The organism is Pseudomonas sp. PAMC 26793, assembly GCF_000313235.1.
GTDB lineage: Bacteria > Pseudomonadota > Gammaproteobacteria > Pseudomonadales > Pseudomonadaceae > Aquipseudomonas > Aquipseudomonas yamanorum.
The window spans coordinates 56,806-149,033 of the sequence record NZ_AMXG01000044.1; the positions used below are offsets into that span (position 1 = coordinate 56,806).

A 92,228-nucleotide genomic window follows, 5' to 3' on the forward strand; every position below is an offset into this window, starting at 1 on the left:
TGGGCGGGCGTGCGCTGGACATTCTCGCGGTGCTGGTGGAGCAGGCGGGGCAGTTTGTCAGCAAGGCGGTCCTGATCGCACGGGTGTGGCCCAGCAGCGTGGTGGAGGAGAACAACCTGCGGGTGCACATCGCGGCCCTGCGCCGTGCCTTGGCCGATGGCGAGGGCGGGCGGTGCTACATCATCAACGTGCCGCAGCGCGGTTATTGTTTTGTCGCGACGCCACCCATGCAGGCAGAAGCTGCACAGCCCTTACCTGAACATAACCTGCCAGCACGCCTGGTGCCGGTGCTCGGCCTGGAGCCGCTGGCGCGCGCCCTTGCCCGGCGATTGCCGGGGCAAACGCTGATGACGCTCACCGGGGGCGCCGGCATCGGCAAAACCACCCTGGCGCTGTACCTGGCCGCACAGGTTCTGCCGCGCTATCGCGACGGCGTGTGGTTGGTGCAGCTGGCCGGGATCAGCCAGTTATCCGGCGTGCTCCGTCAATTGGGCAAGGCGCTCGGGATTGAGGTTGAAGCGGGTGCTACGTTGCAAGGCGTTTGCCGGCAACTGGCGTCGCGGCAATTGTTGTTGGTGCTTGATGGGTGCGAACAGGCGCTGGCGGCGTGTCGCAACCTGGTGTCTGCCCTGCGGGAAATGGCGCCCCGGGTGACGCTGTTGTTGAGCAGCCGCGAAGCGTTGCATATGCCCGGCGAATGGGTTCAGCGCGTGCCTGCGATGGCGGTGCCGCCGCTGTCGGCATTGGCTTCTGTCGAGCAAGCGCTGGCTTATCCCGCGGTGCAGCTTTTTGTCAGCCGGGCCCAGGCCTGCCAGCAGGGCTTTGACTTGCGCAGGCAAGGCCTGGTCCCCCTGCGGGATATCTGCCGGCGCCTCGACGGCATCCCACTGGCCCTGGAGCTGGCAGCGGCCCAGGTCGATGCCCTGGGCATCAAGGGCGTGCAGTTACAGTTGGCGAACGGCTTGCTGGTGCTGACTCGCGGGCGGCGAACCGCGGTAGGGCGGCATCAATCCATGAACGCGGCGCTGGACCGGACCTACGATCGCTTGAGCCTGCCGGAGCGCTGGCTGTTCCTCCAGTTAGGCTTGTTCAAGATGGCGGTGACTTTGCCGAGACTGAGCGCGCTGATTGCCGGTACTGAACTGGAACACGCCGACTTGCCCTATCTGCTGGCACGGTTGGTGGACACCTCGCTGCTGACCGTCGAACCCGGTCCCGGCCCCCGGCGTTATCGCCTGCTCAATAGCGTACGTGCCTATGCGCTGGCCCGCCTGGGTGACGGGGCACAGGTGAGGTTGTTGCAGCAAGGCTACGGGCATTATCTTGGGCCGTTTTCAGGCCGGCACTTTGTGGTGCAGTTCGTCGAGCAGGCGGCGCACGCTCACTAGGTCCGGCGTGGAAAACCCTTCGGTAAAGCGCCCGTGGACGGTTCGCAACAGGTCGCGCGCGGCGGCGTGCCGGCCCTCGCGTTGCCATAGGCGGGCCAGTGACAGCGCGCTTCGCAGTTCCCAGGCCAAGGCGCCCTGCTGACGAGCCAGCCCCAGCGCTTCCAGCAACAGGCTTTCAGCCACCTGCGTCGGGGGCGGGTCAGCCCGGTGCAGCAGGGATTCGGCGCGCACCCGCAGGATTTCTGCGGTGCACCACCCCGCATCGCCCCGCCGGGCCCGTTCGAAGCAGGCCTCATCCATGTCCCTTGTGTGCAGGGTCACAACGATGTCCTTGATCAGGCCCAGGCCTTCGACGTTCTCTTCGTGCACCACGCCGTCCAGTGCCTGGGTGTAATGCCTGGCCCAGGTGTCGAACAGCAGCACCGAGTGCTTCTGTGCCTGCTGCGACAACAACTCCAGCATCGATCTTGCCGCTTGGTCGTCACCGTTGTAGTGAGCGATGACGACACCCGCGAGGGCCAGGGTGTAGCAGATCGAGGTGCCGTGATTGATTTGCAGCGCCAGCTCCAGCGCCTGGCGGGCGGTGCGCCAGGCGCGCTCCGGGAAACCCTGGAGCCAGAGGATGCGCGCCAGCACCGTCAGCGACGCCACGCTCTGGTCGTATTGCACGCCAAACCCATGGGTAAACCGATTGCGGTGGCCGCTCTGCGCCATGCGCTGCATCACCTGTTCAGCGTTGTGCCGTGCCAGGGCCTGGTTGCCGGCAAAATGTTGCGCCAGTACCCGCAGGCGCTGTGCGCTCAAGCCCAGCAGCGGTGGGGCGTTGGGGGCCAGGTGATCGAAGTGCAGGCTTTGACGCAGGGCTTGCTGGTAGTTGCCGCTGCACAGGTTGACCGCCAGGTGGCCGGACACGGCCCTGAGCTGGCCGGCGACATCCTGGCTGTTTTCAGCCAGTTGCCTGGCGCGCTCAAAGGCCTCGATGGTCTGTGGGGTTGCGCCCTGGGTGTGATAGGAAAAACTGCCCAGGGCCAACTGCAGTTGCAGGTGCAAGTGCGCGCAGGGCGTGGTTGATTGCTGGAGCAGGGCCAGGGCCTTGCCCACATACAAACCGTGCTCGGTGAGCAGCGACAGCTCCTGCCACAGCGGCATCGCGCTGACCGTCAAGCGGATGGCCAGCAGCGGCGCGCCTGCCTGGCTCAACCCCCAGTCGAGGGCGGCACGCACGTCTTCGCGGCAGGCGGCATAACGGTCGAGCCACTGCTGGGTGGACACGTGTTCCCAGTCGGCCTGCGCTTGATTCATCAGCGTCAGGCACCGGGCAGCGTGGCGCTCACGACTGGCCTCAAGCTCACCGGCGGCGCTGAGTTTCTCCAGGGCATAGGTGCGGGTGATGTCCAGCAGTCGATAGGTCACCGCTTCATCGCCTACCTCAACGTTGAGCAGGGACTTGGCCACCAATTGCGTGATCGAACCCAGGACCTCGGTCGGCGCAATGTGTTCACCGCCGATCACTGCTGCCGCCGATTCCAGGGTGAACACACCCCGGAACACCGCCAGGCGCCGCAGGCAGACCTGCTCGCTGGCGGTCAGCAGATCGAAGCTCCACTCCAGGGTGGCGCGCAGGGTCTGGTGCCGGGGCAGGGCGCTGCGCCGGCCGCGGGTCAACAGGCGAAAGTTATCCTCCATCTGCACCAGCAAGCCCGGCAGGCCAAAGCGTTTGATTTGCGCAGCCACCAGCTCGATTGCCAGGGGAATGCCGTCCAGGCGTCGGCAGATGTCGATGGCCAGGGGCAGCTCGGCGTCACTCAGTTCAAAGCCGTCCCAGCGCGACAACGCCCGTTCCACCAGCAATTGCAGCGCGGGGTACGCCATCGCTTCGGTGCGGTCGCCCGTGGCCGGCGGGCACGCCAGAGGCTCCAGGCGTTGCACGAACTCGCCTTCGGCGCGCAGCGCTTCGCGGCTGGTGGTCAGGATGTGCAGCTGGGGGGCATTGCGCAGCAGGGTTTCGCTGATCAGCGCAATATCGTCGAGCAGGTGCTCGCAGTTGTCGATCACCAACAGCATCTGGCGCTCGCGCAGCAGGCTGGCGAGGCCGCACAAGGGCTCGTGGCTCGGTGGCGTGAGTTCCAACAGGGCCGCCAGGTTGGGCAGGATCATCGAGGGTTGGTTCAGGGGGGCCAAGTCCAGCAGGCGGATGCCGTCGCGGTAACGCCCGATCAGCAGTTCGGCCACCCGCAAGGCGACGGTGGTCTTGCCGATACCGCCGGCCCCCGTGAGGGTGATGAAGCGGTGTTGAGGCAACTGCTGCACCAGGCTTTCGACCAGGGCCTGGCGTCCCAGCATTCGGGTGCGCCGCAGTGGCAGGTTGTGCCCTGGATGAGCCCCTGTACTGTCGCCTTCCAACGCCGTGGGCTCGACGCTCAGGGGCGCAACAAAACTGTAGCCACGCTGGGCCACGGTGACGATATAGCGCTGCCCGGCCTGGCCATCGCCCAAGGCCTTGCGCAGGGCCGCCATGTGCACCCGCAGGTTGCCGTCTTCCACCACGGTCCGGGGCCAGACCCGGGCGATCAGCTCCTGCTTGCTCACCACCTGGCCGGCGTGCTCGAGCAAAATCAGCAGGATATCCACCGCCCGGCGGCCCAGGCGCAACGGTCGGCCACCCTCCAGCACCGCGCGCTGGCGCGGGTGGATCCGGTAGGGGCCGAAATGCATGGCCTGGTCGCTGGGGTTGCTCATGCGCGGTCTCTGGAACGAGGTCTGTGGTGCATATTCCAGAGGTTTGCGCTGGGGTGCAATCACCACTAGGCGGCGATCATGCGAAGTTGGTGGTTACGCCAGGTCATCGGGTTTACGCCTTCGCTGCGGCTGAATATGTGGCAGAAGTGCGCCTGGTCGCAAAATCCGCATTCCTGGCTGATTTGGGTCAGGCTCAAGGCGGAGTGGATGATCAGCTCCTTGGCCCGCTGGATACGTTGCTGGCGAATCCATTCCTGGGGAGAGAGGCCGGTACTGCATTTAAACGCGCGGGAAAAATGGCTGCGGGACAGGGCGCAGGCCCGTGCCAGTTCGGCGACTTCCAGGCTGTCCCCGAGGTTGGCCAGGATCAACTGCTTAACCATGCGTTCGCGGCGGGGGCACAGGCCGCCGGTGGCAGGGGCTCGGGGGTGCGGTGCAGGTGCGATTTGCTCAAGTCGGGCCATGACAGATTCCGTGGTCGATGGGAGCGTGTCCTGTTGATGAAAATCCAGTGTAGACCGCCGTATTCTTGGTGCCGGACCGTCTGGCTGGCGAGTTAATCGTTGTTAATTTCGCCAGGTGCCTGCGCAAAAAAGACAGCACAGGAATGCAATTGCAGCGGCCTTGAGCGTGGTTAGCTGACGGGGTGCTCACCTCCCGGGAAACCCTATGAATCGCAACGACTTGCGCCGCGTCGACATGAACCTGCTGGTGATTTTCGAGGCCCTGATGTTCGAAAAGAACCTGACCCGGGTTGCCGAAAAACTCTTCATGGGCCAGCCAGCGGTCAGTGCGGCCCTGGGCCGGTTGCGCGACCTGTTCGATGACCCGCTGCTGTTGCGCAATGGTCGCGGCATGGAACCCACGCCACGGGCCGTGGCGATCCTCAAGGAGTTGCAACCGGCCATGGACATCATTTCCGGCGCCGTGAGCCGCGCCAAGGACTTCGACCCTTCCACCAGCTGCGCGGTCTTTCGCATCGGGCTGTCGGATGACGCCGAGTTTGGATTGTTCCCGCCGTTGCTCAGCCAGCTGCGGGAAGAGGCGCCCGGGATCATCGTGGTGGTGCGGCGTGCGAACTACTTGCTGATGTCGGCGTTGTTGGCCAGTGGCGAGATCTCCGTGGGGGTCAGCTACACCACCGAGCTGCCAGCCAATGCCAAGCGCAAGAAGCTGCGGGATATTCCGTGCAAGGTCCTGCGGGGGGACGACCGGCCGGAGCCGTTGACCCTCGACGACTACTGTTCACGGCCCCATGCCATGGTGTCGTTTTCCGGTGACTTGAGCGGCAACATTGACTTGGACCTCGCGCGGGTTGGCCGGGCGCGGCGGGTGGTGTTGGCGGTGCCGCAATTCAGTGGGTTGCGGGACCTGTTGGCCGGCAGCGAGATGATTGCGACGGTGCCCGACTATGCCGCCTGCGCGTTGACCCAAGGCAGCGGGTTGCGGGCCGAGGACCCACCGTTCGCCATCGATGCGGCAGAGCTGTCGATGGTGTGGAGCGGGGTGCACGACAACGATCCGGCGGAGCGCTGGTTGCGATCGCGGATTGGCGAACACATGTCCCGGACGCTTTAACAGAGCACGTACATCCAATTTTTACGCTGCGCGACGCCCCACACTGCGGCCATCGCTCACGTATTCAGGGGGAGGGGCACGATGGACTCAGTCACGCAGCAAGGCGGCCCGGACGAGGTGGTCACCTTGGTGGTCAAACACCGCATCAAACCCGGCCACGAAGCCGACTACGAAGCCTGGCTGCGGCGCATCGTGCGCATTGCCGGCGAGCGCCCCGGCCACCTCGGCGTTGACGTGGTGCGCAGCAAGCAGGGCGGCCTGGCGCTGTTCACCTGCGTGCTGCGTTACCGCTCCACCGATGATCTGGAACGCTGGCTGGAGTCGCCGCAGCGCCTGGCGCTGATCAACGAAGCGGCACCGATGCTGGCCGACGGCGACCAGACTGAAGTCGGCGCGGTCAACGAGTTCTGGTTTTCGCCCCTGGCCGATGCCGCTGCCAAGCCGCCGCGCTGGAAACAGGCGGTGGTCACGCTGCTGGTGATCCTGCCGCTGACCTTGCTGGTGCCGATCATCTGGGGCCCGGTACTGAGGCTGCACCCGTTCTTGTCCAACTACATCGTCGCCACCTTTCTGGTCACCCTGACCATTGTCGTACTGGTGGTCTACCTGCTGATGCCGGCGGCCACCCGCCTGTTCGCGCCCTGGCTTGAAGCCTCTGTAAAGGAAACCCTATGAACGCCGATCTGATTCTGTTCAATGGCCAGTTCCACACCGTGGACCGTGAAAATCCCCGCGCCACGGCAGTCGCGATCCACCAGGGACGCTTTGTCGCGGTGGGCACCGACGGCGAAGCCATGGCCCTGCGCGGCAGTGGTACCCAGGTCATCGACCTCAAGGGTCGCACCGTCATCCCTGGCCTTAACGACTCGCACCTGCACCTGATCCGTGGCGGCCTGAACTACAACCTCGAACTGCGCTGGGAGGGCGTGCCGTCCCTGGCTGATGCCCTGCGCATGCTCAAGGACCAGGCCGACCGCACGCCCACGCCGCAGTGGGTGAGGGTGGTGGGCGGCTGGAACGAATTCCAGTTCGCCGAAAAACGCATGCCCACCCTCGACGAACTCAACCAGGCCGCCCCCGACACGCCGGTGTTCGTGCTGCACCTGTATGACCGTGCTTTGCTCAACCGCGCGGCCCTGCGGGTGGCCGGCTACACCAAGGACACACCGAACCCGCCCGGCGGCGAGATCGTGCGCGACCACAACGGCAACCCCACCGGCATGCTGGTGGCGCGGCCCAACGCGATGATTCTCTACGCGACCCTGGCCAAGGGCCCGAAACTGCCCCTGGAATACCAGGTGAATTCCACCCGTCAGTTCATGCGTGAACTCAACCGCCTGGGGCTGACCAGTGCCATCGACGCCGGCGGCGGTTTCCAGAACTACCCCGACGACTACGCAGTGATCGAGCAGTTGGCCAAGGACCAGCAACTGACGGTGCGCATCGCCTACAACCTGTTCACCCAGAAGCCCAAGGAAGAGCTCAGCGACTTCAAGAACTGGACCGGCAGCGTAACCCTGCACCAGGGCGACGACTACCTGCGCCACAACGGCGCCGGCGAGATGCTGGTGTTCTCGGCGGCCGACTTCGAAGACTTCCTCGAGCCCCGCCCGGACCTGCCGCTGACCATGGAGCAGGAGCTGGAACCGGTGGTGCGCCACCTCGTAGAACAGCGCTGGCCGTTCCGCCTGCACGCCACCTACAACGAGTCGATCTCGCGGATGCTCGACGTGTTCGAGAAGGTCAACCGCGACATCCCGTTCAACGGCCTGCCGTGGTTCTTCGACCACGCCGAAACCATCACCCCGCAGAACATCGAGCGGGTGCGGGCGCTGGGCGGCGGCATCGCGATCCAGGACCGCATGGCGTTCCAGGGCGAGTACTTTGTGGAGCGCTACGGTGCCAAGGCCGCCGAGGCCACGCCACCGATCAAGCGCATGCTCGCCGAAGGCGTGCCGGTGGGCGCTGGCACCGACGCCACCCGGGTGTCGAGCTACAACCCCTGGACCTCGCTGTACTGGATGGTCAGCGGCCGCACCGTGGGCGGGCTGGAACTGCACGCCGAAGGATTGCCCCGGCTGACCGCCCTGGAACTGTTCACCCACGGCAGCGCCTGGTTCTCTTCCGAGCAGGGCAAGAAAGGCCAGATCAAGGTCGGCCAATTGGCGGACGTGGCGGCCCTGTCGGCGGACTTCTTCAGTGTCGACGAGGAAGCCATCAAGTGGATCGAATCGGTGCTCACCGTGGTCGGCGGCAAGGTGGTCTACGGCGCCGGCGACTTTGAAGATTTCGCGCCCCCCAGCGTGCCGGTGCTGCCGGACTGGTCGCCGGTGGTCAAGGTGCCGGGCCACTGGCGCCCGACTTCACCGCTACAGGCCCAGGTGCACCAGTGCAGCGGCCCCTGTGGTGTGCATTCCCATAGCCATGAACGGGCGCGTCTTTCGAACGTGCCGGTCAGCGACTTCCAGGGTTTCTGGGGCGCGTTTGGCTGCTCGTGTTTTGCCTTCTGAATCTAACCCCAAAGGAGTGTTCCCATGACTTACAAACGCCTGAACAAAGACGACGCCGTGGTTGTGCTGGTGGATCACCAGACCGGCCTGATCTCGCTGGTACAGGACTTCTCGCCCAACGAGTTCAAGAACAACGTGCTGGCCCTGGCGGACCTGGCCAAGTTTTTCAAGCTGCCGACCATCCTCACCACCAGCTTCGAAAACGGCCCTAACGGCCCGATGGTGCAGGAGTTGAAAGAACTGTTCCCGGACGCACCGTACATCCCGCGTCCTGGCCAGATCAACGCATGGGACAACGCGGATTTCGTCCAGGCGGTGAAAGCCACCGGGCGCAAGCAACTGATCATTGCCGGTGTGGTGACGGTTGTCTGCGTCACCTTCCCGACGCTGTCGGCCCTGGCGGAAGGCTTTGAAGTGTTCGTGGTCACCGATGCGTCGGGCACCTTCAATGAAACCGTGCAACAGGCCGCCTGGGCGCGGATGACGGCCGCTGGTGCGCAACTGGTGAACTGGTTCTCGGTGGCCTGCGAGCTGCAAGGGGACTGGCGCAACGACATGGAAGGCCTGGCCAACCTGCTGTCGCCGCGCATTCCCAACTATCGTAACCTGATGAACAGCTACTCGGCGCTGACGGCCAAGTAACCCGCTCTCTGATATGACGATCGTTCCCACGCTCCGCGTGGGAATGCATCCCGTGACGCTCCGCGTCGCCCTTGCGCAAACGGGACGCGGAGCGTCCAAGGCGGCGTTCCCACGCAGAGCGTGGGAACGATCAGTTGTGGTGTGGCGACTGACCGGCTATAAAACAGCCCAGCGTCCACCGAGAAGCGACAATGAACCCCTTCGAAGACATGCGCCTGTTTTGCCAGGTCATGGAATCCGGCAGCTTCACCGCCGCCGCCGAACACCTTGGCCTGTCCAAGCAATTTGTCAGCCGCCGCCTGATCCAGCTGGAAGAGCGCCTCGGCGTACGCCTGCTCAACCGCTCCACCCGCCGCCTGGACGTCACGCCCCTGGGCCAGAGTTACTACGAATCCGCCCTGCGCCTGCTCAGTGAAGTCGAGCAAGTGGAGCAGGGCATCGCCGGGCAAAACACCGACCCCCGCGGCACCATTCGCTTGAGCGCACCGTTGTCGTTTGCCATGGCGCACCTGGGCAGCCTGTTGCCGTTGTTCCTGCAACGCCACCCCCACGTCACCGTGGAAGTCGACCTCAGCGACCGCCCGGTAGACCTGATCAGCGAAGGCTACGACCTGGTGTTGCGCATCGGCGCCCTGGAAGACTCGACCCTGATCGCCCGGCGCATCGCCAGTGTGCAGCGCGTCTACTGCGCCAGCCCGGACTACCTGGCCCGCCACGGTACGCCGCAGAGTCCCGATGACCTGGCCGATCACGCATGCCTGCCTTACGGCCATGGTCGCCAGGTGCAATGGCACTTCAAGGTCGATGACAAACCCCACACACGCAACGTCAGCGGACGCATGCGCGTCAACAACGGTGAGCTGCTGCGGGACGCGGCGATCGCCGGGTTGGGTATCACGTATCTGCCAACCTTTATCGTCGGCCAAGCCCTGCAGGACGGCCGGCTGGTGACGCTGCTGGAAGACACTACGCCGGACTCCCTGACCCTGTCAGCGGTGTACCCCCAGCACCGCCAGAGCTCGCGCCCGGTGCAGGCGTTGATCGAGTTTCTGCGTGAGCGCCTGGCCGGCGGTTGTTGAGTCAGAACGCGTACTGCACCCGGCTGTAGTAATACCCGCCGGTAAACCCGAACGGCGAATAGCTGCTCCAGTTATCGCCGAACGAAGAGTTCTTCACGCCGATATGATCCGGGTATTTGTCGAACAGGTTCTGCGCACCCACGGCCACTGTCAGCTGTTTGGTGATTGCATAGGCCACATCGAGGTCGGTGATCCATTTGGCCGAATACGTGCGGTCCAGGCTCGGGTCGCTGGAGCTGTTGACCTCGGTGTAGGTGCCGTAGCGGGTCAAGCGCAGGTTGACGTCGAAGTCGTGGATCGCCCAGTCGGCGGAGAAGATCATCTTGCTGCTGGGTGAGGTTTTGGTAATCAGCGCCCGGGACTGGCGGCCCATCAACTGGAAGTCTCCCAGGGCGGCGAGCTGCGCCGGGGTGTCGTTGACGCTGAGGATTTGCGTGTGGTTGTAGTTCAGCGCCGCGGTCCATTTCACCGAGCCGTAGCGGTCGAGGTTTTGCCGGTAGTTGCCCACCACGTCCACCCCGGAGGTGCGGGTGTTGGCGCCGTTGGTGAAGTACTGCGCGCCGGCGGTGGCCGGTACGCCGATGCTGTCCAGCAGGGAGGCAATGCCCGGGCCCTGGAAGCGTTCGCTGAGTACCAGGCGGTCCCGCAGGTTGATCACGTAGCCGTCCACCGTGAGGCTCAAATCATCGCTTGGGGTAACGGCAAACCCGAGGCTGAAGTTGGTCGAGCGCTCCGGTTTCAATGACTTGGCACCCAAGGCCTGGGCCCCGGCGGAATCCACCGGCAGGATCACGTAGTTGTACGATTGGTACACGCCATTGATGGTGTCGAACCCGGTGGAGCGCGCCGTGAAAATCTCGTTGGCCAGGGACGGCGCACGAAAACCGTTGCTCACGGTGCCGCGCAGGGCAAACACCGGGTTGAACGCATACCGCGTGCTGAGCTTGCCGCTGCGGGTGCCGCCGACGCCTTCGTTGTAATGCTCGTAGCGCCCGGCCACGCCGACGTACCACTGCTCGGTGGGGTAGAACCCGAGGTCGACATAGCTGGCGACGCTGTTGCGGCTGACCTTCTGCGCGTCTTCGGGGCGGATGCCGTTGGTGACCTGGGCCCCCGGATCGGGACGCTGCCCGGCCCGTGGATGGCCCGCCGGGAACACGTAGCCGCCATCGATATAAGAGGCCTCGGAACCGGCGCGGGTCTCGTAGCTTTCGCGCCGGTGCTCCAGGCCGAACGCCACGTCCAGCGGCTTGGCCAGGCCGATCTCGTAGGTATTTTTCAAGTCCAGGTTGGTGGTGAGCTGGTCGGCAATATAGATCCCGGAGGTGAACCTGTTCGGCGTGCTTTCACCCAGGGACGGGTTCTGGTTGTCGTAGGTACGCTGCTTGGCATAGTTGCGCCCGTAGGTGCTGCTCAAATCCCAGGCCCAACCGCCGCTGAGGTCGTTGCCCTTGGCACCGAAGGCGGATTGAAAGTCGGTCTCGTTGACCAGCCAGTACGGGCTGTAGCCATTGGGGTAGCCATTGGGCCCGGTGGTGATGGTGTTGCGGCCATTGGGCAGGCGGAAGTTCTGGCCGTCGTTGTTCTCCCGGGTGGCCAGGGTGGAGAACGAGTACAGCGTCAGGTCGTCGTTCAGGGGCAGGTCGAGGTTGTAGGCGACGTCGGCCAGTTGGCTGCGGGGCGAGCCGTAGCCTTTGTAGGTGTGGTGGCTGGAAGTGGCTTCACGCGGGTCGGGGGAGCCATCCGCCAGCGGGTAGTAATGGCTGCTGTAGCCGTTGCTGCCGGCCTTGTTGTCGCGCTCCTGGTAGCGGGTATCGAGGGACACGTTGAGCACCCCGGCTTCGCCTACCTGGAAGCCATAGTTCAGGGCCTCCTGGCCGGTGCCGCGCTTGCCGTCGTAGTTCTGGCCCAGGGTGGTGTCGGAACTGCCGCCGGTGGTCTGCTTGAGGATGATATTGATCACCCCGGAAATCGCATCCGAACCGTACTGCGCCGCCGCACCGTCGCGCAGCACCTCCACATGGTCGATGGCGGCCACCGGGATCAGGTCGAGGTCGCTGGGAGCGGCGCCGCTGTTGATGCCGTTGATGTTCAGGGTGGCGCTGGTGTGACGGCGTTTGCCGTTGACCAGCACCAGCACATGAGAGGCGGTCAAGCCGCGCAAGGTGGCCGAGCGCACCACGCCGCTGGCATCCCAGCCGGCGCGGTCGGGCAGGTTGAACGAGGGGATGAGCTTGCCCAGGGCTTCCAGCAAGCTCGGCTTGCCCACGGCCCGCAACTGTTCGCCGCTGATCACATCAATGGGCGTGGGGCTGGTGGTAACGGTACGTTGTTCGGCGCCACGGTTGCCGGTGACGACGACGGTGTCGAGGGTGGGAGAGCGGTCTTCGGCGGATTCGACGCCGAAGGACGCCAGGCCGCACGCCAGCGAGAGCGGCAGGAGTTTCAGATGATGGTGCCGATGTAGCTTCTTGCGGTGAGCGAGATTGCTGTGGTGAGGGGACTTGCTGTGGTGAGTGAGCTTGCTGTGGTGAGGGAGCTTGCTGTGGCGAGGGAGCTTGCTCCCGCTGGGCTGCGTAGCAGCCCCAATATCGACGCCACAGTCAGAGTCAGGCTTCAGGGCCGCTACGCGCCCCAGCGGGAGCAAGCTCCCTCGCCACAAAGGTGCCGTCAGCCAGTTGAATGTTCGCATGAGAGTGGAGCTCCTTGGTCTCGAGTGATGTCCCTGTCAGCGTTTGCGCGCGGCAACCGCTTCGATTTCTACCAGCCCACCGGGCAATGGCAGGGCGACGACTTGCACCGCGGTGCGGGCCGGTTTTTTCGGCTGCTCGGCACTGCCGAAGAACGGCGTGTAGCCTTGCTGCAAACCGGCAAAGTCGAGCTTGCCCCCCTTGGCGGGATCGCCCACCAGGAACACCCGCAACTGCACCACATCCCCCAGATCCAGGCCCTGGCTTTGCAGCACGCCCTTGAGTTTATTGAGGATCGACGTGGTCTGGATGGCCGTGTCGCCATAGGCGGCAAACGAGTCTTTCGGTGCCTTGGGGTCATGCAGGTCGGCCAGCAAGCCGCTGACAAACAGCAGTTCGGTCTGCGGTGGTACCGACACCGCCAGTGAGATCGGGAAGTTCGAGTTGGGCAGCGGCACGCGCTTGATCTCATCGGCGTGGGCGGCGAGGGTGGTGGCGGTCATCAGCAGTCCTGCAAAAAGAGTTTTCATCGGTCATTCCTTGAGTGAGCAATTTCAGGCGGCGACGCCCGGTTGCTGGCGTTCGGCATGCTGGCCGATCAGCGAGACGATGCGCCGCGCCGAATCGGCGGCGCTGTTCTGCCAGATGCCGACACCGCCGTGGGCGAGGGCGTCGCTGGCCAGGTACGTGCGGCCCTGGGGCTCGTTGAGCAGGCGGTAGGCGCTTTCGCCGACCTCGTCGTTAACGATCCACGGGCCTTTGCTGTAGCTGACTTTCGACCAGTTGATCGCCACCGGCTTCTGCAGTTTGGCGCTGTGGCCGGGATGCAACAGTTCCACCGCCTGGCGTGAAGAGGCGAACTGTTCGGGCAGGGATTTCTGGCTGAAGGCCTGGGCCGATTCGCTGGTGTTGTAGGCCGCCACCAGAATTCCCTGGGCGCTGTTGAGGCGGTCGCTGGGGTACCACAAGCCTTTGACTTCATGGTCGAGGTACGACAGGCCGCCATAGATGTTGAAGTCGGTCTCCCAGAAGCGCGGCGCCTGCCAGGCCACCTTGTTGGCCTGGTCGCTTTGCGCGGTCTGGATCGCCTGCTTGAACGGCGCGGTGAAATTGCTCGGCAGTTTCGCCAGCAGTGGCAAGGGCACGGTGACAATGGCGTAGTCGGCGCTCAGGACCTGGGTCTTGCCGCTGATACGGTCGCGGTAGCTGATGCGGCTGCCTTGTTCGGACGTCTGGATATCACTGACTTCAGCGTTGAAGCGCACCGCATCCTTGAGGTGTTCGTAGAAGGCATAGGGAATGCGGTCCATGCCGCCCACCGGCTGGAACATGGTGGAGGAAAACTCCGGGATTTCATCGAACACCAGCGCGCCCCACAGCTTGGGATTGAGCAGGGTTTGCAGCTCCAGTGGCGCGCGGGTCACGCCAGTCTGGTCGCCTGCACCGGGCACGCGGGTGTAGCCGGAGCGTACCGAACCCTTGTATTGCAGGTCGCCGTTGAGGTCGCCGTACACTTTGAGGAAACTCAGTAGCGCCTTGCGGTCATCCACGCTCAGGTCCTGGTCGAGGGCCTTGCGGCTGACGGTGCGCGCCAGCAGTTCCGAGAGCTGGCCACGGGTGTCATTGACCGCCTGGCGCAACTGGAACGCCGGCTGTTGCGTATCCGGCCGGGCCAGGGCGTTGCGGCTGCTGTTGACCAGTACTTGCAACTCCACGCCCAGCTCGCGGCAGTAGCCGAGAATCGTCTGGTGGTGGCTGGGAATACGCGCGGGGCCGGCGTTGAAAAACTGCCCGTCATCAAAGTCCACGGTCTGGCTGACGCCGTCGTCGAAGTCGACCTTGGTGCCTCGGCGCAGGGTCCAGTTGCGTCCACCCACCCGGTCGCGGGCTTCCAGGATCGTCACGTTGAACCCGGCCTTGCGCAGCTCGTAGGCGCTGACCAGCCCAGAGATCCCGGCGCCGACCACCACCACGTTCTTGCCTTTGCCGGTGCTGCCCAATTGCAGCGGGGTAAAGCTCGATGCCACCGCCTGAGGCGTCAGCCCCAGCGCGCCCAATGCGCTGACAGCGGCGGAATAACCGCCCACGGCGGCAATACGGGAAATCAGTTCCCTGCGGGTAAAAGCCATGATTCGCTCCTTGAGATAGCGGTTTGTCAGAGGTCGTAGCGCACGGTCAGCAACAGGGTTCGCGGGTCGTTGACCGAGTAGTAGCGGGCGCCGCTGGAAGGCACGTAGCCCACCGACTGCGGACAGGCGCGGTCCAGCAGGTTTTTCACCGCGAGGGTGGTGGTCCAGTGGCCGTCGCCGCTGATGTAGCGGGTGTTGGCGTTCCAGAAGGTCTGCTGCGGAATTTCCTGGATGTCGTCATTCAGCGCGTTGGCATAGGACTGGGTCTGGAACTGCGCATCGGTGCCTGCCAGCCAGGTGCCGGGCAGCCCGGCGGGGATGGTGTAGTTGAGGCCCAGGCTGGCGTTCCAGCGTGGCGAGAACACCAACTGCTTGCCATTGGCATCCACCCCCGCGCCGCTGGCGTTCTGGAAGTCGTCGTACTTGCTTTGCAGGTAGCCGAGGTTGGCGGTCAGTTGCAGGTCGCGGCTCAGGGCGGTGAGGGTTTCCAGCTCCACGCCGTAGGTGTGGGCGCGGCCGACGTTGGTGCGCAGGCTCACCCCCAGCGCCGGGTCATAGGCGTTGGTTTGCAGGTCTTTGTAGTCGTTGTAGAACACCGCGACGTTGGCCCGCAGGCGTTGGTCGAAGAAGTCGCCTTTGACCCCGGTTTCCCAGGTGGTCACATCCTCCGGGGAGAACGCCTGTTCGGCGGCGGCCTGGGTCGGTGCGCGGTTGTCGTAGCCGCCGGCCTTGAAGCCTTTGGCGACGTAGGCGTACTGGTTCAAGTGAGGGGTCCAGGCGTATTCGACGCCGATTTTCGGGCTGGTGGACTGCCAGGATTTGCTCGATTCGGCGGTGAAGTTGGTGCCGGTGATCTGCCGGTCGGTGTTGATCGCGTAGTTGGTGAAGTCGAAATTCTTGTGCTCGCGGGTAAAGCGCAGGCCGGCGATCAGCGACAGTTGCGGCGTCAGCTTGTAGGTGCCCTGGCCGTACAGCGCGTAGCTTTCGGTGTTGGTGGTGCTGTATTGGCCCTGGCCGATCACCCGGTTGCGGGCGACGGAATAGGTGAGGTTGTCGCGGTCGGCGTCGAACTTCTCGCGGTACAGGTACACGCCGGTGCTGAAGCTGAAATCGTCGTAGTCACCGTTGAGCTGGAATTCCTGGGTCGCATAGTTCTGCTTGTACAGAATCAAGTTGTTCTGGATCAGCGCGGCTTGCCCTGAATTGTCGTAATCCACTGGTTGGTGGAATGCCGAATAGGCGGTCACCGATTTGAAGTTCAGGTTGTCATTGATCGCGTAGATCGCCCGCAGCACCGAGCTGCCCTGGTCCAGGCGGTTTTTCGGGTCGAGGCTGCTGTAGCTCTTGAACTTGTCGAAATGCCCGTTGGCGTCGAAGGGCGTATAGCTGGTGGTGTCGCCCCGGTCGAAGGTACCGGCCAGGGTCAATTGCACATCCCAGGGCGAATCCACCGGCTTGTAGCGCAGCTTGCCGCGATAGGACTGGATGTCGACGTTGTTCACGTCCTTGCCCCGGGTGGGATCGGACACGGTGCCGTCGCGGCTCAGGCGGATAGCCGAGAAACTGCCGAACAGCGCGTTGTCCACCAGCGGGCCGCTGATCAGCAGGCGTGCGTTCTGGGCGTCGTAGTTGCCGGCGCCCAGCTCTACAAAACCGCGGGTTTCCTGGGTCGGGTCGCGGGTGATCACCCGGATCGCACCGGCGCTGCTGTTGCGCCCGTACAGCGTGCCCTGGGGGCCACGCAGCACCTCGACGCGCTCCACATCGTTGAAGTCGAGCATCGAGGAAATCGCACGGGGGATGTACAGGTCATCAGCGTAAACGGCGACGGCGGCTTCCTGAATCGGGTCGGTTTCACCGATGCCGCGGATGCCGTAGGTCTGGGCGCTGTAGGAGATCGACTGGCGGCTGAGTGTCAGGTTCGGTACCTGGCCCGCGAGGTCGCGCACGCTGTTGATCTGCTTGTCTTCCAGGGCCTTTTCATCGAACGCGGAAATCGCCAGCGGGGTTTTTTGCAGGTCTTCGCTGCGGTGTTCGGCGGTGACGTTGACCACCGGCAGGGCGGTGTCGTCGGCATGGGCGGCGAGGCCGAACAGGGCGAGGGAAATGGCCAGTGTCAGGCGATTGGGTACGGCGGTAGGACTCATGATGGACCCCTGGGGTGGTTGACGGTTTAGGCAAAGTCGGGCCTCCACCTGGTCAGGGGTCGGTATTGGATGTAACAGTATTTGTATAAATGCCGGGCGTAAAAGTCCGATTAGTTATAAGTTAATTATAAAAAATGGGTATGTAGTGGTTTGCTTGTAATGCGTAAGACTGATGATATTTTTCAGCTGATGAAAAACAAATGTGGGAGCGGGCTTGCTCGCGAATACGGTGGATCAGTCAACATTGATAGTGACTGACACCCCGCATTCGCGAGCAAGCCCGCTCCCACATTTTGATCTCTATTCGGCTTAGTAACCGCGTTGGGTGTTGGCTAGGTTCTCCAGCGGCAGATCACTCAGATACCTTTCCAGATTGCCCAGAAAACTGTCCGCAATATCATGCCGGCTATTGGTCGAAATCGCCGACGTATGGGGCGATACTCTGACCCTCGGATGGCCATACAGCGCATGCCCATCCGGTAACGGTTCCGGCTCGGTCACATCCAGCGAGGCCAGTTCGAGGCTGCCGTTGTCCAGTGCTTCCACCAGCGCCTCATGATCCACCAAGCCACCTCGGGCAATATTGATCAGGTGCAAGCCTGGCTTGGCACTCGCCAGCACTTGCCGACCCACGATATGCCGCGTGGCTTCGGTCAGTGGCGCGGCCAGCACCAGGTGGTCGGAGCGAGCAAACAGATCATGGATATCCTGCGCCGCCTCCACACCCTCCACGTCAAACGGCGTGTCACTTTGGCGTAACGCCACGACCTTGATCCCCAGCCCATGAGCTTTTTGCGCCAGGCTACGGCCAATCGCGCCAAACCCGAGAATCCCCAGGGTGGTGCCCTTGAGCGGGCGCAGCGGGGTGAACTGCCACTGGGAATCCTGCACCCAGATGGCCGGCAAGTGCTTGGCCGCCGCGAAGATTGCCGCGAGGGCGAACTCCGCGATGTGCTCGGCGGCGCTGCCCCGCGAGGTGCTCACCGGCGGCCCGTTGAACAGCCACTTGGGGTAGAAATCGATACCCGACGACACCACCTGAATCCACTGCACACCATACGGCCAACCCGGTGGTGGTGTGTCCGGGGCGGTGTAGCCGCGCACGTTGATCGGTCGGGCCAGCAGGATATTGGCCTGGGGCGGCAAGTCGCTGGGCACGCCGGCGGGTACGCCGATGACCTCGGCGCCAGGGTGCGTCAGGGCCAGGCGCTGGCGGATCACTTCATTAAAATCTTCGTCCAGCTGGCTGGCGATAATCACCTGGCTCATGTGCGTTCCTTCTGACGTTGCGCGAAGACGGCTTTGCCGACGCCCTGCAGCACGGCGTCGTTCTGCGGTGTATGCACGCGGCTGCACAGCACGTCGCGGTAATGCCGTTGCAGCGGGCTGTGGCGCGACAGGCCGGGATTGCCGGAAGCTTCGATGGCCAACTCGACGGCGCGTATCGCGTTGCCGGTCACCAGGTATTTGATCTGCGCGGCATTGGCCGCCGGGGTGTGCCCGTCGGCGGCGGCATCCAGCAGGCTGCGGTTGGCAAACAGCAGGGTGTCGATATGCCCGACGGTCTCCTGAAAGCGCGGCAAGGTCGACAGCGCTGCGCCGAGGTTGGAGGGCTTGCGCTGTTCCAGCCAGTCCACCAGCCAGTCGCGCGCGGCCTGGGCCACGGCGTCGTACACCGATGACAGCAGCACCGACATCCACAGGAAACCATCGCCGTCCAGTTCCGCCTGCGGCGCGCTCCAGGGGCTGACGCTGACCGCGTGGTCCAGCGGCACCAGCACGTTATCGAACACCACTTCATGGCTGCAGGTGGCGCGCATGCCCAGGTGGTCCCAGGTCTCGATAATGCTGATGCCGGGGCTGTTCTTGGGCACCAGCCAGGCACCCACCAGCGGGTCTTCATCGCTGCTGCGGGCCCAGACGCTGAACCACGTCAGGCCGTGGCTGCCGGTAGAGTAGATTTTGCGCCCGCTGATGCGCCAACCGGCGGCGGTACGCCGGGCGATGGTCGCTGGCAGCCCGCCACGGGCCGGGGTGCCGAGGTCGGGCTCCACGCGCAGGGCATTGATCAGCGCACCATTGCGCACGGCGTCTTCGGCGACTTGGGTGCGCAGGGCGGGCGGCCAGGTTTTGCTGTCTTGCAGGCGCGTGTGTTGCAGGTACTGCATCACCAGGATCAACGCGGTGGAAGGCTCGCCCTTGGCGATGGCACTGATGGCCTTGCGTGCCTGGGCCAGGTTGGCACCGCCACCGCCGAGGGCCTTGGGCACGGTCAGGGCGACGAGGCCGTGTTCGTGCAGCAGCTTGAAGTTGTCGTGGGGGAAGGTGCCGCTTTCATCATAGAGCGGCGCGGTGGCGGCGAGCTGGCTGCCGAGGCGTTCCAGCAGCGCTTCGAAGTTGGCCACTTCAACGGAGCGCAGAAGCGGCGGTTGTTGAGATGAAAGGCTCATTATCGGTGTACTCGGTCAAAATGTGGGAGCGAGCAAGCCCGCTCCCACATTGGCTATTCGGCGTTTTCGAAGGGTGGTTATATCGGCAGCAACTTGAACTGCCGGTCCCACAACGGGCTGACATCCAGCCGCTCGCTCAACACCCCGGCGCTGAAGAACAGATCCGCCACTTCCTGCTGCGAAGCGATGGCCTGGTCGTTCACCTCGATCACGCTGTAGGGCTGGCTGCGGTTGTTGTACACATCGAGGAACACCGCTTTATCCACCCCCAGCAACTTCGCCGACTTCTCGGCCCAGGGCTCGGGGTTGTTGTTCATCCATTCCAGGGTGCGGGCCTGGCGCTGCAGGTAATCCTGGATCGCCTGTTTGCGCAGCGGGTCTTCCAGGGCTGCGGGGCGGGCGCCGATCAGGTAGTTGCCGGAGAGGTAGCCAAGGGCGGTTTTCAAGACCCGGGCACCGCTGCGGAATTTCGCCAGTTGGATAAACACCCCGTAGATCACCCAGGCGTCCAGCTGGCCGCTCTGGAACGCGCTGAAACCATCCTGCGGCGTCAGCGCCACCGGGGTGATGTCGTTGAAGGTCAGCCCTTGCTCCTTCAAGGCCTTGATCAGAAAGTAGTGGGAGGTGGTGGAGCGTACGTAGCCCACACGCTTGCCTTTGAGCTGAGCGATGGATTCAATTTTCGACTCCTTCGGAATCAGGATCACCTGGTTATTCACGTCGCCTTGCAGCACCGCGATCAACTTCGGCTCGCGGTGGCTCTGGATCGAGAAGATCGGCGGGATCTCACTCATGCCGCCAATGTCCAGGCTGCCCGAGGCCAGCGCTTCGACGATCAGATTGCCGCCGGCAAACTCGGCGTAATCGACCTTGTAGGGTGTGTTGGAGGTGCCGGCGTCGTCGGTGAAGTACGAGTCCTGGCCACGGTAGGTGGCGACGGCCAGGGTCAGGTCCGACAGCTTCGCAGGTGCAGCGAAAGCCCGTGGCACCAGCGAGGCGAGGCCCAGCGCGCCAAAGGCAATCGAACTGGCGCCCAGGAAGCCGCGACGATTGAACTGTCCGTGTTTGATCGTGTTCGTCATGGTCGTGCCCTGGTCAGATGGCGATCTGTGTGGGTTGGGTTTCAAGGGTGGCGCTGTAGCGGTTGGCCGGCACGTCCAGGCCCAGGTTTTCCCGCAGGGTGACGCCGCTGTATTCACGGCGGAACAGACCGCGTTGTTGCAGCACCGGCACTACCAGCTCGGTGAAGTACTGCAGGCCATCGGGCAGCAGTGAATTAATGATGAAACCATCGGCGGCACCCGCTTCGAACCAGGTCTGGATCGCGTCGGCGACCTGCTCCGGGGTGCCGACGAAATCACGCTTGGGCCGGGAGAACCGCAGGGCCACTTCCCGTAGGGTCAGGCGTTCATCGCGGGCCAGTTGCTTGATGCGGTCGGAGCCGCCTTTCTGGCTGTTGGAGCCCAGGTCGCCGAGTTCCGGGAAGGGTTCGTCCAGCGGGTACTGGCTGAAATCGTGGTCGTTGAACGGGCGGCCCAGGGCGACGATTGCGTCCTCGACAGTCACCAGCTCCACGGCTTGCTGATAGCGGCGTTCCACCTCAGCTTCGTCGCGGCCAACAATGGGCCGGATGCCCGGCAGGATCGACAGGTGATCGGCATCGCGACCGAGACTGCGGGCGCGTTTCTTCAAGTCCTGGGCGTAGGCTTTGGCTTCGTCGAAGGTCTCGGCATGGACAAAAATCGCGTCGCTGTTTTCGGCGGCAAAATTGCGCCCGTCCTCGGAAGTACCTGCCTGGAAAATCACCGGCTGGCCCTGGCGTGACCGGGCGATATTCAGCGGGCCCTTGACCGAGAAAAACTCGCCCTTGTGCCCCAATGCATGCAGCTTGCCGGGGGTGAAGAACTCGCCGCTTTGCTTGTTGTAGGCGAAGGCATCGTCTTCCCAGGAATCCCACAGGCCCTTGACCACATTCACGTGTTCCTTGGCGATGCGGTAGCGCACGGCGTGGGGCGGGTGTTCGGCCTTGCCGAAGTTGTCGGCGGTGCCGCTGAGCCACGAGGTCACCACGTTCCAGCCGGCGCGGCCGCCGCTGATGTGGTCCAGGGAGGCGAACTGGCGTGCGACCTGGAACGGTTCGGTGTAGCTCACGGTGACGGTCGCCACCAGACCGATATTCGAGGTCAAGGCGGCGAGGGCCGAAAGGATGGTCAGGGGCTCAAAACGGTTGAGGTAATGGGGGCTGGATTTTTCATGGATATGCAGGCTGTCAGCGATGAACACGAAATCGAACTTCGCGCTTTCGGCCAGTTGCGTTTGATGCTTGTAGAACCCGAAGTTGACGCTGGCGTCGGGTTGCGCCTGCGGGTGGCGCCATTCGCCCCAGCCGTGACCGACGCCGTGCACCATGGCACCGAGTTTCAGTTGGCGTTTGCTCATGTTCTCTCTCCTTTTAGCGGGAAGCCTGGGTAAGTGGGGCACGCTTGGCGTTGAAGCTCTTGTCGAAGCCTTGGGACACGTCGATGTGTTTGGTCAGCAGGCCTTCGTCCTGGTAGATGTCGGCGGTGGTTTGCAGGCCGCTGATCACCGTGTCGTCAATTGCAACGGGCTGCATATGGGTGGCGTTGGCCACGGCCACGTGCACCTCCAGCGGCAAGCCGGTGATTTTGGCCATGGCGGCGGCGAACGCTTGCGGATGATCGTTGCTCCAGCGGTAGGCGCGGTCGACCCGGGCGACGAAGTCGTCCAGCTGCACGCGCTTGTCGGCAATCGCCTTGCTGGTGGCGGCGAGGTACAGGTGGTTGCTCAGCAGGTTGTTGCCGCTGGCGAGGACCCTGGCCTGGCTTTGTGAGGTGACCACGGTGGTGTAGGGATCCCAGGTCGACCAGGCATCGGCGGTGCCGTTATCCAGCACCAGGCGTGACTCGCTGGGCAGCAGGAAGATGAACTGCACGTCGTGGGTGGAAAGGCCGGCGCTACGCAGTGCCTTGATCGCCAGGAAATGCCCGATGGAGCCGCGTGTGGTGACGATGCGCTTGCCCTTGAGGTCGGCTAGATCGTGGATGGGAGAATCCTTGGGCACAATGAGCGCGGTGGTGTTGCGGCCTTCGGCGTGGATGATGCTCACCACTTTCAGGGGCGCGCCGGCACCAAGGGCGAACACGTAGGGCGCGTCCCCCAGGGCGCCGATGTCCACGGCGCCAGCGTTGAGGGCTTCGCCCAACGGCGCGGCGGCGGGGAACTCGGACCACTGGATTTCGTAGGGCACCTCCCGGGTTTCGCCGGCGACTTCCAGCAGCGCCTTGATGGTGGATTTCTGGTTGCCCACCCGCAGGGGTTGCAGGTCGGCGGCCTGGCAGGTCGCGCCCAGGGTGAGGGCGGCCAGTAAAAGGGCAAGGGTCAAGCGCATCGGGCGGGCTCCAGGCTAGGTCTTGAATTCAGTCGCCTCCGCCTGGAGAAGGGGTCGGCCGGTAGTGGGAAGAGGAGCGAGCGGGCTCGCTCCCGATGGTATGCAGATCACGTAAAACCCATGGGTGCCGTCGCGGGCCAATTGGTCCACCAGGCCGAATTCCCAGTCGAGGTAGGCCTGCATGGCTTCCCTTGGGTTGTCGGTGCCTTCGTACGGGCGGCGGTAGCGGTCGATGCGCGGTGAAGCGAGGCGGGTCTCGCCTTCCTCCAGGGGCAGTTGCGCGGCGATCCAGCTGGCGGTGCCGTCCTGCAGCAGGAACACCGGCTTGCCGGTCAGCGCTTCGACTTCGGCTACTGCAAGGCGCGCCAGTTGGCTGCTGCCGCAGGTCAACACGTAGCGTTCGGCAGCAGGCACTTTGCGCAAGGCCTCTGGCAGTTGCCCACGTAACGCCCACCACGCACCGGGGATATGGCGCTTGACGTAGTTGGCGCTGGCGGTGAAATCCAGTACTGCGGTGTCGCCATGGGCCTGCCATTCGACGAGGGTGTGCGGGCTGATCAGTTCGGCCTGTTGCGGTGCCGGGACGGGGGCGACCCAGGCGCCCGGTTCGCTGAAGTGCGCAGGTTGCAGGTCGTCCAGCACATACACTTCCCAACCCAGTTGTGCGAGCCAGGACGCAGACATATTGGCCCGCACGCCGTCGTCATCCACCAGTACCAGCCGGGCGCCGCGTACGCTGGCGACATGGTCGGTTTCCTGCACCAACTGGCCTCCCGGCGTGGAGCGCGAGCCGGGCAGATGGTCGGCGGCGAATTCTTCCGGGGTGCGTACGTCGAACAGGTAAGTGGTGCGTGACGCTTCCTGCTGCCAGCGTTGCAGGTCGGCGAGGGTGGCGCGGCCTACGCGGGCCTTGTCGGCGACTTGGCGGGCGTCCCTGGCGGCGATCTGGCGGTGTTCTTCCGAGGTGGGCGCAAAGCGTCGAGCCTGGCCGTGTTGCAACTTCTGCCCGGCGAGGGTCCAGCCGATGGTGCCGTTGCGCAAGGCAGACACCGGGTTGGCGATGCCCGCATTGATCAATGACTGGGTGCCGATAATGCTGCGGGTACGCCCGGCGCAATTGACGATGATGCGGGTGGCCGGGTCGGGCGCCAGCTCACGGGCGCGCAGCACCAGTTCGGCGCCGGGCACGCTGATGCCGGTGGGAATGCTCATGGTCTGGTATTCATCAAAGCGCCGGGCGTCGAGCACCACCACGTCGGCGTTGCTGTCGAGCAAGGCCTGCACTTCTTCAGCCGCCAGGGACGGCGTGTGGCGCTGACTTTCCACCAGTTCGCCAAAGGCTTTGCTCGGCACGTTGACGTCGATGAACAGCTCGCCACCGGCGTTGCGCCAACCGTCCAGGCCGCCTTCCAGCAGGCTGACCTGGGTATAGCCGAGGGCTTGCAAGCGCTGGGCGGCGATCTGTGCCAGACCTTCACCGTTGTCGTACACCGTCACCTGGGTATCCCGGCGTGGGATGCGTGAATACACTTCCAGTTCCAGCTTCGACAGCGGGATATTCGCGGCGAACAGCGGGTGGGATTCGGCGAAAGGCGCTTCCTCGCGCACATCCACAAGGGCGACTTCTTCACGGTCCAGCAGGGCCTGGCGAATCTGGGCGAAGCTGCGGTTCGATGCAGTCATGGGGCAGGGCTCTCTTTGGACAGGGCGTCTTTGGACAAATCCCAGATGTTCGGGAGAAAGGCGTTGGAATAACCGGAGATAAACAGTTTCTCGCTGCCGTCCGGCTGGTACACGGCGCGGCGCACGGCACCGATATTGGCGCCGTAGACATGAATGCTGATGGACACCTGGTCGCTGAAGGCATTGCTGACCTGATGGATATCACCGATCTTCGGCGACACGGCTTCCACCTGGCCGGGCTCGAGCTGAATGCGTTTGCCGTCGGCGACCAGTGCGCCCTCGGCGTTGCGCTCAAAGCCTTGGGAATACTCGGAACCCCGCAACATGCCGATCAGTCCCCACACGCGATGGTCATGGATCGGCGTGGTCTGCCCCGGCCCCCAGACAAAACTGACGATGCTGAAGCGCTGGCGCGAATCGGCGTGCAGCAGGAACTGCTGATAGCGCTCGGGGTCGGGTTGGGCAAACTCGTCCGGCAACCAGTCATCGTGGCTCACCAGTTGCGCCAGCAGCTTGCCGCCGCGGTGCAGCAGGTCGCCTTCGCGAGGGTTGCCGTCGATCAATTCCGCCAGGGCGCCAATGAATGCTCTGAGTCTCTCCGGGTGTCGGGCCTGGGTCATGACAATTCCATCGTGGGGTGGTTCGTGGTGATGGGTTTATCTAAGCATAATGTTTATGGTTAATATGCTATTTTTTAATGATTAGGTTATAGCGGAAAGTAATTTAGAACCGGTTTGAATAGCGTTAGACGTTATCGATCGAGTGGCAGGCTATCCAGCCACCGTTTATGGAACTATGCTTTTCACACATCTTAATGACTGTTCTCTATGTGCGGCCCAAATGAAAATTGACGATATCGATGCCTTTGTCGAAGTGATTCGTTGCCAGTCCATCAGCCATGCCGCCGAGTCGTTGCAACTGACCCAGCCGGCCATCACCCGTCGCGTGCAGAACTTCGAGCAGGCGCTGGGGGTGGAGTTGTTCGACCGCAACACCAAGCCGCTCAAGCCTACTTTGATCGGTACGCGGGTGTATGAACAGTGCCGTTCGATCCTCCGGGAAATGGACGCCCTGCGCGAACTGGTGGCCACCGACGCACCGCCCACCGGCCTGCTGCGCCTGGGGGTGCCGCAAACCATCGGCGACGTGGTGCTGCTGGATGCCCTCAAGCACCTGCGCAGTGAATTCCCCGAGCTGCGCGCCCAGGTGGCCACCGGCTGGGGCAGCCAACTGGTGGGCAAGATCGAACGCGGCGAACTGGACGCGGCGGCGGCACTGTTTCCGGCGGGCAAGATCTTCCCGGACAACATCGTTGGCGAGTCCATCGGCAAGATGGAACTGGTGGTGGTGTGTGCCAAGGCCCAACTGCCGAAGAAGCCCTGCAAGTTGGCGGACGTGTACCAGAACGGCTGGATCCTCAACCCGGATGGTTGCGGTTTCCGTGCCGGGTTGCAACGCACCCTGTCGGACCAGGGCCTGGCGCTGCGGGTCAACCTGGAGACCTTTGGCACCGAGCTGCAACTGGGCCTGGTGGCTGACGGCCTGGGCCTTGGCCTGGTGCCACGCCCGCTGCTGGAACGCAGTGCCCATCGTGATCAACTGGCGGCCATGCCGCTGAAGGACTTCAAGCCGGTGATGGACCTGTGGCTGATCTACCCGCATTTCCTTGGCAACCTGCAAGGGCCGGTGGATGCGTTTGGCAAGCTGGTGGCGGCGTCGCTGCACAAGGTCCGCAATGCGGCGTGATATGAAAAAAAATAATAATTAGCTTAGATTAAAATGTGCTTTTTATTATTTTTGGTCATCCCCTAGGCTTGCCTGGAAGTCCTTAAGGCCATCCAGGAAGTTTTGCCATGAGCAGCGTCACCTCGATCTCCAGTGTCTCGAACAACGTCCGCCAGCGGGTCACCCCGGAAGAGTGGGAGGTGCGCGTCAAGCTGGCGGCGGCCTATCGGTTGGCGGCCTTGTACAAGTGGACCGACCACATCTACACGCACTTCTCCGCCCGGGTGCCGGGGCCTGAGGAGCATTTTCTGATCAATGCCTATGGGCTGTTGTTCGATGAGATCAGCGCTTCGAATCTGGTCAAGGTGGATATCGACGGTACGATTGTCGATGACCCTACGGGCCTGGGGATCAACTATGCGGGCTATGTGATTCACAGTGCTATCCATGGGGCTCGCCACGATTTACAGGCGGTGCTGCATACGCATACACGCGATGGTATTGCGGTGTCGGCGCAGAAGGATGGGTTGTTGCCGATCTCCCAGCATTCCATCGGGTTTTCCGGGCGCGTGGCGTACCACGGGTATGAAGGTGTGGCCCTTGACCTGGATGAGCGTGAGCGGTTGGTGGCGGACCTGGGGGACAAGAGTGTGATGATCTTGCGTAATCATGGGTTGCTGACGGCGGGGGGGAGTGTGGAGCATGCGTTCCAGCAGCTGCAGGGGCTGGAGCGGGCGTGCAATATCCAGATCGCGGCGCAGGCGGGGGGGAATGCCGAGTTGATCTTTCCGCCGGCGGAGGTGGTGGCCAAGGTGGAGAAGCAGGCCGAGGTGTTCAAGAGCGGGGATGGGCCGGGGGTGGCGCGGCATTGGAATGCGTTGATTCGGCAGTTGGAGCGTACGGATACTGATTACAAACTTTGAAGTTGGTCTGCGATCAGGGCAGGGGAGTACATATCCATTTCTTCGGTTACGGCTTCTATTGGTTCCGCCCTTACGGCGGCTCACTTTTGAAAAGCGCAAAAGTAAGCAAAACGCTCTTGCCCCACCACTCGGCTCCTCGCTTAGGCTCGGAGTGCCCTCACTCCGGCTTTGGACCGTGGGCCGCCGCGATGGGCCATCCTTGGCCCAGCGCGGCTAACCCGGCGTCCTGCCGGGTTACCCACGCTCCAAACCTGCGTTCGGCCAGCGTGGTTTAACGGGGCGCCTAAGATCAAGATCAAAAGCAAGAGCACAGCGGCCTACCGGCCGGCTTGAGTGTTTTAGAGCAACAGCACAATCAAAAGCTAAAGCGGGCACGGTCCAAATGTGGGAGCGGGCTTGCTCGCGAAGGTCGTTAACGATGACGTGGGTATCCTGATTCAACGCGGCGCTCTTAGGTTTTCGCGAGCAAGCCCGCTCCCACAGAAAAGCAGATCGGTTTTCGCTCTGGATCTTGCCCCTGCTTTTAACACTCAAGCCGGCCGGTAGGCCGCTGTGCTTTGCTTTTGATTTTGATCTGCGGCCCCGTTAACCACGATGGCCGCAAGAGGCACGGTGGAGCGGGTAAATCGGCAGGGAGCCGATTTAGCCGCGCCGGGCCATGGATGGCCCGTCGCGGCGGCCCGCGGAATCGGGCCGGAGTGCGGGCATGCCGAGCCTAGGCGAGGCACCGAGTGGTGGGGCAAAGACCTTTTGGTTACTTTTGGGGCGTTTGCCAAAAGTGACCCGCTGTAAGAGCGGAACCCTAAGCGGCCGTTACCGCAGCAACGGATATGTACACCACACCACACCACAACGCCCCCACCCCCTGTTGGCCCACCTCTTGCTAAAGAATCCCCACAGGTAGCCAACGGCGGTTGCCCCTCCACGACAAAGACGTCGCACACCCGGTTTGCCCCAGCGAACCCGGTGGCGGCGTTTTTTCGTTTTGGCCCCATAGCCCGGGGCCGGTGGGGCGGCCACAGCCGTTCCATCACCAGGCCTTCTCATAAGACCCCTTTACCGCTGAGGTGCGTGATGAAATCAAGCTTCTGGAAATCCGGCCACACCCCAACCCTGTTTGCCGCATTCCTGTATTTCGACCTGAGTTTCATGGTCTGGTACCTGTTAGGCCCTCTGGCGGTGCAAATCGCCGCCGACCTGCACCTCACCACCCAACAACGCGGCCTGGTGGTCGCCACACCAATCCTCGCCGGCGCAGTGCTGCGCTTCCTGATGGGCATGCTGGCCGACAAGCTCTCGCCCAAGACCGCCGGCCTGATCGGCCAGGTGATTGTCATCGGCGCCTTGTTCGTCGCCTGGAAACTGGGGATTCACAGCTACGAGCAAGCCTTGCTGCTGGGCATGTTCCTCGGCATGGCCGGTGCCTCGTTTGCCGTCGCGCTGCCCCTGGCATCCCAGTGGTACCCCGCCGAGCATCAGGGCAAGGCAATGGGCATCGCCGGCGCCGGCAACTCCGGTACGGTGTTCGCTGCCTTGCTGGCCCCCGTGCTGGCCGCCGCGTTTGGCTGGAGCAATGTGTTCGGCTTTGCGCTGATCCCCCTGATCCTGACCCTGATCGTCTTCGCCTGGCTCGCCCGCAATGCCCCACAACGGCCCAAAGCCAAGTCCATGGCCGATTACTTCAAGGCCCTGGGCGACCGCGACAGTTGGTGGTTCATGTTCTTCTACAGCGTGACCTTCGGCGGCTTTATCGGCCTGGCCAGCGCCCTGCCCGGCTACTTCAACGACCAATACGGCTTGAGCCCGGTCACCGCCGGTTACTACACCGCTGCCTGTGTGTTCGGCGGCAGCCTGATGCGGCCTTTGGGCGGCGCCCTGGCCGACCGTTTTGGCGGGATTCGCACCCTGCTCGGCATGTACGGCGTGGCCGCGATCTGCATCGCGGCGGTGGGGTTCAACCTGCCAAGTTCCTACGCCGCCCTGGCGCTTTTCGTCTGCACCATGCTCGGCTTGGGGGCCGGTAACGGCGCAGTGTTCCAACTGGTACCCCAGCGTTTCCATCGGGAGATCGGTGTCATGACCGGCCTGATCGGCATGGCCGGCGGCATCGGCGGTTTCGCCCTCGCGGCGGGCATGGGTGCGATCAAGCAAAGCACCGGCAGCTATCAGTTGGCACTGTGGTTGTTCGCCAGCCTGGGCGTGCTGGCCTGGTTCGGCCTGTATGGCGTCAAGCGTCGCTGGAGAACCACGTGGGGCTCGGCAGCGGTGACGGCTGCCCGGGTCTGATGAGCCTGCAACTGAGCTTCGCCCAGGCCAGCGCCACCGGCCCTCGGCAGGAAAACCAGGACGCCTTGCGCCTGGTTACGCCGGCCCCGGAGCTGGCCGCCAGCAAAGGCTACCTGTGCGCCATCGCCGACGGCGTCAGCCAATGCGCCGATGGCGGACTGGCCGCGCGCTCGACCTTGCAGGCCCTGGCCCTGGACTACTACGCCACGCCGCAAACCTGGGGCGTGGCCCAGGCGCTGGAACGCTTGCTGGTGGCACAGAATCGCTGGCTGCAAGCCAACGGTGGCGGCCAACCGTTGCTGACCACCCTTAGCGCCCTGGTGTTTCGCGGCCAGCGTTTCACCCTGGCCCATGTGGGTGATTGCCGGGTGTATCGCTGGCTCGATGGCAAGCTGCAACGCCTCAGCGAAGAACACGTGTGGGAGCAACCGGGCATGCAACATGTGCTCAAGCGCGCCATGGGCCTGGATCAACATCTGGTACTGGATTTCCTCGACGGCGAGCTACGGGCAGGTGAGTGTTTTCTCCTGCTCAGCGACGGCGTGTGGGCGACCCTCGATGACAACCGCATCAGCGCAATCCTGCGGGAACAGTCGGACCTGAACCTCGCGGTCAACACCTTGGTCAGCACCGCGCATCTGGCGGGCAGCCAGGACAATGCCAGTGCCCTGCTGGTGCGCGTCGACCAGCTCGGCGCTGCCACCCTGGGTGATGCACTGGTGCAATTGCAGCAATGGCCGCTGCCACCGCCCTTGAAAGTCGGGCAGCGCTTCGAAGGCTGGCAGGTGGAAGCGCTGCTGGGGCAAAGTCGCCAATCCCTGCTCTACCGGGTACGCGATGCCCAGCAACAGGCGTGGCTGCTGAAGACCTTGCCGGTCAGCCACGACGATGACGTATTCGCCGCCCAGGCATTGCTGTCGGAGGAATGGTTCCTGCGTCGGGTGGCCGGCCGTGCGTTTCCTGAAGTCCATCCGGCCAGTGGTCGCCAGCATTTGTACTACGTGATGCGTGAATACGCCGGGCAAACCCTGGCTGAGCTGTTCAAGCACCAGGGCCCATTGCCCTTGGCGCAGTGGCAATCCCTGGCCGAGCGCCTGTTGCGTGCTATCGGGATGCTGCACCGCCGGCAGATCCTGCACCGCGACATCAAGCCGGAAAACCTGCTGCTGGGCGAGGACGGCGAATTGCGCGTGCTGGACTTCGGCCTGGCCTACTGCCCCGGGCTTTCCGAGGATCGCGCACACCTGCTGCCTGGCACGCCGAGCTTTATCGCCCCGGAAGCCTTCAACGGCGAACGCCCTACCCCGCAGCAGGATTTGTATAGCGTCGGGGTGACCTTGTATTACCTGCTCACCGGGCATTATCCCTACGGCGAAATCGAAGCGTTCCAGCGCCCCCGGTTCACCGCGCCTGTCAGCGCCAGCCGTTACCGCCCCGACCTGCCCGACTGGCTGCAACAAAGTCTGGAGCGCGCCGTCGCCGCGCAACCCGAGCAACGTTATGAAACCGCCGAGGAGTGGCTGCTGGTAATGGAACAGGCGGATCGCCGCGAGTTGAGCATTCGGCCAAAACCGCTGCTGGAGCGCGAACCGTTGAAGGTCTGGCAGACGTTGGCCGTGCTGTCGTTGCTGATCAATCTGGTGCTGTTGTACTGGCTGTTGCACCACTAAGAGGCGAAATATCTCGAGACATAGGCGCCAAACCGAACACATCCGGCCAAACCGCCACTTGGCACAACCACTGCATTAGCTTTTCCATCAACACACATATAGCCGCACCTTCAACGTCGAAGGTCGAGCTTCCCGAGAGAACGGGACCAGGACAAAGGCGTCCTCGCTACTTACCTAGCGGGGACGCCTTTTTTTGTTGCGCACGATTTGTCGAGCCACTGCGGAGAACGACATGAAGAAACTCAAACTGGTGATGATCGGCAACGGCATGGCCGGGGTTCGCACCCTTGAAGAATTGCTCAAGCTGAGCAGCGACCTGTACGACATCACCGTCTTCGGCGCCGAGCCCCACACCAATTACAACCGCATCCTGCTCTCGCCGGTGCTGGCGGGTGAGCAGACCTTCGAAGAGATCGTGCTCAACGACTTGAGCTGGTACCTCGATAACAACATCAAGTTGCTGCTCAATCGCAAAGTGGTGCAGATCGACCGGGTCAAACGCAAAGTCATCGCCGAAGACGGCAGCGAGGCCGAGTACGATCGCCTGTTGATCGCCACGGGGTCCACGCCGTTTATCCTGCCGATCCCCGGCAATACGTTGCAGGGTGTGATCGGCTACCGCGACATCGCCGATACCCAGGCCATGATCGACACCGCCAGGACCCACAAGCACGCCGTGGTGATCGGTGGCGGGTTGCTGGGGCTGGAGGCGGCCAACGGCCTGATGCTGCGCGGCATGCACGTGACCGTGGTGCATATCGGCGAGTGGCTGTTGGAGCGGCAACTGGACAAGACCAGCGGCCAGTTGCTGCAAACCGAACTGGAAAGCCGCGGCCTGGTGTTCCGCCTGCAGGAACAGACCCAGGCCTTGCATGATGCCGGCAACGGTCGCGTCGGCTCGGTGCAATTCAAGAATGGCGATGTGATCCCTGCCGACCTGGTGGTGATGGCTGCGGGCATCCGCCCCAACACTGAGCTGGCAGAAAAATCCGGCATCCCGTGCAACCGTGGGATTCTGGTCAACGATACCCTGCAAACCTACGACCCGCGCATCTATGCCATCGGCGAATGCGCCAGCCATCGCGGGATCGCCTATGGCCTGGTGGCACCGCTGTTCGAGCAGGCCAAGGTCTGCGCCAATCACCTCGCCCAGTTGGGTTTTGCGCGTTATCAGGGTTCGGTGACCTCCACCAAATTGAAAGTCACCGGCATCGACCTGTTCTCCGCCGGGGATTTCATGGGCGGCGAAGGCACGGAAACCATCACCCTTTCCGACCCGATTGGCGGCGTCTACAAGAAGCTGGTGATCAAGGACGACATCCTCGTCGGCGCCTGCCTGTACGGCGACACCGCTGACGGCGGTTGGTATTTCCGGCAGATCCGTGAGAACCACGCCATTGGCGAGATCCGTGATCACCTGATGTTCGGCGAAAACGCCATTGGCGATGTAGGTCACCAGGGCCAGGACAAGGCAATGAGCATGGCCGACAGCGCTGAAGTCTGCGGCTGCAACGGCGTGTGCAAGGGCACCATCGTCAAGGCCATTCAGGAACACGGGCTGTTCAGCGTCGACGACGTGAAGAAGCACACCAAGGCCGCCAGCTCCTGCGGCTCCTGCGCCGGGCTGGTGGAACAGATCCTGATCAACACCGTAGGCGGCGCGGCCGACGTCAAACCGAAAAGCGAAAAAGCCATCTGCGGCTGCAGCGACCTCAACCACGGGCAAATCCGCCAGGCCATCCGCGACCAGCACCTGCTGACCATCGCCAGCACCATGAGCTACCTGAATTGGCGCACCCCGAACGGCTGCGCCACCTGCCGCCCGGCACTCAACTATTACCTGATTTCCACTTGGCCCGGCGAGGCGAAAGACGACCCGCAATCGCGCCTGATCAACGAGCGGGCCCACGCCAATATTCAGAAAGATGGCACCTACTCGGTAGTCCCGAGGATGTGGGGCGGTGTGACCAATCCGTCAGAACTGCGGCGCATCGCTGATGTGGCCGACAAGTACAACGTGCCGATGGTCAAGGTCACCGGCGGGCAGCGCATCGATTTGCTGGGCATCAAGAAACAGGACTTGCCTGGCGTATGGAAGGATCTCGACATGCCGTCCGGCCATGCCTACGGTAAATCCATCCGCACCGTGAAGACCTGCGTCGGCAGCGAGTTCTGCCGCTTTGGTACGCAGAATTCCACACAGCTGGGGATCGAGCTGGAGCATGACCTGTTCAATATGTGGTCGCCCCACAAGGTAAAACTGGCAGTGTCCGGCTGCCCGCGCAACTGCTCCGAAGCGGGAATCAAGGACGTGGGAATTATCGGCGTCGACTCCGGCTGGGAGATGTACATCGGCGGTAACGGCGGGATCAAGACCGAGGTGGCCGAGTTCTTCGTGAAGCTGAAAACCGCCGAAGAAGTGCGCGAATACAACGGCGCTTTCCTACAGCTCTACCGGGAAGAAGCCTTCTACCTGGAGCGTACCGTGCACTACCTGCAACGGGTGGGCATGGAGCACATCAAGAAGGCCGTACTGGAAGACCCGGCGCGGCGGCAGGCGCTCAACGAACGCCTGCAATTCTCCCTGTCGTTCGAACAGGACCCGTGGAAAGAACGCCTGGAACAGCCACTGCTGAAAAAGGAATTCGACACCATCCCCGTCAAACTGCTGGAGGTGCCGGCATGAACTGGCTGGATATCTGCGCCCTCGAAGAAATCAACGCCCTGGGTTCGCGCATCATCACCGGGCCCAAAGGCGACATCGCGATTTTTCGTACCAGTGACGACGAAGTGTTCGCCCTCGACGACCGCTGCCCCCACAAGGGCGGCCCACTGTCCCAGGGTTTGATCTACGGCAAGCGCGTCGCCTGCCCGCTGCATAACTGGCAGATCGACCTGGAATCCGGTGAAGCCCAGGCACCAGACGTCGGCTGCGCCCACCACCACGCGGTCCGCGTGGAAAACGGCCGGGTGATGTTGGCGCTGCGGGACGCCGGTTGATGAACCGCCAGACCACCGCGTCCACCTGCTGCTACTGCGGAGTCGGTTGCGGCGTGCTGATCGAGCATGATGGCTCGCAGATCCTCGGCGTCAGTGGCGATCCGACCCATCCGGCCAACTTCGGCAAGCTGTGCAGCAAGGGTGCAAGCCTGCACCTCACCGGGGACCTTACGGCCCGTGCGTTGTACCCGGAACTGCGACTGGGCAAAGGCCTGGCCCGTACCCGCACGGACTGGGACACCGCCCTTGAACACGCGGCCAATGTGTTCGCCGAAACCATCGCCGAACACGGGCCGGACAGCGTGGCGTTCTATATCTCCGGGCAATTGCTGACCGAGGATTACTACAGCTTCAACAAGCTGGCGCGGGCGCTGGTGGGCACCAACAACATCGACAGCAACTCGCGGCTATGCATGTCGTCAGCAGTGGTTGGCTACAAGCGCAGCCTGGGGGCCGATGCGCCACCCTGCAGTTATGAGGACCTGGAGTCGAGCGACTGCGTGATGATCGTCGGCAGTAACATGGCCTACGCACATCCGGTGTTGTTCCGACGCCTGGAGGAAGCCAAGGCCCGTCGGCCACAGATGAAGGTGATGGTGATTGACCCCCGGCGCACCGATACCTGCGACTTGGCTGACCTGCATTTGGCGATTCTGCCGGGTACGGATGTCGCGCTGTTCCATGGGATCTTGCACCTGTTGTTGTGGGAGGACTGGATCGATCGCGACTTTATCCAGGCCCATACCGACGGCCTGGTGGAGCTCAAACGCCTGGTGCACGACTACACACCGCAAATGGTGACGCAGCTGTGCGGGATCAGTGTCGAGCAACTGCGCCAGTGCGCGGAGTGGGTCGGCACCTCGACGAGCTTCCTGTCGTTGTGGTGTATGGGGCTGAATCAGTCCACCGCAGGCAGCGCAAAGAACAGTGCGCTGATTAACCTGCATTTGGCGACCGGCACCATCGGCCGTCCCGGCTGTGGACCTTTCTCCCTGACGGGTCAGCCGAATGCCATGGGCGGTCGGGAAACCGGCAGTTTGTCGAATTTGCTGCCGGGCCATCGTGAGGCAGCCAACCCTGAACATCGGGCAGAAGTGGCCGCGTATTGGGGTGTTGACCAACTGCCGGCCAACACCGGACTGACCGCTATCGAATTGTTTGAGCAAATACAGGCCGGCAAGATCAAGGCCCTGTGGATCGCCTGCACCAATCCCGCCCAATCCCTGCCCGACCAGAACACTGTGCGCCAGGCCCTGGAGGCGTGTCCGTTCGTGGTGCTACAGGAAGCCTTTCGTACAACCGAGACAGCGCGTTTCGCCGACCTGTTGTTGCCCGCAGCGAGCTGGGGCGAAAAAGAAGGCACGGTCACCAACTCTGAACGGCGCATTTCCCACGTCCGGCAGGCCATCGTCCCACCAGGAGAGGCGCGGCCGGACTGGGCAATCACCGTGGATTTTGCCCAGCGCCTGGAGCGCCGTCTTTGTCCCGGAAAACCGGGTCTTTTTGCCTTTGAGCAACCGGCGCAGATCTTTGATGAATACAAACTGCTGACCCGTGGGCGTGACTTGGACCTGTCGGGTATCAGTCATGCCCTGCTGGACCGGATGGGCCCGCAGCAATGGCCATTCCCGGCGGATGCGGTGAGCGGAACACCACGGCTGTACACCGACGGAATTTTCCCTACGGAGACGGGCCGGGCGCACTTTGTCGCCGACCCTTATCGCGCCGCCAAGGAGCAGCGTGACGCGCGCTTCCCTCTGACCCTGATCACCGGACGCCTGCGGGACCAATGGCATGGCATGAGCCGCACCGGCACCGCTGCGCAGTTGTTCGGGCATGCCAGTGAAGCGTTGCTCAGCCTGCACCCGGACGAGCTGCGCCGGCATCGCTTGAAGGAAGGCGACCTGATCAGCCTGAAAAGTCGGCGCGGCAGCGTGATTGTCGCCGTCGGCAGTGATGACAGCGTGCGTCCCGGCCAGGCGTTCCTGCCGATGCACTGGGGCGACCGCTTTCTCAAAGGCGGCGTGAATGCACTTACCCAGCCGGCGTTCGATCCGCTGTCCAAGCAGCCGGAACTCAAACATAGCGGTGTACGCCTGGAGGCGGTGCAACTGCCCTGGCACTTGTTTGCGCTGATCGAAGGCGATGTGCAGCAACACTTTGAAGCGTTGCGACCGCTGTGTGAGGGTTTTGCCTACGTCAGCCTGAGCCTGACCGGGCGCGAGCGGCCTGCCCTGCTGATTCGTGGGGCACATCACGAGGCGCCGGCACTTGAGCTGCTCAAGCAGATCGACCAACTGCTGGGCCTCAACGACGGCCCGGTCATGGCTTACGACGACCCGCGGCGCTCCATTGGCAAGCGGGTAAAAATTGAAAAGGGCCGTATCACCGCGCTCCGCCTGGCCGGCGAAACTCTGGCTCGTCACTGGTTGCAAAACCTGTGGCTGGAAGGCCGCACCGATGACACGTTACGACGTTGGCTGCTGGCGCCATTGAGTGCGCCACCGGGGGGTGGTTCCACCAGCAACAAGACGTTGTGCAACTGCAAGAACGTCAGCGAAAACGCGGTCTGCGCCGGCATTGCCCGGGGCCTGGACCTGAATGGGCTGAAGCAGGAACTGGGTTGCGGCACGCAATGCGGCTCCTGTGTGCCGGAAATCAAACGGCTATTGGCGAGCGGCACGCAGCCAATCGCGATCACAGTGTGAGGGAAGCATATGAGCGCAAAAGTCTGGCTGGTGGGCGCAGGTCCCGGCGATCCGGAGCTGCTGACACTCAAGGCAGTGAGAGCCCTGCGGGAAGCCGATGTGGTGCTGATCGATGACCTGGTCAACCCGGCGCTACTGGAGCATTGCCCCACTGCACGGCTGATCACCGTGGGTAAGCGCGGCGGCTGTCGTTCCACGCCGCAGGCGTTTATCCATCGCCTGATGTTGCGCTATGCCCGACAAGGCAAATGCGTGGTGCGACTCAAGGGCGGCGATCCTTGCATTTTCGGTCGCGGCGGCGAAGAAGCGGCGTGGCTCAGGCAGCAAGGGGTGGAAGTGGAGTTGGTCAACGGCATTACTGCGGGGCTGGCCGGGGCGACGAACTGTGATATCCCACTGACGTTGCGGGGTGTCAGCCGAGGCGTCACGCTGGTTACGGCCCACACTCAGGACGACAGCAGCCTCAATTGGCGGGCACTGGCCGAGGGCGGCACAACGCTGGTGATCTATATGGGCGTGGCGAAGCTGGGGGAGATTCGCCAGCAGTTGCTGGAAGGTGGCATGAGCGATGACATGCCGGTGGCGATGATTGAAAACGCCTCGTTGCCACATCAGCGTGAGTGCCGCAGCAGTCTTTCCCGGATGCAGGAAGATGCGCACGAATTTGCGCTCAAGAGCCCGGCAATCCTGGTGATTGGCCGGGTTGCCCAGGCGACACAAGCGGTTGAGGCCCTGGCCAGCGCCACCGCCTGAGGTAAATTGCAGGCGAAAAAAAGCCCGGCCTAAGCCGGGCTTTTTTCTACAACTCAGTAATTACTGAGCTGCTTGTGCTTCTACCGAGGCTTCTACGCGACGGTTGATAGCACGGCCAGCTTCAGTTGCGTTGTCAGCAACTGGGCGGGATTTGCCATAACCAACCGAGCTTACACGGTTAGGAGCAATACCGTCTTTGACCAGGACTTGCTTAACAGCGTCAGCACGACGCTGGGACAGCTTCTGGTTGTAAGCGTCAGGACCGACGGAGTCAGTGTGACCTTCAACAACGGTGGTGGTTTGTGGGTACTGTTTCATGAAGTCAGCGAGGTTTTTCACGTCGCCGTAGCTGTTAGGCTTAACAACCGACTTGTCGAAGTCGAACTTCACGTCCAGCTCAACACGAACAACCTGAGCAACCGGAGCTTCTGGCTCTGGAGTTGGCTCTGGAGCTGGTGCTGGGGTAGGAGCTGGAGCAGTTTTACCAGCGTTGCCGCCGAAGTTTACGCCCAGGCCAACCAGTGCGGAGTAGTCCCACTTGCCGTTGTCCAGTGCGTAGTCAGCTTCAACACCTGCACGTGCGAACAGGTTGTCGGTGAAGTAGTACTTCACACCAGCGCCAGCGATAGCCAGAGTCGACTGATCGCGACCGCTGTGACCATCAGCCTGTACGTTGGTACGGCTCTGGTGGCCGAAACCGCCCTCTACGTATGGACGCAGGGAGTCAACACCAGCTTGACCGAAGTGGTACTGGGCAGTAACGCTGCCGGTATCACCTTTGATCTTCTGGTTGCCAGTACCGTCGTTCGAACGGGTGTGGTTGGTGGTGTCGTAGTTCAGGTTGATCGACACGTCGTCGGTCAGGAAGTAACCGATGCTTGCGCCAGGATTGTAGCCGTCTTCGATATGCTTGACGCTATCGTTGAACTGCTTTTTGTAGAACAGCTGGCCTTCAACTGCGCCTTGACCTTGTGCCAGAGCGCCGAAGGAAGTAGCAGCAATAAGAGTACCAATGGCCAAGCCCAAGGTGTTTTTCAGTTTCATCCGTTAAATCCCCATCTGGTGATTGTAAAGCAGTCCCACATACCGGGGGACAACTCGGCGACAAGTCTAACAGAACTTGCCTACACGTAAGAGATATTTGCCACGCACTAAGTTTCAGTACTGCCCGCAAATTTCTCACGTAATTTATCAAGAGCGCGTTTGTAACGCATTTTTGTAGCACTCAAACCCATATGCATGATGTCAGCGATTTCCTGAAACTCCAGCTCTGCGACAAATCGTAGCACCAGAATTTCCCGGTCAATCGGATTCACATGCACCAACCAGCGATCGAGTCCGCCCTTTTCTTCCGAGGTTGGCGTCTTCTCTTCAGACGCTTCCTCAAGGGGGTCCAGACTCAAAGCGTCCATCAAGCGACGCTTTCGCCGTTCCTTCCGATACTGGTGATGCACTCGTTGTACGTGATGCTGTAGAGCCATGTCTTGAACTTCGATTTGCCCTCGAAGTTCTTCAGGCCGTATAGCACCTTGAGCATCACTTCCTGACAGACATCATCCGCATCTCTATCGTTCCCTAAATACCTTGAACAAACGTTGAACAGAGTGCGTTGATACCTGCGCATCAATTCTTCATACGCGCGTGTTACGTGAAACAGCTCCGTGTGCGAGCGCGCGACCAACTCCTCATCAGAGAGCTCACGGGGGTCATAGCGCGTGGACAGCGTTTGGGCTTTATTCAAAACAAATCGTGCCGACAGTCAGGTCAATGTCCGCCACAGCCTGGATACCCAGGTTCGCGGCGGCGTACATTAGCAGGATTCGCCGGGTTAGCGGCTAGTCACATGCTGTTCCAGCAAGATCCGGTTTGAAAGCGACACCAGTTCGCCGTCATCCGTCAGCACTGTCGTCTTGACCGTGCCGATCTCCTCGATCTGCCCTTCGACCTCGCCCACACGCACTTGTTGCCCAACCTGATATAGCTCACGCACATAGATTCCCGCAAGAATCTGCCCGGCAATTTCCCGGCTTCCCAACCCCATGGCCAGCGCAACGGCCAGACCAACGGTAATCAAAACAATCACAATCACGTGGTTCAGCAGGTCAGTTTTGACCTCCAACTGGCTGATCGCGACCGAAATACTGATGATAATCACCAGGCCCTGGGCAATTCGACCCAAACCACTGGCGTAATCCAGCCCTACGCCTTCAGCCGCACCGCGCACCAGGCCGTTGGCCAGTTGTGCCAGCAAAACCCCTACCAGCAACACCAGCGCGCCACCGAATACCTTCGGCAAATACAGCGCCAGCATGTCGAGCGTAGCTGAAACTCGCTCAAGTCCAAGGGATTCAGCCGCTGAAACCAGAAAAATCAGCAAAACAAACCAATAAACGATCTTGCCGATCAATGTCGAGATCGGTACCTGCAACCCGGCACGCCCCAGAATCTTGGTCAGGCCGGTCCCCCCCATCAATCGATCAAGGCCAAGTTTAGCCAGCAATTTGGAGAGCAGGGTGTCGAGCAGCTTGGCCACGACGAAACCCAGCAGCACCACCACCAGTGCACCAAACAGGTTGGGAATGAAATTCGCCACCTTGGTCCACAACGCAGTCATTGCAGTTACCAGACTCTGAGTCCAGAGATCGAGTTCCATATTCATTCAGCCTTATCAGCAGTGCGAGCAAGAGGTTTACGACGGGAAACCGGTGAAACATGGGCCGAACCATTGTTCAAGGCCATCATCAACGCCGGCAACCAGCGACCAAGCAGACCGAACAGGTCCCCCGCCCCGACCTGGCGGTTGGCGGTTTTCAAAACGCGACCCAGGCAAGCATCGTCGTCCCGGTTGGACGGCGAGGCATTCAGCATGTCACGTAAAGACTGTTCGAACGGATCGTGCATAAAAGACCTCTCGCAAGTGATTTAAAAGACGAGGGTAAAATTCTTCGGGTCACATGACCTCTTTCCATGTTCAGGTCACATTCAGCTCAAACCCAACGTAACCGTCGAAACAACCACCACTGCCCAAGCGCCACCGAGACCATCATCAGGCAGGCAATCAGGAATCCGTAAGGGTTGGAAGCGAACGGAATCCCCCCCACATTGATCCCCAGCAAACCGGTGAGAAAACTCATCGGCAGGAAGATCCCGGTGATGATTCCGAAACGGTACATGGTGCGGTTCATGCGCAGGCTCAAACGCCGGTCTTCGGTCTCAAGCACAAGCCCCACGCGCTCCCGAGCCAATTCCAGCTCTTCCAGGTAACGGGTCAGGCTGTTGTTCAATTCGTTCCAGTAGTCAGCATCGTCGTCACAGAACCAGGGCAACTTGATCCGGGTCAACTGCGCGAAAATATCCCGCTGCGGCGACAGGAAACGTTTCAGCCCGGCGGCGCGCCGACGGATCTGCAAAACGCTGCCATGCTCCGGGGTATACCGTTCGTCGGCATCCAGTTTTTCTTCTTCGATATCGACGATTTCGGACAAGTCGCTGACCAGATCCTGAACCTTGTTGGTCAGGTACTGCGCCATATAAAGGACCAGTTCCGAGGACGTCTTCGGTCCCTTACCGTCCGCCAGTTGCACCAGCAACTCGTCGGTGGCGCGCAACGGGCGCAAACGCAGGGAAATCACCCGCGCCGCCGAGGCAAAGATCCGCACCGAGACCATGTCTTCCGGTTCGGCACCGGGATTGAGGTTCACCCCGCGTAAAAACAGCAGCAGCTCAGCGTCCGGCAGTGGCAACAGGCGCGGGCGGGTGTTCTCCTCCAGCAGCAGGTCACAGGCGAACTCGCTCAAGCCACTGGATTTGCGCAACCAGGTCTGGGTCTGCGGGTGACTACGGTCCCAATGCAGCCACAGGCTTTCCTGAGGCTGCAGTTGCAGCTCATCAAGCTCTGTCCGGGCAATCGAACGCGCACCACCTTTACCGTCCAGCACCAGGGCATGCACCAGCCCCCACTGCGCGTTTTCTTCCTCGAACATCCTCACCCCTGTCGGCTACTGCTATTTATTCAGGCATTTTCAGCGGGCTGGGGGAGACGATCACGCCGTTATTGTCGGCATACACGTACTCGCCCGGGCGGAAGGTCACGCCGGCGAAGGTCACCGCCACGTTCAAATCGCCGATACCGCGCTTGTCAGTCTTCATCGGATGGCTGGCCAGGGCCTGCACGCCCAGGTCGGTTTGGGCGATCACGTCGACATCACGGATGCAGCCGTAGATCACCAGCCCTTCCCAGCCGTTTTTCGCGGCTTTCTCGGCGATCATGTCGCCCAGCAACGCGCGGCGCAGGGAACCACCGCCATCGACCACCAGCACCTTGCCGGTGCCGTCGAGTTCGGCTTGCTCCTTGACCAGGGAATTGTCTTCAAAGCACTTGATGGTCACGATCTCGCCACCAAAGGAGTCTCGGCCGCCGAAATTGCTGAACATCGGCTCAACCACCTGCACCAGCTCCGGGTAGGCATCGCACAGGTCGGGGGTAAGGTAATGGTTCATCGAGAAACTCCTGTAGGTGAAAGAAGGTGTCAAACATCCCACTGTTTACTTACATCTGGAAACGCTTTGCCGTGAAGGTTCTTTAATCCGGGTCGAATAGTCGGGCCCATCGGACAGCAACGCAAGACCCACTGCGCGACTGAATATGACCAGAACCATCCAGCGCGTCATATCTTAGCCGCTACGGCAAACAAGCGAAACGCCCCTGATAGAGCCTTGCGCTCAAACTGCTGCGAGTTCCTGAGACTGCGCCTCCATCAAAGGTGTGAGCGGATCTTTCAACCAACGCCTCACTAACGGCCACACCTCAGCCTGGGCGGCCTTGCTGACAAGCATCTCGACATGCCCGAAATCCCCGCTGAACCCTTGCTGGCGCCCCAGGCACAAGTACTGGCGATGCTCGGAGCCAATCTGTTCGAAGAGCTTGCGACAGGCCCAGTCCGGGTCCTGGTGATCGCCGGCAGCGCTCACCGCCAATAGCGGCACGTCGACGTCTGCCAGGCCTTTCCACCAGTCCTGCTTCCCTTCGCCAAAACGGCCGAACAGACCATTCCAGCGCATGGCTTCAATCAGAACCCCCGCCGGCTCGTCCTCTGGGCCGCGTTTCAACCGGGAACCAGACAACTCGCCAAAACGTTTCAAGAGCAGGCGACCGGTCCATTCCACTGGTGGCAGTTTCAACGGCCAATGGGTGCGGCTGACCTGGCAGCCAAACAGCGCCACCGAGGCCACCGCCGGCGCGCCCAGATGCTGTCCACCCAGGGCGGCAGCCAAGGTCGTGCCACCCAGGGAATGCCCGATCCAGTGGGGAATCTGCCCGCTTTGCTCACGCACAAACGCCGCAATGGCCGGCAAATCGTAGCGCGCATAGTCGGCGACGCGATTTTTGGCATAGGCCTGATTACGCCGGGACAACCCATGGCCGCGCATTTCCGGGATCCAGACGTCGAACCCCTCGCGCGCCAGGTAGGCACCCAGGCCAATGCCCTTGGGCGAATACCAGAAGCGTCGGTTGGAGAAACTGCCGTGCAACAAAACCACCGGCACGCCCCGGTTTTCCGGGACATCAGCCAGGCCCAGGCGGGTCACGGCCAGCTCGACGGTGCCGTCGGGGCTGTTGCCGGGTTTGAGCCGATACACGTCTTCACTCAGGTCGCCACGACGCTCAGCGCTGATCAAGGCGACGGGAAACAGGTTGCTGCTGCTTTGCATAATGCTCTTGCACAAAAAAGGGCGGCGTCCGGAAGGAGTTCCGCCCTGTACAGAATGAGAAATGCCGGCCAACCGCAAGGTTGACCGGCACTTTGGGGTGCTGCGTTTTACGCCGGCGCTTGACCTTCAGCCAGGAAGAACCAGGTTTCCAGTACGGAATCAGGGTTCAGCGAGACGCTTTCGATGCCCTGTTCCATCAGCCATTTGGCCAGGTCCGGGTGATCGGAAGGGCCTTGGCCGCAGATCCCGATGTACTTGCCAGCCTTGTTGCACGCCTGGATGGCGTTGGCCAGCAGCTTCTTGACCGCAGGGTTACGCTCGTCAAACAGGTGGGCAATGATCCCCGAGTCGCGGTCCAGGCCCAGGGTCAGCTGGGTCAGGTCGTTGGAGCCGATGGAGAAGCCGTCGAAGAACTCCAGGAACTCTTCGGCCAGGATGGCGTTGGACGGCAGCTCGCACATCATGATGACGCGCAGGCCGTTCTCGCCACGGGACAGGCCGTTTTCTGCCAGGAGGTCCACCACCTGGCTCGCCTCACCCAGGGTGCGCACGAATGGCACCATGATTTCGACGTTGGTCAGGCCCATCTCGTTGCGCACGCGCTTGAGGGCGCGGCATTCCAACTCGAAGCAGTCGCGGAACGCTTCGCTGATGTAACGCGAGGCGCCACGGAAGCCCAGCATCGGGTTTTCTTCTTCCGGCTCGTAGAGCTTGCCGCCGATCAGGTTGGCGTATTCGTTGGACTTGAAGTCCGACAGCCGCACAATGACTTTTTTCGGGTAGAACGCCGCTGCCAGGGTACTGATGCCTTCCACCAGCTTCTCGACATAGAAACCCACCGGGTCGTTGTAGCCGGCGATGCGCTTGTCGACGCTTTCCTTGATGTCCGGCGGCAAGCCGTCGTAGTTCAACAACGCCTTGGGGTGCACGCCGATCATGCGGTTGATGATGAACTCGAGGCGGGCCAGGCCCACACCGGCGTTCGGCAACTGCGCGAAGTCGAAGGCGCGGTCCGGGTTGCCGACGTTCATCATGATCTTGAACGGCAGGTCCGGCATGGCGTCGATGGAGTTTTGCTTGATGTCGAAGCCCAGCTCACCTTCGAAGATAAAGCCGGTGTCGCCTTCCGCGCAGGATACGGTCACGCCCTGGCCGTCTTTCAACAGTTGGGTCGCGTTGCCGCAGCCCACCACTGCCGGAATCCCCAGTTCACGGGCGATGATCGCCGCGTGGCAGGTGCGCCCGCCACGGTTGGTGACGATGGCGCTGGCGCGTTTCATCACCGGTTCCCAGTCCGGGTCGGTCATGTCGGAGACCAGTACGTCGCCAGGCTGGACCTTGTCCATCTCGGACACGTCCTTGATGATCCGCACCTTGCCGGCGCCGATGCGCTGGCCGATGGCACGGCCTTCCACCAGCACGGTGCCGGTTTCTTTCAACAGGTAGCGTTCCATGACGTTGGCCGAAGTGCGGCTCTTCACGGTTTCAGGACGGGCCTGAACGATGTACAGCTTGCCGTCGTCGCCGTCTTTGGCCCATTCGATGTCCATCGGGCACTTGTAGTGCTTCTCGATGATCATCGCCTGCTTGGCCAATTCGCTGACTTCGGCGTCGGTCAGGCAGAAACGCGCGCGTTCGGCCTTGTCGACATCAACGGTTTTCACCGAGCGACCGGCCTTGGCCTCGTCGCCGTAGATCATCTTGATCGCCTTGCTGCCCAGGTTGCGGCGCAGGATGGCCGGGCGGCCGGCTTCAAGGGTGTGTTTGTGGACGTAGAATTCGTCCGGGTTCACCGCGCCTTGTACGACGGTCTCGCCGAGGCCGTAGGCGCCGGTGATGAATACCACGTCGCGGAAGCCCGACTCAGTGTCCAGGGTGAACATCACGCCGGCGGTACCGGTTTCCGAACGCACCATGCGCTGCACACCAGCAGACAGGGCCACCAGCTTGTGGTCGAAACCCTGGTGTACGCGGTAGGAAATGGCGCGATCGTTAAAGAGGGAGGCGAACACCTCCTTGGCCGCGCGGATCACGTTTTCCACACCGCGGATGTTCAGGAAGGTTTCCTGCTGGCCGGCAAAGGAGGCGTCTGGCAGGTCTTCGGCGGTGGCCGAGGAGCGCACGGCGACGGCCATGTCCGGGTTACCGGCCGACAGCGTGGCAAACGCGGTGCGAATCTCGGCGTTGAGCTTCTCGGGGAACTCGGCTTCCATGATCCATTGACGGATCTGGGCGCCGGTCTTGGCCAGGGCGTTGACATCATCGACGTCCAACGCATCGAGGGCGGCGTGGATCTGATCGTTGAGGCCGCTCAACTCGAGGAAATCACGGTAAGCCTGGGCGGTGGTGGCAAAACCACCTGGCACCGATACACCGGCGCCCGCAAGATTACTGATCATCTCGCCCAGGGATGCGTTCTTGCCCCCTACGTGCTCTACATCATGGACGCCGAGCTTATCGAGGGAAACTACGTACTCTACCAAGGTGATCTCTCCACTTTCTGTGTTGGAAAAGCTCAGGACGCCGGCGGCTCAGTAGGAGCAGTTACCGGCGTTTGTGGCCTGGACCTGGAAAATAAGTGAGAATGCGGCCCACTGCGGGACGGCAAAATCGCGCCTATCATATCCAAGATTCGTCATCAGCTTAAGGCCCAAGGCTCAAATGAAACGATCTGCTTTCTTTATCTCCGACGGCACCGGCATTACAGCCGAAACCCTGGGTCAAAGCCTGCTGGCGCAGTTCGAAAACATTACCTTCAGCAAATTCACGCGACCCTATATCGATAGCGTGGATAAAGCGCGGGCCATGGTACAACAAATCAATCTGGCCGCCGAAAAAGACGGATTTCGTCCGATCATTTTCGACACCATCGTCAATCAGGACATTCGTGAGATCCTTGCCACCTCCAATGGTTTCATGATCGACATCTTCTCTACCTTCCTGGCGCCGCTGGAACAAGAGTTAAGTGAACATTCGTCATACTCCGTCGGAAAATCTCACTCCATCGGCCACAACTCCAACTATATGGAGCGGATCGAGGCGGTGAACTTTGCCCTCGACAACGACGACGGCGCCCGCACCCACTACTACGACAAGGCTGATTTGATCCTGGTGGGCGTGTCCCGCTGCGGCAAGACGCCGACCTGCCTTTATATGGCCATGCAATTCGGGATTCGCGCGGCCAACTACCCGCTGACCGAAGACGACATGGAGCACCTGACGCTGCCAAGCGCCCTGCGCGCGCACCAGCACAAGCTGTTCGGGCTGACCATTGACCCGGACCGGCTGACGGCGATCCGCAATGAGCGCAAGCCCAACAGCCGTTACTCCAGCTATGCGCAGTGCGAATTTGAAGTGCGGGAAGTGGAAAACCTGTTCCGCCGGGAGAATATTGCGCACATCAATTCCACGCATTTTTCGGTGGAAGAGATTTCGGCGAAGATTCTGGTGGAGAAAGGGGTGGAGCGGCGGTTTAAATAACTCCGCTTTCTGGCCAAGGTGCTTGTGTGACGAGGGAGCTTCTGTGGCGAGGGAGCTTGCTCCCGCTCGACTGCGCAGCAGTCGCAAACCAGACGACTGGTATTTAGTGAATGGCCTTGGGGCTGCTTCGCAGCCCAGCGGGAGCAAGCTCCCTCGCCACAGGGGCCATGTTCACACAAGCCGTTGGGTTCACAAGTGAAACCGCCCTCCCCCCTGCCCCAGCGCCGTCGCCAGCGCATCAAACCCATCCAGCAACAACTGATCATCTCCCGAGGTGTTGCAGATACTCGCCCGGATAAACTGCGGCACCGCCGTCTGCCCCACCGCAAAAGCCTCGGCTGTCGCGATCAGGTAATTGTTCTGCTTCAACTCCGCCTCTATTTCCGAGGCACGCCACGGCTCCGGGACCTCGATCCAGAAGTGCGGGCTGTTCAGATGAGTGCGGTACTCCAACCCGATCAACAACCCTTCAACCAGTGCCTTGCGTCGGCTGATTTCCTGAATCTGCTGGTGCAGCAGGTGTTCTGCCGTGCCGTTCTCGATCCACTGCGTGGCCAATTCCAGGGTGACCGGCGTGGCCATCCAGCAGGTGGAACGCAAGGCCGCAGAAATCCGGCTGACCAGCGCCGGCGGTGCGTGCACGTACCCAACACGCAACCCCGCCGATACCGCCTTGCTCAGGCTGCTGATCAGAATCGTACGTTCCGGGGCGAAATGGCTCAGGGGCGGTGGGCGATCTTCCACCAATACGCCGTGGGCCTCGTCCTCGAGAATCAGCAGGTTGTGTTCACGGCACACCTTGACCAGCGCCTCACGGCGCGCGACCGACAGCACCGCTGTCGTGGGATTCTGGATGGTCGGAGTGCAGTACAACGCCGAAACCCGGTGATTGCGACAGACTTCATCCAGCGCCCCTGGCAGCAGCCCTTCTTCATCCATTTCCAGGCCGATCAGGCGTATCCCCAACATGCGCGCGGCGGTGATCAGCCCCGGGTAGGTCAACTGTTCGGTGACCACCGTGTCGCCCGCCCGTAACAGTGCCATCAGTGCACACAGCAGCCCATGCTGGCCACCGTTCACGCAGATCACTTGCTCGGGAATCGGATGGAAGTCCCGCTGCACCAGCCACTGGGCACCCGCTGCCCGGTAGCGCGGCAGGCCGGCATCCGGGGTGTAGGCACTAATGTCCTGCAAAAACTTGGCGTTAGTGGCCAGCGTTTGAAAGCTCTGGGCCAGGAACGTGGTTTCCTGCCCCGGGATATGCATGTTGCGGCTCATATCAAAGTACTGCCGCGGCTCGTCGCTGAAGTTGCGAAAGCCTTCATCCCGTTGGCGCTCCATCCCACGCTTGCGCACGAAGGTGCCGTCACCCACCCGCGCCACCACCAGCCCCAGCCGCTCCAGCTCACCGTAGGCTCGGCTGATGGTGCCGATAGTGACCCCCAGATTGTCGGAAAGCACCCGATGAGGCGGCAGCTTTCTTCCCGGTTCAATCAAGCCTTCAAGAATGCCCCGCTCCATGACATCGGACAGGCGCTTGTACTTCACGCCCTGCCCGTTGGAGAGTCCTTCTCGCATAATTGACACCATGTCAATATTTGTTTTGACAGCCATCTTTCGCCCTAATAGTGTGCTTTTACGGGTTCAATCACCGAATCAAGGCACTCAATATAGAGGTCAATTCGGTCTCATGGAAGCAATGTCACGATGCCAATGTCCGCCGTTCTCGAAAATGCTGAAAAAACAAAAACTCACAAGCAGTGGTTGGCTGGGCTGATTACCAGCGTCATGTTTCTGATCGTGTGCCTGAGCTGGGGCACCACCTGGCTGGGCATCAAGATCGCCGTGGAGAGCGTGCCGCCGCTGACCTCTGCCGGGCTGCGGTTTTTGATCGCGTTTCCGCTGTTCCTGTGTTTCGCCTGGGTGCGCCGCGAGCCGATTCTGTTTCCCCGGGAAAGCCGCTGGTTCTTCGTGTTTGTGACGCTGTCCTACTTCAGTGTTCCGTATTACCTGCTCAATTACGGCGAGATGCATGTCTCGTCCGGCCTCACCGCGCTGCTGTTCAGTTGCATGCCGGTGTTTATCCTGATTTTCTCCGCGCTGTTCCTGCGTGAGCGCATCTACTTTTCACAGGTGGTCGGTATCGCCATCGGTTTCGGCAGCCTGTACATGATCATCAAGAGCCAGGGCCTGCACCTGGACCATGCCGAGTTCTTCGGGGTGCTGGCGATCCTGGCCGCCGCGATCATGCATGCCTTGTGCTACGTGATTACCAAGAAACAAGGCAGCGCCATCAGCGTGATCACCTACAACACCCTGCCCATCGGCATCGCCGGGCTGATGCTGTTTGTTGCCGGGCTTTTCTTTGAAACACCGACCTTTGAAGACATCACCCTGCGCTCCTGGAGTGCGCTGTTCTACCTTGGCCTGGTGGCGTCGGTGGGTGGGTTTATCGTGTATTTCATGCTGCTCAAGCGCCTGAGCCCGATCATTCTGTCCTTCGTGTTCATCATCTTCCCGGTGTTCGCGGTGATCATCGGTGCCTGGTACGAAGGCGTGCAGATCTCCAAGGACCTGATGATGTATTCGGCGATCCTGCTGGCCGGTTTTGCCATTACCAAGCTGCCCATCGAAAAGCTCCTGGCGAAGAAAAACTGAGATGACGGTCCTGAGCCCAACCGCCCTGGAGCAGATTTACGCCCACGCCGACCGCAGCTACCCCGAGGAATGCTGCGGTTTCGTTTTCGCCGATGGCAGCGTGCACCTGGGCAGCAACATCCAGAACGAGCTGCACCGCAAGAACCCCGAGATGTATTCACGCAGCGCAGCCAACGGCTACACCTTTTCGGTGGCCGACACGCTGATGATGAACAAGGCGTTTCGCAGTGATAACCCGGTGGTGGTGATCTACCACTCCCACCCTGACGTCGGCGCGTATTTCAGCGACGAAGACCAGGACAAAGCCCTCTTCATGGGCGAGCCGATCTACCCCGTAAGTTACCTGGTGGTCGATGTTCGCCAGGGCAAGACCCAAGGTTCCAAGCTGTTTGCCTGGGATGGCAAGCGCTTCGCCCAAAAACCCTTCAACGACCTGCAAACGGAGTTGTGCATGAACGCTGTCTCTTTCCCCGACATCCTGGTCCGCGTGGCCAAGCTGCCAGCATCGACCCTCGAGGGTGCCGGATCGACATTGCGCGAAGTCATTGAAAACCTCTGCATTGAGCACCCGCAATTGCGGGCGCACCTGCTCTACGAGAATAACCAGCTCAAGGAACATTTCCTGTTCACCGCCGAAGAGGCACTGATCGACGCCAACGACCGGTTGCCCGAAAAGGCCAAAATCGAAGTGCTGCTGGCCACCTCCGGCGGCATGGACGTCGACCAACTGAGCAACGAGGAAGTGCAGCGCTACGTGCGCCACATCACCCTGCCCGGCGTCGGCCGCGAAGGCCAACTGAACCTGAAGAAAGCCAAGGTGCTGATCATCGGCACCGGCGGCCTCGGTTCGCCCATCAGCCTGTACCTGGCGGCGGCCGGCATCGGCACCCTGGGGCTGGTGGATTTCGACGTGGTGGAAAGCAGCAACCTGCAACGCCAGATCGTCCACGGCAACAGCACCCTGGGCCTGCCCAAGGTGGAGTCCGCCAAGCAACGCCTGCAGGACCTGAACAGCCACATCCAGATCAACACCTACGACACCGCCTTCAACACCGACAACGCCCTGGAACTGGTGGGCGCCTATGACCTGGTGATCGACGGCACCGACAATTTCGAAACCCGCTACCTGGTCAACGACGCTTGCGTGCAGTTGGGCAAGCCGTTGGTGTACGGCGCCATCTACCGCTTCGACGGGCAGATCAGCGTGCTCAACTACAAAGGCGGGCCGTGCTACCGCTGCCTGTTTCCCCAGGCCCCGCCGGCGGAACTGGCACCCAACTGCAGCGCCGGCGGCGTCATCGGCGTATTGCCAGGCGTGGTCGGGATGATCCAGGCCACCGAGGCGATCAAGCTGTTGATAGGCATTGGCGACCCCCTCTCGGGCCGGCTGATGCGCTTTGATGCGCTGGCGATGAAGTTCAGCGAGATCCGCTTCAAGCGCCGCGCCGACTGCCCCTGCTGTTCCGAACTGCGCCACACCCAAACCCTCGCACCCGCTGCCTGCGCCGACGCCATGCCAAGCCAACCGTCCCTGGCTGAAGAGCGCTACATCAAGCCGCGGGTGCTCAAGCAACTGCTCGAACGACACAGCAAGGCCGACGTGCTGCTGGACGTGCGTGACGCCAGTGAGCTGGAAGTGTGCAAACTGCCGGGGGTGGTGCACATCCCGCTGGCTGAACTCGACGGGCAACTCGCCAACCTCAGCCGCGACAACACCCACTACCTCATCTGCTACGCCGGAACCCGTGCGGAGCAAGCCGCCAGCACGTTGCTGGCCGCCGGATTCGCCAACACCAAAGTACTGCAAGGCGGCATGAAACACTGGGTTCGCGACGTCGAACCCGACATGCCTTTGTACTGATCAGCGGCCATGGGCTCTTACTTGATGTTGCATAACTCGATACTCGACGCCATTGGCCAAACGCCCATCGTGCGCCTGGAACAGTTTTCCGAAGACCTTGGCATTGAGGTCTACGCCAAGCTGGAATCCCTCAACCCCGGTGGCAGCCACAAAGCGCGCATCGCCCTGGGGATGATCCTCGACGCCGAGCGCCGGGGCATTCTGATTCGCGGCTCCGGGCAAACCATCATCGAACCCAGCGGCGGCAACACCGGCATCGGCCTGGTGATGGCCGGCAACGTGCTGGGCTACAAGGTGGTGCTGGTGATCCCCGACAACTACAGCCCGGAAAAGCAGAAACTGCTGCGCCTGTACGGCGCCAAGGTGGTGCTGTCGGACAGCCGCCAGGGCAACAATTCCCACGGCGAAAAGTGCATGGAGCTGCAGTTGGAAAACCCCAGCTACGTGATGCTCAACCAGCAGCGCAACGGCGCCAACCCGCAGACCCACCGTGACACCACCGCCCGGGAAATCATCCGCGCCTTCGGCGAGCTGCGGGTGGACTACTTCGTCAGCGGCATCGGCACTGGTGGCCATATCACCGGCATCGGCGAAACCCTCAAGAGCACCTGGCCGGCAATCCGCGTCATGGGGGTGGAGCCGGAAGAATGTGACCTGCTCAGCGACCGCCACGCGCCGCACCATATCCAGGGCCTGTCCATCGGGTTGATCCCGAGCATTCTCAACGTCGCGATCATTGACGCAATGCTCAAGGTCTCGCGCCAGGAATGCCTCGACATGATCAAACGCATCATGCGCACCGATGCCATCAGCCTCGGGCTGTCGTCGGCCGCGAACATGGTAGCCATCGCCAAGCTGGCGCCGGAGCTGCCCACCGACACCGTCGTGCTGACCATGGTCTACGACAGTGCCGACAGCTATTTGCCCTGTTTTGAATAACAACTATTGCGGGGGTGCCTCCATGGGGGGCTTTATCGACATGCAACAGCTGCACGATGAGTTGCTCACCCACCTCATCACCACGCTTACGCCTGCGCAGTTGAAGCAGCTGGAGGCGCATCTCGCGCCGCTGATCCAGGCAGCGGCCCAGGCGGTGGCCGAAGACCTGATCGCCTATGCCTGGCGCGACCCGGCCTCCCGTGGCCGCGGTGAGCTGATCCTGGAGTCCTACGCCTCGTTCAAGGCCGTGCTGTACTACCGGCTGGCGCACCTGGTGTGGAATTTCCCGGACAAAAACAATGGCGTGTTTTCCACCATCGCCCTGAAGCTGAGCAACCAGGGCAAGATTCTGTCCGGCGCCGAAATTCACCCCGCCGCGCGGATCGGCCGGCGCTTTGTGCTGGACCACGGTTACGGCACGGTCATCGGCGAAACCTGCGAGATCGGCAACGACTGCTACATCCTCTGCGGCGTGACCCTCGGCGCCCGGGGCATCGCCAACAACCCGGACGGCAAGCGCCACCCTCGGCTGGGCAACAACGTGGAAGTCGGTTCCGGCGCTCGGGTACTCGGTTATGTGTTGATCGGCGACAACGTGTTTATCAGCCCCTCCTGCGTGATCACCCAGGACGTGCCGGCCGGTACCAAGGTCAAGGTGGTCAACCAGATCCAGCTCCAGAAAAACGACGAGTCGGACCACAGCAATTACCTCGGCGCGTTTGCCCTCGATGAACGCCTGCATGTGGTGGGCGAGGTCAATGCGAGCCACAAAGTGACGGTGCTGGACGCCGACTTCCATCCCCTGCCCGGCCTGCTGCTGGAGCCGACGGTCAAGGAACGCCATCACCTGCAGTTCCGCCTGCGCCATATCGACACAACGGCCTACCCGCCGCGCCTGCCGCTGAACCTGAAAGTGACCGGGCCCGAATTTGAAATCACCCTGCTATCTCCCCCTGGTTTGAGCGCGATGGTTCGTCGCCTGCTGCAAGCCAGCCCACTGATCGTCGGAGGTTGAACATGTCTGTGCACACCATGGAAACCCTCGCGCTGTTCGACAGCGCGCCTTACCAGAATGCTTTCAGTGCGCGGGTGATTGCCGTCAGCGAACAGGGGATCGCCCTGGAGCACACGCTGTTCTACCCGACCGGTGGCGGCCAGCCGGGCGACACCGGGCACTTCATCCTGCCCGACGGCAGCCGCATCGACATCACCGGCACCGTGCGCGACCCGGTGCTGCGCTCGATCATCTGGCACCAGGTGGAACACTGCCCCGAACAACTGGCCGCAGGGATGCAGGTAGACGCCAGCCTGGACTGGGAGCGCCGCTACCAGCACATGAAAATGCATACCTGCCTGCACCTGCTGTGCTCGATCATCGATGCCCCGGTGACCGGTTGCAGCATCGGTGCCGACAAGGGTCGCCTGGATTTCGACCTGCCGGAAATGACCCTCGACAAAGAGAGCATCACCCGCGACCTCAATGCCTTGATCGAACAGGCCCACGCGGTAAAAACCCTGTCGATGCCCGCCTCGGAGTATTCCACCCTGCTGCAGATCACCCGCACCCAGGCGGTGGCGCCACCGGTGATCCAGGGCTCGGTACGGGTGATCGAGATTCCCGGTATCGACATCCAGCCCTGTGGCGGCACCCATGTGACCAATACCGAGGAAATCGGCCGGGTGTTCTGCGAAAAAATCGAGAAGAAGAGCAAGCACAACCGCCGGGTGATCCTGCGGTTCGAATAGCGGCCGTACGGCGGCTAGGGTGCCAACGCCCTAGACGCCGTTCGTACAGGAAACTGACAGCAAATTTATGTGTTTGTAACATTCAGAAACGTACAATCCCGCCAGCAACGCCTCGTTGCCCCTGACTCGCGAAAACAGCGCCCTTCCTTCTCGGTGGGTGATTCGTGCAGCAGCTAAGCTCACTCCCATCACGCCCCTGAACCTGAACGCTGCAGGACTGACTGCCTATGAACAGAGTGTTCCGCCACTATATCCCTGCGTCCACGTTGCGCTTGCTGCCCAACCGCTGGGACTTGGTCGCCCTGCCCCTGGTGATCGGCTTTTTACTGTTTTTCTCCATCACGGCCCGGGAAACCTGGGCGCCCATCGCCACCTTGCAAAGTGAAGTCATCTCCCTCGACCCGGCCAACCTGCCGGAATATGCGATGCGCACCACGATGCGCATGCTGGCGGCGATGGTTGCAGCGCTGGTGTTCACCCTGTTGTACGGCACCCTGGCCGCCAAAAGCCGGCGCGCCGAGAAACTGCTGGTGCCCGTGCTCGACATCCTGCAATCGGTACCGGTACTGGGCTACATCTCGTTTACGGTAACGTTCTTCCTGCTGCTGTTCCCCGGGCGCGTGCTCGGTGCGGAGTTCGCCGCAATCTTTGCGATTTTCACCAGCCAGGCCTGGAACATGACGTTCAGCTTCTACCAGTCGCTGCGCATGCTGCCCCATGACCTGGTGGAAGTGTCGACCAACCTGCGGCTGTCCGGTTGGCAGCGGTTCTGGAAGCTCGACGTGCCCTTCGCCATGCCGGGGCTGGTGTGGAACATGATGATGAGCATGTCCGGCGGCTGGTTTTTCGTGGTCGCCTCCGAGGCCATTACCGTCGGCGACAAGACCATCACCTTGCCGGGCGTAGGTTCGTACCTGGCCCTGGCGATTGCCCAGAAAGACCTGCACGCCGTGGGTTACGTGATCCTGGCGATGATTGTCGTCATCCTGATCTACGACCAGTTCCTGTTCCGCCCGCTGGTGGCCTGGGCCGATAAATTCCGCATGGAAACCACCGCCTCCCAGGGCGCCGCGCCGCAATCCTGGCTGCTGAACCTGATCCAGCGCACGCGCATCGTCCAGCGCATCCTGCGGCCTGTCACCCGCGCCATCAGCCGCATTGGCAACAAACGCTTCAGCCTGGCGGGCGGTGCACTCAAGGCATTGCCGGCAGAAACACCAAGGGCGTCAAAAGTGATCGACTGGGTGTGGGGCGCACTCATCGCCCTGCTGGCCGCCTATGCGCTGTATCACATCGTGCAGTACGTCGGCACCGAAGTGACCCTCGCCGAAGTCGGCCATGTATTTGTGCTGGGCCTGATCACCCTGTTGCGGGTGGCTGGCCTGATCCTGATCGCCTCGCTGATCTGGGTGCCGCTGGGCGTGATGATCGGCTTGCGCCCGGCCCTGGCGGAAAAAATCCAGCCGCTGGCGCAGTTTCTCGCGGCCTTTCCGGCGAACCTGCTGTTCCCGGTGTTCGTCATCGTGATCCTGCACTACAACCTCAACCCGGATATCTGGCTGAGCCCGCTGATTGTGCTGGGCACCCAGTGGTACATCCTGTTCAACGTGATCGCCGGCGCCAGCGCCTTCCCGAATGACTTCAAGGAAGCCGCCGCCAACTTCCGCATTCGCGGCTGGTTGTGGTGGCGCAAAGTGATGCTGCCGGGGATTTTCCCGTACTACGTCACCGGGGCCATTACCGCCTCGGGCGGTGCCTGGAACGCCAGTATCGTGTCCGAGTACGTGTCCTGGGGCCAGGACAATGTGGTCGCCCACGGGCTGGGTGCCTACATCGCCCAAACCACCGCGGCCGGCGACTTCCCGAAGATCGCCCTGGGCGTGGTGGTGATGTCGATCTTCGTGGTGGCGTTCAACCGTGCTGTGTGGCGGCCGATGTACGCCATGGCTGAAAACAAACTTCGTCTGAATTGATGGGATTCGCTGTGATGACTACCTATACCGAGCACGCCGCCGACACCCCGGAAATCTACTCGTTGAAAAACGTGAACCGGGTGTTCGGCAAAGGTAAAGACGAGCTGCAAGTCCTCAGCGGCGTGGACTTGAGCCTGCACGAGGGCGAGATTGTCGGCATGCTTGGTCGCTCCGGCTCGGGCAAGTCGACCTTGCTGCGCATCATCGCGGGGCTGATCCAGCCGTCGTCGGGCGAAGTACGCTACAACGGCGCGCCGCTCAACGGCCCGGCCGAAGGCGTGGCCATGGTGTTCCAGACCTTTGCGCTGTTCCCGTGGCTGACCGTGCTGGAAAACGTTGAAGCAGGCCTGCAAGCCTTGCAGGTGGAGCGCAAGGAAACCCGCAGGCGCGCCCTGGCGGCCATCGACCTGATCGGCCTGGACGGTTTTGAAAACGCCTACCCCCGTGAACTGTCCGGCGGCATGCGCCAGCGCGTGGGTTTCGCCCGCGGGCTGGTGGTCAACCCGACCCTGCTATTGATGGACGAACCGTTCTCGGCGCTGGACGTGCTCACCGCTGAAACCCTGCGCACCGACCTGCTGGATCTGTGGAGCGGCAAGCAGTTGCCAATCAAATCAATCCTGATCGTGACCCACAACATCGAAGAAGCGGTGTTGATGTGCGACCGCATCCTGGTGCTGTCGTCCAACCCTGGCCGGGTGGTGGCCGAGATCAAGGTACCGTTTGCGCACCCGCGCAACCGCCTGGACCCGACCTTCCGGCAAATGGTCGACGACATCTACGCCCTGATGACCGACCGCCGCAGCGCCGACGCGAGCAGAGGTTTGCCTGAGCTGAAAATGGGCAGCCTGTTGCCGGAAGTCTCCACCAACCTCATGGCCGGCTTGATCGAAACCCTGGCCGCCGAGCCCTACAACGGCCACGCCGGCCTGCCGACCGTCGCCGAACGGCGCTTGCTGGAAGTCGACGATCTGTTCCCGGTGGCAGAGATGCTTGAGCATTTGGGTTTTGCCGAACTCAAGGGTGCCGACATCACCCTCACCGACGCCGGCAAACTGTTCGCCGACTACGGCACCCAGGAGCGTAAAACCCTGTTCGCCGAACATTTGATCCGCCACGTACCGTTGGCCGCGCGCATTCACCAAGTGTTGCTTGAACGTAGCGGCCATCGGGCGCCACGGGTGCGCTTCGAGCAGGAACTGGAAGACTCGATGACGGAAGCTTTTGTGGAGAAAACCCTGGAAAGCGTGGTGGCCTGGGGACGGTATGCGGAGATTTTCTCCTATGACGACCATACCGAGACGTTCAGCCTGGATGATGTGGAAGGCAGCATGTAACGGCGTGATCTCGACACATTGATCGTTCCCACGCTCTGCGTGGGTATGCCGCCAGGGACGCTCCGCGTTCCACTGCTGGCGCAAGGCTTGAGTCCTGCGCAATGGTGACGCGGAGCGTCACAGGATGCATTCCCACGCAGAGCGCGGGAACGATCAGTAACGATCATTTTTAGATGACGAACAGATCGACAAACCGGTTTACCGGGGTGGCCTCAAGCTTCGCCTGATCCTTGCACAGGGCAAAAATCTCGGCACTGCGCTGCGCGGTAAACCGGGTCGCCAGGTTGGCCTTGAACTTGTCTTCCAGCAACGGAATACCATCCACCCGACGGCGACGGTGGCCAATCGGGTATTCCACGGCCACCTGTTCGGTGCTGGATCCATCCTTGAAGAACACCTGCACCGCATTGGCGATGGAGCGCTTGTCGGCCTCCAGGTATTCGCGGCTATAGCGCGGGTCTTCGACGATGACCATCTTCTCCCGCAGCTCATCAATGATCGGATGGGCCGCGTGGAACTCATCTTCGTATTGCTCGGCCACCAGATTGCCAAACGCCAGCGGCACGGCGGTCATGTATTGCAGGCAGTGATCACGGTCGGCCGCATTGGCCAACTGCCCGACCTTGGAGATGATGCGAATCGCCGACTCGTGGGTGGTGATGACAATCCGGTCGATCTCATGCAGGCGATTCTTCACGTGCGGGTACAAGGTGACCGCCGCTTCACAGGCGGTTTGCGCGTGGAACTCGGCAGGAAAGCTGATCTTGAACAGCACGTTCTCCATCACATACGTGCCGTAGGGCTGGGACAGGCTGAAGGCGCGCTTGTCTTCGGGCTTGAGCGCCAGGTCCTTGTTGGTGTGGCTGAACAGCACGTCATAAAAGCCCCACTGCGGCGCGCTCAGGACACCGGGAATCCCCATCTCGCCACGCATGGCGATGTCGGCCAGCCGTACCCCGCGACTCGACGCATCCCCCGCTGCCCACGACTTGCGCGAACCGGCGTTCGGCGCATGGCGATAAGTGCGCAATGCTTGGCCGTCGACAAACGCCTGGGACAGTGCCGACAGCAGTTGCTCACGGTTGGCGCCCATCAGTTTGGCGGTGACGGCAGTGGAGGCGACTTTCACCAGCAACACATGGTCAAGGCCGACGCGGTTGAAGGAGTTTTCCAGGGCGATCACGCCCTGGATTTCGTGGGCCATGATCATCGCCTCCAGCACGGCCCGCACGGTCAGCGGCGCATCGCCATTGGCCACGCGTTTTTGCGAGAGGTGATCGGCGACCGCGAGAATACCGCCGAGGTTATCCGAGGGATGCCCCCATTCGGCGGCGAGCCAGGTGTCGTTGTAGTCGAGCCAGCGCACGATGCAGCCGATGTCCCACGCGGCCTTGACCGGGTCCAGGCGGAACGAGGTGCCCGGCACCCGTGCGCCGAACGGCACCACCGTGCCTTCCACGATCGGCCCCAGGTGCTTGGTGCACTCCGGGAAACGCAGGGCCAGCAGGCCGCAACCGAGGGTGTCCATCAGGCAGTTGCGGGCGGTGTCCAGGGCATCGCGGGATTCGATCCTGAAATTCAGGACATAGTCGGCGATGTCCTGCAGGACCTGGTCGTAGTCGGGGCGGTTGTTCTGGTCGACGTTGGCGCTCATGGCAGTACTCCAAAGTGGGTTAGGTGTGGTCCATCCTCAGGGTCAGGGTGATCGTTCCCACGCTCTGCGTGGGAATGCCGCCTTGGACGCTCTGCGTCCCGTAAAAGGGTGACGCAGAGCGTCACGGGATGCATTCCCACGCAGAGCGTGGGAACGATCGGTTAGAAAGCGTCGCCGGGTACGCGCACAAAACCTTCCATCAGCACCCGCGCACTGCGACTCATGATGGCTTTTTTCACCACCCATTCACCGTTGACCTGGCTGGCCTCGGCGCCTACCCGCAACGTCCCGGACGGATGCCCGAACCGCACGGCATTGCGCTCCACGCCGCCCGCTGCCAAATTCACCAGCGTGCCGGAAATCGCCGCCGCCGTGCCAATCGCCACCGCCGCCGTGCCCATCATCGCGTGGTGCAGTTTGCCCATGGACAACGCCCGCACCAGCAGGTCGACATCGGCCGCTTTGATCGCCTTGCCGCTGGACGCTACGTAATCCGCGGGCCGGGCCACAAACGCCACCTTCGGCGTGTGCTGGCGCTGGGCTGCTTCGTCCAGGTGTTTGATCAAGCCCATGCGCAACGCGCCGTGAGCACGAATGGTTTCAAACATCGCCAGGGCTTTGGGGTCGCTATTGATCGCGCCCTGCAGCTCGGTGCCGGTGTACCCCAGGTCCTGGGCGTTGATGAAGATGGTGGGAATCCCGGCATTGATCAGCGTCGCCTTGAACGTGCCGACACCCGGCACTTCCAGGTCATCCACCAGGTTGCCGGTAGGAAACATCGAGCCACCGCCGCCCTCTTCTTCCGCCGCCGGGTCCATGAATTCCAGCTGCACCTCAGCGGCCGGGAAGGTCACGCCGTCGAGTTCGAAGTCGCCGGTTTCCTGCACGGCACCATCGGTGATCGGTATGTGGGCGATGATGGTCTTGCCAATATTCGCCTGCCAGACCCGCACCACGGCCACGCCGTTGTGCGGAATGCGCGCGGCATCTACCAGGCCGGCGCTGATAGCGAACGAACCCACCGCCGCCGACAGGTTGCCGCAATTGCCGCTCCAGTCCACGAACGGTTTGTCGATGGACACCTGGCCGAACAGGTAATCCACGTCGTGATCGGCGCGGGTACTTTTGGCGAGGATCACGGTTTTGCTGGTGCTGGACGTCGCGCCGCCCATGCCGTCGATTTGCTTGTCGTACGGGTCGGGGCTGCCGATCACCCGCAACAACAACGCATCTCGCGCCGTGCCTGGCACCTGGGCGGATTCGGGCAAATCCTTGAGATTGAAAAACACACCCTTGCTGGTACCGCCACGCATGTAGGTGGCGGGAATCTTGATCTGCGGTACGTGTGCCATGGTGATCCTCATGGGCCGGGGCACAAACCCCGGCCACAGTTGTCAGGCAGTAACAGCCGATTCCAGGAAGTCCTGGGCAAAGCGTTGCAACACGCCGCCCGCCTCGTAGATCGACACTTCTTCAGCCGTGTCCAGGCGGCAGGTCACCGGCACCTCGACACGCTCGCCATTCTTGCGGTTGATCAATAAGGTCAGCTGCGCACGCGGGGTGCGTTCGCCGATCACGTCGTAGGTTTCCGTACCGTCGATCTTCAGGGTCTTGCGGTCGGTGCCCGGCAGAAACTCCAGCGGCAACACGCCCATGCCCACCAGGTTGGTACGGTGGATGCGCTCGAAACCTTCGGCGGCGATCGCTTCCACACCCGCCAGGCGTACGCCCTTGGCCGCCCAGTCCCGGGACGAGCCCTGGCCGTAGTCGGCGCCGGCAATGATGATCAGCGGCTGCTTGCGCTCCATGTAGGTTTCGATGGCTTCCCACATGCGCGTGACCTTACCTTCCGGCTCCAGGCGCGCCAGCGAACCCTGCTTGACCTTGCCGTCTTCAACCACCATTTCATTGAACAGTTTCGGGTTGGCGAAGGTGGCGCGCTGCGCGGTCAAGTGGTCGCCGCGGTGGGTCGCGTAGGAGTTGAAGTCGACTTCCGGCAGGCCCATTTTCGCCAGGTATTCACCGGCGGCGCTGTCAAGCATGATCGCGTTGGACGGCGACAGGTGATCGGTGGTGATGTTGTCCGGCAGCACCGCCAGCGGACGCATGCCTTTGAGCGGACGTGCGCCGGCCAGGGCGCCTTCCCAGTACGGCGGACGACGGATATAGGTGCTCTGCGGGCGCCAGTCGTACAGCGGCGTGACCTTCGGGCCGGTGTCTTCGTGGATCGCGAACATGGGGATGTAGACCTGGCGGAACTGCTCCGGCTTGACCGATGCCTTGACCACTGCGTCGATTTCTTCGTCGCTCGGCCAGATGTCCTTCAGGCGGATTTCCTTGCCGTTGGCATCCAGGCCCAGCACGTCCTTCTCGATATCAAAACGGATGGTGCCGGCAATCGCGTAGGCCACCACCAGCGGCGGCGACGCGAGGAACGCTTGCTTGGCGTACGGGTGGATACGGCCGTCGAAGTTGCGGTTACCCGACAGCACGGCGGTGGCGTACAGGTCGCGGTCGATGATCTCTTGCTGGATCACCGGGTCGAGTGCGCCGGACATGCCGTTGCAGGTGGTGCAGGCAAACGCCACGACACCAAAACCCAGTTGTTCCAGTTCGGTGGTCAACCCGGCTTCGTCGAGGTACATGGCGACGGTTTTCGAACCCGGCGCCAGGGATGACTTGACCCACGGCTTGCGGGCCAGCCCGAGCTTGTTGGCATTGCGCGCCAGCAGGCCGGCGGCAATCACGTTGCGCGGGTTGCTGGTGTTGGTGCAGCTGGTGATAGCTGCGATGATCACTGCGCCGTCGGGCATTTGCCCCGGCACGTCATCCCACTGGCCAGAGATGCCCTTGGCCGCCAGGTCGCTGGTGGCGACGCGGGCGTGGGGGTTGCTCGGGCCGGCCATGTTGCGCACCACCGAGGACAAATCGAAGCTCAGGCCACGCTCGTATTGCGCGCCCTTGAGGTCGTCCGCCCACAGGCCGGTGTGGCGAGCGTACTGCTCCACCAGGGTGACTTGTTCATCTTCACGGCCCGTGAGCTTGAGGTAGGCGATGGTCTGTTGGTCGATGTAGAACATCGCCGCCGTGGCGCCGTATTCCGGGGCCATGTTGGAGATGGTGGCGCGGTCGCCCAGGGTCAGCGCGGAGGCGCCTTCGCCGAAGAACTCGAGCCACGCACCCACGACCTTTTGCTTGCGCAGGAACTCGGTCAGCGCCAGCACCATATCGGTGGCGGTGATGCCCGGTTGCAGCTTGCCCGTCAGCTCCACGCCGACACTTTCCGGCAGGCGCATCCACGAGGCGCGACCGAGCATCACGCTCTCCGCTTCGAGGCCGCCGACACCGATGGCGATCACGCCCAAGGCATCAACGTGAGGCGTGTGGCTGTCGGTGCCGACGCAGGTGTCCGGGAAGGCAACACCGTCACGCACCTGAATCACCGGGGACATTTTCTCCAGGTTGATCTGGTGCATGATGCCGTTGCCCGGCGGGATCACGTCGACGTTCTTGAAGGCCTTTTTGGTCCACTCGATAAAGTGGAAACGGTCTTCGTTGCGGCGGTCTTCGATGGCGCGGTTTTTCTCGAATGCCTCCGGGTCAGAACCACCGGCTTCGACGGCCAGGGAATGGTCGACGATCAGTTGGGTCGGCACCACCGGGTTGACCTGGGCTGGGTCACCGCCTTGCAGGGCAATGGCATCGCGCAGGCCGGCAAGGTCCACCAGGGCGGTCTGGCCGAGGATGTCGTGGCACACCACGCGGGCCGGGAACCACGGGAAATCGAGGTCGCGTTTGCGCTCGATCAGTTGGCTCAGGGATGCGTTGAGGGTCGCTGAGTCACAGCGACGCACCAGGTTTTCCGCGAGTACGCGGGAGGTGTACGGCAGTGTGGCGTAGGCGCCAGGGGTGATTGCATCGACCGCCGCGCGGGCATCAAAGAAATCGAGGTGGCTGCCGGGGAGCGGTTTGCGGTGTTCAGTGTTCATCGTCAGGACTCGGTCACGGTAGTTGCAAAAGGAAGAACCGTTGCTGATCCAGTGTGAAACACAGTCTAAATGTGGGAGCGGGCTTGCTCGCGAAGGCGGTGTGTCATTCAACACCCATGGCGACTGTCACACCGCCTTCGCGAGCAAGCCCGCTCCCACATTTTTGATCCGGTTTCACCCCGAGATCAGCGGTTTCTCCACTCAGCGACGTTCGATTGGCACGAACTTGCGCTGCTCAACGCCGATGTACTCGGCGCTCGGACGGATGATGCGGTTGTTGGCACGCTGTTCAAATACATGCGCGGCCCATCCTGTCAGCCGCGAGCAGACGAAAATCGGCGTGAACAGCTTGGTCGGGATACCCATGAAGTGGTACGCCGAGGCATGGTAGAAGTCGGCGTTGGGGAACAGTTTCTTCTGCTCCCACATGGTCTTGTCGATGGCTTCGGAAACCGGGAACAACACGGTGTCGCCCACCTCCTCAGCGAGTTTTTTCGACCAGCCCTTGATCACTTCATTACGCGGGTCGCTGTCTTTATAGATCGCGTGGCCGAAGCCCATGATCTTGTCCTTGCGCGCCAGCATGCCCAGGGTGCCTTCCACCGCTTCCTGGGCGGACGAGAAACGCTCGATCATCTCCATCGCCGCTTCGTTGGCCCCGCCGTGCAGCGGGCCGCGCAGGGAACCGATGGCAGCGGTGACGCAGGAATACAAGTCTGACAGGGTCGACGCACACACACGGGCGGTGAACGTTGAGGCGTTGAATTCGTGCTCGGCGTAGAGGATCAGCGACACGTTCATCACCTTGACGTGCAAGTCGCTGGGCTTCTTGTCGTGCAGCAGGTGCAGGAAGTGGCCGCCGATGGACGGCTCGTCGGTCACGCAATTGATACGCAGGCCATCGTGGCTGAAGCGGTACCAGTAGCACATGATCGCCGGGAACGCGGCGAGCAGGCGGTCGGTCACGTCGCGCTGCACGGAGAAGTCTTTCTCCGGCTCGATGTTGCCCAGGAACGAGCAACCGGTGCGCATCACGTCCATCGGGTGGGCGTCGGCGGGGATGCGTTCCAGCACTTCTTTCAGCGCCTGGGGCAGGTCACGCAGTTTGCCGAGCTTGGCGGTGTAGGCGGCCAGCTCGGCCTTGGTCGGCAGTTCGCCGTAGAGCAGCAGGTAGGCGACTTCTTCAAACTGCGCGTCGGCGGCGAGTTCGCGCACGTCGTAGCCGCGGTAGGTCAAGCCGGCACCGGCCTGGCCCACGGTGGACAGTGCGGTCTGCCCGGCAACCTGGCCACGCAGGCCGGCTCCACTGAGTACTTTTGCTTCGGCCATGGTTATCTCCAATCTTGTATTTATTAGGGAAGCGTCTCGCTGAAGCTTCACACCACCCCTTGTAGGAGCGAGCTAGCTCGCGAAAAACTTCAGGGCGCCGCGTTCATTCAGGCTAAGCGCGTTATCGTTAACGATCTTCGCGAGCAAGCTCGCTCCTACACGTATCAGGGTCCGTTACTTCTTGGCGGCGAACAGCGCGTCGAGCTTCTGCTCGAAGGTGTGGTAGTCAATGCGATCGTAAAGCTCCATGCGGGTTTGCATGGTGTCGATCACGTTCTGCTGGGTGCCGTCGCGACGGATCGCGGTGTAGACGTTCTCGGCCGCCTTGTTCATGGCGCGGAAGGCCGAGAGCGGGTACAGGACGATGGAAACATCCGCAGATTTCAGTTGATCGACTGTGTAGAGAGGCGTTGCACCGAATTCGGTGATGTTGGCCAGGATCGGCGCCTTCACCCGGGAGGCGAACAGTTTGTACATCTCAAGCTCAGTGATGGCCTCCGGGAACACCATGTCGGCGCCGGCCTCGATGCAGGCGGCGGCACGTTCCAGGGCGGATTCCAGACCTTCCACCGCCAGTGCGTCGGTGCGGGCCATGATCACGAAACTGTCATCGGTGCGCGCATCCACGGCGGCCTTGATGCGGTCGACCATTTCCTGCTGGGACACGATTTCTTTATTCGGACGATGGCCGCAACGCTTGGCGCCCACCTGGTCTTCAATATGGATCGCCGCCGCGCCGAACTTGATCATCGACTTGACGGTGCGCGCGACGTTGAACGCCGAGGAGCCAAAACCGGTGTCCACGTCCACCAACAGCGGCAGGTCGCACACGTCGGTGATGCGGCGCACGTCGGTCAGCACGTCATCCAGGCCGGTGATGCCCAGGTCCGGCACGCCGAGGGAGCCGGCAGCCACCCCGCCACCCGACAGGTAGATCGCCTTGAAACCGGCACGCTTGGCCAGCAGCGCGTGGTTGGCGTTGATCGCGCCGACCACCTGCAATGGGTGTTCGCTGGCCACGGCGTCACGGAAACGCTGGCCTGGAGTAGTGTTGTTATTGGAACTCATGACTCACCTCGTGATTGGGGAGCGCCGTCCGGGAAGTGACGGGCAATGTTGCGTTTGGAAGCGCCGATATGACGGCGCATCAACAACTCGGCCAGTTCACCGTCGCGATCGGCAATCGCGTCAAGAATGCGGTGATGCTCGGCAAAGGCCTGGCGTGGACGATTGGGGGTGGCGGAGAACTGGATGCGGTACATGCGCACCAACTGATACAGCTCGCCGCACAACATTTGGGTCAGGGTGCGGTTACCGGCGCCTTGAATTATCCGGTAATGAAAGTCGAAGTCGCCTTCCTGCTGGTAATAGCCGACACCGGCCTGGAAGGCCGCATCGCGCTCGTGGGTGTGCAACACCTGGCGCAACTCTTCGATCTCGGCGTCGGTCATGCGCTCGGCGGCCAGGCGACAGGCCATGCCTTCCAGGGATTCGCGGATTTCGTAGAGTTCGATCAGCTCTTCATGGCTCAAGGACACCACTCGCGCGCCCACGTGGGGGATGCGCACCAGCAGGCGCTGGCCTTCCAAACGGTGGATCGCCTCGCGCAGCGGGCCACGGCTGATGCCATAGGTGCGCGCCAGTTCCGGCTCGGAGATTTTGCTGCCGGGGGCGATCTCGCCCTTGACGATGGCGGCCTGGATACGCCGGAAGACGTTCTCCGACATGGTCTGGGAATCGTCTGACGCTATTACTGGGGTTTCCAGTTGATCCAGCATATTGTCGACACCTTTAAAAGCAATGCGGCAAAAACTAGCCAATCAGCCCCGGATAGTCAAAGAATAAATACACATTGTCGACAATCGTCTAATAACCTGCCTTGCACCCTATCAGGGCATGGCCGGCTGCCAGCGCTGGCGCAAGAAAACCTTCATGTTAGAATGCCGGCCACTTTTGCCTCACATCCCTGGATGAAAAGGCGCACGAGGGAGCTTGCGCAGCAATGCCAGTCGCCTTGAATTGAACATCGCACTGCACCGCGTCAGGATTTATGAGACTCAAGCCCTTCCCCCTTTTGCTTCTACTGCTTATGCCGGGCCTTGGCGTTGCTGCCGAGAAGACCGTGTATGGCCTCAATGAATACGCCAAGTTGGCCGGCATCGACCTGGAAGTGGCCGCCAAACTCGACACCGGCGCCAAGACTGCGTCCTTGAGCGCCCGCGATATCAAACGATTCAAGCGCAACGGTGAATCCTGGGTGCGCTTCTACCTGGCCATCGACACCGCACATTCCCACCCCATCGAGCGTCCCCTGGCCCGCGTGAGCAAGATCAAGCGCCGCGCCGGTGACTACGACCCCGATGAGGACAAGAACTACACCGCCCGTCCAGTGATTGCCCTGGACATCTGCATGGGCACCACTTTACGCAGTATCGAAGTGAACTTGACTGACCGCAGCGCCTTCCAATACCCGCTGCTGATCGGCTCCGAAGCGCTGAAACGCTTTGATGCGCTGGTCGACCCCAGTCTTAAATACGCGGCGGGCAAACCTGCCTGCGCCACCGACGCTCATACCGCTGAGTAATTTGAATGCGCTCTCTTAATCTGCACCTGAAAATCCTGATCGCCGTTTTGGTGGTATTGGGCATTTCGGTCACCGCCTATCAGATTTTCGTGCTGGGGATACCCGTCACCGAGGACGCCACCGACGACCTGTGGAACATCGACGCCAAGGTCGAGTTCGTCGCCAACGCCAAGGACCCGGTGAAAATCCAGATGTTCGTGCCGCCCCTGAGCCGCGACTTCGTCAGCCTGAATGAAAGCTTCATCTCGAATAACTACGGCGTCAGCGTCAATCGCCTCGACGGCAACCGCAAGGTCACCTGGTCGGCCCGCCGGGCCAAGGGCAACCAGACCCTCTACTATCGCCTGGTGCTGACCAAGCGCTACAGCGGTGAAAAGGTCAAGATCAAGGGCCCGACCTTCCGCGACAGCATCGCCGTCGAAGGCCCGGAAAAGATCGCCGCCGAAGCCCTGCTGGCGCCGATCCGCCAGCACTCCGCCGACGTCGAAACCTTTATCAGCGAAGCCATCAAGCGCACCAACAACCTCAACGACGACAACGTGAAGCTGCTGCTGGCGGGCGACCCGTCGACGCCGCACAAGGCCAAGATCGTCGAGCTACTGCTGTCCATCGCCCACGTACCGGTGGAAAAGGTCCACACCATCCGCCTGGTGGCCGACCAGCCGCAAACCCCTGAACTCTGGCTGCGCAGCTTCAATGGCAATGACTGGCTGTACTTCAACCCCGACACCGGCGAGCAAGGCTTGCCAGCCGACCGCCTGCTGTGGTGGACCGGCGATGAAAACCTGATCACCGTCGATGGCGGCAAAAAGGCCATGGTGACCTTCAGCCTCAACAACAGCGAAATGAACGCGATTCGCCTGGCCAAGCTGACAGACGAAAACACCGACGCCAACTTCCTCGAATACTCGCTGTACGGCCTGCCGCTGCAAACCCAGCAGACCTTCATGATCATGGTGATGATCCCGATTGGCGTGCTGGTGATCCTGATCCTGCGCAACCTGATCGGCCTGCAGACCCTCGGCACCTTTACTCCAGTGCTGATTGCCCTGGCGTTCCGCGAGACGCAGCTGGGCTTCGGGATTGTGCTGTTCACCATTATTACGGCGCTGGGGCTGTCGCTGCGGTCTTACCTGGAACACTTGAAGCTGCAGATGCTGCCGAGGCTCTCGGTGGTGCTGACCTTCGTGGTGGTGCTGATCGCGGCCATCAGCCTGTTCAGCCACAAGCTGGGCCTGGAGCGCGGACTGTCGGTGGCGCTGTTCCCGATGGTGATCCTGACCATGACCATCGAACGCCTGTCGATCACCTGGGAAGAACGTGGCGGCGGCCATGCGATGAAAGTCGCGATCGGCACGCTGTTCGCCGCATCCCTGGCCCACATCATCATGAGCGTGCCGGAGCTGATCTACTTCGTGTTCACCTTCCCGGCGATCCTGTTGATCCTGGTGGGCTTCATGCTGGCCATGGGTCGTTATCGCGGCTACCGCCTGACCGAACTGGTACGTTTCAAGGCCTTCCTCAAGGCTGATTCGTAATGTTCGGCTTCTGGAAGACCTGGAAGGCCCTGGAAGCGCGGGGAATCATGGGCATCAACCGGCGTAATGCCGACTACGTGCTCAAGTACAACAAGCGCAGCCTGTACCCGATCGTCGATGACAAGATCATCACCAAGGAACGGGCCATGGCCGCCGGCATCCACGTGCCGGAAATGTACGGAGTCATTTCCACCGAGAAGGAAATCGACAAGCTCGACGAGATCATCGGCGGGCGCAGCGACTTCGTGATCAAACCGGCCCAGGGTGCCGGCGGTGACGGCATCCTGGTGATCGCCGACCGTTTCGAAGGGCGCTATCGCACGGTCTCCGGCAAGATCATCAGCCATGAAGAGATCGAGCATCAGATTTCCAGCATCCTCACCGGCCTGTATTCCCTCGGCGGCCACCGTGACCGGGCGCTGATCGAATACCGGGTGGTGCCCGACCAGATTTTCAAGAGCATCAGCTACGAGGGCGTACCGGATATCCGCATCATTGTGCTGATGGGCTATCCAGTGATGGCCATGCTGCGCTTGCCGACCCGTCAGTCCGGCGGCAAGGCCAACCTGCACCAGGGCGCCATTGGCGTGGGTGTCGACCTGGCCACCGGCCTGACCCTGCGCGGCACCTGGCTGAACAACATCATTACCAAGCACCCGGACACCACCAACGCGGTGGATGGCGTGCAACTGCCCAACTGGGACGGCTTCATGAAGCTCGCCGCCGGCTGCTACGAGCTGTGCGGGTTGGGTTACATCGGCGTGGACATGGTGCTGGACCAGGAAAAGGGTCCATTGATCCTGGAGCTTAACGCTCGCCCGGGGCTGAACATCCAGATCGCCAACGACTGCGGCCTGACCTTGCGCACCCATGCGGTGGAGGCTCGACTGGAAGAGCTGAAAGCCGCAGGCGTGATGGAAACACCGGAAGAGCGGGTGAAGTTTGTGCAGGAGATGTTTGGGCATATTCCGGCGGTCGAGGGATAAACCCAGTGACCTGTTCCGTACACCCGCTGCCCTACCGGGCCAACCCTGCCGAATACTTTGCAGCGATCCGCCATGCCCCCGGCGCGGTGCTGCTGGACAGCGGCCGACCGGCTGCCGAGCGCGGCCGTTATGACCTGCTGAGCGCCTGGCCCGAGACGACACTGGCGGTACTGCCGGACGAAAGCGGCAGCGATTTCCTGCACCGCTTGCGAGAAAACCTGAGGTTGCTGGGTGAAGCCACGATTCCCGCGCCCTACGCACTGCCGTTTGCCGGTGGCCTGATCGGTTACCTGAGCTATGACTTCGGTCGCCATCTTGAACAACTGCCGCACCTGGCCGTGGACGACCTGCACCTGCCGGATGCGAGGTTCGGCCTGTACGCATGGGGCTTGATCAGCGATCACCAGGCGCAGACCAGCCAACTGGTGTTCCATCCCAAACTGGCGGAAAGCGAACGGCAACGCCTGATCACCTTGTTCGGCCAGCCGGTCATCAGCGTATCGGCGGCCTTCAAGCTGCAAGGCCCAATGGCCCCGGACGTGACAGCCGACACCTACAAACACGCCCTCGCCCGCATCCAGGACTACATCCAGGCCGGTGACTGCTACCAGGTCAACTTTGCCCAACGCTTCCGCGCCCCGTGCATGGGCGATCCGTGGGTGGCCTACTGCGCTTTGCGCGAAGCCTGCCCGACGCCGTTTTCCGGGTTCCAGAGCCTGCCGGATGATGGCGCGGTATTGAGTTTATCGCCGGAGCGCTTCGTCAAAATCAGCCAGCGCCAGGTGGAAACTCGCCCGATCAAAGGCACCCGGCCACGAGGTGCAACGCCTGCGGAAGATGCGGCCAACGCCGCTGAATTGCTGGCCAGCCCCAAGGATCGTGCCGAGAACCTGATGATCGTCGACCTGCTGCGCAACGACCTGGGCCGCACCTGCCGTACCGGCTCGGTGAAAGTGCCAGAGCTGTTCAGCCTCGAAAGCTATCCGAATGTGCATCACCTGGTCAGCAGCGTCACCGGTGAACTGGCAGACGACAAAGACGCCCTCGACCTGATCGCCGGCAGCTTCCCCGGCGGCTCGATCACCGGCGCACCGAAGATCCGCGCGATGCAGATCATCGACGAACTGGAGACGACCCGACGCGGGTTGTATTGCGGTTCGTTGTTATACCTGGACGTGCGCGGCGAGATGGACAGCTCCATCGCGATCCGCAGCCTGCTGGTCAAGGATGGGCAGGTGTGCTGCTGGGGCGGCGGCGGGATTGTCGCTGACTCGGAGTGGCAGGCGGAGTACCAGGAGTCGATGACCAAGGTGCGGGTGTTGTTACAAACCTTGGAAAGCCTGTAGCACGCAGCCCCTCCCTGGCTCTGCGACGAGGAGCCAAGCAGCAGAAAAAACCTGAATCAGTACTGAAGTGGACGGAGCTGAAGTCGGACGATAGCGTCCGGCTTCAACCGTCCACCAGCCGCCTGTGAAGGATCACATGAAACGACTGCCTACTTGTCAGGAAAGATTTCCGAGATTGCATCTGCCCTTAACCGCACCTATCATCTCCCAAATTGGGAGGTTGCAGGGATGCGGATAATCGCTCTGTCTGCCTTGCGAATATTCTGGGAAAGCCAACCCGGTTACAGGGATGCCAAAACGCCGCTGGTCGAGCTGTATCGCCATAATGCGGAGACCGTGTGATGAACATCAAACCTATTCATTCCCAGGAAGACCTGACGGCTGCGCTCGCGCGCGTCGAGCAGCTTTGGGAAGCGGAAATCGGCTCGCCTGAGGGTGACGAGCTGGAAATTCTCGCAATACTTATCGAAAAGTACGAAGCAGAGCATTACCCAATGCCGCCTTCGGATCCCGTAGAAGCAATTAAATTTCGAATGGAGCAACTAGGCCTGACCGCCCGTGACCTGGAGCCTTTCATAGGTCCGAGCGGGCGGGTTTCTGAAGTGCTGAACCACAAGCGCAAACTGAGCTTGTCGATGATCAAACGCCTGCATGAAGGCTTGCGCATTCCTTATGAGAGTCTGCTGGCAGGGGTCTAGGCTGTGCAGTGGCCACACCGGCCCCATCGCGGGCAAGCCCGGCTCCCACAGGGGAGCGCGGTCAACATGTGGGAGCTGGCTTGCCTGCGATGAGGCGTCAGCCACGCCATATAACTTACAGGCTCAACTGCCGATTCGACGCCTTGATGAACTCTTTCTTCAAGTCCTCAAACGAATGCACCGCCGGGAACTGCGGGAACTCGCGGATCACGTTCTCCGGCGCGTGGAACAGAATCCCGCGGTCGGCTTCACCCAGCATGGTGGTGTCGTTGTAGGAATCACCGGCTGCAATCACTCGGTAGTACAAGGTCTTGAAGGCCAGCACCGACTGACGCTTCGGATCTTTCTGGCGCAGTTGGTAACTCACCACCCGGTCGTTCTCGTCGGTGATCAACCGATGGCACAGTAAGGTCGGGAAGCCCAGTTGACGCATCAGCGGCTGGGAGAACTCATAGAAGGTGTCCGACAGGATCACCACCTGGAAGCGTTCGCGCAGCCAGTTGACGAACTCGATGGCGCCGTCCAGGGGCTTGAGGGTGGCGATCACTTCTTGGATGTCCGAGAGCTTCAGCCCGTGTTCATCAAGAATGCGCAGGCGCTGTTTCATCAGCACATCGTAGTCGGGAATGTCCCGGGTGGTGGCCCGCAAGGATTCAATACCGGTTTTTTCGGCGAAGGCGATCCAGATTTCCGGGACCAGTACGCCTTCCAGGTCGAGACAGGCAATTTCCACAAGACACTCCCATTTAAAGTTATTGAGTTGAGCGAGCATAAGGACTGCCGAACTCTAGCGATTCACGCTGGCCGCCGCAACGCAGGCGGGATTTTGTTACCATCGCCCCCCTATAGAGCGCTAAGCGCCATTGACCTGTAGGAACCGTCCTGATGAACCAAGCCTTCGACGTCGCTGAACTCGCCGCGACTTATGCCAACAAATCCGCCCAAGACATTCTCAAGCTGGCGTTCAGCCAGTTTGGCGACGACCTGTGGATCTCTTTCAGCGGTGCCGAGGACGTGGTGCTGGTCGACATGGCCTGGAAGCTGAACAAGAACGTCAAGGTGTTCAGCCTCGACACCGGCCGCCTGCACCCGGAGACCTACCGGTTTATCGAGCAGGTGCGTGAGTTCTACAAGATCGACATCGAGCTGATCTCGCCGGACCAGAGCAAGCTGGAACCCTTCGTCAAGGAAAAGGGCCTGTTCAGTTTCTATAAGGACGGCCATGGCGAGTGCTGTGGCGTACGCAAGATCGAACCGCTGCGCCGCAAGCTTTCCGGCGTAAGCGCCTGGGCCACCGGCCAGCGCCGCGACCAGAGCCCCGGCACCCGCAGCCAGGTGGCTGCGCTGGAAATCGATACGGCCTTCTCCACCCCGGAACGCACCCTGTACAAGTTCAACCCGCTGGCGCAGATGACCAGCGAGGAAGTCTGGGGTTACATCCGCATGCTCGAGCTGCCGTACAACAGCCTGCACGAGCGCGGCTTTATCAGCATCGGCTGTGAGCCCTGCACCCGCCCGGTATTGCCGAACCAGCACGAACGCGAAGGCCGTTGGTGGTGGGAAGAAGCAACCCAGAAAGAATGCGGGTTGCACGCCGGGAACATCATCAGCAAGGCGTAACACCTGGGTCGAAAAACCTGTACACAGAAATGTCACCATCGGTGCCATTTTTGTGTGCACTTATAAAATCCTGCACCGAAAAGTTACATCCTCCCGCGTCACACCTCTTATTAAATCCCCGTCCCTCTCTGCGCTACAAAATAAATAGCTGTTCAAACGGTCAATTTATATCGCTTTAAATTCAGCCATTTATTTCCAATCACTCTAAAAACCAACTTATCCGATAATTTTCCCGGCGAAAATCTGGCACGCATGTGGCTTAAGGAAAAACACACTTTGTATACAATCAATAAAAAAGATACATACACTTTGACATCAGCCGTTCTCCTGCTGGTGTCCAGGAGCCTGCCGGAATGCGTACAAGTCTCTCCAATAACATCGCACTGGATCTGCCCTCCTCCACCCTGAACCCCGAGGCCGTGAGCCCCGGCCCGCTGGTCCTCAGCCCGCGCCTGCACAACAAGGACCTTGCACCCACCAAGGCCGAAGGCCGGCGCTGGGGCCGCTACAGCATCTTTGCCTTGTGGACCAATGATGTGCATAACATCGCCAACTACTCCTTCGCCATCGGCCTGTATGCGCTGGGCCTGGGTGGCTGGCAGATTCTGCTGTCCCTGGGGATCGGCGCGGCGCTGGTGTACTTCTTCATGAACCTGTCGGGCTATATGGGGCAGAAGACCGGCGTACCGTTTCCAGTGATCAGCCGCATCAGTTTTGGCATCCATGGTGCGCAGATTCCGGCACTGATTCGTGCGGTGATCGCGATTGCCTGGTTCGGGATACAGACCTACCTGGCCTCGGTGGTTTTCCGCGTGCTATTGACGGCGGTTCATCCAGGTTTTGCCGACTATGACCACAACTCGATCCTCGGCCTGTCCACCCTGGGCTGGGCGTGTTTTGTGGCGATCTGGTTTGTGCAGCTCGCGATCCTCGCCTATGGCATGGAAATGGTGCGCCGCTATGAAGCCTTCGCCGGGCCGGTGATTCTGCTGACAGTAGCGTCCCTGGCCGGCTGGATGTATTTCCAGGCGGACGGCCACATTGCCTGGGCCATTCGCGAGCCACTGACCGGTGGTGAGATGTGGCGCAATATCTTCGCCGGCGGCGCGCTGTGGCTGGCGATCTACGGCACACTGATCCTGAATTTCTGCGACTTCGCCCGCTCCTCGCCCTGCCGCAAGACCATCAAGGTCGGCAACTTCTGGGGCCTGCCGGTGAATATCCTGGTGTTCGCCGCCATCACCGTGCTGCTGTGCGGCGGGCAGTTTCACCTCAATGGCCGGGTGATCGAGAGCCCCACCGAAATCATCGCGGCGATTCCGAATACGTTCTTTCTGGTGCTGGGCTGCCTGGCGTTCCTGATTGTGACAGTGGCGGTGAACATCATGGCCAACTTCGTCGCTCCCGCCTTTGTGCTGAGCAACCTGGCGCCCAAGTACCTGAACTTCCGCCGCGCCGGGCTGATCAGCGCCACCGTGGCGGTGTTGATCCTGCCGTGGAACCTCTACAACAGCCCACTGGTGATCGTGTATTTCCTCTCGGGCCTCGGCGCTCTGTTGGGACCGTTGTACGGGGTGATCATGGTCGACTACTGGTTGATCCGCAAAAGCCAGGTGGACGTGCCGCAGCTGTACAGCGAAGACCCGAATGGCGCTTATTACTACAGCCGCGGCATCAATTTGCGGGCGGTGGCGGCGTTTATTCCTGCGGCGGTGATCGCCATTCTCCTCGCCCTGCTGCCCGGTTTCGCCCACGTCTCGCCCTTTTCCTGGCTGATTGGCGCCGGTATTGCAGGGATGCTGTACCTGCTGTTCGCCAAGCGCCAGCCGTATTACGCCGATGTGAGCGGCGAAAGCATTGCAGTCGATAACGTCAGTCATTAAGTAAGGACATTCCATGCGCATCCTTGTGGTCAACGTCAACACCACCGAGTCCATCACCGAAGCCATCGCCAAGCAGGCACGGGCGGTGGCGTCCCCCGGCACCGAGATCGTCGGACTGACCCCGTTTTTCGGCGCCGAATCGGTGGAAGGCAATTTCGAAAGCTACCTGGCAGCCATCGCGGTGATGGACCGGGTGATGGCCTACGACCAGCCGTTCGATGCGGTGATCCAGGCCGGCTACGGCGAACATGGCCGCGAAGGCTTGCAGGAGTTGCTCAATGTGCCGGTGGTGGACATCACTGAAGCGGCGGCCAGCACCGCGATGTTCCTCGGGCATGCCTATTCGGTGGTGACCACCCTGGACCGCACGGTGCCGCTGATCGAGGACCGGCTGAAACTGGCGGGTTTGTATCAGCGCTGTGCGTCGGTGCGGGCCAGCGGCATGGCAGTGCTGGAGCTGGAAGAAGACCCGCTGAAGGCCATGGAGGCCATCGTGCGCCAGGCTGAATTGGCGATCAGCGAAGACAAGGCCGAGGTGATCTGCCTGGGCTGCGGCGGCATGGCCGGGCTGGATGAGCAGATTCGCTACCGCACGGGTGTGCCGGTGGTGGACGGTGTGACCTCGGCGGTCACCATTGCCGAAGGCTTGGTGCGGTTGGGGCTGTCGACCTCGAAGATCCGCACGTATGCGACGCCGAGGCCGAAGAAAGTGATCGGCTGGCCCGGAAAGTTCGGACACTGAAGCTCCCACACTTGATCCCCACAAGGATCAAATGGCACTGAACCGCCGCCCCAGCTCGCGTTCGACAAACTGCTCCAGAATGAAATCCACAAACGCCCGGGTCTTGCCGGGCAGCAGCTTGTGTTCGGCGTAGTACAGCGAGATGTTGCCGTCGTCGACGTACCAGTCGGGCAGCACGCGCACCAACTGGCCACTGTCGAGGAACGGCACCGCCATCGGCATGCTGACCAGCGCAATCCCCAGGCCCTGGGCGCTGGCGCAGCAAGCGGCGCCGGAGTCGCTCATGGTCATGCGCGGCTTGAGCACCAGCGGGCGCTGTTCGCGGTTGCGATGGGTGAGTTGCCAGGAGCGCACGCGCCCGGTTTGCGGTGAGCGGATCAGGATGCCGTTGCAGAGCGACAAATCCTCGGGCGCGAGCACCGGCTTGCGTTTGGCGAGGTACTCGGGTGAGGCCAGCAGGATCCGATGCGCCGGGGCCAACTTGCGCGCGACCACGCCCTGGGGCAGCTCAAAACCACCGCCGATCGCGGCATCGAAGCCTTGGCCGATCAGGTCCACCTGGCGGTTATCGAAATGCCAGTCGGGGCTGATATCCGGAAAACGCTGCAAAAACTCACTCAGCAACGGCACCACATAGCGGGTACCGAACACAGTGCCCATGCTCACTTTAAGCGTGCCTACGGGCCGCCCTTCGGCGCTGGCCAGGTTGGCCACAGCGTTTTGAATAGTGGTGAGGCTGCCGCTGACCTCTTCCAGGAATAGCTTGCCTGCTTCGGTCAGGGTCAGACGCCGGGTGCTGCGCTGGAAAAGCCGCACACCCAGGCGCGCTTCCAGCTTGGCCACGCTTTTACCCACGGCCGCCGGGGTCAGGCTCAGGTGCCGGGCGGCTTCGGCAAAGCTGCCACCCTCGGCGCTGCGCACAAAGCATTCGATACTGCCAAAGCTTTCCATATCGCCCACTCTAAACTTTTGGTTTACACAGACTATAGCAATCACGGTCTACCGAGGACGCCATACGAGGTCGATACTCGACTCCAACCTCAACACACCTTCTGGAGATCGACATGACCACACACAACCTCAGCGGCAAAGTCGCCTTGATTCAGGGCGGTTCCCGCGGTATCGGCGCCGCCATCGTCAAGCGCCTGGCCGCCCAGGGCGCCGCCGTCGCCTTCACCTATGTCAGCTCGGCCGCCAAGGCCGAAGCATTGCAGAACAGCGTGATCAGCGAAGGCGGCAAAGCCCTGGCGATCCATGCCGACAGCGCCGATGCCGCCGCCATCCGCAGCGCCGTCAACGCCACCGTCGAAGCCTTCGGGCGCCTGGATATCCTGGTGAACAACGCCGGCGTGCTGGCCGTCGGCCCGCTGGAAGATTTCAGCCTGGAAGACTTCGACCGTACCCTCGCCATCAACGTACGCAGCGTGTTTGTCGCCACCCAGGAAGCCGCGCGGCACATGGGCGACGGGGGCCGCATCATCAACATCGGCAGCACCAACGCCGACCGCATGCCGTTTGCCGGTGGCGGCCCGTACGCCATGAGCAAATCGGCGCTGGTCGGCCTGACCAAAGGCCTGGCCCGCGACCTGGGGCCACGGGGCATCACCATCAATAACGTGCAGCCAGGCCCGGTGGACACCGACATGAACCCGGCAAGCGGTGATTTCGCCGAGAGCCTGATCGGCTTCATGGCCGTGGGTCGTTATGGCCATGTGGAAGAGATCGCCAGTTTCGTCGCCTACCTGGCAGGCCCTGAGGCCGGCTATATCACCGGCGCCAGCTTGACCATCGACGGCGGCTTCGGCGCCTGAACCCAAGCTGCGACATCGCACCACGCTCCGACCTTGGTCGACACTGACTAACGCCAAGCATCATGCGAGACTGTTCGCCCGGGCCGGGAATGCCCGGGCGTTCTTATGTCTGGAGTTCTCATGACGCTGTCCAGCGGGCTGATCGCCGCCGTTGCCCTGGCCTATATGGCCATTATGTTTGCCATCGCCTTTTACGGTGACCGTCGCCATGCGCCGCTGCCGCCGCGGATGCGTGCCTGGGTGTATAGCCTGTCGCTGGCGGTGTATTGCACCAGTTGGACATTCTTTGGTGCCGTAGGCCAGGCGGCCGAACAGTTGTGGGCATTTTTACCGATCTACCTGGGGCCGGTACTGCTGCTGGTATTGGCGCCGTGGGTCCTGCAAAAGATGGTGCTGATCAGCAAGCAGGAAAACATCACCTCCATCGCCGACTTTATCGCCGCCCGTTACGGCAAATCCCAATCCCTTGCAGTGGTGGTGGCGCTGATCTGCCTGGTGGGCGTGCTGCCTTATATCGCCTTGCAGCTCAAAGGCATCGTGCTGGGGGTGAACCTGCTGATCGGGGCCAGCGCCGACACCACCGGCACCCGCTCCCAGGACACGGCGCTGATTGTGTCGCTGGTACTGGCACTGTTCACCATCGTGTTTGGTACCCGCAACCTGGACGCCACGGAACACCACCGGGGCATGGTGCTGGCGATTGCCTTTGAATCCCTGGTCAAGCTGTTCGCGTTTCTCGCCGTCGGTGCGTTTGTGACCTACGGCCTGTACGACGGTTTCGACGATCTGTTCAGCCAGGCGATGCTCGCGCCACGGCTGGAGGAATACTGGAAAGAGACGGTCAACTGGCCTTCGATGGTGGTGCAGACCGGCGTCGCGATGATGGCAATCATCTGCCTGCCCCGGCAGTTTCACGTCACCGTGGTGGAAAATATCGACCCCCAGGACCTGCGCCTGGCCAAGTGGGTGTTCCCGGCCTATCTGATCCTGGCCGCCCTGTTTGTGATCCCGATTGCCCTCGGCGGGAAGATGCTGCTGCCGGGCTCGGTATTACCGGACTCCTACGTGATCAGCCTGCCGCTGGCCGAAGCCCATCCGGCCCTGGCCGTGCTGGCGTTTATCGGTGGTGCTTCAGCGGCCACGGGCATGGTGATCGTGGCGAGTATCGCGCTGTCGACCATGGTCTCCAACGACATGCTGCTGCCCTGGCTGCTGCGCCGTTCCAGCGCCGAGCGGCCATTCGAAGTGTTCCGTCACTGGATGCTGTCGGTACGCCGGGTGAGCATTGTCATCATCCTGCTGCTGGCTTACGTCAGTTACCGGCTGCTGGGCTCCTCCGCCAGCCTTGCAACCATTGGCCAGATTGCGTTCGCCGCCGTGACCCAGCTGGCTCCAGCGATGCTCGGCGCACTGTATTGGAAACAGGCCAACCGACGCGGAGTCTTTGCCGGGTTGGCGGCAGGGACGTTCCTGTGGTTCTACACCTTGGTCCTACCGGTCACTGCGAAAAGTCTCGGCTGGTCCTTCAGCCTTTTCCCGGGCATGACGTGGCTGCATTCGCACCCGCTGGGTTTGTCCGTGACTTCCCTGACCCTGGGCACCGTATTTTCCCTGGCGGGTAACTTCACGTTGTTCGTGTGGGTCTCGATGCTGTCGCGTACGCGGGTGTCGGAGCATTGGCAAGCCGGGCGTTTTATCGGCCAGGAAATCAATCAACGGGCCAGCGCCCGCTCGATGCTTTCGGTACAGATCAACGATTTGCTCAGCCTGGCGGCGCGGTTTGTCGGCGAAGAGCGGGCTCACCAGAGTTTTGTGCGCTTCGCCTATCGCCAGGGCAAAGGCTTTAACCCCAACCAGAACGCTGACAACGACTGGATCGCCCACACCGAACGCCTGCTGGCCGGTGTGCTCGGCGCTTCGTCGACCCGGGCGGTGGTGAAAGCCGCCATTGAAGGCAGGGAAATGCAGTTGGAGGACGTAGTCCGCATCGCCGACGAAGCGTCGGAAGTGCTGCAGTTCAACCGGGCGCTACTGCAAGGCGCCATCGAAAACATCACCCAGGGCATCAGCGTGGTGGACCAATCCCTGCGGCTGGTGGCCTGGAACCGGCGCTACCTGGAGCTGTTCAATTACCCCGAAGGCCTGATCAGCGTGGGCCGGCCGATTGCCGACATCATTCGCTACAACGCCGAACGCGGGCTGTGCGGCCCGGGCGAGGCCGAAGTGCACGTGGCGCGCCGCCTGCACTGGATGCGCCAGGGCCGTGCGCATACCTCCGAGCGGCTGTTCCCCAATGGCCGGGTGATCGAGCTGATCGGCAACCCGATGCCGGGCGGCGGGTTTGTCATGAGTTTCACCGACATTACCGCGTTCCGCGAAGCCGAACAGGCGTTGACCGAGGCCAACGAAGGCCTGGAACAGCGAGTGACCGAGCGTACGCACGAACTGTCGCAACTCAACGTCGCCCTGACGGATGCCAAGGGTGTCGCCGAGACGGCCAGCCAGTCGAAAACCCGGTTCCTCGCGGCGGTCAGCCACGACTTGATGCAGCCGTTGAACGCCGCAAGATTGTTCTCTGCTGCCCTCTCCCATCAGAACGACGGCATGTCGCCGGATGCCCGGCAACTGGTGCAGCACCTGGACAGTTCGCTGCGCTCAGCGGAAGACCTGATCAGCGACCTGCTGGATATTTCACGCTTGGAAAACGGCAAGATCAATCCGCAGCGCCAACCCTTCGTGCTCAATGAACTGTTCGATACGTTGGGCGCCGAGTTCAAGGCGCTGGCCCAGGAACAGGGTTTGCGCTTCCGGCTACGGGGCAGTCGTTTGCGGGTGGACAGCGACATCAAATTGTTGCGGCGGGTGTTGCAGAACTTCCTGACCAACGCGTTCCGGTATGCCGATGGGCCGGTGCTACTGGGCGTACGCCGGCGGCGCGGTGAGTTGTGCCTTGAAGTGTGGGACCGCGGCCCCGGCATTCCTCAGGACAAACAGAAAGTCATCTTCGAAGAATTCAAACGTTTGGACAGTCACCAGACCCGCGCCGAGAAAGGCCTGGGCCTGGGCCTGGCGATTGCCGACGGCTTGTGCCGCGTGCTCGGGCATCGCTTGAGCGTGCGTTCATGGCCGGGCAAGGGCAGCGTGTTCAGCGTGCGCGTGCCGTTGGCGCGCACCCAGGTCAGCGCGCCTGCCAAGCCGGCGCAGGAAAGCGGCCAGCCGTTAAGTGGTGCACAGGTGCTGTGTGTGGATAACGAAGAAAGCATCCTGATCGGCATGCGCAGTTTGCTCACGCGCTGGGGCTGTGAAGTCTGGACCGCGCGCGACCAGGCGCAATGCGCCGCGCTGCTGGCTGAGGGTGTGCGGCCGCAACTGGCCCTGGTGGATTATCACCTCGACCACGGGGAGACCGGCACCGAGTTGATGGGCTGGCTGCGGGCACAACTGGCGGAGCCGATTCCGGGGGTGGTGATCAGTGCCGATGGACGGCCGGAGATGGTGGCCCAGGTGCATGCGGCGGGGTTGGATTACCTGGCCAAGCCGGTGAAGCCGGCGGCGTTGCGGGCCTTGTTGAGCCGTCACCTGCCGCTTTAGCTCATGTGGGAGCTGGCTTGCCTGCGATGGCATCGCCTCGGTGTACCTGGAGGACCGAGGTGTCTGCATCGCAGGCAAGCCAGCTCCCACAGAGACCGGTGACTATTCTGGCAACTGCGCCACACCGTCTTCATCGGTCATCGCCCGTTCCAGCAGGTCGGCCGGCAGGCTTTTGCTGGCGCGGGCGCCGAGCAGTTTCAGTTGCTCGGTACGGCTCACCAGATTTCCGCGTCCGTCTGTCAGCTTGTTGCGCGCTGCGCTGTAGGCTTTGTCCAACTGCTGCAGGCGGTTGCCCACCTCGTCCAGGTCCTGGATAAACAGCACGAACTTGTCATACAGCCAACCGGCGCGCTCGGCGATTTCCCGGGCGTTCTGGCTTTGCCGCTCCTGTTTCCACAGGCTGTCGATCACCCGCAAAGTCGCCAGCAGCGTGGTCGGGCTGACGATCACGATGTTGCGGTCGAACGCCTCCTGGAACAGGTTCGGCTCGGCTTGGAGTGCAGCCGAAAATGCGGCTTCGATGGGCACGAACAACAGCACGAAATCCAGGCTGTGCAGGCCTTCGAGACGTTTGTAGTCCTTGCCGGCCAAGCCTTTGACGTGGTTGCGCAACGACAGCACATGCGCCTTCAGGGCGGCTTGGCCGATCGCTTGATCGTCCTCTGCAACGTACTGTTGATAGGCCGTCAGGCTGACCTTGGAATCCACCACCACCTGCTTGTCACCCGGCAGCATGATCAACACGTCAGGCTGGAAGCGCTCGCCGTCCGGGCCCTTGAGGTTGACCTGGGTCTGGTACTCGCGGCCCTTTTCCAGCCCGGCATGTTCCAGCACTCGCTCCAGGATCAGTTCGCCCCAGTTACCTTGGGTTTTCTGGCCCTTGAGGGCGCGGGTCAGGTTGGTGGCCTCATCGGACAGGCGCAGGTTCAGCTGTTGCAGGCGCTCCAGTTCCTTGGCCAGGGAAAAGCGCTCGCGGGCTTCGCTTTGGTAGCTTTCTTCGACGCGCTTTTCGAACGACTGGATGCGCTCCTTGAGCGGGTCGAGCAATTGGCCGAGGCGCTGTTGGCTGGTTTCGGCGAAGCGCTGTTCGCGCTCGTCGAAGATCTTCCCGGCGAGTTCAGCGAATTGCGCGCGCAGCTCATCACGGGAACCTTGCAGGTCGCTGAGGCGTTGCTGATGGCTTTCCTGTTGCTCGCGCAATTCGGCGCGCAGGGACGCAGACAAGGCATCCAGGCGGCGCAGTTCGGTTTCTTTGGCGGAGCGGTCGAGGTTCCAGGCGTGGGCGGCGTCGCGGGCGTTGTCGCGGTCGATCTGCAGCAGTTCGACTTCCCGGCGCACGGCGGCGAGGTCGGCTTGCTTGGCGGCGTTGGCCTGGCTCAGGTCGCTGATTTCGTCACGGCTGGCGTCCAACTGCGCGGCGAGCCCTTCCTGGGCCAGTTGCGCGGTGGCCAGGCGCTCTTCGAGCAATTCCCAGCCGGCCATCCGTGCGCTCAGTCGGCGCTGAATTTGCCAGCACAGGCCCAACAGCGGCAATCCAGCACCGGCGAGACCCAGCGCAACACTGGTCCAGTCAAAAGCCATAGCGATTCCTGCCGTCACCCGAAAAGAAGAAGGTTAACCAAGCCTGCGCATTGAGGACAGCTCAGTCTTCGATCTGGCCCAGTTCACGCTGGGCTATGCGGTCGCCGGCGCGGGCTGCCTGGCGCAGCAGGTCGTGGCCGATGCGGCGGTCCCGGGCATTGCCGCACTCGCGGCACATCAACTGGCCCAGACGGCTTTGCGCCACTACTACGCCAGCACGAGCCGGTTGCTTGAGCAAATGCCCGGCGAAGTGTTTGACGTTGGGGCTGTGGCCCAGGCGCGGGCTATCGAGCAGCCACAAGGCGACTTTCAGGGAAAAACGCTTGGGTGCGGTAACAACCTGAGGGCTGTCGGTAACAGAAGGTGATACTGAGCGAAACTTCATAAAGCACTGTGGGACAGAACGGAAGGCGCGCCACTCTACTCTTTTTTTCGTACAGGTAAAGCTGAAAAAACCCTGCACGCCCGTTCTAGAGCAAGCGCTTGGGACAATCCACAGAAGCTGTGGATAACTCAGTGGACAACCGTTACGTAACTCCCGCAAAGGCCCGTGGAACGGGGGCCGCGCTCAAACTGACGATTTTTTCACCAATAAAAAAAAGCTCGATTTTTCATTGACTTAAATTTTAGTTGCAGGCACCCGGGGGCATTGCAGATGCGTATGTCAGTGCGGTTACACAGGACGCAACCAATGTGCACAACTACCCGCCTGACGGTTATATCAACCGCGTTTTTTGGTCGCAAGGCGGCCGAGGAATGTTACCGACGCACCGAGGCCAGAAAAGTTTTTTACCTAGCACACTTCCTTTCACCGTTTCAATCCGTTACTATCCGCGGCGTTAGTACCAAGCTGAAAGTCAATTCTGGTCGAACAACTCCCTCACGGCACCGCCGACAAAAAGGGATCGACCACCTCGATGGTTTCCAGGTATCACTTGCGACGACACAGCCTTTGAACAAGCAAAGGGTGTCGCGAAGTTTCAATACTCTGAAAGAACCAACCTGCAAATTGATCAGGATCTTCACCCCGGGCCCAGAACCTTTGCCCCTGTTGTGTTGCCTGCCCTCCTAAGTACCTACCTGCCAGCCCAAGCGCGCCAACTTAATAGCGCTTCAAACTGGCTGCTTTGTTCCAGTCGGGTTCTTCGTTCGATCAATAGTGATCAACGTCACTGGAACGTTTTAACGTTGCACGGTTCTTAACCGTGTCATTTGTAGGAACACCAATAATATGTCCACTCAAATCCACACTCAGGATGCCATTCGCACCCTAACTAACGCTTTTGCACCAATGAACTGCCTGATCATGGCCGCTCGCAAAGGCTGCTTCAGCTTTACCCTGGTCAACGAACACGGCATCGCTCGTCACAGCGAACGCCTGTACCCCGATCAATACTCCAGCGCAGAACCGCTGCAGGCCGTGATCGATCGTACTCGCCAGGCACTGGTTGCCTGATCGACCCGGATCGCTGAAACACAAAAACCCCGGTTAAAACCCGGGGTTTTTTATTGCCTGAAATTCAGGCGTGCTAAGTTCAAATTGATATAAACGATATAACTAAATGATGAAAATATTTTAAAAACAGTCCTTTACGTCGTAAATATGACACTACACTTCAACTCAAGCGGCATGATCCGCTTCCGGCGAGCCTGAGATCCGATTCACTGCTGCCAAGCCCCCTCTCAGGTATCGCCGACCAATTTCATGGATTGAGGCTTTTATGGGCATCGCCGCCAGCGAATTGTGTCGTTATGTGATCCGGCCCACCCTGCTTTATCTGGGTCGCCATAACCCGACTGCCGAATCCCTGCTGCTGGGCATCGCCGCCAGCCAGTCGGCACTCGGTTCAGCCCTGCACGACCGTCGCGGCCATGGCCTCTACAGCATCACCGAACCGCGCCACCGTGCGCTGTGGGATGACTACCTGGCGCTGGACCCCGAGCGCGCCAGCCTGGTGCGCGGCCTCGCCAGCCAGCATGCCTTCCTCAGCGGGCCGCAGCTCGAGCTGACGGTCAACCTGCGTTACGCCACCGCCATCGCGTGGCTGCTGGTGGAACAACACCGTCCAAACCTGCCACCGGCCGATGATGTATTGGCGATGGCGCGTATCTGGAAAGAAATATTTCACCCCCAGGGCCGGCTTCGGGATTTCACCCAAGCCTGGCAAACCTGTGTTTTACCCATGAATCACGTCGCCTGTTGACCGGGCGATTTGCAAGATTCGGCTAAAAACGTTGATTTTGGTCGGATTGTCCTACAAAACCGCTCTATCTCCTATGTTTCAGCCTATAGCGCTAACTTAAAAATATTGTTACTTTCCGCAGCGGTGATCACCACGGAGTTCTAATAATGAAAAAAGTAATGCTCAAGACGACACTTAGCCTCGCCGTTGCAATGGCATCCTCCCACGTGTTCGCGAGCGGCTTTGCCCTCAACGAACAAGACGTTGCTGGGATGGGTACCGGTTTTGCGGGGCGCTCATCATCTGCCGATAACGCAAGCACTGTTTATGGCAACCCTGCCGGTATGGCTCGCCTTGAAGGCCAGCAGATTACGGGTGGTGTTGCAGCCATCGACGCCTCGACCGACATCAAAGATGCCGGCGGCCGTTCCAGGGGCACCAACAAAGGCGATATGGTTCCCTTCACCGGCGTACCGTTCGGCTTCTACACCAACAAACTCAACGATCAGTGGGCTGTCGGCTTTGGTGTCTACGCACCGTTCGGCCTGGTGACTGATTATGAACGCGGCTTCCAGGGCAGCGGGTTTGGCAGCTACAGCAAAGTGTCTGTCATCACCCTCCAGCCGACGGTCAGCTACGCGTTCAACGACCGGGTTTCCATCGGTTTCGGCCCTACCATCAACCGGATTTCCGGCAAGCTGGAATCCGAACTGACCCTGAACCCTGCCGTGCCTTCGACCAACGTCACGATCAAGGGCGACGATACCGCCATTGGTTTCAACGTCGGCGTACTGGTACAGGCCACCGATACCACCCGCGTCGGCCTGACCTACCACTCCAAGGTCAGCTACAAGCTTGACGGCCACACCGAGGTGACGGCGCCTGCTCCGACCGCCGGTGCTATTGGCAGTGGCCGCTACGACGCCTCGCTGAGCATCGACACACCAGAGTCTTACGACCTGTCGGTAACCCAGGACCTGACTGACGCCTGGAAACTCTATGGTGGTGCGACCTGGACCCGCTGGAGCCGCCTGAAAGACATCACGGTCAAGAACCAAGGTGTAACGGGCGCCAATGGCTTTCTCGCACCTTCGGTCATCGGCACTATCACTGAACCTCAGAACTGGCACGACACCTGGGCCTACGCCCTGGGTACTTCGTACCAGGTCACCAAGCAAGTGGTACTGCGTACCGGCCTGACGTTCGACCAGTCGCCAACCAACAACACTGACCGTTCCCCACGTATTCCTACTGGCGACCGGACCATCTTCAGTGTGGGCCTGGGTTATGCGGTGATGGATAACATGACTGTTGACCTGGCTTATTCCTACCTGAAGGAAGAGCCGGTAAAAGTTAACAAGTCCAACGCACTGGGTTCCTACAGCGCCAAGTACGAAAACAGCGCCAACGGTTTCGGCCTGGGTGTGACGTACAAGTTCTGATGTAAAGCGACATAAAAAAGCCCCGCTCTCTTGCAAAAGAGGCGGGGCTTTTTAGTGGCCGGCAATCAGGGTTTCGAAGCCAGTGCTTCTTCCACCGCCTTGATCAGGTCCGGACTATCCGGTTTGGTCAGGCTGGAGAAGCTGGCGATCACCTTGCCCTGGCGGTCCACCACGTACTTGTAGAAATTCCACTTCGGCGCGCTGCTCTGCTGCGCCAGAACCTTGAACAGGTGCACCGCATCCGGGCCCCTGACCTTCTGTGGCTCGGTCATGGTGAAGGTCACGCCGTAGTTCACATAACAAACCTTGGCCGTTTCCTCCCCGGTCTTGGCTTCCTGCTTGAAGTCATCGGACGGCACGCCAATCACTTCCAGCCCCTGGCCCTTGTAGCGCTGGTACAAGGCCTCAAGCCCTTTGAACTGCGGCGCAAAACCGCAGAAGCTGGCGGTGTTGACGATCACCAGCGGCTTGCCGGCGAAGCGCTGGCACAGGTCGATGGATTCCTTGGCGCGCAGCTTGGGCAGTTGGCCTTCAAGCAACGGCGGGCAATCGGCGGCCATGGCGACGCTGCCAAAAGCTATCATCAGAGCGGGTACTGCAAGCCAGCGCATCTGCATGTCAGGTGTCCTTGAAAAGTCTCAGACACAGAACTTAACAGATCGCCATGCCCAACTGCATCAATGCCAGGCCGCCCTGTTGCCAGCCCCACCACGCCAACAGCAGCAAGACCCCTGCTCCTGCTGCGCCGAGCCAATGCCAGGTCGAATTCATGCCACCCCCATTTGCGTCTGCAAACGTGCCACCGGGCGCTCGCGCACCGGCCAGTTCAGCGCCGCTGCCACCAGGCTCAGAACGATTGCCACCTGCCAGATCAAATCGTAGTTACCAGTTCGATCATAGACCACCCCGCCCAACCAGCCGCCGAGGAACGAGCCTAGTTGATGGAACAGGAACACTATCCCACCGAGCATGGAAAGGTTTCTGACACCAAACAAGGTCGCGACCGTGCCGTTGGTCAGCGGCACCGTGGACAGCCACAAGAAGCCCATGGCCATGCCAAACAGGTAGGCGCTGGTTTGCGTCACGGGCGCCCACAGGAAGATCACAATCACCACCGCTCGCAGCAGGTACAAACCGGTCAACAGGCGCGGCTTGGACATACGCCCGCCGAGCCAGCCGGCGGTATAGGTGCCGAAGATATTAAACAGGCCGATCAATGCCAGCACCGTGGTGCCCACGGAAGCCGGCAAGTGCTGGTCCACCAGGTACGAAGGCAAGTGCACGCCGATAAACACCACCTGGAAACCGCAGACAAAGAACCCAAACGCCAACAGCCAGAACCCCGAATGGGAGCAGGCTTCACCCAAGGCTTCGCGCAGGGTCTGTTGACCGGCTACCGCGGGCAGCGGACGGTCCTTGAGCATGGTCACCAACGGCACGATCAGCGCCACCATCAGCCCCAGTACCAGCAACGCGGCAGACCAGCCAAGCCAGCCGATCAAACCCAGGGTGCCCGGCAACATGGCGAACTGGCCGAAGGAACCGGCGGCGCTGGCGATGCCCATGGCCATGCTGCGTTTTTCCGGCGCCACGGCGCGGCCCACGACGCCAAGGATCACCGAGAACGAGGTGCCCGACAGGCCGATACCGATCAGCAACCCGGCACTCAGAGACAGCGACCACGCTGAATCCGACAAGCCCATGAACACCAGGCCCAGCGCATACAGCACGCCACCGATCATCACCACCTTGGCCGCACCGAAGCGGTCGGCCAGGGCGCCGGTAAATGGCTGCGCCAGACCCCAGATCAGGTTTTGCAGGGCAATGGCAAAGGCAAAGGTTTCACGGCCCCAGCCGAATTCGGCACTCATGGGCGCCAGGAACAGGCCAAAGCCATGCCGCACGCCCAAGGACAACGCGAGAATCAGCGCACTCCCCACAAGAATCCAACCGCTGGTGCGCCACATCGAGGTCATTTCTTATTCTCCGCTCACGGGTATATACCCGCTTGTCATCGAAAAAACTCGCTTTAAGCGAGTTCATCCAGCAAGGCCAACAGGGTTTCGCGCTTTTCGGCGCCCAACTTATCGATCAATTTCTGCTGCGCCGCCTCCCAGGCCGGCAATGCCGCCGCAAGCCGTTCGTTACCTGCCTCGGTGAGCAGTACCAGGCGGTTGCGCAGGTCACCCCCCTCCACCAGTTGCACCAGGCCCTCGCCCTCCAGCACCCGCAAATTACGCCCCAGCGTGCTGCGATCCAGGCCCATGGCGTCGGCCAGACTGGAAATGCTCGGTTGATCGAGGCGCTGCAGATTACACAGCAAAGAATACTGGGCAACGTTGATCCCGAAGCCGTCGAGAGCGCCGTCGTAATGCCTGCTGACGCCACGAGCGGCGCGACGCAGGTTAGTGCATAAACATTGGGAAGCAAGCATAGAGCGTGTATATACCCGGGATTAATGAAATGCAAGAAACTGTTACAGCGCCAGACCGACCAACACCGCAACCTCCAATAGCTCCAACAGCGCACCGGCGGTGTCGCCGGTGGTGCCGCCGAGGCGATTAACCATCAGCTGGCGCACGCCGATAAAGCAAAGCGCCGCCAGCAACACGGCAATCCCGCCGCTGAAACCGCCGATCAAGATACACGCCAGGCCGCTGAGGATCAGCACCTGTTGGCCGACGATCCGTGGCAAATGGTCCGCCAAGGCCTGCCCCAACCCACCGGCGCGCACATAGCGTGTGGTGAGAAACAGCGCCAGCATCGAAGCGCGACCAATCAACGGTGCGAGGATCAGCGCGGCGCCGTTATGCTGTTCAATCAACGCCACCAGCGCGGTGAACTTGAGCAACAGCACCAGGCCCAGGGTGACCACCGCGATCGGCCCGCTGCGCGGGTCTTTCATGATGGTCAGGGTGCGCTCGCGATCGCCGAAGCCACCGAGCCAGGCATCGGCGCTGTCGGCCAGGCCGTCCAGGTGCAAGCCGCCGCTGAGCAACACCCACGCAGTCAACAACAGCGCGGCGTGCAGCAGCAATGGCGCGCCCATCAACACCGCGTTCAGGCCCCACAGCAGCAGCCCGAACAGCAGCCCCACCAGCGGATAAAACAGCAACGACCGCCCCAGCTCCTGCGGCTGCGGCATACCGGGCAAGCGAATCGGCAGGCTGCTGAGAAACTGCAAGGCGATCCAGAACGGCAACATGTTCAGCGTCCTTCCCTTAAAACACCATCAGCCTCGACCTGCAGGCTGAACAGGCCACCGTGGCCCACTTCAACATTCAACAGTTGCTCACGCGGCAAACCGCGCGCCTGAGCCAACAGCAAACGCATGACCCCGCCGTGGCTGATCAGCAGCACTCGCTGGCCGTCATAGGCTTGATGCAAGCGCGCGACGGCACCCAATACACGCGCGGAGAACTGCGACACCGGCTCGCCCTGCGGCGGCGTGAAACGGTAGGGGTCAGCCCAGAACAGCCCCAACGCGTCGGCGTCGGTTTCCATCAAGGCTGCGGCGCTCTGCCCTTCCCAGGCGCCGAAGTGTAGCTCCTGCAGGTCTTTTTCCAGGCTGACCGGCAGCTTCAGACGCGCGCCCAGCTCATCAGCAAACCGCGCACACCGTTGCAGCGGCGAGCTGACCAGTCGGTCCCACGGGCCTTGCTCCACCACCGCCTCTCGCATCTGCTCCCAGCCCTTGGCCGTGAGCGCATCGTCCAGGCTGCCGCGCAAGCCGCCGCCCAGTTCGGTTTCGCCGTGGCGCAACAGGTCCAGGTGCAAGGTCATGCCGGGCGGTCCGCCACGGCCGCTTCGGCGAAGGTCGCCATTTGCCCATGCAGCGCGCAGGCCAGGCGCAGCAACGGCACGGCCAGCGCGGCGCCACTGCCTTCGCCCAGGCGCAGGCCGAGTTCCAGCAATGGTTCTGCATTGAGGCTTTGCAGCACATGACGATGGCCGGGCTCGGCACCACGATGGCCGAACAGCAGCCATTCACGGCAGCCGGGATTCAGCCGCGTGGCGACCAGCGCGGCGACCGTGCAGATAAAACCATCCACCAGCACCACGACCCCTTCTTGAGCACAGGCCAGGTAGGCGCCGACCAGCGCGGCAATTTCAAAACCACCGAGGTTGAACAGGGTTTTCAGGGCGTCATCACGGTCGCCTGCGTGCAATGCCAGCGCGCGTTCGATCACGGCGACTTTGTGGCTGACGCCCTGGGCGTTCAGGCCAGTACCGGGGCCGGTCAGGTCGCTGACCTGGCAATCCAGCAGCGCACAGGCCAGGGCACTGGCGGCGGTGGTATTGCCGATGCCCATTTCGCCGCCGATAAACAGCTGCGCGCCGCTCGCGATGGCGCGGTGCACGCTGTCGCGGCCGGCTTGCAGGGCCAGTTGGCCCTGGGCCTCGGTCATGGCCGGGCCTTTGACGAAGTTGGCGGTGCCGGCGCCGATGTTGAGGTGACGCACGCCGGGCAGGTTCAAAGTGGGGGTGATGGTGCCGAGGTCGACCACTTCCAGTTTCGCGTCCAGTTGGCGCGCGAGCACGCTGATGGCGGCGCCGCCGGTGACGAAGTTGTGGAGCATCTGGCCGGTGACTTCCTGGGGGAAGGCGGAGACACCTTCGGCGACTACGCCGTGGTCGCCGGCGAAGATGGCGATCCACAGGTGGTCGACGCTGGGTTTGACCTGGCCCTGGAGGCCGGCCAGTTGAACGGCCACGGCTTCCAGTTGGCCGAGGGAGCCGGCGGGCTTGGTCAATTGCTGCTGGCGGGCCAGGGCGTGTTCGTGGGCTTGGGTGTCGATTGCTTTGCAGGGGTTGAGCCACCAGGTGTCGGTCATAACGCAGTACCTTTTAAAGTCAGGGGCAGGCCGGCGACGGTCAGGACAACGCGCTGACAGCGTTCGGCCAAGGCTTGATGGAGCCATCCGGCTTCATCGACATAGCGGCGAGTCAATTCGCCCAGCGGGACGACACCCAGTCCGGTCTCGTTGCTGACAAAAATGATTTCTCCTGGGAGGGTGGCCAGGGTTTGTAGCAAGGCCTCGCGCTCGTGGTTGAGACGGTCGGGGTCTTCGAGCATCAACAGGTTGGTGAGCCATAAAGTCAGGCAGTCGACCAGCAGGCAATGGTTCGGGCTGGCGTTTTCCTTGAGGACACGGGCCAGTTCGATGGGCTCTTCGATCAGGCCCCATTCGGATGGGCGGCGCTCGCGGTGGTGGGCGATGCGTGCGTTCATTTCGCCGTCCAGGGGTTGGCTGGTCGCTATGTAAGTGACGCTTAGGCCGCTGTCAGTGGCGAGTTTTTCCGCCAGGCGGCTTTTGCCGGAGCGGGCGCCACCGAGGATCAACTGGAGCATGGGGTGTGCCTGTTTTTGACTGTGTGTATATCCGTTATTTAGGTAACGGCGACTATGGGTTCCGCTCTTACAGCGGCTCACTTTTGAACAGCGCAAAAGTAAGCAAAACGCTCTTGCCCCACCACTCGGCACCTCGCTTAGGCTCGGTGTGCCCTCACTCCGGCTTTGGACCGTGGGCCGCCGCGATGGGCCATCCTTGGCCCAGCGCGGCTAACCTGGCGTCCTGCCAGGTTACCCACGCTCCAAAGCCTGCGTTCGGCCAGCGTGGTTTAACGGGGCGCCTAAGATCAAGATCAAAAGCAAAAGCAAAAGCACAGCGGCCTACCGGCCGGCTTGAGTGTTAAAAGCAAAATCAAAAGCTAAAGCGGGCACGGTCCAAATGTGGGAGCGGGCTTGCTCGCGAAGGTCGTTAACGATGACGCGGGCATTCTGAATGAACGCGGCGCTCTCAGGTTTTTCGCGAGCAAGCCCGCTCCCACAGAAAAGCAGATCTGCTTCCGCTCTGGTCTTGCCTCTGCTTTTAACACTCAAGCCGGCCGGGAGGCCGCTGTGCTCTGCTTTTGATCTGCTTTTGATTTTGATCTGCGGGCCCCGTTAACCACGATGGCCGCAAGTAGGCACGGTGGAGCGGGTAAATCGGCAGGGATGCCGATTTAGCCGCGCCGGGCCATGGATGGCCCGGC

73 protein-coding genes and 1 pseudogene (1 of these 74 running past the window's edge) are annotated in these 92,228 nt (G+C 61.7%); 35 read left to right on the plus strand and 39 right to left on the minus strand.

Going from position 1 to position 92,228, the window contains the following annotated elements; translation table 11 throughout:
- Nucleotides 1-1,388 carry the 3' portion of a winged helix-turn-helix domain-containing protein gene (locus tag D109_RS0123600; RefSeq protein ID WP_017479051.1) on the plus strand. 160 nt of this gene lie to the left of the window's left edge, so only the last 1,388 of its 1,548 coding nucleotides appear in the window; the start codon falls outside the window, past its left edge; its stop codon occupies nt 1,386-1,388.
- On the opposite strand, the gene D109_RS0123605 is transcribed toward D109_RS0123600, so the two are convergent.
- Together D109_RS0123605 and D109_RS0123610 are read right to left on the minus strand one after the other, a co-directional pair.
- A complete protein-coding gene (locus D109_RS0123605; RefSeq protein ID WP_017479052.1) occupies nt 1,335-4,127 on the minus strand; it encodes a winged helix-turn-helix domain-containing protein in 2,793 nt (930 codons plus the stop codon). The genes D109_RS0123600 and D109_RS0123605 overlap by 54 nt on opposite strands.
- A gap of 65 nt (nt 4,128-4,192) precedes the next feature.
- Nucleotides 4,193-4,591 (minus strand): helix-turn-helix domain-containing protein, encoded by a 399-nt coding sequence (locus D109_RS0123610; protein ID WP_017479053.1) that lies wholly within the window; start codon nt 4,589-4,591, stop codon nt 4,193-4,195.
- A gap of 205 nt (nt 4,592-4,796) precedes the next feature.
- Here D109_RS0123610 and D109_RS0123615 point away from each other — a divergent pair, with 205 nt between their 5' ends.
- The 5 genes from D109_RS0123615 (at nt 4,797) to D109_RS0123635 (ending at nt 9,936) form a co-directional block, all read left to right on the plus strand.
- Nucleotides 4,797-5,705: a LysR family transcriptional regulator gene (locus D109_RS0123615; RefSeq protein WP_017479054.1), complete on the plus strand. Its 909-nt coding sequence runs from the start codon at nt 4,797-4,799 to the stop codon at nt 5,703-5,705.
- An 81-nt stretch (nt 5,706-5,786) separates the two neighbouring features.
- Nucleotides 5,787-6,380 carry an antibiotic biosynthesis monooxygenase gene (locus tag D109_RS0123620; RefSeq protein ID WP_017479055.1) on the plus strand — a complete coding sequence of 198 codons (594 nt, stop codon included), beginning with the start codon at nt 5,787-5,789 and terminating at the stop codon, nt 6,378-6,380.
- Nucleotides 6,377-8,215, plus strand: coding sequence for an amidohydrolase (locus D109_RS0123625; RefSeq protein ID WP_017479056.1), 1,839 nt, complete (start codon nt 6,377-6,379; stop codon nt 8,213-8,215). The genes D109_RS0123620 and D109_RS0123625 overlap by 4 nt, the downstream gene beginning before the upstream one ends.
- A 24-nt stretch (nt 8,216-8,239) precedes the next feature.
- Nucleotides 8,240-8,857 carry an isochorismate family cysteine hydrolase YcaC gene (gene ycaC, locus D109_RS0123630; protein WP_017479057.1) on the plus strand — a complete coding sequence of 206 codons (618 nt, stop codon included), beginning with the start codon at nt 8,240-8,242 and terminating at the stop codon, nt 8,855-8,857.
- A gap of 191 nt (nt 8,858-9,048) precedes the next feature.
- Nucleotides 9,049-9,936 (plus strand): LysR family transcriptional regulator, encoded by an 888-nt coding sequence (locus D109_RS0123635; protein WP_017479058.1) that lies wholly within the window; start codon nt 9,049-9,051, stop codon nt 9,934-9,936.
- Between the two features lies 1 nt (nt 9,937).
- On the opposite strand, the gene D109_RS0123640 is transcribed toward D109_RS0123635, so the two are convergent.
- The 11 genes from D109_RS0123640 to D109_RS0123690 all read right to left on the minus strand — a co-directional run bounded on the left by D109_RS0123640 (nt 9,938) and on the right by D109_RS0123690 (nt 25,064).
- Nucleotides 9,938-12,628 carry a TonB-dependent siderophore receptor gene (locus tag D109_RS0123640; protein ID WP_017479059.1) on the minus strand — a complete coding sequence of 897 codons (2,691 nt, stop codon included), beginning with the start codon at nt 12,626-12,628 and terminating at the stop codon, nt 9,938-9,940.
- 36 nt (nt 12,629-12,664) lie between these two features.
- Entirely contained in the window at nt 12,665-13,156 is a 492-nt protein-coding gene (locus tag D109_RS0123645; RefSeq protein ID WP_017479060.1) for a RidA family protein, read from the minus strand.
- Nucleotides 13,157-13,180: 24 nt separating this feature from the next.
- Nucleotides 13,181-14,755: an FAD-dependent oxidoreductase gene (locus D109_RS0123650; protein ID WP_017479061.1), complete on the minus strand. Its 1,575-nt coding sequence runs from the start codon at nt 14,753-14,755 to the stop codon at nt 13,181-13,183.
- A gap of 26 nt (nt 14,756-14,781) precedes the next feature.
- Nucleotides 14,782-16,902, minus strand: a complete 2,121-nt coding sequence (locus D109_RS0123655) for a TonB-dependent receptor (RefSeq protein WP_017479062.1) — start codon at nt 16,900-16,902, stop codon at nt 14,782-14,784.
- 309 nt (nt 16,903-17,211) lie between these two features.
- The gene (locus D109_RS0123660; protein WP_017479063.1) at nt 17,212-18,171 is read right to left on the minus strand and encodes a D-isomer specific 2-hydroxyacid dehydrogenase family protein; all 960 of its coding nucleotides are present in this window, start codon (nt 18,169-18,171) and stop codon (nt 17,212-17,214) included.
- Nucleotides 18,168-19,352: an acyl-CoA dehydrogenase family protein gene (locus D109_RS0123665; RefSeq protein WP_017479064.1), complete on the minus strand. Its 1,185-nt coding sequence runs from the start codon at nt 19,350-19,352 to the stop codon at nt 18,168-18,170. The genes D109_RS0123660 and D109_RS0123665 overlap by 4 nt, the downstream gene beginning before the upstream one ends.
- A 77-nt stretch (nt 19,353-19,429) precedes the next feature.
- Nucleotides 19,430-20,434, minus strand: coding sequence for an ABC transporter substrate-binding protein (locus D109_RS0123670; RefSeq protein WP_017479065.1), 1,005 nt, complete (start codon nt 20,432-20,434; stop codon nt 19,430-19,432).
- A 13-nt stretch (nt 20,435-20,447) separates the two neighbouring features.
- Entirely contained in the window at nt 20,448-21,791 is a 1,344-nt protein-coding gene (locus tag D109_RS0123675; RefSeq protein ID WP_017479066.1) for an LLM class flavin-dependent oxidoreductase, read from the minus strand.
- Nucleotides 21,792-21,804: 13 nt separating this feature from the next.
- Complete coding sequence (locus tag D109_RS0123680) at nt 21,805-22,761, minus strand: ABC transporter substrate-binding protein (RefSeq protein WP_017479067.1); 957 nt, start codon at nt 22,759-22,761, stop codon at nt 21,805-21,807.
- Between the two features lie 15 nt (nt 22,762-22,776).
- Nucleotides 22,777-24,444 (minus strand): rhodanese-like domain-containing protein, encoded by a 1,668-nt coding sequence (locus D109_RS0123685; protein WP_017479068.1) that lies wholly within the window; start codon nt 24,442-24,444, stop codon nt 22,777-22,779.
- Complete coding sequence (locus tag D109_RS0123690; RefSeq protein WP_008434600.1) at nt 24,441-25,064, minus strand: cysteine dioxygenase; 624 nt, start codon at nt 25,062-25,064, stop codon at nt 24,441-24,443. The genes D109_RS0123685 and D109_RS0123690 overlap by 4 nt, the downstream gene beginning before the upstream one ends.
- A 220-nt stretch (nt 25,065-25,284) precedes the next feature.
- Here D109_RS0123690 and D109_RS0123695 point away from each other — a divergent pair, with 220 nt between their 5' ends.
- From D109_RS0123695 to cobA, 8 genes are all read left to right on the plus strand, one after another.
- Nucleotides 25,285-26,190 (plus strand): LysR family transcriptional regulator, encoded by a 906-nt coding sequence (locus D109_RS0123695; RefSeq protein ID WP_008434597.1) that lies wholly within the window; start codon nt 25,285-25,287, stop codon nt 26,188-26,190.
- Nucleotides 26,191-26,297: 107 nt separating this feature from the next.
- Nucleotides 26,298-27,092: a class II aldolase/adducin family protein gene (locus tag D109_RS0123700; protein ID WP_017479069.1), complete on the plus strand. Its 795-nt coding sequence runs from the start codon at nt 26,298-26,300 to the stop codon at nt 27,090-27,092.
- Between the two features lie 1,074 nt (nt 27,093-28,166).
- Nucleotides 28,167-29,378, plus strand: a complete 1,212-nt coding sequence (locus D109_RS0123705) for a NarK/NasA family nitrate transporter (RefSeq protein ID WP_003215029.1) — start codon at nt 28,167-28,169, stop codon at nt 29,376-29,378.
- Nucleotides 29,378-31,048, plus strand: a complete 1,671-nt coding sequence (locus tag D109_RS0123710; protein WP_017479070.1) for a bifunctional protein-serine/threonine kinase/phosphatase — start codon at nt 29,378-29,380, stop codon at nt 31,046-31,048. The genes D109_RS0123705 and D109_RS0123710 overlap by 1 nt, the downstream gene beginning before the upstream one ends.
- 232 nt (nt 31,049-31,280) lie before the next feature.
- Nucleotides 31,281-33,734, plus strand: coding sequence for a nitrite reductase large subunit NirB (gene nirB / locus D109_RS0123715; RefSeq protein WP_017479071.1), 2,454 nt, complete (start codon nt 31,281-31,283; stop codon nt 33,732-33,734).
- Nucleotides 33,731-34,048, plus strand: coding sequence for a nitrite reductase small subunit NirD (nirD, locus tag D109_RS0123720; RefSeq protein ID WP_017479072.1), 318 nt, complete (start codon nt 33,731-33,733; stop codon nt 34,046-34,048). Before nirB ends, nirD begins: the two co-directional genes overlap by 4 nt.
- Nucleotides 34,048-36,756: a nitrate reductase gene (locus D109_RS0123725; RefSeq protein ID WP_017479073.1), complete on the plus strand. Its 2,709-nt coding sequence runs from the start codon at nt 34,048-34,050 to the stop codon at nt 36,754-36,756. The genes nirD and D109_RS0123725 overlap by 1 nt, the downstream gene beginning before the upstream one ends.
- Nucleotides 36,757-36,765: 9 nt before the next feature.
- Nucleotides 36,766-37,509 carry a uroporphyrinogen-III C-methyltransferase gene (cobA, locus tag D109_RS0123730; RefSeq protein ID WP_017479074.1) on the plus strand — a complete coding sequence of 248 codons (744 nt, stop codon included), beginning with the start codon at nt 36,766-36,768 and terminating at the stop codon, nt 37,507-37,509.
- Between the two features lie 60 nt (nt 37,510-37,569).
- Here cobA and D109_RS0123735 read toward each other — a convergent pair whose 3' ends face one another.
- The 8 genes and pseudogenes from D109_RS0123735 to ppsA all read right to left on the minus strand — a co-directional run bounded on the left by D109_RS0123735 (nt 37,570) and on the right by ppsA (nt 45,704).
- Complete coding sequence (locus tag D109_RS0123735) at nt 37,570-38,553, minus strand: OmpA family protein (RefSeq protein WP_017479075.1); 984 nt, start codon at nt 38,551-38,553, stop codon at nt 37,570-37,572.
- A 107-nt stretch (nt 38,554-38,660) separates the two neighbouring features.
- Nucleotides 38,661-39,250, minus strand: a pseudogene (sigX, locus tag D109_RS01000000132115) (RNA polymerase sigma factor SigX).
- An 87-nt stretch (nt 39,251-39,337) separates the two neighbouring features.
- Nucleotides 39,338-40,162 (minus strand): mechanosensitive ion channel domain-containing protein, encoded by an 825-nt coding sequence (locus D109_RS0123745; RefSeq protein ID WP_008432650.1) that lies wholly within the window; start codon nt 40,160-40,162, stop codon nt 39,338-39,340.
- Nucleotides 40,163-40,164: 2 nt separating this feature from the next.
- A complete protein-coding gene (locus D109_RS0123750; RefSeq protein ID WP_003215011.1) occupies nt 40,165-40,410 on the minus strand; it encodes a hypothetical protein in 246 nt (81 codons plus the stop codon).
- A gap of 86 nt (nt 40,411-40,496) precedes the next feature.
- Nucleotides 40,497-41,492 carry a zinc transporter ZntB gene (locus D109_RS0123755; RefSeq protein ID WP_017479076.1) on the minus strand — a complete coding sequence of 332 codons (996 nt, stop codon included), beginning with the start codon at nt 41,490-41,492 and terminating at the stop codon, nt 40,497-40,499.
- A 25-nt stretch (nt 41,493-41,517) separates the two neighbouring features.
- Nucleotides 41,518-42,009: a ribonuclease E activity regulator RraA gene (gene rraA, locus D109_RS0123760; RefSeq protein ID WP_017479077.1), complete on the minus strand. Its 492-nt coding sequence runs from the start codon at nt 42,007-42,009 to the stop codon at nt 41,518-41,520.
- Between the two features lie 222 nt (nt 42,010-42,231).
- Nucleotides 42,232-43,221 carry an alpha/beta fold hydrolase gene (locus D109_RS0123765; RefSeq protein WP_017479078.1) on the minus strand — a complete coding sequence of 330 codons (990 nt, stop codon included), beginning with the start codon at nt 43,219-43,221 and terminating at the stop codon, nt 42,232-42,234.
- Between the two features lie 107 nt (nt 43,222-43,328).
- Nucleotides 43,329-45,704, minus strand: coding sequence for a phosphoenolpyruvate synthase (gene ppsA / locus D109_RS0123770; RefSeq protein WP_026078182.1), 2,376 nt, complete (start codon nt 45,702-45,704; stop codon nt 43,329-43,331).
- Nucleotides 45,705-45,882: 178 nt separating this feature from the next.
- On the opposite strand from ppsA, the gene D109_RS0123775 reads away from it, so the two are divergent.
- On the plus strand, nt 45,883-46,701 hold the full coding sequence (locus D109_RS0123775) for a pyruvate, water dikinase regulatory protein (RefSeq protein ID WP_003215001.1): 819 nt from the start codon (nt 45,883-45,885) through the stop codon (nt 46,699-46,701).
- 189 nt (nt 46,702-46,890) lie between these two features.
- Here D109_RS0123775 and D109_RS0123780 read toward each other — a convergent pair whose 3' ends face one another.
- The gene (locus D109_RS0123780) at nt 46,891-48,315 is read right to left on the minus strand and encodes a PLP-dependent aminotransferase family protein (protein WP_017479080.1); all 1,425 of its coding nucleotides are present in this window, start codon (nt 48,313-48,315) and stop codon (nt 46,891-46,893) included.
- A 150-nt stretch (nt 48,316-48,465) separates the two neighbouring features.
- Here D109_RS0123780 and D109_RS0123785 point away from each other — a divergent pair, with 150 nt between their 5' ends.
- From D109_RS0123785 to D109_RS0123815, 7 genes are all read left to right on the plus strand, one after another.
- A complete protein-coding gene (locus tag D109_RS0123785; RefSeq protein WP_177071781.1) occupies nt 48,466-49,359 on the plus strand; it encodes a DMT family transporter in 894 nt (297 codons plus the stop codon).
- Nucleotide 49,360: 1 nt separating this feature from the next.
- The gene (gene moeB / locus D109_RS0123790) at nt 49,361-51,220 is read left to right on the plus strand and encodes a molybdopterin-synthase adenylyltransferase MoeB (protein ID WP_017479082.1); all 1,860 of its coding nucleotides are present in this window, start codon (nt 49,361-49,363) and stop codon (nt 51,218-51,220) included.
- Nucleotides 51,221-51,244: 24 nt separating this feature from the next.
- A complete protein-coding gene (locus D109_RS0123795; protein ID WP_026078183.1) occupies nt 51,245-52,159 on the plus strand; it encodes a PLP-dependent cysteine synthase family protein in 915 nt (304 codons plus the stop codon).
- A gap of 22 nt (nt 52,160-52,181) precedes the next feature.
- Nucleotides 52,182-53,174: a serine O-acetyltransferase gene (locus tag D109_RS0123800; protein WP_017479084.1), complete on the plus strand. Its 993-nt coding sequence runs from the start codon at nt 52,182-52,184 to the stop codon at nt 53,172-53,174.
- A 2-nt stretch (nt 53,175-53,176) separates the two neighbouring features.
- The gene (locus D109_RS0123805) at nt 53,177-53,905 is read left to right on the plus strand and encodes an alanyl-tRNA editing protein (protein ID WP_017479085.1); all 729 of its coding nucleotides are present in this window, start codon (nt 53,177-53,179) and stop codon (nt 53,903-53,905) included.
- A gap of 227 nt (nt 53,906-54,132) precedes the next feature.
- Nucleotides 54,133-55,878 carry an ABC transporter permease subunit gene (locus tag D109_RS0123810; RefSeq protein WP_017479086.1) on the plus strand — a complete coding sequence of 582 codons (1,746 nt, stop codon included), beginning with the start codon at nt 54,133-54,135 and terminating at the stop codon, nt 55,876-55,878.
- Between the two features lie 14 nt (nt 55,879-55,892).
- A complete protein-coding gene (locus D109_RS0123815) occupies nt 55,893-57,215 on the plus strand; it encodes an AAA-associated domain-containing protein (protein WP_017479087.1) in 1,323 nt (440 codons plus the stop codon).
- A gap of 169 nt (nt 57,216-57,384) precedes the next feature.
- On the opposite strand, the gene prpD is transcribed toward D109_RS0123815, so the two are convergent.
- The 6 genes from prpD to D109_RS0123845 all read right to left on the minus strand — a co-directional run bounded on the left by prpD (nt 57,385) and on the right by D109_RS0123845 (nt 65,965).
- The gene (gene prpD / locus D109_RS0123820; protein ID WP_017479088.1) at nt 57,385-58,869 is read right to left on the minus strand and encodes a 2-methylcitrate dehydratase; all 1,485 of its coding nucleotides are present in this window, start codon (nt 58,867-58,869) and stop codon (nt 57,385-57,387) included.
- A gap of 161 nt (nt 58,870-59,030) precedes the next feature.
- The gene (gene prpF / locus D109_RS0123825; RefSeq protein ID WP_017479089.1) at nt 59,031-60,221 is read right to left on the minus strand and encodes a 2-methylaconitate cis-trans isomerase PrpF; all 1,191 of its coding nucleotides are present in this window, start codon (nt 60,219-60,221) and stop codon (nt 59,031-59,033) included.
- 42 nt (nt 60,222-60,263) lie between these two features.
- Nucleotides 60,264-62,858, minus strand: a complete 2,595-nt coding sequence (gene acnD / locus D109_RS0123830) for a Fe/S-dependent 2-methylisocitrate dehydratase AcnD (protein ID WP_017479090.1) — start codon at nt 62,856-62,858, stop codon at nt 60,264-60,266.
- Nucleotides 62,859-63,059: 201 nt separating this feature from the next.
- A complete protein-coding gene (gene prpC, locus D109_RS0123835; RefSeq protein WP_017479091.1) occupies nt 63,060-64,187 on the minus strand; it encodes a 2-methylcitrate synthase in 1,128 nt (375 codons plus the stop codon).
- 174 nt (nt 64,188-64,361) lie between these two features.
- Nucleotides 64,362-65,255 (minus strand): methylisocitrate lyase, encoded by an 894-nt coding sequence (prpB, locus tag D109_RS0123840; RefSeq protein ID WP_003214976.1) that lies wholly within the window; start codon nt 65,253-65,255, stop codon nt 64,362-64,364.
- A complete protein-coding gene (locus D109_RS0123845; protein ID WP_026078184.1) occupies nt 65,252-65,965 on the minus strand; it encodes a GntR family transcriptional regulator in 714 nt (237 codons plus the stop codon). Before D109_RS0123845 ends, prpB begins: the two co-directional genes overlap by 4 nt.
- A 272-nt stretch (nt 65,966-66,237) precedes the next feature.
- On the opposite strand from D109_RS0123845, the gene D109_RS0123850 reads away from it, so the two are divergent.
- From D109_RS0123850 to D109_RS0123870, 5 genes are all read left to right on the plus strand, one after another.
- A complete protein-coding gene (locus D109_RS0123850; RefSeq protein ID WP_026078185.1) occupies nt 66,238-66,771 on the plus strand; it encodes an ATP-dependent zinc protease in 534 nt (177 codons plus the stop codon).
- A 5-nt stretch (nt 66,772-66,776) separates the two neighbouring features.
- Nucleotides 66,777-68,309 (plus strand): inactive transglutaminase family protein, encoded by a 1,533-nt coding sequence (locus D109_RS0123855; protein WP_017479094.1) that lies wholly within the window; start codon nt 66,777-66,779, stop codon nt 68,307-68,309.
- Nucleotides 68,309-69,295, plus strand: a complete 987-nt coding sequence (locus D109_RS0123860; RefSeq protein WP_017479095.1) for an alpha-L-glutamate ligase-like protein — start codon at nt 68,309-68,311, stop codon at nt 69,293-69,295. The genes D109_RS0123855 and D109_RS0123860 overlap by 1 nt, the downstream gene beginning before the upstream one ends.
- A gap of 5 nt (nt 69,296-69,300) precedes the next feature.
- Nucleotides 69,301-70,641, plus strand: a complete 1,341-nt coding sequence (gene pabB / locus D109_RS0123865) for an aminodeoxychorismate synthase component I (protein WP_017479096.1) — start codon at nt 69,301-69,303, stop codon at nt 70,639-70,641.
- A 341-nt stretch (nt 70,642-70,982) separates the two neighbouring features.
- Entirely contained in the window at nt 70,983-71,339 is a 357-nt protein-coding gene (locus D109_RS0123870) for a type II toxin-antitoxin system HigA family antitoxin (protein ID WP_026078186.1), read from the plus strand.
- Nucleotides 71,340-71,454: 115 nt separating this feature from the next.
- Here the strand turns inward: D109_RS0123870 and thrH are convergent, their stop codons facing one another.
- Nucleotides 71,455-72,072, minus strand: a complete 618-nt coding sequence (gene thrH / locus D109_RS0123875; protein WP_017479097.1) for a bifunctional phosphoserine phosphatase/homoserine phosphotransferase ThrH — start codon at nt 72,070-72,072, stop codon at nt 71,455-71,457.
- 152 nt (nt 72,073-72,224) lie between these two features.
- On the opposite strand from thrH, the gene D109_RS0123880 reads away from it, so the two are divergent.
- The 3 genes from D109_RS0123880 (at nt 72,225) to D109_RS0123890 (ending at nt 75,584) form a co-directional block, all read left to right on the plus strand.
- Nucleotides 72,225-72,959, plus strand: a complete 735-nt coding sequence (locus tag D109_RS0123880; RefSeq protein WP_003214958.1) for a phosphoadenylyl-sulfate reductase — start codon at nt 72,225-72,227, stop codon at nt 72,957-72,959.
- Between the two features lie 353 nt (nt 72,960-73,312).
- Nucleotides 73,313-74,842, plus strand: a complete 1,530-nt coding sequence (locus D109_RS0123885; RefSeq protein ID WP_017479098.1) for an NCS1 family nucleobase:cation symporter-1 — start codon at nt 73,313-73,315, stop codon at nt 74,840-74,842.
- Nucleotides 74,843-74,855: 13 nt separating this feature from the next.
- A complete protein-coding gene (locus D109_RS0123890) occupies nt 74,856-75,584 on the plus strand; it encodes an aspartate/glutamate racemase family protein (RefSeq protein ID WP_017479099.1) in 729 nt (242 codons plus the stop codon).
- Nucleotides 75,585-75,611: 27 nt separating this feature from the next.
- Here D109_RS0123890 and D109_RS0123895 read toward each other — a convergent pair whose 3' ends face one another.
- Nucleotides 75,612-76,535 carry a LysR family transcriptional regulator gene (locus D109_RS0123895; protein WP_017479100.1) on the minus strand — a complete coding sequence of 308 codons (924 nt, stop codon included), beginning with the start codon at nt 76,533-76,535 and terminating at the stop codon, nt 75,612-75,614.
- Between the two features lie 113 nt (nt 76,536-76,648).
- Here D109_RS0123895 and D109_RS0123900 point away from each other — a divergent pair, with 113 nt between their 5' ends.
- Together D109_RS0123900 and D109_RS0123905 are read left to right on the plus strand one after the other, a co-directional pair.
- Nucleotides 76,649-77,395 carry a 3-oxoacyl-ACP reductase family protein gene (locus D109_RS0123900; RefSeq protein ID WP_017479101.1) on the plus strand — a complete coding sequence of 249 codons (747 nt, stop codon included), beginning with the start codon at nt 76,649-76,651 and terminating at the stop codon, nt 77,393-77,395.
- Nucleotides 77,396-77,515: 120 nt separating this feature from the next.
- Complete coding sequence (locus D109_RS0123905) at nt 77,516-80,986, plus strand: PAS domain-containing hybrid sensor histidine kinase/response regulator (protein ID WP_017479102.1); 3,471 nt, start codon at nt 77,516-77,518, stop codon at nt 80,984-80,986.
- 102 nt (nt 80,987-81,088) lie between these two features.
- Here the strand turns inward: D109_RS0123905 and rmuC are convergent, their stop codons facing one another.
- Nucleotides 81,089-82,453, minus strand: a complete 1,365-nt coding sequence (gene rmuC, locus D109_RS0123910; RefSeq protein ID WP_177036364.1) for a DNA recombination protein RmuC — start codon at nt 82,451-82,453, stop codon at nt 81,089-81,091.
- A gap of 175 nt (nt 82,454-82,628) precedes the next feature.
- Nucleotides 82,629-82,952, minus strand: a complete 324-nt coding sequence (locus D109_RS0123915) for a hypothetical protein (RefSeq protein ID WP_026078187.1) — start codon at nt 82,950-82,952, stop codon at nt 82,629-82,631.
- A gap of 846 nt (nt 82,953-83,798) precedes the next feature.
- Between D109_RS0123915 and D109_RS0123920 the strand changes: the two genes are divergently transcribed.
- The 3 genes from D109_RS0123920 to D109_RS0123930 all read left to right on the plus strand — a co-directional run bounded on the left by D109_RS0123920 (nt 83,799) and on the right by D109_RS0123930 (nt 86,192).
- Nucleotides 83,799-84,023, plus strand: coding sequence for a hypothetical protein (locus tag D109_RS0123920; protein ID WP_003214941.1), 225 nt, complete (start codon nt 83,799-83,801; stop codon nt 84,021-84,023).
- 265 nt (nt 84,024-84,288) lie between these two features.
- Complete coding sequence (locus tag D109_RS0123925; protein WP_017479105.1) at nt 84,289-84,771, plus strand: hypothetical protein; 483 nt, start codon at nt 84,289-84,291, stop codon at nt 84,769-84,771.
- 146 nt (nt 84,772-84,917) lie between these two features.
- Entirely contained in the window at nt 84,918-86,192 is a 1,275-nt protein-coding gene (locus D109_RS0123930; RefSeq protein ID WP_026078188.1) for an OmpP1/FadL family transporter, read from the plus strand.
- A 65-nt stretch (nt 86,193-86,257) separates the two neighbouring features.
- Here the strand turns inward: D109_RS0123930 and D109_RS0123935 are convergent, their stop codons facing one another.
- The 7 genes from D109_RS0123935 to cobU all read right to left on the minus strand — a co-directional run bounded on the left by D109_RS0123935 (nt 86,258) and on the right by cobU (nt 91,545).
- Nucleotides 86,258-86,809 (minus strand): glutathione peroxidase, encoded by a 552-nt coding sequence (locus tag D109_RS0123935; RefSeq protein ID WP_017479107.1) that lies wholly within the window; start codon nt 86,807-86,809, stop codon nt 86,258-86,260.
- 150 nt (nt 86,810-86,959) lie between these two features.
- Nucleotides 86,960-88,159 (minus strand): MFS transporter, encoded by a 1,200-nt coding sequence (locus tag D109_RS0123945; protein WP_017479109.1) that lies wholly within the window; start codon nt 88,157-88,159, stop codon nt 86,960-86,962.
- A gap of 62 nt (nt 88,160-88,221) precedes the next feature.
- The gene (locus D109_RS0123950) at nt 88,222-88,626 is read right to left on the minus strand and encodes a MarR family winged helix-turn-helix transcriptional regulator (RefSeq protein ID WP_026078190.1); all 405 of its coding nucleotides are present in this window, start codon (nt 88,624-88,626) and stop codon (nt 88,222-88,224) included.
- 42 nt (nt 88,627-88,668) lie between these two features.
- Nucleotides 88,669-89,397, minus strand: coding sequence for an adenosylcobinamide-GDP ribazoletransferase (locus D109_RS0123955; RefSeq protein WP_017479112.1), 729 nt, complete (start codon nt 89,395-89,397; stop codon nt 88,669-88,671).
- A gap of 2 nt (nt 89,398-89,399) precedes the next feature.
- On the minus strand, nt 89,400-89,975 hold the full coding sequence (gene cobC / locus D109_RS0123960) for an alpha-ribazole phosphatase family protein (RefSeq protein ID WP_017479113.1): 576 nt from the start codon (nt 89,973-89,975) through the stop codon (nt 89,400-89,402).
- Nucleotides 89,972-91,027, minus strand: coding sequence for a nicotinate-nucleotide--dimethylbenzimidazole phosphoribosyltransferase (gene cobT, locus D109_RS0123965; protein ID WP_017479114.1), 1,056 nt, complete (start codon nt 91,025-91,027; stop codon nt 89,972-89,974). Before cobT ends, cobC begins: the two co-directional genes overlap by 4 nt.
- On the minus strand, nt 91,024-91,545 hold the full coding sequence (gene cobU, locus D109_RS0123970; RefSeq protein WP_017479115.1) for a bifunctional adenosylcobinamide kinase/adenosylcobinamide-phosphate guanylyltransferase: 522 nt from the start codon (nt 91,543-91,545) through the stop codon (nt 91,024-91,026). The genes cobT and cobU overlap by 4 nt, the downstream gene beginning before the upstream one ends.
- Nucleotides 91,546-92,228 lie beyond the last annotated feature (683 nt).

Excerpts from the sequence above, each read along its gene's own strand:
- D109_RS0123930 (WP_026078188.1), top strand. The coding sequence starts at position 84,918 with ATGAAAAAAGTAATGCTCAAGACGACACTTAGCCTCGCCGTTGCAATG.
- moeB (WP_017479082.1), top strand. The coding sequence starts at position 49,361 with ATGACGGTCCTGAGCCCAACCGCCCTGGAGCAGATTTACGCCCACGCC.
- D109_RS0123955 (WP_017479112.1), bottom strand. The coding sequence starts at position 89,397 with ATGTTGCCGTTCTGGATCGCCTTGCAGTTTCTCAGCAGCCTGCCGATT.
- D109_RS0123655 (WP_017479062.1), bottom strand. The coding sequence starts at position 16,902 with ATGAGTCCTACCGCCGTACCCAATCGCCTGACACTGGCCATTTCCCTC.
- D109_RS0123685 (WP_017479068.1), bottom strand. The coding sequence starts at position 24,444 with ATGACTGCATCGAACCGCAGCTTCGCCCAGATTCGCCAGGCCCTGCTG.
- D109_RS0123800 (WP_017479084.1), top strand. The coding sequence starts at position 52,182 with ATGGGGGGCTTTATCGACATGCAACAGCTGCACGATGAGTTGCTCACC.
- prpD (WP_017479088.1), bottom strand. The coding sequence starts at position 58,869 with ATGAGCGCCAACGTCGACCAGAACAACCGCCCCGACTACGACCAGGTC.
- D109_RS0123705 (WP_003215029.1), top strand. The coding sequence starts at position 28,167 with ATGAAATCAAGCTTCTGGAAATCCGGCCACACCCCAACCCTGTTTGCC.
- D109_RS0123870 (WP_026078186.1), top strand. The coding sequence starts at position 70,983 with ATGAACATCAAACCTATTCATTCCCAGGAAGACCTGACGGCTGCGCTC.
- D109_RS0123635 (WP_017479058.1), top strand. The coding sequence starts at position 9,049 with ATGAACCCCTTCGAAGACATGCGCCTGTTTTGCCAGGTCATGGAATCC.
- D109_RS0123665 (WP_017479064.1), bottom strand. The coding sequence starts at position 19,352 with ATGAGCCTTTCATCTCAACAACCGCCGCTTCTGCGCTCCGTTGAAGTG.
- D109_RS0123885 (WP_017479098.1), top strand. The coding sequence starts at position 73,313 with ATGCGTACAAGTCTCTCCAATAACATCGCACTGGATCTGCCCTCCTCC.
- D109_RS0123815 (WP_017479087.1), top strand. The coding sequence starts at position 55,893 with ATGACTACCTATACCGAGCACGCCGCCGACACCCCGGAAATCTACTCG.
- D109_RS0123725 (WP_017479073.1), top strand. The coding sequence starts at position 34,048 with ATGAACCGCCAGACCACCGCGTCCACCTGCTGCTACTGCGGAGTCGGT.
- D109_RS0123795 (WP_026078183.1), top strand. The coding sequence starts at position 51,245 with ATGTTGCATAACTCGATACTCGACGCCATTGGCCAAACGCCCATCGTG.
- D109_RS0123640 (WP_017479059.1), bottom strand. The coding sequence starts at position 12,628 with ATGCGAACATTCAACTGGCTGACGGCACCTTTGTGGCGAGGGAGCTTG.
- D109_RS0123700 (WP_017479069.1), top strand. The coding sequence starts at position 26,298 with ATGAGCAGCGTCACCTCGATCTCCAGTGTCTCGAACAACGTCCGCCAG.
- D109_RS0123845 (WP_026078184.1), bottom strand. The coding sequence starts at position 65,965 with ATGCTGGATCAACTGGAAACCCCAGTAATAGCGTCAGACGATTCCCAG.
- D109_RS0123805 (WP_017479085.1), top strand. The coding sequence starts at position 53,177 with ATGTCTGTGCACACCATGGAAACCCTCGCGCTGTTCGACAGCGCGCCT.
- rraA (WP_017479077.1), bottom strand. The coding sequence starts at position 42,009 with ATGAACCATTACCTTACCCCCGACCTGTGCGATGCCTACCCGGAGCTG.
- cobC (WP_017479113.1), bottom strand. The coding sequence starts at position 89,975 with ATGACCTTGCACCTGGACCTGTTGCGCCACGGCGAAACCGAACTGGGC.
- prpB (WP_003214976.1), bottom strand. The coding sequence starts at position 65,255 with ATGAGTTCCAATAACAACACTACTCCAGGCCAGCGTTTCCGTGACGCC.
- D109_RS0123775 (WP_003215001.1), top strand. The coding sequence starts at position 45,883 with ATGAAACGATCTGCTTTCTTTATCTCCGACGGCACCGGCATTACAGCC.
- D109_RS0123895 (WP_017479100.1), bottom strand. The coding sequence starts at position 76,535 with ATGGAAAGCTTTGGCAGTATCGAATGCTTTGTGCGCAGCGCCGAGGGT.
- D109_RS0123925 (WP_017479105.1), top strand. The coding sequence starts at position 84,289 with ATGGGCATCGCCGCCAGCGAATTGTGTCGTTATGTGATCCGGCCCACC.
- D109_RS0123675 (WP_017479066.1), bottom strand. The coding sequence starts at position 21,791 with ATGAGCAAACGCCAACTGAAACTCGGTGCCATGGTGCACGGCGTCGGT.
- D109_RS0123625 (WP_017479056.1), top strand. The coding sequence starts at position 6,377 with ATGAACGCCGATCTGATTCTGTTCAATGGCCAGTTCCACACCGTGGAC.
- prpF (WP_017479089.1), bottom strand. The coding sequence starts at position 60,221 with ATGGCACACGTACCGCAGATCAAGATTCCCGCCACCTACATGCGTGGC.
- D109_RS0123620 (WP_017479055.1), top strand. The coding sequence starts at position 5,787 with ATGGACTCAGTCACGCAGCAAGGCGGCCCGGACGAGGTGGTCACCTTG.
- D109_RS0123690 (WP_008434600.1), bottom strand. The coding sequence starts at position 25,064 with ATGACCCAGGCCCGACACCCGGAGAGACTCAGAGCATTCATTGGCGCC.
- prpC (WP_017479091.1), bottom strand. The coding sequence starts at position 64,187 with ATGGCCGAAGCAAAAGTACTCAGTGGAGCCGGCCTGCGTGGCCAGGTT.
- acnD (WP_017479090.1), bottom strand. The coding sequence starts at position 62,858 with ATGAACACTGAACACCGCAAACCGCTCCCCGGCAGCCACCTCGATTTC.
- D109_RS0123950 (WP_026078190.1), bottom strand. The coding sequence starts at position 88,626 with ATGCTTGCTTCCCAATGTTTATGCACTAACCTGCGTCGCGCCGCTCGT.
- D109_RS0123810 (WP_017479086.1), top strand. The coding sequence starts at position 54,133 with ATGAACAGAGTGTTCCGCCACTATATCCCTGCGTCCACGTTGCGCTTG.
- D109_RS0123745 (WP_008432650.1), bottom strand. The coding sequence starts at position 40,162 with ATGGAACTCGATCTCTGGACTCAGAGTCTGGTAACTGCAATGACTGCG.
- D109_RS0123780 (WP_017479080.1), bottom strand. The coding sequence starts at position 48,315 with ATGGCTGTCAAAACAAATATTGACATGGTGTCAATTATGCGAGAAGGA.
- D109_RS0123735 (WP_017479075.1), bottom strand. The coding sequence starts at position 38,553 with ATGAAACTGAAAAACACCTTGGGCTTGGCCATTGGTACTCTTATTGCT.
- ycaC (WP_017479057.1), top strand. The coding sequence starts at position 8,240 with ATGACTTACAAACGCCTGAACAAAGACGACGCCGTGGTTGTGCTGGTG.
- D109_RS0123860 (WP_017479095.1), top strand. The coding sequence starts at position 68,309 with ATGTTCGGCTTCTGGAAGACCTGGAAGGCCCTGGAAGCGCGGGGAATC.
- D109_RS0123880 (WP_003214958.1), top strand. The coding sequence starts at position 72,225 with ATGAACCAAGCCTTCGACGTCGCTGAACTCGCCGCGACTTATGCCAAC.
- D109_RS0123765 (WP_017479078.1), bottom strand. The coding sequence starts at position 43,221 with ATGCAAAGCAGCAGCAACCTGTTTCCCGTCGCCTTGATCAGCGCTGAG.
- D109_RS0123650 (WP_017479061.1), bottom strand. The coding sequence starts at position 14,755 with ATGGCTTTTACCCGCAGGGAACTGATTTCCCGTATTGCCGCCGTGGGC.
- D109_RS0123855 (WP_017479094.1), top strand. The coding sequence starts at position 66,777 with ATGCGCTCTCTTAATCTGCACCTGAAAATCCTGATCGCCGTTTTGGTG.
- D109_RS0123750 (WP_003215011.1), bottom strand. The coding sequence starts at position 40,410 with ATGCACGATCCGTTCGAACAGTCTTTACGTGACATGCTGAATGCCTCG.
- D109_RS0123890 (WP_017479099.1), top strand. The coding sequence starts at position 74,856 with ATGCGCATCCTTGTGGTCAACGTCAACACCACCGAGTCCATCACCGAA.
- D109_RS0123610 (WP_017479053.1), bottom strand. The coding sequence starts at position 4,591 with ATGGCCCGACTTGAGCAAATCGCACCTGCACCGCACCCCCGAGCCCCT.
- D109_RS0123900 (WP_017479101.1), top strand. The coding sequence starts at position 76,649 with ATGACCACACACAACCTCAGCGGCAAAGTCGCCTTGATTCAGGGCGGT.
- D109_RS0123670 (WP_017479065.1), bottom strand. The coding sequence starts at position 20,434 with ATGACGAACACGATCAAACACGGACAGTTCAATCGTCGCGGCTTCCTG.
- D109_RS0123915 (WP_026078187.1), bottom strand. The coding sequence starts at position 82,952 with ATGAAGTTTCGCTCAGTATCACCTTCTGTTACCGACAGCCCTCAGGTT.
- D109_RS0123695 (WP_008434597.1), top strand. The coding sequence starts at position 25,285 with ATGAAAATTGACGATATCGATGCCTTTGTCGAAGTGATTCGTTGCCAG.
- D109_RS0123945 (WP_017479109.1), bottom strand. The coding sequence starts at position 88,159 with ATGTGGCGCACCAGCGGTTGGATTCTTGTGGGGAGTGCGCTGATTCTC.
- cobU (WP_017479115.1), bottom strand. The coding sequence starts at position 91,545 with ATGCTCCAGTTGATCCTCGGTGGCGCCCGCTCCGGCAAAAGCCGCCTG.
- D109_RS0123605 (WP_017479052.1), bottom strand. The coding sequence starts at position 4,127 with ATGAGCAACCCCAGCGACCAGGCCATGCATTTCGGCCCCTACCGGATC.
- cobT (WP_017479114.1), bottom strand. The coding sequence starts at position 91,027 with ATGACCGACACCTGGTGGCTCAACCCCTGCAAAGCAATCGACACCCAA.
- D109_RS0123755 (WP_017479076.1), bottom strand. The coding sequence starts at position 41,492 with ATGTTCGAGGAAGAAAACGCGCAGTGGGGGCTGGTGCATGCCCTGGTG.
- D109_RS0123680 (WP_017479067.1), bottom strand. The coding sequence starts at position 22,761 with ATGCGCTTGACCCTTGCCCTTTTACTGGCCGCCCTCACCCTGGGCGCG.
- D109_RS0123850 (WP_026078185.1), top strand. The coding sequence starts at position 66,238 with ATGAGACTCAAGCCCTTCCCCCTTTTGCTTCTACTGCTTATGCCGGGC.
- nirD (WP_017479072.1), top strand. The coding sequence starts at position 33,731 with ATGAACTGGCTGGATATCTGCGCCCTCGAAGAAATCAACGCCCTGGGT.
- nirB (WP_017479071.1), top strand. The coding sequence starts at position 31,281 with ATGAAGAAACTCAAACTGGTGATGATCGGCAACGGCATGGCCGGGGTT.
- D109_RS0123920 (WP_003214941.1), top strand. The coding sequence starts at position 83,799 with ATGTCCACTCAAATCCACACTCAGGATGCCATTCGCACCCTAACTAAC.
- D109_RS0123710 (WP_017479070.1), top strand. The coding sequence starts at position 29,378 with ATGAGCCTGCAACTGAGCTTCGCCCAGGCCAGCGCCACCGGCCCTCGG.
- cobA (WP_017479074.1), top strand. The coding sequence starts at position 36,766 with ATGAGCGCAAAAGTCTGGCTGGTGGGCGCAGGTCCCGGCGATCCGGAG.
- D109_RS0123660 (WP_017479063.1), bottom strand. The coding sequence starts at position 18,171 with ATGAGCCAGGTGATTATCGCCAGCCAGCTGGACGAAGATTTTAATGAA.
- D109_RS0123935 (WP_017479107.1), bottom strand. The coding sequence starts at position 86,809 with ATGCAGATGCGCTGGCTTGCAGTACCCGCTCTGATGATAGCTTTTGGC.
- D109_RS0123645 (WP_017479060.1), bottom strand. The coding sequence starts at position 13,156 with ATGAAAACTCTTTTTGCAGGACTGCTGATGACCGCCACCACCCTCGCC.
- D109_RS0123615 (WP_017479054.1), top strand. The coding sequence starts at position 4,797 with ATGAATCGCAACGACTTGCGCCGCGTCGACATGAACCTGCTGGTGATT.
- D109_RS0123905 (WP_017479102.1), top strand. The coding sequence starts at position 77,516 with ATGACGCTGTCCAGCGGGCTGATCGCCGCCGTTGCCCTGGCCTATATG.